The 109598-nt window shown below is 63.1% G+C and carries 114 protein-coding genes, 1 pseudogene and 2 riboswitches (1 of these 117 only partly in view); of the genes and pseudogenes, 50 read left to right on the top strand and 65 right to left on the bottom strand.

The features are described from left to right. The first annotated feature begins 75 nt into the window (after positions 1–75). Positions 76–1167, top strand: coding sequence for an acyltransferase family protein (locus WDB86_RS11515; protein ID WP_406735972.1), 1092 nt, complete (start codon positions 76–78; stop codon positions 1165–1167). Here the strand turns inward: WDB86_RS11515 and trmD are convergent. From trmD to WDB86_RS11565, 10 genes are all read right to left on the bottom strand, one after another. Continuing rightward, the gene (trmD, locus tag WDB86_RS11520) at positions 1115–1942 is read right to left on the bottom strand and encodes a tRNA (guanosine(37)-N1)-methyltransferase TrmD (protein WP_339109446.1); all 828 of its coding nucleotides are present in this window, start codon (positions 1940–1942) and stop codon (positions 1115–1117) included. The two genes, WDB86_RS11515 and trmD, sit on opposite strands and share 53 nt — an antisense overlap. 60 nt (positions 1943–2002) lie before the next feature. Continuing rightward, positions 2003–2503: a ribosome maturation factor RimM gene (gene rimM / locus WDB86_RS11525; RefSeq protein ID WP_339108363.1), complete on the bottom strand. Its 501-nt coding sequence runs from the start codon at positions 2501–2503 to the stop codon at positions 2003–2005. Positions 2504–2506: 3 nt separating this feature from the next. Continuing rightward, positions 2507–3148, bottom strand: coding sequence for a 5,6-dimethylbenzimidazole synthase (gene bluB, locus WDB86_RS11530; protein WP_339108362.1), 642 nt, complete (start codon positions 3146–3148; stop codon positions 2507–2509). A gap of 2 nt (positions 3149–3150) precedes the next feature. Next, the gene (gene rpsP / locus WDB86_RS11535) at positions 3151–3513 is read right to left on the bottom strand and encodes a 30S ribosomal protein S16 (protein ID WP_339108361.1); all 363 of its coding nucleotides are present in this window, start codon (positions 3511–3513) and stop codon (positions 3151–3153) included. A 48-nt stretch (positions 3514–3561) separates the two neighbouring features. Beyond that, entirely contained in the window at positions 3562–3858 is a 297-nt protein-coding gene (locus WDB86_RS11540) for a chorismate mutase (protein ID WP_339108360.1), read from the bottom strand. Continuing rightward, positions 3855–4391 (bottom strand): GNAT family N-acetyltransferase, encoded by a 537-nt coding sequence (locus WDB86_RS11545; protein ID WP_406735973.1) that lies wholly within the window; start codon positions 4389–4391, stop codon positions 3855–3857. The genes WDB86_RS11540 and WDB86_RS11545 overlap by 4 nt, the downstream gene beginning before the upstream one ends. After that, positions 4388–4900 (bottom strand): GNAT family N-acetyltransferase, encoded by a 513-nt coding sequence (locus WDB86_RS11550; protein ID WP_339108358.1) that lies wholly within the window; start codon positions 4898–4900, stop codon positions 4388–4390. The genes WDB86_RS11545 and WDB86_RS11550 overlap by 4 nt, the downstream gene beginning before the upstream one ends. Beyond that, positions 4900–6405: a signal recognition particle protein gene (gene ffh / locus WDB86_RS11555; protein ID WP_406735974.1), complete on the bottom strand. Its 1506-nt coding sequence runs from the start codon at positions 6403–6405 to the stop codon at positions 4900–4902. The genes WDB86_RS11550 and ffh overlap by 1 nt, the downstream gene beginning before the upstream one ends. A gap of 177 nt (positions 6406–6582) precedes the next feature. Continuing rightward, positions 6583–6918, bottom strand: coding sequence for an antibiotic biosynthesis monooxygenase family protein (locus tag WDB86_RS11560; RefSeq protein ID WP_406735975.1), 336 nt, complete (start codon positions 6916–6918; stop codon positions 6583–6585). A gap of 72 nt (positions 6919–6990) precedes the next feature. Then, the gene (locus WDB86_RS11565; RefSeq protein ID WP_339108355.1) at positions 6991–7560 is read right to left on the bottom strand and encodes an NAD(P)H-dependent oxidoreductase; all 570 of its coding nucleotides are present in this window, start codon (positions 7558–7560) and stop codon (positions 6991–6993) included. A 115-nt stretch (positions 7561–7675) separates the two neighbouring features. On the opposite strand from WDB86_RS11565, the gene WDB86_RS11570 reads away from it, so the two are divergent. After that, positions 7676–8560, top strand: a complete 885-nt coding sequence (locus WDB86_RS11570; protein ID WP_339108354.1) for a LysR family transcriptional regulator — start codon at positions 7676–7678, stop codon at positions 8558–8560. Between the two features lie 129 nt (positions 8561–8689). On the opposite strand, the gene WDB86_RS11575 is transcribed toward WDB86_RS11570, so the two are convergent. From WDB86_RS11575 to WDB86_RS11590, 4 genes are read right to left on the bottom strand one after another with little or no spacing between them, the layout of a single operon-like run. Then, positions 8690–9961, bottom strand: a complete 1272-nt coding sequence (locus tag WDB86_RS11575; RefSeq protein ID WP_339108353.1) for an OpgC domain-containing protein — start codon at positions 9959–9961, stop codon at positions 8690–8692. Beyond that, complete coding sequence (mdoH, locus tag WDB86_RS11580) at positions 9954–11735, bottom strand: glucans biosynthesis glucosyltransferase MdoH (protein WP_406721365.1); 1782 nt, start codon at positions 11733–11735, stop codon at positions 9954–9956. The genes WDB86_RS11575 and mdoH overlap by 8 nt, the downstream gene beginning before the upstream one ends. A 25-nt stretch (positions 11736–11760) precedes the next feature. Next, positions 11761–11955, bottom strand: coding sequence for a hypothetical protein (locus WDB86_RS11585; protein WP_339108351.1), 195 nt, complete (start codon positions 11953–11955; stop codon positions 11761–11763). Then, positions 11952–13595: a glucan biosynthesis protein G gene (locus WDB86_RS11590; protein ID WP_339108350.1), complete on the bottom strand. Its 1644-nt coding sequence runs from the start codon at positions 13593–13595 to the stop codon at positions 11952–11954. Before WDB86_RS11590 ends, WDB86_RS11585 begins: the two co-directional genes overlap by 4 nt. 415 nt (positions 13596–14010) lie before the next feature. On the opposite strand from WDB86_RS11590, the gene WDB86_RS11595 reads away from it, so the two are divergent. From WDB86_RS11595 to WDB86_RS11625, 7 genes are all read left to right on the top strand, one after another. Beyond that, positions 14011–17025, top strand: coding sequence for a monovalent cation/H+ antiporter subunit A (locus tag WDB86_RS11595; RefSeq protein WP_339108349.1), 3015 nt, complete (start codon positions 14011–14013; stop codon positions 17023–17025). Then, entirely contained in the window at positions 17025–17360 is a 336-nt protein-coding gene (locus tag WDB86_RS11600; protein WP_339108348.1) for a Na+/H+ antiporter subunit C, read from the top strand. The genes WDB86_RS11595 and WDB86_RS11600 overlap by 1 nt, the downstream gene beginning before the upstream one ends. 5 nt (positions 17361–17365) lie before the next feature. Next, complete coding sequence (locus WDB86_RS11605; protein WP_406735976.1) at positions 17366–19009, top strand: monovalent cation/H+ antiporter subunit D; 1644 nt, start codon at positions 17366–17368, stop codon at positions 19007–19009. Between the two features lie 13 nt (positions 19010–19022). Next, the gene (locus tag WDB86_RS11610; protein ID WP_339108346.1) at positions 19023–19514 is read left to right on the top strand and encodes a Na+/H+ antiporter subunit E; all 492 of its coding nucleotides are present in this window, start codon (positions 19023–19025) and stop codon (positions 19512–19514) included. Beyond that, the gene (locus WDB86_RS11615) at positions 19511–19780 is read left to right on the top strand and encodes a K+/H+ antiporter subunit F (protein WP_339108345.1); all 270 of its coding nucleotides are present in this window, start codon (positions 19511–19513) and stop codon (positions 19778–19780) included. Before WDB86_RS11610 ends, WDB86_RS11615 begins: the two co-directional genes overlap by 4 nt. An 8-nt stretch (positions 19781–19788) precedes the next feature. Beyond that, positions 19789–20292 carry a Na+/H+ antiporter subunit G gene (locus WDB86_RS11620; RefSeq protein WP_339108344.1) on the top strand — a complete coding sequence of 168 codons (504 nt, stop codon included), beginning with the start codon at positions 19789–19791 and terminating at the stop codon, positions 20290–20292. Positions 20293–20368: 76 nt separating this feature from the next. Next, positions 20369–21799, top strand: coding sequence for a sulfotransferase (locus WDB86_RS11625; RefSeq protein ID WP_339108343.1), 1431 nt, complete (start codon positions 20369–20371; stop codon positions 21797–21799). 206 nt (positions 21800–22005) lie between these two features. Here the strand turns inward: WDB86_RS11625 and dapA are convergent, their stop codons facing one another. Then, on the bottom strand, positions 22006–22878 hold the full coding sequence (gene dapA / locus WDB86_RS11630; protein ID WP_339108342.1) for a 4-hydroxy-tetrahydrodipicolinate synthase: 873 nt from the start codon (positions 22876–22878) through the stop codon (positions 22006–22008). Positions 22879–23025: 147 nt separating this feature from the next. On the opposite strand from dapA, the gene WDB86_RS11635 reads away from it, so the two are divergent. Continuing rightward, the gene (locus WDB86_RS11635; protein WP_406735977.1) at positions 23026–24990 is read left to right on the top strand and encodes a transglycosylase SLT domain-containing protein; all 1965 of its coding nucleotides are present in this window, start codon (positions 23026–23028) and stop codon (positions 24988–24990) included. Here WDB86_RS11635 and WDB86_RS11640 read toward each other — a convergent pair whose 3' ends face one another. Both WDB86_RS11640 and mnmD read right to left on the bottom strand, forming a co-directional pair. After that, entirely contained in the window at positions 24991–25896 is a 906-nt protein-coding gene (locus WDB86_RS11640) for a DMT family transporter (protein WP_406735978.1), read from the bottom strand. After that, complete coding sequence (mnmD, locus tag WDB86_RS11645; protein WP_339108339.1) at positions 25877–26581, bottom strand: tRNA (5-methylaminomethyl-2-thiouridine)(34)-methyltransferase MnmD; 705 nt, start codon at positions 26579–26581, stop codon at positions 25877–25879. Before mnmD ends, WDB86_RS11640 begins: the two co-directional genes overlap by 20 nt. A 79-nt stretch (positions 26582–26660) precedes the next feature. On the opposite strand from mnmD, the gene WDB86_RS11650 reads away from it, so the two are divergent. Further along, the gene (locus WDB86_RS11650) at positions 26661–27737 is read left to right on the top strand and encodes an NAD(P)/FAD-dependent oxidoreductase (protein WP_406735979.1); all 1077 of its coding nucleotides are present in this window, start codon (positions 26661–26663) and stop codon (positions 27735–27737) included. A 203-nt stretch (positions 27738–27940) separates the two neighbouring features. Here WDB86_RS11650 and WDB86_RS11655 read toward each other — a convergent pair whose 3' ends face one another. From WDB86_RS11655 to WDB86_RS11695, 9 genes and pseudogenes are all read right to left on the bottom strand, one after another. Beyond that, on the bottom strand, positions 27941–28378 hold the full coding sequence (locus WDB86_RS11655; RefSeq protein ID WP_339108337.1) for a molybdenum cofactor biosynthesis protein MoaE: 438 nt from the start codon (positions 28376–28378) through the stop codon (positions 27941–27943). A gap of 1 nt (position 28379) precedes the next feature. Then, positions 28380–28631, bottom strand: a complete 252-nt coding sequence (gene moaD / locus WDB86_RS11660; RefSeq protein WP_406735980.1) for a molybdopterin converting factor subunit 1 — start codon at positions 28629–28631, stop codon at positions 28380–28382. Next, positions 28628–29251, bottom strand: a complete 624-nt coding sequence (gene pgsA / locus WDB86_RS11665; RefSeq protein WP_339108335.1) for a CDP-diacylglycerol--glycerol-3-phosphate 3-phosphatidyltransferase — start codon at positions 29249–29251, stop codon at positions 28628–28630. Before pgsA ends, moaD begins: the two co-directional genes overlap by 4 nt. Before the next feature lie 41 nt (positions 29252–29292). Further along, positions 29293–30315, bottom strand: coding sequence for a lysine-2,3-aminomutase-like protein (locus WDB86_RS11670; protein ID WP_406737045.1), 1023 nt, complete (start codon positions 30313–30315; stop codon positions 29293–29295). A gap of 32 nt (positions 30316–30347) precedes the next feature. After that, positions 30348–32255, bottom strand: coding sequence for an excinuclease ABC subunit UvrC (gene uvrC, locus WDB86_RS11675; protein WP_406735981.1), 1908 nt, complete (start codon positions 32253–32255; stop codon positions 30348–30350). A gap of 299 nt (positions 32256–32554) precedes the next feature. Then, a pseudogene (locus tag WDB86_RS11680) lies at positions 32555–33340 on the bottom strand (SDR family oxidoreductase); the annotation flags it as partial. A 30-nt stretch (positions 33341–33370) separates the two neighbouring features. Further along, complete coding sequence (locus WDB86_RS11685; RefSeq protein WP_406721354.1) at positions 33371–34330, bottom strand: calcium/sodium antiporter; 960 nt, start codon at positions 34328–34330, stop codon at positions 33371–33373. A 9-nt stretch (positions 34331–34339) separates the two neighbouring features. Then, positions 34340–34540 (bottom strand): hypothetical protein, encoded by a 201-nt coding sequence (locus WDB86_RS11690; RefSeq protein ID WP_406735982.1) that lies wholly within the window; start codon positions 34538–34540, stop codon positions 34340–34342. A gap of 1 nt (position 34541) precedes the next feature. Then, positions 34542–35390: a S49 family peptidase gene (locus WDB86_RS11695; RefSeq protein ID WP_406735983.1), complete on the bottom strand. Its 849-nt coding sequence runs from the start codon at positions 35388–35390 to the stop codon at positions 34542–34544. A gap of 125 nt (positions 35391–35515) precedes the next feature. Here WDB86_RS11695 and fdhD point away from each other — a divergent pair, with 125 nt between their 5' ends. Continuing rightward, complete coding sequence (fdhD, locus tag WDB86_RS11700; protein WP_406735984.1) at positions 35516–36283, top strand: formate dehydrogenase accessory sulfurtransferase FdhD; 768 nt, start codon at positions 35516–35518, stop codon at positions 36281–36283. Positions 36284–36435: 152 nt separating this feature from the next. On the opposite strand, the gene WDB86_RS11705 is transcribed toward fdhD, so the two are convergent. The 3 genes from WDB86_RS11705 to ubiA form a co-directional block, all read right to left on the bottom strand. Then, positions 36436–36750, bottom strand: coding sequence for a hypothetical protein (locus tag WDB86_RS11705; RefSeq protein ID WP_339108329.1), 315 nt, complete (start codon positions 36748–36750; stop codon positions 36436–36438). Positions 36751–36779: 29 nt separating this feature from the next. Next, positions 36780–38807 (bottom strand): OmpA family protein, encoded by a 2028-nt coding sequence (locus WDB86_RS11710; protein ID WP_339108328.1) that lies wholly within the window; start codon positions 38805–38807, stop codon positions 36780–36782. Between the two features lie 87 nt (positions 38808–38894). Beyond that, positions 38895–39866 carry a 4-hydroxybenzoate octaprenyltransferase gene (gene ubiA, locus WDB86_RS11715; RefSeq protein WP_406721351.1) on the bottom strand — a complete coding sequence of 324 codons (972 nt, stop codon included), beginning with the start codon at positions 39864–39866 and terminating at the stop codon, positions 38895–38897. An 11-nt stretch (positions 39867–39877) separates the two neighbouring features. On the opposite strand from ubiA, the gene WDB86_RS11720 reads away from it, so the two are divergent. Further along, the gene (locus WDB86_RS11720; protein WP_406721350.1) at positions 39878–40603 is read left to right on the top strand and encodes a 16S rRNA (uracil(1498)-N(3))-methyltransferase; all 726 of its coding nucleotides are present in this window, start codon (positions 39878–39880) and stop codon (positions 40601–40603) included. Here the strand turns inward: WDB86_RS11720 and WDB86_RS11725 are convergent, their stop codons facing one another. Further along, on the bottom strand, positions 40604–41005 hold the full coding sequence (locus WDB86_RS11725) for a winged helix-turn-helix transcriptional regulator (RefSeq protein ID WP_406735985.1): 402 nt from the start codon (positions 41003–41005) through the stop codon (positions 40604–40606). Between the two features lie 101 nt (positions 41006–41106). Between WDB86_RS11725 and WDB86_RS11730 the strand changes: the two genes are divergently transcribed. Further along, positions 41107–41853: an SDR family oxidoreductase gene (locus WDB86_RS11730; protein WP_406735986.1), complete on the top strand. Its 747-nt coding sequence runs from the start codon at positions 41107–41109 to the stop codon at positions 41851–41853. On the opposite strand, the gene WDB86_RS11735 is transcribed toward WDB86_RS11730, so the two are convergent. Then, the gene (locus tag WDB86_RS11735) at positions 41854–42261 is read right to left on the bottom strand and encodes an SRPBCC domain-containing protein (protein ID WP_406735987.1); all 408 of its coding nucleotides are present in this window, start codon (positions 42259–42261) and stop codon (positions 41854–41856) included. It lies immediately after the preceding gene. A 92-nt stretch (positions 42262–42353) separates the two neighbouring features. Between WDB86_RS11735 and WDB86_RS11740 the strand changes: the two genes are divergently transcribed. From WDB86_RS11740 to WDB86_RS11755, 4 genes are all read left to right on the top strand, one after another. Then, positions 42354–42881 (top strand): hypothetical protein, encoded by a 528-nt coding sequence (locus WDB86_RS11740; RefSeq protein ID WP_406735988.1) that lies wholly within the window; start codon positions 42354–42356, stop codon positions 42879–42881. A 79-nt stretch (positions 42882–42960) separates the two neighbouring features. Next, positions 42961–44331: a glutamate--cysteine ligase gene (locus WDB86_RS11745; RefSeq protein WP_339108321.1), complete on the top strand. Its 1371-nt coding sequence runs from the start codon at positions 42961–42963 to the stop codon at positions 44329–44331. Between the two features lie 78 nt (positions 44332–44409). Next, positions 44410–44697, top strand: coding sequence for a hypothetical protein (locus WDB86_RS11750; protein ID WP_406735989.1), 288 nt, complete (start codon positions 44410–44412; stop codon positions 44695–44697). A gap of 78 nt (positions 44698–44775) precedes the next feature. Next, the gene (locus WDB86_RS11755; protein ID WP_406721344.1) at positions 44776–45072 is read left to right on the top strand and encodes a hypothetical protein; all 297 of its coding nucleotides are present in this window, start codon (positions 44776–44778) and stop codon (positions 45070–45072) included. Positions 45073–45105: 33 nt separating this feature from the next. Here the strand turns inward: WDB86_RS11755 and WDB86_RS11760 are convergent, their stop codons facing one another. The 8 genes from WDB86_RS11760 to ettA all read right to left on the bottom strand — a co-directional run bounded on the left by WDB86_RS11760 (position 45106) and on the right by ettA (position 52202). After that, a complete protein-coding gene (locus tag WDB86_RS11760) occupies positions 45106–45510 on the bottom strand; it encodes a DUF805 domain-containing protein (RefSeq protein WP_406735990.1) in 405 nt (134 codons plus the stop codon). Between the two features lie 58 nt (positions 45511–45568). Further along, positions 45569–46174 carry a glycerol-3-phosphate 1-O-acyltransferase PlsY gene (plsY, locus tag WDB86_RS11765; RefSeq protein WP_339108317.1) on the bottom strand — a complete coding sequence of 202 codons (606 nt, stop codon included), beginning with the start codon at positions 46172–46174 and terminating at the stop codon, positions 45569–45571. A 54-nt stretch (positions 46175–46228) separates the two neighbouring features. After that, positions 46229–47512: a dihydroorotase gene (pyrC, locus tag WDB86_RS11770; RefSeq protein ID WP_339108316.1), complete on the bottom strand. Its 1284-nt coding sequence runs from the start codon at positions 47510–47512 to the stop codon at positions 46229–46231. A 9-nt stretch (positions 47513–47521) separates the two neighbouring features. Then, on the bottom strand, positions 47522–48091 hold the full coding sequence (locus WDB86_RS11775; RefSeq protein WP_339108315.1) for a hypothetical protein: 570 nt from the start codon (positions 48089–48091) through the stop codon (positions 47522–47524). Beyond that, positions 48088–48549: a hypothetical protein gene (locus WDB86_RS11780; protein ID WP_339108314.1), complete on the bottom strand. Its 462-nt coding sequence runs from the start codon at positions 48547–48549 to the stop codon at positions 48088–48090. Before WDB86_RS11780 ends, WDB86_RS11775 begins: the two co-directional genes overlap by 4 nt. Then, positions 48542–49516, bottom strand: a complete 975-nt coding sequence (locus WDB86_RS11785; RefSeq protein WP_339108313.1) for an aspartate carbamoyltransferase catalytic subunit — start codon at positions 49514–49516, stop codon at positions 48542–48544. Before WDB86_RS11785 ends, WDB86_RS11780 begins: the two co-directional genes overlap by 8 nt. A gap of 73 nt (positions 49517–49589) precedes the next feature. Continuing rightward, positions 49590–50486 (bottom strand): GIY-YIG nuclease family protein, encoded by an 897-nt coding sequence (locus tag WDB86_RS11790; RefSeq protein ID WP_406735991.1) that lies wholly within the window; start codon positions 50484–50486, stop codon positions 49590–49592. 60 nt (positions 50487–50546) lie between these two features. Continuing rightward, entirely contained in the window at positions 50547–52202 is a 1656-nt protein-coding gene (ettA, locus tag WDB86_RS11795; protein ID WP_339108311.1) for an energy-dependent translational throttle protein EttA, read from the bottom strand. 248 nt (positions 52203–52450) lie between these two features. On the opposite strand from ettA, the gene WDB86_RS11800 reads away from it, so the two are divergent. From WDB86_RS11800 to WDB86_RS11810, 3 genes are all read left to right on the top strand, one after another. Further along, positions 52451–52993, top strand: coding sequence for a hypothetical protein (locus tag WDB86_RS11800; RefSeq protein ID WP_406735992.1), 543 nt, complete (start codon positions 52451–52453; stop codon positions 52991–52993). Positions 52994–53251: 258 nt separating this feature from the next. Then, complete coding sequence (locus WDB86_RS11805; protein ID WP_406735993.1) at positions 53252–53488, top strand: hypothetical protein; 237 nt, start codon at positions 53252–53254, stop codon at positions 53486–53488. A 109-nt stretch (positions 53489–53597) separates the two neighbouring features. Beyond that, the gene (locus WDB86_RS11810; protein WP_339109444.1) at positions 53598–54359 is read left to right on the top strand and encodes a potassium channel family protein; all 762 of its coding nucleotides are present in this window, start codon (positions 53598–53600) and stop codon (positions 54357–54359) included. On the opposite strand, the gene rimO is transcribed toward WDB86_RS11810, so the two are convergent. The 4 genes from rimO to WDB86_RS11830 form a co-directional block, all read right to left on the bottom strand. Further along, on the bottom strand, positions 54356–55750 hold the full coding sequence (gene rimO / locus WDB86_RS11815) for a 30S ribosomal protein S12 methylthiotransferase RimO (RefSeq protein WP_406735994.1): 1395 nt from the start codon (positions 55748–55750) through the stop codon (positions 54356–54358). The two genes, WDB86_RS11810 and rimO, sit on opposite strands and share 4 nt — an antisense overlap. Before the next feature lie 114 nt (positions 55751–55864). Further along, on the bottom strand, positions 55865–56791 hold the full coding sequence (gene argF, locus WDB86_RS11820) for an ornithine carbamoyltransferase (RefSeq protein ID WP_406735995.1): 927 nt from the start codon (positions 56789–56791) through the stop codon (positions 55865–55867). A gap of 41 nt (positions 56792–56832) precedes the next feature. Then, complete coding sequence (locus WDB86_RS11825; RefSeq protein WP_406735996.1) at positions 56833–58029, bottom strand: aspartate aminotransferase family protein; 1197 nt, start codon at positions 58027–58029, stop codon at positions 56833–56835. Between the two features lie 272 nt (positions 58030–58301). Beyond that, positions 58302–59111, bottom strand: a complete 810-nt coding sequence (locus tag WDB86_RS11830; protein ID WP_339108305.1) for an ABC transporter permease — start codon at positions 59109–59111, stop codon at positions 58302–58304. A 270-nt stretch (positions 59112–59381) separates the two neighbouring features. Here WDB86_RS11830 and WDB86_RS11835 point away from each other — a divergent pair, with 270 nt between their 5' ends. Further along, the gene (locus WDB86_RS11835; RefSeq protein WP_406735997.1) at positions 59382–60032 is read left to right on the top strand and encodes a GcrA family cell cycle regulator; all 651 of its coding nucleotides are present in this window, start codon (positions 59382–59384) and stop codon (positions 60030–60032) included. Positions 60033–60197: 165 nt separating this feature from the next. On the opposite strand, the gene WDB86_RS11840 is transcribed toward WDB86_RS11835, so the two are convergent. Further along, positions 60198–60365: a hypothetical protein gene (locus WDB86_RS11840; protein WP_339108303.1), complete on the bottom strand. Its 168-nt coding sequence runs from the start codon at positions 60363–60365 to the stop codon at positions 60198–60200. Between the two features lie 66 nt (positions 60366–60431). Further along, a complete protein-coding gene (hemE, locus tag WDB86_RS11845; RefSeq protein WP_339108302.1) occupies positions 60432–61463 on the bottom strand; it encodes a uroporphyrinogen decarboxylase in 1032 nt (343 codons plus the stop codon). Between the two features lie 119 nt (positions 61464–61582). Between hemE and hemC the strand changes: the two genes are divergently transcribed. From hemC to WDB86_RS11860, 3 genes are all read left to right on the top strand, one after another. Then, a complete protein-coding gene (gene hemC / locus WDB86_RS11850; RefSeq protein ID WP_406735998.1) occupies positions 61583–62548 on the top strand; it encodes a hydroxymethylbilane synthase in 966 nt (321 codons plus the stop codon). A gap of 102 nt (positions 62549–62650) precedes the next feature. Then, positions 62651–64024 (top strand): FAD-binding oxidoreductase, encoded by a 1374-nt coding sequence (locus WDB86_RS11855; RefSeq protein WP_339108300.1) that lies wholly within the window; start codon positions 62651–62653, stop codon positions 64022–64024. Positions 64025–64174: 150 nt separating this feature from the next. Then, positions 64175–65401 carry a hypothetical protein gene (locus WDB86_RS11860; protein WP_406735999.1) on the top strand — a complete coding sequence of 409 codons (1227 nt, stop codon included), beginning with the start codon at positions 64175–64177 and terminating at the stop codon, positions 65399–65401. A 5-nt stretch (positions 65402–65406) separates the two neighbouring features. On the opposite strand, the gene WDB86_RS11865 is transcribed toward WDB86_RS11860, so the two are convergent. After that, positions 65407–66120 (bottom strand): arylesterase, encoded by a 714-nt coding sequence (locus WDB86_RS11865; RefSeq protein ID WP_406736000.1) that lies wholly within the window; start codon positions 66118–66120, stop codon positions 65407–65409. On the opposite strand from WDB86_RS11865, the gene WDB86_RS11870 reads away from it, so the two are divergent. From WDB86_RS11870 to WDB86_RS11915, 10 genes are all read left to right on the top strand, one after another. Beyond that, entirely contained in the window at positions 66119–66802 is a 684-nt protein-coding gene (locus tag WDB86_RS11870; protein WP_406736001.1) for an ABC transporter ATP-binding protein, read from the top strand. The genes WDB86_RS11865 and WDB86_RS11870 overlap by 2 nt on opposite strands. After that, positions 66799–69306, top strand: coding sequence for an FtsX-like permease family protein (locus WDB86_RS11875; RefSeq protein WP_339108296.1), 2508 nt, complete (start codon positions 66799–66801; stop codon positions 69304–69306). The genes WDB86_RS11870 and WDB86_RS11875 overlap by 4 nt, the downstream gene beginning before the upstream one ends. Before the next feature lie 40 nt (positions 69307–69346). Continuing rightward, a riboswitch (TPP riboswitch) is annotated at positions 69347–69449 on the top strand. Between the two features lie 66 nt (positions 69450–69515). After that, positions 69516–70319: a bifunctional hydroxymethylpyrimidine kinase/phosphomethylpyrimidine kinase gene (gene thiD / locus WDB86_RS11880; RefSeq protein ID WP_406736002.1), complete on the top strand. Its 804-nt coding sequence runs from the start codon at positions 69516–69518 to the stop codon at positions 70317–70319. Next, a complete protein-coding gene (locus tag WDB86_RS11885; RefSeq protein ID WP_406721329.1) occupies positions 70316–71317 on the top strand; it encodes an FAD-dependent oxidoreductase in 1002 nt (333 codons plus the stop codon). The genes thiD and WDB86_RS11885 overlap by 4 nt, the downstream gene beginning before the upstream one ends. Then, positions 71308–71505, top strand: coding sequence for a sulfur carrier protein ThiS (thiS, locus tag WDB86_RS11890; RefSeq protein WP_339108293.1), 198 nt, complete (start codon positions 71308–71310; stop codon positions 71503–71505). The genes WDB86_RS11885 and thiS overlap by 10 nt, the downstream gene beginning before the upstream one ends. Before the next feature lies 1 nt (position 71506). Then, positions 71507–72280: a thiazole synthase gene (locus WDB86_RS11895; protein WP_339108292.1), complete on the top strand. Its 774-nt coding sequence runs from the start codon at positions 71507–71509 to the stop codon at positions 72278–72280. Further along, the gene (locus WDB86_RS11900; protein WP_406736003.1) at positions 72277–72870 is read left to right on the top strand and encodes a thiamine phosphate synthase; all 594 of its coding nucleotides are present in this window, start codon (positions 72277–72279) and stop codon (positions 72868–72870) included. The genes WDB86_RS11895 and WDB86_RS11900 overlap by 4 nt, the downstream gene beginning before the upstream one ends. Then, positions 72867–73847, top strand: coding sequence for a HesA/MoeB/ThiF family protein (locus WDB86_RS11905; protein WP_339108290.1), 981 nt, complete (start codon positions 72867–72869; stop codon positions 73845–73847). The genes WDB86_RS11900 and WDB86_RS11905 overlap by 4 nt, the downstream gene beginning before the upstream one ends. Before the next feature lie 71 nt (positions 73848–73918). Then, a complete protein-coding gene (locus WDB86_RS11910; protein WP_406721327.1) occupies positions 73919–75394 on the top strand; it encodes an MATE family efflux transporter in 1476 nt (491 codons plus the stop codon). Between the two features lie 83 nt (positions 75395–75477). After that, on the top strand, positions 75478–76368 hold the full coding sequence (locus tag WDB86_RS11915) for a LysR family transcriptional regulator (protein ID WP_339108288.1): 891 nt from the start codon (positions 75478–75480) through the stop codon (positions 76366–76368). 82 nt (positions 76369–76450) lie between these two features. Here WDB86_RS11915 and metG read toward each other — a convergent pair whose 3' ends face one another. From metG to WDB86_RS11935, 4 genes are all read right to left on the bottom strand, one after another. Beyond that, positions 76451–78160 carry a methionine--tRNA ligase gene (gene metG / locus WDB86_RS11920; protein WP_406736004.1) on the bottom strand — a complete coding sequence of 570 codons (1710 nt, stop codon included), beginning with the start codon at positions 78158–78160 and terminating at the stop codon, positions 76451–76453. Between the two features lie 85 nt (positions 78161–78245). Next, a complete protein-coding gene (locus WDB86_RS11925) occupies positions 78246–78683 on the bottom strand; it encodes a GNAT family N-acetyltransferase (RefSeq protein ID WP_406736005.1) in 438 nt (145 codons plus the stop codon). Between the two features lie 3 nt (positions 78684–78686). Continuing rightward, positions 78687–79319: a LysE family translocator gene (locus WDB86_RS11930; protein ID WP_339108285.1), complete on the bottom strand. Its 633-nt coding sequence runs from the start codon at positions 79317–79319 to the stop codon at positions 78687–78689. Positions 79320–79407: 88 nt separating this feature from the next. Next, positions 79408–80781: an aspartate aminotransferase family protein gene (locus tag WDB86_RS11935; protein ID WP_406721323.1), complete on the bottom strand. Its 1374-nt coding sequence runs from the start codon at positions 80779–80781 to the stop codon at positions 79408–79410. A gap of 167 nt (positions 80782–80948) precedes the next feature. Between WDB86_RS11935 and WDB86_RS11940 the strand changes: the two genes are divergently transcribed. Beyond that, positions 80949–82391, top strand: coding sequence for a PLP-dependent aminotransferase family protein (locus WDB86_RS11940; RefSeq protein ID WP_406736006.1), 1443 nt, complete (start codon positions 80949–80951; stop codon positions 82389–82391). Here the strand turns inward: WDB86_RS11940 and WDB86_RS11945 are convergent. Together WDB86_RS11945 and WDB86_RS11950 are read right to left on the bottom strand one after the other, a co-directional pair. Next, positions 82388–84268: a glycoside hydrolase family 15 protein gene (locus tag WDB86_RS11945; protein ID WP_406736007.1), complete on the bottom strand. Its 1881-nt coding sequence runs from the start codon at positions 84266–84268 to the stop codon at positions 82388–82390. The genes WDB86_RS11940 and WDB86_RS11945 overlap by 4 nt on opposite strands. Before the next feature lies 1 nt (position 84269). Next, positions 84270–85079, bottom strand: a complete 810-nt coding sequence (locus WDB86_RS11950; RefSeq protein WP_406736008.1) for an SDR family NAD(P)-dependent oxidoreductase — start codon at positions 85077–85079, stop codon at positions 84270–84272. Positions 85080–85196: 117 nt separating this feature from the next. Between WDB86_RS11950 and WDB86_RS11955 the strand changes: the two genes are divergently transcribed. From WDB86_RS11955 to WDB86_RS11975, 5 genes are all read left to right on the top strand, one after another. Further along, complete coding sequence (locus WDB86_RS11955) at positions 85197–85676, top strand: Lrp/AsnC family transcriptional regulator (protein ID WP_339109443.1); 480 nt, start codon at positions 85197–85199, stop codon at positions 85674–85676. A 99-nt stretch (positions 85677–85775) separates the two neighbouring features. Continuing rightward, entirely contained in the window at positions 85776–87242 is a 1467-nt protein-coding gene (locus WDB86_RS11960) for an NAD-dependent succinate-semialdehyde dehydrogenase (RefSeq protein ID WP_406736009.1), read from the top strand. Between the two features lie 21 nt (positions 87243–87263). Further along, positions 87264–88634, top strand: coding sequence for an aspartate aminotransferase family protein (locus WDB86_RS11965; RefSeq protein WP_406736010.1), 1371 nt, complete (start codon positions 87264–87266; stop codon positions 88632–88634). A gap of 182 nt (positions 88635–88816) precedes the next feature. After that, complete coding sequence (locus WDB86_RS11970) at positions 88817–89623, top strand: trypsin-like serine peptidase (RefSeq protein ID WP_406736011.1); 807 nt, start codon at positions 88817–88819, stop codon at positions 89621–89623. A 188-nt stretch (positions 89624–89811) separates the two neighbouring features. Then, a complete protein-coding gene (locus WDB86_RS11975) occupies positions 89812–90288 on the top strand; it encodes an Hsp20 family protein (protein ID WP_406736012.1) in 477 nt (158 codons plus the stop codon). A gap of 112 nt (positions 90289–90400) precedes the next feature. On the opposite strand, the gene modC is transcribed toward WDB86_RS11975, so the two are convergent. The 4 genes from modC to WDB86_RS11995 are packed head-to-tail and all read right to left on the bottom strand — an operon-like array spanning position 90401 to position 93336. Beyond that, complete coding sequence (gene modC / locus WDB86_RS11980; protein ID WP_406736013.1) at positions 90401–91483, bottom strand: molybdenum ABC transporter ATP-binding protein; 1083 nt, start codon at positions 91481–91483, stop codon at positions 90401–90403. A 1-nt stretch (position 91484) separates the two neighbouring features. Beyond that, on the bottom strand, positions 91485–92180 hold the full coding sequence (gene modB / locus WDB86_RS11985; RefSeq protein WP_406736014.1) for a molybdate ABC transporter permease subunit: 696 nt from the start codon (positions 92178–92180) through the stop codon (positions 91485–91487). A gap of 4 nt (positions 92181–92184) precedes the next feature. Beyond that, a complete protein-coding gene (gene modA / locus WDB86_RS11990; RefSeq protein ID WP_406736015.1) occupies positions 92185–92928 on the bottom strand; it encodes a molybdate ABC transporter substrate-binding protein in 744 nt (247 codons plus the stop codon). Positions 92929–92988: 60 nt separating this feature from the next. Further along, positions 92989–93336 (bottom strand): winged helix-turn-helix domain-containing protein, encoded by a 348-nt coding sequence (locus WDB86_RS11995; protein ID WP_406721314.1) that lies wholly within the window; start codon positions 93334–93336, stop codon positions 92989–92991. Between the two features lie 121 nt (positions 93337–93457). Between WDB86_RS11995 and WDB86_RS12000 the strand changes: the two genes are divergently transcribed. The 4 genes from WDB86_RS12000 to WDB86_RS12015 all read left to right on the top strand — a co-directional run bounded on the left by WDB86_RS12000 (position 93458) and on the right by WDB86_RS12015 (position 97909). Next, the gene (locus WDB86_RS12000) at positions 93458–94483 is read left to right on the top strand and encodes a glycosyltransferase family 4 protein (RefSeq protein WP_339109442.1); all 1026 of its coding nucleotides are present in this window, start codon (positions 93458–93460) and stop codon (positions 94481–94483) included. Further along, positions 94480–95094: a glycosyltransferase family 29 protein gene (locus WDB86_RS12005; protein ID WP_406736016.1), complete on the top strand. Its 615-nt coding sequence runs from the start codon at positions 94480–94482 to the stop codon at positions 95092–95094. Before WDB86_RS12000 ends, WDB86_RS12005 begins: the two co-directional genes overlap by 4 nt. Before the next feature lie 75 nt (positions 95095–95169). Further along, complete coding sequence (locus tag WDB86_RS12010) at positions 95170–96192, top strand: aspartate-semialdehyde dehydrogenase (protein ID WP_406736017.1); 1023 nt, start codon at positions 95170–95172, stop codon at positions 96190–96192. A gap of 157 nt (positions 96193–96349) precedes the next feature. Next, complete coding sequence (locus tag WDB86_RS12015) at positions 96350–97909, top strand: DUF4139 domain-containing protein (protein ID WP_406736018.1); 1560 nt, start codon at positions 96350–96352, stop codon at positions 97907–97909. Here the strand turns inward: WDB86_RS12015 and WDB86_RS12020 are convergent. Then, complete coding sequence (locus WDB86_RS12020; RefSeq protein ID WP_406736019.1) at positions 97866–98558, bottom strand: hypothetical protein; 693 nt, start codon at positions 98556–98558, stop codon at positions 97866–97868. The two genes, WDB86_RS12015 and WDB86_RS12020, sit on opposite strands and share 44 nt — an antisense overlap. Before the next feature lie 68 nt (positions 98559–98626). After that, positions 98627–99277 carry a carbonic anhydrase gene (locus tag WDB86_RS12025; protein ID WP_339108268.1) on the bottom strand — a complete coding sequence of 217 codons (651 nt, stop codon included), beginning with the start codon at positions 99275–99277 and terminating at the stop codon, positions 98627–98629. A 248-nt stretch (positions 99278–99525) separates the two neighbouring features. Here WDB86_RS12025 and WDB86_RS12030 point away from each other — a divergent pair, with 248 nt between their 5' ends. From WDB86_RS12030 to WDB86_RS12040, 3 genes are all read left to right on the top strand, one after another. Beyond that, positions 99526–99906 (top strand): hypothetical protein, encoded by a 381-nt coding sequence (locus WDB86_RS12030; RefSeq protein WP_339108267.1) that lies wholly within the window; start codon positions 99526–99528, stop codon positions 99904–99906. A 126-nt stretch (positions 99907–100032) separates the two neighbouring features. Beyond that, the gene (locus WDB86_RS12035) at positions 100033–101436 is read left to right on the top strand and encodes a leucyl aminopeptidase family protein (RefSeq protein ID WP_406736020.1); all 1404 of its coding nucleotides are present in this window, start codon (positions 100033–100035) and stop codon (positions 101434–101436) included. Beyond that, entirely contained in the window at positions 101433–102290 is an 858-nt protein-coding gene (locus tag WDB86_RS12040) for an NlpC/P60 family protein (protein WP_406736021.1), read from the top strand. Before WDB86_RS12035 ends, WDB86_RS12040 begins: the two co-directional genes overlap by 4 nt. Here the strand turns inward: WDB86_RS12040 and WDB86_RS12045 are convergent. Beyond that, a complete protein-coding gene (locus WDB86_RS12045; RefSeq protein ID WP_339108264.1) occupies positions 102287–102625 on the bottom strand; it encodes a DUF2794 domain-containing protein in 339 nt (112 codons plus the stop codon). The genes WDB86_RS12040 and WDB86_RS12045 overlap by 4 nt on opposite strands. A gap of 528 nt (positions 102626–103153) precedes the next feature. On the opposite strand from WDB86_RS12045, the gene WDB86_RS12050 reads away from it, so the two are divergent. Further along, positions 103154–103588 carry a cytochrome c gene (locus WDB86_RS12050; RefSeq protein WP_339108263.1) on the top strand — a complete coding sequence of 145 codons (435 nt, stop codon included), beginning with the start codon at positions 103154–103156 and terminating at the stop codon, positions 103586–103588. Here the strand turns inward: WDB86_RS12050 and WDB86_RS12055 are convergent. Both WDB86_RS12055 and WDB86_RS12060 read right to left on the bottom strand, forming a co-directional pair. Beyond that, positions 103578–103766 carry a hypothetical protein gene (locus WDB86_RS12055; RefSeq protein WP_406736022.1) on the bottom strand — a complete coding sequence of 63 codons (189 nt, stop codon included), beginning with the start codon at positions 103764–103766 and terminating at the stop codon, positions 103578–103580. The genes WDB86_RS12050 and WDB86_RS12055 overlap by 11 nt on opposite strands. Before the next feature lie 2 nt (positions 103767–103768). Further along, on the bottom strand, positions 103769–104116 hold the full coding sequence (locus tag WDB86_RS12060; RefSeq protein WP_339108262.1) for a hypothetical protein: 348 nt from the start codon (positions 104114–104116) through the stop codon (positions 103769–103771). Between the two features lie 73 nt (positions 104117–104189). Between WDB86_RS12060 and WDB86_RS12065 the strand changes: the two genes are divergently transcribed. Continuing rightward, positions 104190–105320, top strand: coding sequence for an S-(hydroxymethyl)glutathione dehydrogenase/class III alcohol dehydrogenase (locus tag WDB86_RS12065; RefSeq protein WP_339108261.1), 1131 nt, complete (start codon positions 104190–104192; stop codon positions 105318–105320). Positions 105321–105402: 82 nt separating this feature from the next. On the opposite strand, the gene WDB86_RS12070 is transcribed toward WDB86_RS12065, so the two are convergent. From WDB86_RS12070 to WDB86_RS12085, 4 genes are all read right to left on the bottom strand, one after another. Next, positions 105403–106113 carry an ATP-binding cassette domain-containing protein gene (locus tag WDB86_RS12070; protein WP_406736023.1) on the bottom strand — a complete coding sequence of 237 codons (711 nt, stop codon included), beginning with the start codon at positions 106111–106113 and terminating at the stop codon, positions 105403–105405. Further along, positions 106097–107632: a thiamine/thiamine pyrophosphate ABC transporter permease ThiP gene (locus WDB86_RS12075; protein ID WP_406736024.1), complete on the bottom strand. Its 1536-nt coding sequence runs from the start codon at positions 107630–107632 to the stop codon at positions 106097–106099. Before WDB86_RS12075 ends, WDB86_RS12070 begins: the two co-directional genes overlap by 17 nt. After that, positions 107611–108615, bottom strand: coding sequence for a thiamine ABC transporter substrate binding subunit (thiB, locus tag WDB86_RS12080; RefSeq protein ID WP_406736025.1), 1005 nt, complete (start codon positions 108613–108615; stop codon positions 107611–107613). Before thiB ends, WDB86_RS12075 begins: the two co-directional genes overlap by 22 nt. A gap of 34 nt (positions 108616–108649) precedes the next feature. Next, positions 108650–108753: riboswitch (TPP riboswitch) on the bottom strand. Positions 108754–108832: 79 nt separating this feature from the next. After that, a protein-coding gene (locus tag WDB86_RS12085) for a dicarboxylate/amino acid:cation symporter (RefSeq protein ID WP_339108257.1) crosses the window boundary here: on the bottom strand, positions 108833–109598 show its 3' portion. The gene runs 566 nt beyond the window's last position; only the last 766 of its 1332 coding nucleotides appear in the window; its start codon lies off the right edge, out of view; the stop codon is at positions 108833–108835.

Genomic DNA, 109598 nt, shown 5'->3' on the forward strand with positions numbered 1-109598 from the left:
CTGGATCGGACTATCAGTCTTTTAACCCCGATCTGCCACCCTGCGCCGGTACGAGTGTCAGTCGGGGTGCCATGAATGTCCAAGCCGGAAACCAAACGCTTGCCCGCTTTGCAGATTTTGCGGGCAATCGCGGCATTGGCCGTGGTGGGGCACCATATTCTTGACCAGCTTTGGGGAAATCTCGGAGTGGCCAGTCTGGCACAATCGCTGGATCTGGGCGCGCGCGGCGTGGGGCTGTTTTTTGTGCTGAGCGGTTTTATCCTCTGGCAGGTCCATCACCACGAGGCAGGCCAGCGCGCAGCCTTGGGGCGCTTTGCCTATAAACGTGTCAGCCGCATCCTGCCCTTCACGCTGATCGCGGCGACGGCGTGGGTGGGCATCGTGGCAGTGGCGGGCCGTTTGGGGGCGGACGCCAGTGGCGGCGGTTTTACCTCATGGCTGTCCTCCGCCTTCCTTCTGCCGCTGGAAAAACCCTATCCCGGCGTGCTCTGGTCCTTGCGCCACGAGGCGCTGTTCTATCTGGTCTTCCTTGTCCTTTTCCTCTCGCCGCGCGGTTTTGCATGGCTGTTCGGCGGGTGGATGCTGGCATCGGCGCTTGTGCCTGCGGGGGTGCCATCCCCGATGCGGCACGCGCCCGATATTCTGTGGGTGACCGCGTTCTCCAGCGCCAATCTTCTCTTCCTGCTGGGAATCCTTGCCGCGATCGCCCATCAGAAGCTGCCCGCATTCCGGATCGGGGGGCGCGGCACGGTGCTTGCCTTTGCGGGCGTCGCGGTGATGGCGCTTTGGGCGGGGCAGGGGAAATATGACCTTGGAACGGTGGCGGGGTTCGGCACGGCCTGCGCCGTGCTTACGCTGGTGGCCGCCCGCAGTACGTTCCGCCTGCGCTGGCTGGAATATTGCGGCGATGCCAGTTTTTCGATCTATCTCGCCCATCACCTGGCCCTGCCGCTGGTCTATGTCGGGCTGACGCGCTGGACCACGGATGCGGGGCTGATTTTTATGGCCGAAGCCGTGCTGCTGGTCGGGGTCGGTCTGCTTGGCTATCGCTGGATCGAGACGCCGGTCCTGTCTTGGCTCAATGCCCGCGCTCCCGTGCGGGCGCGCCTGCGGCCTAGCGCTTGGATTGATGGGCGTCCCACATATCAGGGCGACGCTCGGCGGTGATCTTTTCGCTCATCTCGCGGCGCCATTTCTCGATCTTGCCGTGATGGCCGGACATCAGCACCTCGGGGATGGCGCGGCCCTCCCATTCGGCGGGGCGGGTATATTGCGGATGTTCCAGAAGCCCGTTGGAATGGCTTTCTTCCACCGCCGAGTCGGCATTGCCCAGCACACCGGGCAAAAGGCGCACGGTGGCGTCGATCATCGCCTGCGCGGGCAACTCGCCCCCCGTCAGGACGAAATCCCCCATCGAGACTTCCTCGATGCCGAAATGCTCGAGCACGCGCTCGTCTACGCCTTCAAAGCGCCCACACAGGATGGTCATCCCGTCGGCCGCCGCAAAGCGCCGCGCCATCGCCTGATCAAACCGCTTGCCGCGCGGGGACATATAGACCACCGGCCAGTCGGCCTGCGGGTCCACGCCGCGCGCCGCCTCTTTTAGCGCCGCGCCCACCACATCGGGGCGCAGCACCATGCCCGCACCACCGCCTGCGGGGGTATCATCCACATTGCGATGCTTGCCCACGCCAAAGCTGCGCAGGTTGATGGTCTCCAGCGCCCAAAGCCCCTGATCGCGGGCCTTGCCGGTCAGCGACAGCCCCAGAACCCCCGGAAAAGCCTCGGGAAACAGCGTGACAATCTTGGCCTTCCACGCGCGGGAAAGCTGCACGGGCTCGTCCATCAAGGACCGGACCTGAAGGCTGGCGCTGATCGACACCCGCCCATGCGAACGGCTTGCCTTCGGCGGGACCGCTTCGGCCTGCGCCGCATTGCCCATCAGATTGCCAAGGCGCATCGCGCCCTTTTTCGGGGTGTCTTCGGGAGTGTCGGTCATGTCTTATACGTCTTCGGGCGGATCCGCCACGATCCGGCCTGCGGTCAGATCGACGGTCGGCACAACGGCCATAGTGAAGGGCAAGAGCAGGGGCTGGCTCTCGCCTGCTGTGGTGATTTCCAGAAAATCGCCCGCGCCATAATTCTGCACGGCGCGCACCGACCCGAGCACCGCGCCGCCGGTATCCACAACCGTCAGTCCGATCAGATCGGCGTGATAGAATTCGTCATCGGGGAGATGGGGCAGCATATCGCGATCCACCCAGAGCGAGACGCCCTTCAGCGCATCGGCCTCTTCTTTCGTCTCGACGCCGCTCAGATAGGCGCCGATGCCGCCCTTGATCGCGCGCAGATCGGTCAGATCAAAGGCGCGCTTGCCGTCTTCGGTGTAAAGCGGCGCGTAATCGGCAATGGCCAGCGGGTCGGCGCAGAAGCTCTTCAGCCGCACCTCGCCCTTGACCCCGAAAGCGCCCGCAATGGCTCCGACACAGGTCCGTTCTGTCATGGCTTATCTCCGCTCTAGTTTGGGCAGCCCGTCGCGGGTTTCCCAGCCAAGCTGCTCCAGCTCGGGGGTCGGCTGCGACCGTTCCGGCCAGCCGATACACAAATAGCCGATCAATTTCCAGCTCTCAGGCACATCCAGCGATTTTGCCAGTGCCTCGGGGTCCAGAATAGACACCCAGCCCATCCCCACCCCCTCGGCGCGAAGGGCAAGCCACATCATCGTCATGGCGGCCACGACCGAATAGGCACGCATTTCGGGCATGGATCTGGCCCCCAGACCGGCCCCTTTGACCGTGCCGGTATCGCAAAACACCGCCAGCTGGACAGGGGCTTTCTGCATGCCCGAAAGTTTCAGCCCCGCATAGAGCGTCGCGCGATCAATGTCGCCACCGGCCTGATAGGCGGCCAGCGCTTCGGCATTGGCGGTCTGGAAATTGGAAAGCGCCGCAGCACGGGCCGCGGCGCTTTCGACATTGATCACGCGCCACGGTTCGGACAGGCCGACCGATGGTGCGCGGGAAAATGCGTCCAGCCCCCGTGCAAGGATCTCTTCGGGCACAGGATCGGTGCGGAAGCGGCGCACATCACGCCGCCACAGCATCAACCGGTGCAGATCCTCGCGGAACTCGGGGGAGAACGCGTCCAAGATCAGGCCTCGGAGGCCTCAGCAGCCGCAGCGGCTTTCTCGGCTTTTTCTTTTGCACGCTCTTGGGCTTTCTTGCCCGGCTCTGCTTTCTTCATGTTCTTACGCTCGGTTTTCGGCAGAGCACCGGCGTTTTCAAGGAAGCGTGCCACACGGTCGGTCGGCTGCGCGCCTTTGCTCAGCCAGTACTGAACGCGCTCCATGTTCATTTTCACGCGCTCTTCGCTGTCTTTTGCCAGCAGCGGGTTGTAGGTGCCCAGCTTCTCGAGGAAGCGGCCGTCACGCGGCATGCGCGAGTCGGAAGCAACGATTGCGTAGAAGGGGCGCTTTTTGGAACCACCGCGTGCGAGACGGATTTTCATAGCCATGGGTTGATCTCCTTTGAATGGCTGGTGTCGGACCTGTTTCGGGGTCCGTTACTTTTGGAACTGTTCGTGATGCCGGATGACTTCCGAGATCACGAAATTCAGGAATTTCTTTGCAAATTCCGGGTCGAGACCGCTGTCGTCGGCCAGTTTTTCCAGACGTGCGATCTGGGTCTTCTCCCGGTCGGGATCCGAGGGAGGAAGGTCGTGCTCTGCTTTCAGCTTGCCCACCGCTTGGGTCTGGGCAAAGCGCTCGGCGAGCGTATAGATCATCACCGCATCCAGACGGTCGATACTGTCGCGGTGCTCCTTGAGAAGCTCTGCGGCGCGGCTGGTTGCATCACTCATGCAAGGTCCTCCGGCTTGGGATGGCGGTAAACAAGGCAGGGCTTGCCAAGCGGCGTGGCGGCCTGCGGATCAAGGCGGCAGCCCAGACGCTTGGCCAGCGCGGCAGAGCGGCTATTGGCGGCATCGACATAGCTGACAACGCTGTCCCAGCCCAGATCGGTGTAAAGATGGGCGCGCGCCATTGCGGCAGCTTCGGCCATGAGGCCACGGCCCTCATTGGCGGCGTCCCAAAGGTTCCACAGGATTTCGGCCTCGGGCCAGCCATGCGGTTGCCACGGGCCGACAAGGCCCAGACCACGGTCGCTGTCTTGGGGGGTCACCACGAAAGGTCCCCAGCCATGCATGACCCAATGGCCGATCACCGCAGCCCAAGCCCGCCAGACCAGCCCTTCGTCAAACTCGGGGGCAGGGCGGATAAAGACCGACCGATCAGAGGCCTGAAAATCGCGCCAATGCGGATAGTCATGGGCTGCAGGCGCCCGCAGCACCAGCGCGGCGCTATGCAGAACAGGGGTGGGGGACAGCGCGATCATGGCTGACCTCCCATCGGGTGGCGATATACTAGCTGGCCCTTCACCGCAGGCAGCGCATCGCGGTCCAGCTTGGCCCCGATGCGTTCGGCCAGCGCGACCGAACGCGCATTGCCGGGCATGATATAGCTGACCAGCGGGCGCTTCCAGTTCAGGTCGGTGGCCGCGAAATCGCGCATCTTGCGCGCCGCTTCGGTCATATAGCCCTGACCTTCGAAGCCGGTGAAAGCGATCCAGCCCAACTCGCGTTCAGGAAAATGCGGCAGATCGTTCAGCGTCACCTGACCCACCAGCTGGCGGTCGGATTTGCGCACCACGGCCAGCGCACCACAGCCCTTCAGCGCCCATTGCGCCACGTCGGACGCAAAATGGAACCACGCCGCCTTCACATCATGCGGCCCGCCCAGATAGCGCGCCCGCGCAGACTTCATCACCTCCGCAAAAGCGGGGAAATCCGACATGTCATGCGGACGCAGCGTCAGGCGCTCGGTATGAAGGACGGGCGCGACCATTACTTCTTCTTGCCAAAGCCCCCAAGGCCACCCAAGCCCCCAAGACCGCCCATGCCACCCAGTCCGGGCATGTTCTTCGGCAGGGTCTGGCCCAGCATCTTGGTGGCTTCTTCCATTTTGGCGGGGTCCATCTCGCCCGCATTGGGCAGACCGCCGAATTTGCCGGTCATCGCGGCCATCGCGCGTTTCAGGGCGCCGCCCTTCATCTTGCCCAGCTTCTTCATGGTGTCGCCCATCTGGCGCTGCATCTTCAGAAGCTTGTTCAGCTCGGCCACATCCATGCCCGCACCCTTGGCGATACGCTCCTTGCGCGAGGCTTTCAGCATCTCGGGCTTGGCGCGCTCTTCCTTGGTCATCGACTGGATCAGCGCGATCTGGCGGCGGATCATCTTGTCGTCGAAACCGGCGGACTCGGCCTGTTTGGCCATTTTGCCCATGCCCGGCATCATCGACATCACGCCCTGCATGCCGCCCATCTTCTGCATCTGCTCAAGCTGGGACTTCAGGTCGTTCATGTTGAAGAGGCCCTTCTGGAACCGCTTCATCATACGTTCGGCGGCCTCTTTCTCGAAGACCTCCTGCGCCTTTTCCACAAGAGCGACGATATCGCCCATGCCAAGGATACGGCCCGCGATACGCTCGGCCTCGAAGGTTTCAAGCGCCTCCATCTTCTCGCCCAGACCCACAAAGCGGATCGGCTTGCCGGTGGTCGCGCGCATCGACAGCGCCGCACCACCACGGCCATCACCGTCCATACGGGTCAGGACAACGCCGGAGATGCCGACTTTTTCCTCGAATTCCTGCGCGACCTCGACAGCGACCTGACCGGTCAGCCCGTCGACCACCAGCAGCGTCTCGCGCGGGTTGGCAACGTCGCGGACCTGCTGGACCTCGGACATCAGCACCTGATCGATATGCAGGCGGCCCGCGGTATCGAGGATATAGACGTCATAGCCGCCCAGAGTGGCCTGTTGCTTCGCACGTTTGGCGATCTGCACGGCGCTCTCGCCCTGCACGATGGGCAGCGTGTCAACGCCGATCTGGTTGCCCAGAATGGCCAGCTGCTCCATTGCCGCCGGACGGTAGATATCCAAAGACGCCATCAGCACGCGCTTCTTCTCGCGCTCTTTCAGGCGGCGGGCAAGCTTTGCGGTGGTGGTGGTTTTACCCGAGCCCTGCAGACCGACCATCAGGATCGGCGCAGGCGGGTTGTCGATTTTCAGCGCTCCGGCTTCATCATCGCCTGCCAGCATGGCAATCAGCTCGTCATGGACGATCTTCACGACCTGCTGGCCGGGGGTGATGGATTTGGTAACGGCGGCACCGGTCGCCTTGGCCTCGACGGCCTTCACGAAGGACCGCACCACCGGCAGCGAGACATCGGCCTCAAGGAGCGCGGTGCGTACTTCGCGCAGCGCGGTCTTTACGTCATCAGCGGACAATGCCCCCTGCTTGGTCAGCCGGTCGAACACACCGCCAAGGCGATCTGAAAGGCTCTCGAACATGGCTCCCTCCTTGCATAAGGGCATCAGACAAACGACAAGCGCACCAGTGGGCGCAACGCGCTGACTGGTGGCGATCCCCGCCTCATGCGGGGACCGGAGGGCTCGTCCTCCGGGGAATCTCGGGACACTTAGTCAAAAAGGGCTGCGGAGTCAACCGCGCAAGGCGATTGCGGGGCGTTACCGTCCGTCGGGGCCCTCATACTGGCGTTCGATGCAGGCCACGCGCAGGGTATAATGATCATACCAGCGGGTCTTGCCCAGTTTCTGCGCCATCAGGTGGGTCGAGACCTGCTTCCAGTCGCGCACCGCTTCGGCATCGCGCCAATAGCTGACCGTAATGCCATAGCCGTGGCTGTCGCGCAGCGACTCGGCCCCGATATAGCCCGGCTGCTTGGCGGCCAGATCGGCCAGAAGATCCGCCATTTCGCCATAGCCCGCCTGGTCCGGCCCAAGCTGCGACGAAAAGATGACCGCGTGATAGGGCGGGTCCGGCAGGGGCGCGAAACGGGACATTGGTGGCGCTCCATGAAAAAGGCCCGCAACGCCATGTCGCGGGCCATACTCGTACACTACAACCGGCAGAACTCAGGCGGCAAGGCCCTTGATCTGCTCTTGTGCTTTGGCGATGGCTTCCGCCTCGCCCATAGCCACGCCCTCGGCAGAGACGAAGGTCACATCGGTCAGGCCGATAAAGGCCAGAACCTGCTTGATGTAGCTCGACGCGATGTCATAGCCCGACCCTTGCGGCACGCCGCCCGAGGCATAGGCCACGAAGACGCGCTTGGGCGATACCAGACCTTCGGGGCCGGATTCGGTGTAACGGAAGGTCTCGCCGACGCGGCAGATCATATCGATCCATGCTTTCAGCGGGCCGGTCACGCCAAAATTGTAAAGCGGCATGCCGATGACGATCTCGTCGGCGGCTTTGAGCTCGGCAATCAGCGCGTCGGATTGTTTCAGCAGCTCTTTCTGCTCGGCGGTGCGGTTCTCGGCGGGGGTGTAGGCCGCGCCCAGCCATACGCCATCAATCAGCGGCAGGCCGGTGGTGTCGCGGGTGACGACGTCGCCGCCGAGTTTCTCGCAGATCATGCCCGTCAGTTTGCGGGTCACGGAAGCATCGCCCTTGATCGAGCTATCGATGCGCAGAATGGTCATTGGAATCTCCAATAGCGAAGAATGGGGAGGATTTTTTAGTCTGGCGCAAGATTGCCTCTTGCTACCTTGAACTCAACTGGCATGATCGCACGGAATTTGTTCGCGGGTGCACAGCATGAGTTTCGATAATTGGGATGAAATCAGAACGGCCTATCAAGTGGCGCGGGTCGGCACGGTTTCGGGGGCAGCCGAGGTGCTTGGTGTCCACCATGCGACCGTGATCCGCCATGTCGACGCGCTGGAGGCGCGGTTGGGGACGAAGCTGTTCCAGCGGCATCCGCGCGGCTATACGCCGACCGAAGCGGGGCATCAGCTTCTGGCCGTAGGGCAGGCGACCGAAGACCAGTTCAGCCAGCTGGCGGCCCGGATTGCCGGGGCAGGAGAGGAAGTGTCGGGCGAGCTGATCGTGACGTCCCTGCCGACAATCTCGACCCTGATCCTGCCGGCGCTGGAACAGATGCTGGTAGACCATCCCAAGCTGCAATTGCGCTATCTGACCGATCAGCGCGTGTTCCGGCTGGAATATGGCGAGGCGCATGTGGCCATTCGTGCCGGTAACCGCCCGACCGAACCCGATAACGTGGTGCAGCAGCTTTGCGCCAACCGCACCGGCCTTTATGCGGGCAAGAGCTATGTCGAGCGTTATGGCATGCCGACCGAAGAGACGCTGGACCAGCACCGTTTCATCGGGCCGGAGCAACGGGACAGCCGCGCGCCTTTCTGGCGCTGGATGAGCAATGCCGTGCCCGATGAATGCGTTGTTTTCCGTGCCAATGACCATGAGAGCCAGCTGGCGGCTGTGCGGCAGGGGCTTGGTCTGGGCTTCGTGCCTTATAACGAAGGCCGCTCCGATAGCCGGATGGTCGAGGTTCTGCCGCCGCGACCGGAATGGGAATCCTCGCTCTGGCTGGTGACCCATGTCGATCTGCATCGCACGGCAAAGGTGCAGGCGGTGCTGAAAGTGCTGAAGGATCTGATCGGCAGCCCGCGCCCGAACTGAGGCCCGAACTGGGGTCTGAACTGAGGTCTGAACTGGGGCCCGAACCCGAAGATTATGCGCTTTGGGCCGCGGGCTCCGGATAGCCCCTCGAAATGGATAAAGGCCACGGAGCGTTCCGTGGCCTTTTTTTCAATGTTCGGCGCGGCGTGGCACTTCGGGCTGGACGACCGGAATCGACGAGGGCAGCGACAGCCGCGGCAGCGCAAGGGCGGGCGCACCGGGCCGCAGGAGGTCGCCGGGCATGTCCTCGCGCGGCATGGTACGGGCCGCAGGCACGTCCCGCGCGACGGGTTTGGCACGCATCCATTCCGAGATACGGGCAATCGCGTAAAGGATGGCCAGCCCGCCCCAGACAAGAACCGTATCTTGCAGCAGCCCGCCCGGATGCACCACTTTCACCGCTTGGGCGAAGATGGCCAGAACGGTGCCGAAGGCGAAGACTTTCAGGCCGTGGCGGCCCAGCATGCGCAGGGGCGCTGCCGCTTTGGAGGCGGCAATCTGCGGCACGAGATAGGGCATCGACAGAATATAGACCAGCGCCAGCACATGCAGGAAGCGCGGCAGCGACAGGAAGGTTTTGTCGAAGGTCACAAGGAAGAAGGGCACGCCATGATCTTTGAGGCTGCCAAGCGCCGGACCCCAAGTGCGCAGCATCCATGCGTTATTGACCCAGATCGCCGCCATGACCAGCCATAGCCCCGCAAGGATCACCAAGGGCTTGTGCACCCCCAGAAACCGCTTGCCGCCACGCATTGCCGTGCCGGTCAGGATACCGATACAGAAGATCAGCTGCCACGAGAGCGGGTTGAAGAACCAGCCGCCCTCATAGGGGAAATTTGGGAAGTTCAGCCGGAAGGTGCCCGCCAGCGCCCATAGGCTCAGCGAGACCGCCAGCAGCTTCATCGGAGCCACCTGCGAGAAGCGGATCATGAAGGGCGCGGCGATCATCAGCGCGGCATACATCGGCAGGATATTCACATATCCCAGTTGATGGCTCAGCGTGGCAAGGCCGATCAACCATTCCAGCGGCTGCTTTGCCAGCGGGCCGAAAGCGTTCATCGTCAACAGCTTGTCGCCGCCGAAAAAGAGCGCACCACCGGCGAAGATCGCGATGACCCAGAAAGTGATCACAAGATGCGTCATATAGAGCGTCCAGGACCGGCCCCAGATCTTGCCGAAGCTCTGCCGGTTGAAACCCTCTGCCAGTTTCGGACCATAGGCCAGAGCGGCGGCCAGACCGGACATGAACACAAACCCCTCGGCGGCATCGGAATGCCCGAAATTGCGCGAGGTGAAATTTTCATAGATCTGATGCGGGATATGATTGACGAATATCATCGCCAAGGCGATGCCGCGGAAGAAATCCAGCCGCGGATCGCGCGCGGACCGAGCTTCAGGCATGGTGTTTTTCCTCTATGGTCGAAGCCTCCGGTTCAGCCGACCAATTGTTGAGAATCCGGTCATGCAGCACCATGATCGGGGCTGCGTGATATTCCGTGGGGGTTCCGAACAGGTTTCCTTTGGCCGTGCGCGAGGTCATCGAAATGATGAAAGGCGCCAGAATCATCGGAATGCCGACGGGTGAAAGCCACCAGAACAGACCCGGTGCATACACCCAAGTGGCCCATAAGCCAAGCGCGCCGATAAGCACAATCCACCACGAGGCCTTGAACCCATCACGAAAACCAAGAGTGCCGTCCCCGCGGTTATTGGTGGGCCAGCCACCATCGGCCCCGAACAGGACCTGAAGCACGGAGCGGGTCGAGAACATCAGCAGGATCGGTGCGTTGACCGAGCTGATCAGCAGTTCGCAGACCGTGCCTGCAAGGGCATTCGCCCCACCGCCGAAGCCGCGGGCGGTGCCATCCAGCCATGCCCGCGCGGCAATCAGCATCTTCGGCAGAAGCAGCAGGCCGATGATCCCGATGAACAGACCGATGGCCTTGGAGGCTTCGGAGGGCGGGAAATAGGGGAAGGGCCAGTTGGGCTCGGGGAAGTAGTTGGGCGGCGCGACAAAGGCCATCGCGCCGATCGAGGCTAGAATGAATGCCAGCCAGAACAGGGGGGCGATATAGGCCATGATGCCCTGCGCGAAAACAAAGCGCGACCACATGCGCAGGCCGGGGGCGTTGATGACGCGGCTATGTTGCAGGTTCCCCTGACACCAGCGGCGGTCGCGTTTGGCGTGATCGACGATATTCTCGGGGCCTTCCTCGAAGGAGCCTTCCAGATCGTCATCCAGCCGCACGATCCAGCCACCACGCGCCAGAAGTGCGGCTTCGACATAGTCATGGCTCATCACATGGCCGCCAAAGGGCGGCTTGCCCCGCAGCGTGGGCAGGCCACAGCACTCGGCAAAGGCGCGGGTGCGCACCATCGCGTTATGACCCCAGAACGGGCCGGTGCGGCCCTGCATCATGGCCAGACCCCGCGCGAAAACGGGGGAGAAGAACGCGGCCGAAAACTGCATGGCCCGTCCGAAATGCGACCGCGCCCGAATGACTTTCGGCAGCGTCTGCAACAGGCCCAGACGCGGCTCGGCCTCCATGCGGCGGGCCATCTGCAAGATGGTCTCGCCTTCCATCAGGCTATCGGCATCAAGGATCAGCGCAAAATCATAGGCACCACCGGAGCGGGTGATGAAATCCTCGATATTACCGGCCTTTTTGCCGGTATTGTTCTCGCGGCGGCGGTAGTAGTACCGGCCCATCCCGTTGCGCTCCGCCACCAGCTTGGCAAAAAGCTGCTCTTCGCGGCGCGCGGTCAGATCGTTGCGCGTGTCGGAGAGAATGGCGAAATGCACCTCGGCAGAGGTGCCGGCCCTGGCCTGCGCGTCTTGAAGCGAAGCGTCCATCGCCGCCAGACGGGTGAAGGTGTAAAGCGGGTCTTCATTATAGACCGGCATCAGGATGACGGTCCGCCCCTCGATCGGGGCGTTCGCGTCATATTTCGGGGGCTTGGCGCGGGTTGTCAGCCCGATGAGGGCCTGAACGGCCCCCCATGCCAGCCAGAGTGTTGAGATAAGGATAAGAACGGCGCGCACGACGTCGAACACATCCAGCCCATCTGCAGAGCCGAATTGCAGAAACAATACGAATGCACCGCCGCCTGCCACCAGGCTCAGTGCAATCGCAAAACTACGCAAAGCCCAGAGGAACAGGCGTCCGACGGTCATGATATTTCGCTCCTATTCGGTGCGATCAGCTGCGCCCATGTGCGCGCATCGGCTGCGGAAGAACCGCAAGCAGCGCATGCCAGAATCCGGCGCCTTCACGTTCGAGAACCTGCACAGGCATCGCCATCGGCGCGTCCGGCAGGGCGCAGGGACCCGAGATCAGGTCCTGCGGTTCAAGTTTGACGGTGTCCACCGCCGCGGGGGAGGTAATTACGGTCATGCTTTGATCCATTGGTAAGCCCAAGTTTCAGATTGCTTAGCACCATAACCCTGAAGGTAGGCTGTGAGTTCCACAGTCGAACCGTCTTCGGCGTCTACATCCATCACAAGTCGCCATATGTCGTGATCTGGGATTTTTGAGAAGCTCTGGTTGGTGATAGTGCCCCCGCTGATCGTGTTGACGACTTTCAGATCGGCAACCGCGTCAGAGGGAAGGTTTGCGATACGCCCGCCTGCGAAGTCCACAACGAACTTCCGGGTCTTATCATTGCTGCCCGCAACTCCGCCGGCGCCGGCGAAGGTCTCTTTTACATGGGCGATACCCTCGTTCGGATCAAGGGGAAGATCCCCCCAACTGAGCCGATAGGAGAATTCTCGCTCTTGTCCCGCCTTGGCCCCGTCTTTGGGGACCCAGAACGCGACGATATTATCATTGGCCTCGGCCTCGGAGGGGATCTCGACAAGGCGCACCATGCCATCGCCCCAATCACTGGTCGGCTCGACTTTCAGCGACGGGCGGCGCTCGTAGCGGGCCCATGCATCCTGATATTGCTCGAACTCGCGATCACGCTGGTAAAGGCCGAAGCTTTTCGGAGTCGATTCGCTGAAATAGCTGGAGGCCAGACGCTCGGGATTGGCCAGCGGGCGCCAGACGCGCTCGCCACTGGCTTTCTCGATCATGAGGCCGTCGCTGTCATGCACCTGCGGGCGGAAATCGTCGAAACGGTCGCGCGAGCGGTCGGCATAGAGGAACATCGAGGTAAGCGGTGCCACGCCAAGTTGCTGCACATCGGCGCGCAGGAACAGGCGGGCGGTCACGTCCATCACCGTCGCTTCACCGGGCGTGATCACAAACCGATAGGCTCCTGTCAGCGAGGCGCTGTCCATCGCGGCATAGACGGTCACCGTCTTGGCATTTTCTGCCGGACGCTCGACCCAGAAACGGCGGAAGCGCGGGAATTCCTCGGCAACCGACAGGCCGGTATTCACGGCCAGACCGCGGGCCGAAAGCCCGTATTGCGAATTGCGGCCAAGCGCGCGGAAATAGGATGCGCCCTGAAAGGCCACAAGCTCGTCCAGCACATCGGGGCGGTTGAGCGGATGATGCAAACGGAAGCCCGCCACGCCGGGCAGGGGGGCATGTTCGGGGACGATCTCGCGGGCTTTACGCTCGTAGACGAAGTCATCGGTCGAGAAGCTCATCGCCTGCGCCTGACCGTCCTTGACCTCGTAAATCAGCACCGGTTCGCGGAACAGCCAGCCCATATGGAAGGCCTGCAGGGTGAATTGCGGGTGGTCGCCATCGGCAAAGCGCGCATGCTCTGGATTGAAACGGATCATGCGGTAGGCGTCATAATCGAGCTTCGACAGGAAGCCGTCGACCTTTTGCGGTGCGGTTGCGGGCTGCTTTGCCGCCTCGCGCATCTCGATGGTCAGGCTGTCAAAACTGAAGGGCTGGGTTTCGGCTGCGGGGGGCAGGGCCGGTTGCGCGGCATCTGCGGCGGGTGTGTCCTCTGCCGCGTCCTGCGCCCAAAGCGGAGCCCCTGCCAAGACGCCACCCAGCATCGTGCCTGCGGCAAGATGGGCCATCACTTGACGGCGGGTCGGGACGGTGCGGGCATTCTTGGCAGTTTTAATCATGTATTATCCAGTAATCTCAGGAAGTTCCCTATCACGTGAACCTCTGCCGCTGAGGCATACTCTTGAAGCGTCACGATGTGCAATAGAGGTTGATATTCAATGTGCAGAACAGCAACCTACTGTGGTTTGTTCCGCATAATTGCGCTTGTTTGGGGAGAGAGCAGGCAAAAACCCGCCCAAATCTCGGGCGAAATTTGGGTCTTTTGTTGTTAACCACGCGCTTTGGGGGCATTTCTGTCGGTTTTCGATTTGACGGTTCCGTGAATATGCCGTGTTCGATTCGCCCCAGTTTCCCTTGACACGGGGGAGGGGAATTCGCAGTTAAAGGTGGATTGATCAGCCACCTTGCGACATCTCGCGCGGTCCAGCGCGGGTGGGCGTGAAACAGCTATGCCCTTGAACGGACCGGAGAGCAATGTCACCTGCTATAATTGCCGTCTTGCCATTTCTGGGGGCGCTGCTCCCTGGTGTTCTGATCCGCACCGGCCGGAATACAACAGCGATTTCGGTGGCGATCTGTTCCGGCCTCGCGCTTCTGGGGCTGCTTCTGCATCTGCCCGACGTCATGGCGGGCGAAGTGATCCGCACCAGAATCGACTGGATGCCCTGGCTGGGGCTGAATGTCGAATTCATGATCGACGGGCTCGGCATGCTGTTTGCGACGCTGATTCTCGGGATCGGCCTTCTGGTGATCCTTTATGCGCGCTATTACCTGTCATCGAAAGATCCGGTGGGGCAGTTCTACACCTATCTAATGCTGTTCCAAGGCGCGATGGTGGGGATTGTACTTTCCAATAACATCCTGCTTTTGTTGATCTTCTGGGAGTTGACCTCGCTGTCGTCCTTCCTGCTGATCGGCTATTGGAAACACCTCCCCGAAGGACGTCAGGGCGCGCGCATGGCGCTGACCGTGACGGGGGCAGGGGGCTTGGCGATGATTGCGGGGATGATGATCCTTGGCCATATCGCGGGCAGCTATACGATCTCCGATATTCTTGCGGCGAGGGAGGCGATCCAGTCGTCGGACCTCTATCTTCCGGCGCTGATCCTGATCCTGCTAGGGGCCTTCACGAAATCGGCGCAGTTTCCGTTCCACTTCTGGCTGCCGCATGCAATGGCAGCCCCCACGCCGGTCTCGAGCTACCTGCATTCGGCCACGATGGTGAAGGCGGGTCTGTTCCTGATGGCGCGGCTCTGGCCTGCGCTGTCGGGCACGCCGGAATGGTTCTATATCGTGGTCAGTGTCGGGTTGTTCACCATGCTGATCGCGGCCAAGATCGCGATCTTCAAGGATGACATGAAGGGGCTGCTGGCCTTCTCGACCGTTTCGCATCTGGGGCTGATCACCTTCTGTTTCGGGCTTGGCACGCAAGCGGGCGTTGTGGCCGGGGTCTTCCACATCATTAACCACGCAACCTTCAAAGCCGCGCTTTTCATGACCGCGGGTATCGTGGACCACGAAGCCCATACCCGCGATCTGAAACGTCTGGGCGGGTTGCGCAAACTGATGCCGGTGACCTTCACGATCGCCACGATCGCGACCCTGTCGATGGCGGGGATTCCCTTCTTCAACGGGTTCCTGTCGAAAGAGCTGATGCTGGAGGAGGCCTCGCATACCGTTTGGGCCGGTACGCCGTGGCTCATTCCGGTTTTGGCGACCATTGCGGCGCTTCTGTCGGCGGCCTATTCCTTCCGCTTTATCTGGCACGGTTTCATGGGGCCGGTGCGCGACGACTATCCGCATAAACCGCATGATCCGGGCTTTGGCATGTGGGCCAGCCCTGCCTTTCTTGCCGCCCTTGTGCTGCTGATCGGCTGTTTCCCCTTCCTGATGGATCCTTTCGTCACCACCGTGGCGCAGGCCGTGATCGGTGCGCCGCTGGGCGCGCATCTGCACCTAGCCATCTGGCACGGCATCACGCCTGCCCTGATGATGTCGGGCCTCGCGGTTGCGGGTGGTCTTCTGGTGCTGGCGGCCTTCAACCCGCTGCGCGCGATCTGGGATGCCATGCCGCGTCCCGAGGCCAAGTCGATCTTCGACTGGGTGGTGGAGCGCTGCGCCTGCGCGGCGCGGCTGTTCACCTCGGGGCTGCATAACGGGTCGATGGCGCGCTATCTGATGATTTTCGCCTTTACCGCGCTGGCCATCGGGTTCTGGGCATGGACCACGGGCGATCAGGGGCCGCAAACCCGCCAGATGCTGCCGATCAGCCCCGTGGCACTGGTGGGCTGGATCATGCTGGTCACCGCGACCTTCTGTGTGGCCGCCTATCACCGCAACCGTTTCCTTGCGCTGGTGCTGGTGGGGATTGTCGGGCTGATCGTGTCGATCTGCTTCATCTATCTCTCGGCCCCCGACCTTGCGCTGACGCAAATCTCGGTCGAGGTGGTGACGGCGGTGCTGATGCTTCTGGCGCTGAACTTCCTGCCCAAGGTCACCGCCCCCGAGACCAGCAACCTCAAACGCCATTTCGACAAGATCTTCTCGGCGGTGGTGGGGCTGGGCACCGGCTCGTTGATCTACGCGCTGATGATGCGCGATTTCGCCTTCCCGTCGATGTCGGAATACCATCTGGCCAATAGCTATAACCTCGCGGGCGGCGATAACGTGGTGAACGTGATCCTCGTCGATTTCCGTGGCTATGATACCTATGGCGAGGTCACCGTTCTGGGGATCGCGGCGCTGGTGATCTTTGCGCTGACCGAGGCGCTGCTGAACGGCACCGGCTCGCGCAAGCTGATCGCATGGCGTCCCGATATGATCCGTGCGGGCGACAAGCACCCGCTGATGATGCTGATCGTGACCCGTGTCATGATGCCCATCGCGCTGGTCTTCGGGGTGTTCATCTTCCTGCGCGGCCACAACCTGCCGGGCGGGGGCTTTATCGCCGGTCTGATCGTCGCGATCGCGCTGGTGATGCAGTATATCTCGTCGGGCTTTGCGTGGACGCAGGCGCGGCAGAAGATCTATTACCACCAGCTGATCGGGCTGGGGGTGCTGGCCGCGGGGATCACGGGCGTTGGTGCGTGGTTCAATGGCAAGCCCTTCCTGACCTCGGATTTCGGCTATTTCAAGCTGCCCTTCCTCGATAAATTCGAGCTGGCCACCGCGATGGGGTTCGATCTGGGCGTGTTCCTCGGGGTGGTGGGCTCGGTCCTGCTGGCGCTGGGGGGGCTGTCGCGTCTGGCACGGCGGGCCGCCATGCCCACCGAAGAGCGCGCGGCCCATATTCTGGCAGAGCGCCCCGAGGCCCGCACCGTGGCCGAGGTCGGTATCCAGAACTTCCCCGAAGGCACCGTGGTGCCGCGGCGCTGGCTGGCGCAGCGCGAGGATGGCGGTTTCGAGGAGCGTTATCTGATGGAACGCTACGAGGACCAAGCCAGAAAAGACGATAGCAAAGACGGCGACAAGAACGGGGGAGCCCACTGATGGAAGCCTTGGTTGCAAGCGCAATCGGCGTGATGACAGCGGCGGGGATCTATCTGATCCTGCGGCTGAGGGTCTTTCCGGTGGTTCTGGGCATGACGATGCTGTCCTATGCGGTGAACCTGTTCCTCTTTGCGACGGGGCGTCTGGCGGTGAATATGCCGCCGATCCTGCAGGACGGTGTGACAAACTACACCGACCCCATCCCGCAGGCTCTGGTGCTGACCGCCATCGTGATCAGCTTCGGGATGACCTCGGTGACTGTGATGCTGGCGCTTGGCGCCTTCATCGAGGCGGGCGATGACTATATCGACCTCGATGACGAGAAGGAAAAATAAGACAGATGTTGGGCTTCTTTGATCATCTCGTTATCGCGCCCGTGGTGTTGCCGGCCTTTCTGGCGCCGCTGATCGTTCTGTGGATGCGCTTCGACCGCACGGCGCAGCGCGTCTTCTCGGTGGTGGGAATGCTGCTGCTGGTGGCCATTTCGGTGACACTGGCGGTGCGGGCCTCCAGCGGGGTGCCGGAAGTCTACCGGCTGGGCGACTGGGAAGCGCCTTTCGGCATCGTCCTGGTGCTGGACCAGCTTTCGGCGCTGATGCTGGTGCTGACCTCGGTGCTGGGTCTGGCGATCGCGCTTTATGCGATCGGCTCGGGCTGGGACAAGCGTGGCTGGCACTTCCATTCGCTGCTGCAATTCCAGATGATGGGGCTTAACGGGGCCTTCCTGACGGGCGATGCGTTCAACCTCTTCGTCTTCTTCGAGGTGCTGCTGATTGCCTCCTATGGCCTGATGATCCATGCGGGCGGGCGCAACCGTCTGAAGGCGGGCGTGCAATATGTGGTCTATAACCTTGCCGGTTCGACCCTGTTCCTGTTTGCGCTTGGCACGATCTATGCCACGACCGGCACGCTGAACATGGCCGATCTGGCACAGAAAGTGGCCGAGATGCCCGAAAGCGACGCGGCCCTTCTGCGGGTCGGTGCGGCGCTGATGATCCTTGTCTTCGCTGTGAAAGGCGCGATCGTGCCATTCCAGTTCTGGCTGCCGGGCACCTATAGCAACGCGCCGGGGCCGGTGGCGGCACTGTTTGCCATCATGACCAAGGTGGGGGTCTATTCCATCATCCGTATCTATACGCTGGTGTTCACGCCGCAAAGCGCGGTGGGGTCACTGGCGCATGATGTGCTTCTGCCCGCCGCGGCGCTGACACTGATTGTCGGGATGGTCGGTATTCTGGGCGCGCGTGATCTGGGGCGGGTCGTGGCCTTCTCGGTGATCGGCTCGGTCGGGACCATGTTGATGGCCTTCTCGCAATTCCATCAGGATGCGACGGCGGCAGGCCTTTACTATATGGTGCATTCGACGATGGTGGCCGCCGCGCTGTTCCTTGTGGCCGATCTTGTCAAAGAGCGCCGTCGCATAGGCTTGGCTCTGACAGCCCAGCCACTGATTGCGCAGAACGGGCTTCTGGCGGGGATGTTCTTCATGGCGGCCATCGGCATGGCCGGTATGCCGCCGCTTTCGGGCTTTCTTGGCAAGCTGATGATCTTGCACGCAACCTATGGCCAGTGGTGGATCTGGGCCGTTATCCTTGGCACGTCACTGATTGCCATCGTGGGCTTTGCGCGGGCGGGGACAACGGTCTTCTGGAAGGCCTATGCCGTGACAGAGGACGAACAAGACGAGACCCCGCCGCCGCTTGGTGTGGCAGATAGCAGCTCGCCCGCGTTGGCCATTACTGCCGCAGGCGGCCTGCTGGCGGGGCTTGTGGCATGGACCGTCTTCGCGGGGCCTGCCAGCACCTATGTGCAGGGGATCTCGGCACAGCTTTATGACAGTCAGGGCTATATCTCGGCGGTGATGGAGAGCTCTGCCGCCCGCGCGCAGGCCGCCGCCGAAGCCGGAGCCCATCCGCACGGAGAGGACCATGACGTGCAAGACAGCGCCCATGAAGAAGATCACACCGTGATCGACGGGCATTGAGGGAGGGCAGGATATGATTAGACGCATCCTTCCGCATCCGCATCTGACCGTGCTTCTGACGGTGGTGTGGCTGCTGCTGGCCAATGCCTATACGCTCAACTCGCTGGTCTTCGGGCTGATCCTCGGGATCGTGATCCCGTGGATCACCGCCCCCTACTGGCCGGACCGGCCGATGGTGCGCAATATTCCCAAGATGGTCGAATATGCGCTGATCGTGCTGTGGGATATTCTGGTGTCGAATGTCGTGGTGGCGAAGATCGTGCTGTTCACGCCGAATGCGAAATTGCAGCCCGTATGGATTTCCATTCCGCTCGATCTGCATACCCCCGAGGCGATCACCGTCTTTGCCGGCACGATCACCATGACGCCCGGAACGGTGGCGGCAGAACTCTCGGCGGACGGGCATTCGCTTCTGGTCCACTGCCTGCACGAGACCGACCCCGAGGGCGCGCGCGACGGCATGAAATCCCGCTATGAGGCCCGTCTGAAGGAGATCTTCGAATGATCACCTATGCTTTGATGTTTGCCATCGGCTGCTATGCGCTGGCGCTTCTGTTCAACCTCTACAGGGTGGTGAAATCGCCGGGCGTCACCGACCGGATTCTGGCGCTGGACACGATGGCGGTGAATGCCATCGGGCTGTTCGTTTGTTTCGGGATCTGGGAAGGCACGGCGATCTTTTTCGAGGCCTCGATCCTTTATGCGATGGTGGGCTTCGTCTCGACGGTGGCCTATGCCAAATTCCTTCTGCGTGGCGATCTGATCGAGTGAGGTAAGAGATGGAACTGTTCTGGGAAATTCTCATTTCGGCGCTTCTGGTGATCGGTGGCTTCTTCGGGCTGGTGGGGTCGTTCGGGTTGGTCAAGCTGCCCGATTCCATGACCCGCCTGCATGCGCCGACCAAGACCACGACGCTGGGGGTTGGGGCCTGTCTGATCGCCTCGATGATCTGGTTCGCGGTCAAGAAGGGGGATCTGTCGCTGCACGAGCTGATGATCACGCTGTTCCTGTTCATGACGGCGCCGATCACCGCGCATTTCCTGTCCAAGACGATCCTTCTGCGCAATATCCCGCGCGAGACCCTGCCGCCGCCCGCCGATGGTGACTGGGCCGTTTACACGCCCCTTTCCGATACGGCGGCACATCAGTTGGAAGAGGCGGTGGAGATCCAGAAAGCCCGCGAGGAAAAAGCCCGCCGCAAAGCGGCAGACGAGGATGATTACGAAGGCGAGGTTGACGGTCATGGCACGGTGGAAGCCGCCGATGCCGATCAGCGGTCGTGATTCATATTAAATAAAGATCGGTATGGTCTATGGGAGGTACAACCCTGAGGGGGTGTGCCACTCGTTGGATACTGAAATGGACATAACCGATCTCGATCATGATGAGGATGTCTCCCTTGCACTTGCGGTTCTTGATGGCGATCATCGTGCCGCATTGAAGCGAATAGAGACACTCTGGTCACAGAATGGACCGAGTTCACACCTGATGATGCAGGCGATCCGCAGTTCTTGGGCGCTTGGTCAGGACGGCGAAGCCCGTAAACTTTCGGAAGAAGCGGTGACTCTGTGGCCCGAGGTTTCGGTGCTATGGGGGATGCATGCCGCGATCCTGACCGCCTTTGGCGATGTCGAGGGGGCGGTAGCCGCCTATGATCGTGCGCTGTCGTTCCGTCCGGATGACGTGCAACTTCTTTCGGGGCGCAACCGCTTGCGGCGGTTTTCCGCGACGGGGCCGGAATGGCGCAGGCTGGCGCAGGCCAGTCGGGATGAGGCCACAAGCCTTGGCCAGAAGGTGATGTCCGAATTCGCCTTGGGCGCGATCGAGGATGCCGCCGGAGAGTACGCGGCGGCCTTCGCCCATTTCCAGCGTGGCAATGACCTGAAGGCGCGCGGCTATGATCCGCACCTGATCGAGCGACGCCTGCACGATCAGCTCGCGCAGTGTCCCGATTTGCGCAGCCTGCCGGAACGGGTCGGTATGGCGGGGGAGCCGCGGATGGTGTTTATCGGTGGTTTGCCGCGGTCGGGCACCACCCTGACCGAGCAGATCCTGATCCGTCATGACAAGGTGTCGACCCTTGGCGAGGCCTGTGATTTCCGTCTGTCGATGATCGAGCTGATGCATGCCGAAATCGGCGCGGGCACGGCACCGCTGGATTATTGGCGCTGGTTCAGCCAGCCCGGTCGGCCACTGATCCACAAGCTGGGCCAGATCTATCGCCGCCGGATTGCCGCGCGGGGCCAGACGACGCCCTATATTCTCTCGAAAATGCCGCTGGATCTCAGCCATGCTGCCGTGCTGCGCGCGATGCTGCCGGAGGCGCGCTTCATTTGTGTGAACCGGCACCCGCTGGATGTGGGGCTGTCGCTGTTCATGACGGATTTTGCGGACGGGCACGGGTTTAGCGAAAAGCTGGAATGGATCGCGCATATGGTCAGGGCCACCGACCGGTCGATGCGTGATTATGCGCAAAAGCTGGGGCCGGCGTTCCGGATGCAGTCCCTGCGGGCGCTGGTCGAGCAGCCTGCGCAGGAAATTCCGCGCTTGCTGGATCATCTGGGCTTGGCCATGCAGCCGGCCTGTCTGGAGCCGAAAGCGGCGCAGGGGGCGGTCCGCACGGCCTCGGATGTGCGGGTCCGGCGCAAGATCAACCGTGAAGGGGTCGGCTATTGGCGGCGCTACGAGGCACAGCTTCAGCCTTTGATCGAGGCTTTGGGGCGTGACTGGATCGCCGCATGGGAAGAACGCGATGCCGATCGTCCCCGGCAGTGGGAGAAAGCGTCCTGATCCTGCGTCATAGGCAACCCAAAAGGCGCCCGAGCGGGCGCCTTTCGTCTTTTGCACTTCCGGCGTGGCCGCAGCACAGGCGCGCGGGCATTGCGTCATCCCCTGACAGGCCCCCCGATCTGGCTATCCTTGAGGGGGCCGTCCTTGGGCGGCTTGCCCCGTGAAAGGTCGGGCCGCTCAGGAGGAGGCCCGCAGGGGCTTTGGGCCTAGATCAGCCCTGCAAATTCCAGCGCGGCATCAATGCGCGCCTTCACGCTATCGCTTAGCCCGACCAGCGGCAGGCGCACCTCGTCCGAGCACAGGCCAAGGCGCGACATCGCATATTTCGCACCGCAGACGCCGGGTTCGAGGAAGATGGCCACATGCAGTGGCATCAGCTTGTCCGAGATGTCCAGCGCGCGGGCCCAGTCGCCTGCCAGTGTGGCGTTCTGGAATTCGGCGCAGAGCTTCGGCGCGACATTGGCCGTGACCGAGATACAGCCGACGCCGCCCATTGCGTTGAAGCCCAATGCGGTGGCATCCTCGCCCGAAAGCTGGATGAAGTCCTTGCCGCAGCTCATACGCTGTTTGGCCACGCGGGCCAGATCGCCGGTGGCGTCTTTCACACCGACGATGCGCGGCAGCTTGGCCAGTTCGCCCATCGTTTCGGGCGTCATATCCACAACCGAACGGCCCGGAATGTTATAGATGATGATCGGCAGATCCGAGGCATCATGCATCGCGGTGAAATGCGCGATCATACCGGCCTGCGTGGGCTTGTTGTAATAGGGCGTCACCACAAGCGCGCCATCGGCACCGGCGGCCTGCGCGTGCTGGATCAGCTCGATCCCCTCGCGGGTGTAGTTCGAGCCTGCACCGGCGATGATTTTCATCCGTCCGGCGGCGGCTTTGACCACTTCGGCCACAACGGTGTTATGCTCGCTATGGCTCAGCGTGGGGGATTCGCCGGTGGTGCCCACAGGGACCAGACCGTGGCTGCCCTGATCGGCATGCCAGTCGACGATCTTCTTGAGCGCGTCCAGATCCAGCTCGCCGTCCTTGAACGGCGTGATGAGGGCGGGGTAGGACCCTTTGAACATGACACGCTCCTTTGCAGTGTTGGGTATCCGACATGGATTCGTCGGGTTAAAATCGGGCGGACATTATGCGAGCTTGGCGCTCTTGCCAACTTGTGAATTGCACTCCGGCGTCACTATGGCACACAGGGGCCAATCAAAGAGGATCTCATGCATCGAAAGACCCTTTTCGCCGGGCTGACTGTCGTGGTTCTGGGCTGTGGCGCCGGTTTGCGGGCCGAAGAGGCCACGCAAGTGGTCAGGCCAAGCCCCGAGCAGGCTCTGGCGCAGGCCTTGGCACTGGCCGATCAGCAGGACTGGCCGGGGGCCGAAGAGGCCGCCCGTTCCGCTGGCGCTGTTGCATTCGATATCATCGAATGGGAGCGTCTGCGCGCTGGCGAGGGCAGCTTTCGCGATTACGCCGATTTCTCGGCACGGCGGCATAACTGGCCGGGACTGCCCCTGCTGCGCCGCAAGGGGGAGGACAAGCTGGACGCGGCCAGCCCCGAACAGGTGATCGCCTATTTCGCCAAGGATAAACCCCTGACCGGCGAAGGGGCCCTGGCCCTGATCGCCGCCTATCAGGCCAAGGGGCAATCCCATGCCGCCGCGACCGAGGCGGATCGGGCATGGCGGCATCTGGATCTCAGCCCCGAGGAGCAGCAGGCCTTTCAGGACCGCTACGGTGTTCTGATCAGCTCCGCCAATGGCGGGCGTATGCAGTCCATGCTGGATCGTGGCGATCTGGCGCAGGCCAGAAGGATGCTGGATCTGGTCACGCCGGGCACCCGCGCGGTGGCGGCGGCGCGGATCGCCTTGCAGGGGCGCAAGGCCGGTGTCGATGCGCTGGTCGAGGCGGTGCCGGAATATATGCGCGGTTCCTACGGTCTGGCCCGTGACCGTGCGGTCTGGCGCTGGCGCGAAAGCTACGAGGACGGCGCGGCGGATCTGATCCTCGACTGGTCGGGCTCGGCCAAGAAGCTGGGCGATCCCGCGCTTTGGGCGGATGTGCGCCGCCGCATGGCGCGTTGGGACATGCGGCGCGGCGATTACCGGCGCGCCTATCGCGAGGCGGCCAACCATCACCTGTCGCCCGGCGGGTCCGATTATGCCGAGCTGGAATGGCTGGCGGGCTATGCGGCGCTCAAGCTTGGGGATGCGCCTACCGCGCTGCGTCATTTCGAGGCGCTTTCGGTCAATGTCGGCAGCCCGATCTCGCAATCGCGGGCCGATTACTGGCGTGGGCGGGCGCTTGAGGCGATGGGCCGCAAGGAGGCGGCAGATCAGGCCTATCAGGCGGGCGCGCGCTACCAGACCGCCTATTACGGGCTGCTTTCGGCGGAAAAGGTGGGCAAGGCGCTTGACGCCTCGCTGATCCAGCCCGAGGCGCTGCCCGACTGGCGGGCAGGCGGCTATACGGACAGTTCGGTGTTTCAGGCGGCGCTGTTGTTGCATGCGGCAGGCGATGCGGCGCTCGCCGAACGTTTCGTGCTGCATTACGAGGAAAGCCTGCCCGACAGCCGCATCGCGGGGCTGGTCGATCTGGCGCTGGAATGGCGCGATCCGCATCTGGCCTTGCAGCTTTCCAAGCGGGCGGCGCTGAATGGCGAGATTCTCGTGGCGGGCTATTTCCCCTTCCCCGAGCTTAAAACCCATGATCTGGCGGTGCCGGAGGAACTGGCGCTCTCGATTGCCCGACGCGAAAGCGAGTTCGACCATACGGTCATCTCCTATGTCGGGGCGCGCGGGCTGATGCAGTTAATGCCGGGCACGGCCAAGATGATGGCCGCCAGACTGGGCGTCGAGTATACGCCTGCGGCACTGACCACCGATCCCACCTATAACATCCGGCTCGGTTCGGAATATCTCAAGCAGTTGCGCGACGAATTCGGCAATTCGCCGCTTCTGGTGGCGGCGGGGTATAATGCGGGGCCGGGGCGGTCGCGCCAGTGGATCAAGGATATGGGCGACCCGCGTGCTCCCGGGGCCGATGTGGTGGACTGGGTCGAGATGATCCCCTTTGACGAGACGCGCAATTATGTCATGCGCGTCGCCGAAAGCCTGCCGATCTATCGCGCAAGGCTTGGCGAGCCGGCTGTGCCCTTCAGCGAGGAACTGCGCGGGAACGGGCCCTGATCAGGGCTTGACCGCCGGTCCGGGCGGCACGGGGTCGATGTTGTTCTGCGCCTGACGCCAAAGGGTGAACAGCCCCGCCAGCACCACGAAACAGGCTCCGATGGCGACATTGGTACGCAGCACATCGCCAAAGACCGTCATGCCGATCATCGCCCCCCAGACAAGCTGCAGATAGCTGAAGGGCTGGATGGCGGAGGCCTCCGCGATTTCATAGGCGCGGATCATCAGCCCGTGGCCGACCACGGCGGTGACGCAGAGGATCGACATCCAGATCCAGTCTGTCCCGCTCATCGGTTCCCAGAACCAGACGCCGACCACGGTCGATACGATCGCGCCGCCAATTCCCGTCCAGAAAATCGATGTGTTGGAGCTGTCCTGATCCGCGACCTTGCGTGTCAGCAGCCCGTAGACGGCAAACATGACGGCGCAGAGGAAGGGAATGGCCGCAAGAGGCGAGAACACCCCGCCCGAGGGCTTGAGGATGATCAGCACCCCGATGAAGCCGATCCCGATCGCGACCCAGCGTCGCCAGCCGACCTTCTCGCCCAGAACAGGGCCGGACAGCGCGGCCACAAGCAGCGGATAGCAGATGAAGACGGCATGTGTCTCGATCAGACCCAGCAGTACGAAAGCGGCGATCATCACATAGATCTCGAGCACCAGGAGAATGGCGCGGGTCGCCTGCATCCACGGGTGATGGGCGCGCACGGCCCGTGCCAGCCCGCCTTTCTGCCGCCCGACCAGCCAGAAGGAAAAGGCCGCAAAGAACCAGAACCGGATCATGACGACCATATAGGTGTTATAGGTTTCTGCCAGATGGCGCGAAATCGCGTCCTGTGCGGCAAACACGATGGTGACGATGATGATCAGGATCGCCCCGAGTTTATTATTCGTCTGAAGGGCCATTATGGTGGGTCCTGCTGGGGGCGAACCGCCCGCGACTCATATGACGTTTATGTCCGAAGCCCGAAACACGCTCGACCTCGAAGCCCGCATCCTGTAGCGCGCGGCGCACGAAGCCTGCGGCGGTATAGGTGGCAAAGCTGCCCTGCGGCGCCGTGTGGCGGCCCACCTCGGCCATCAGCTCCGGCCCCCAAAGCTCGGGGTTCTTGGCGGGCGAGAAGCCGTCAAGATACCACGCATCGGCCCGACCTTTCCATTGTGGCAGGGCCAGACGGGCATCTTCCATGATCACCTGCACCTCGATACGCCCGAGCGTGAAACGGTCCAGACCCTGCCCCCATGCCGCGATCAGCGGGTCGGCAATGGCACGCGCTTCGGGAAAGCCCTCCAGCGCGCGGGCCATTTCCTGAGCCGACATCGGAAAGGCTTCGAAGCTGGTATAGTGCAGGGCAACATCCGGACAGGCCAGTGCGGTGGCCAGCAGGTTCAGCCCCGTGCCGAAGCCCAGCTCGGCAATCACAAAGCCGTCCCGCGCCCGCGCGGGCAGATCATTGCCGCGCAGAAACACATGGCGGGTTTCCTCCAGCCCGTTCCCGAGCGAGAAATAGGGGTCGTCGAAGCGCGAGGACACGGGAATTGCCTCATCGCGCCAGGTTAGGGCAGCTTCACTCTGGTCAGTGCGGGTCATGCGGGGTAGGGCCTTGGGTAACACCTTGCGGAACAGGGCGCGTGGCGCCCGAGGGCGACAATGCAGAAAGGCGACGGCAATGACAAGCGGGCTTAGGATCAATCGGGTCGGGGCTCTGGGCGATCAGGTCACCGTGCGCGGCGCGGGCGTCTTCGGCCTTGCCTGTGCCTTCGAGATGGCGCGACGCGGTGCCTCTGTGCGGGTCATCGACATCAAGGGGATCGGGGCAGGGGCCTCGGGCGGTACGGTCGGGGCTTTGGCCCCCCATGTGCCCGAGAACTGGAACCCCAAAAAGCAGTTCCAGCTGGAAAGCCTGCTGATGGCCGCAGATTTCTGGGCCGATGTGGCGCGGATCGGCGGCGGGGATGCAGGCTATGGCCGGATCGGTCGGGTGCAGCCGCTGCAGGATGCGGCACAGATCGCCCGCGCCCAAACGCGCGGCGAGAACGCGAAAACCCTTTGGCAGGGCCAAGCCGTCTGGGAGGTGGTCCCCGCGCGCAGGTTCGGGCCGCTCGGGTTCCACAGTCCCAGCGGCTATGTCGTGCAAGACACGCTCAGCGCCCGCGCCTGCCCGCGGGCTGCAGGCGATGCCCTGGCCCGCGCGATCCGTGCCTTGGGCGGCGAGATCCTTATCGGCGCGGCGGAAGAAACGGGTCCGGTGCTGCATGCCACCGGCACGGCGGGCCTGTCGGAACTGGGAGCAGCCTTGGGCAAAAGCCTTGGCGCGGGGATAAAGGGACAGGCGGCGGTCTTTGCCTTCGACGCCGGAGATATGCCGCAGATCTATGCCGAGAGCCTGCATATCATTCCGCATTCCAATGGCACTGTGGCCATCGGCTCGACCTCCGAACGAGACTATTCCGACCCCGAAAGCACGGATGCGCAACTTGAGACGCTGATCGAGAAAACACGCCGCATCTGTCCGGAACTTGCCGCTGCTCCGGTCATCGACCGCTGGGCCGGATTGCGTCCTCGCGCCAAAAGCCGTGCGCCGATGCTTGGCCCATGGCCGGATAGGGCTGGGCATTTCATTGCAAATGGCGGTTTCAAGATTGGTTTCGGTATGGCCCCTAAGGTCGCGCAGGTCATGGCGGATATGATTTTGGAAGGTCGGGCGGATATTCCGCAGGGCTTTCACGTGGAAGACAGTTTCTAGCGCAAGGCAAAGGGGCTTTGCCCCTCTTCGACTGCGTCGAATTCACCCCAGGATATTTAGGGCAGCTGGAATGACTGGCGCTTTCCAGCTGCAAAAAATATCCCGGGGGAGGCGGGCCTTGGCCCGACGGGGGCGGAGCCCCCTGCGATTGTGGAAAAAGGTAATCGCTATGGAAGAGGCTTTGCGGGTGAGGTCACAGTGCCTTACCAGCGGGATAATGCGTCTTCGTCATTTTGCTTGGCGGAAACCCATTTGCTATGGTCGGAGAAATGCTCTTTTTTCCAGAAGGGAGCGCGGGATTTGAGAAAATCCATCAAATACTCGGCTGCCTCGAAAGCCGCCTTGCGGTGGGGGCTGGCGGTTGCGACCATCATGATGGGCTCGCCGGGCGCAAGACGCCCTACGCGGTGGATGATTGTGAGATCGGTCAGGTGCCAACGGCGCTGTGCCGTTTCGGCGATCTGGGCCAAGGCGCGTTCGGTCATGCCCGGATAATGTTCCAGTTCAAGCGCCTCGAGCGTGCCGGTGTCATCGCGCACGCGGCCTGTAAAGCTGACCACGGCCCCAGTCAGGCTATCCTGTCCGAAGGTTTCAAGTTCGGCGGCCAGATCGAAAGGGGTGTCCTGCACGATCAGCCGCATATCAGCCGCCTGTCATCGGTGGAAAAAACGCCACTTCGCGGCTATGGCCCAGAGGCGTGTCGAAATCCGCCAGTTCCTGATCGATGGCGACCCTTAGGGCGGCAAGATCAGCAAAGGCCGCCGCGTAATGATCATTGCGGTTGCGCAGTTCCGCCACCAGTTCGGCAGGCGTCTGGGCGTCGCTCTCGATGATATCGCGAGGATGACCTATCCGCTCGCGCACCCAAGCGAAATAGACCAGCTCGCGTTTCATTTCGGGCCTCGCAGGTAGGGCAGCGCCTTGCGGAAGTAATCCCAGCCGGTGATCGCGGTGAGAACCGCCGCGATCCAGATCAGCGCGATCCCCGCATGGGTGGCCAGATCGGCAGGCGTCAGGCCGGTGGGCAGGTCGCCTTCGCCCACGCGCGGCGGGCGTCCGGTTTCGACATAGGTCAGCCCCGTGCCAAGGAAGAGGATGGCAATCGCCACCATCTGTGCCGTGGTCTTCCATTTGGCCAGTTTCGTCACCTTCAGCTTGCCCGAATCCGTGCCGAGAAATTCGCGCAGGCCCGCCACAAAGGTTTCGCGGAACAGGATCACCGTCACCGGCAGGATCAGCCAAGGGTTCATCCCCGAATAGCCGGTCAGGATCACCAATGCGATCACCACCATCGCCTTATCGGCAATCGGGTCCAGCATCGCTCCGAATTTGCTTTCCTGTTTCCATGCGCGGGCAAGGTAGCCGTCGAACCAATCGGTGACAGCGGCGATGATAAACAGCGCTAGTGCGAAGAAATCAGCCATCGGGCGGCTGAAATACAGAAACATTACCGCCACGCCGGGGGCAGCAACGAGCCTCAATACAGTGAGGATATTGGGTAGGGTCCACGTCATGGGGGCAAGTTAACCGCGTCAATCTGAAAGGGGAAGGGGCTTCACCTTTTGGGGTCAAGATAGTCGTGAATTCTGCCTTGCCAATCGGTGACTTTCCAATGGCCTGTCGATTGTTGCGCAAAATACTCGGCGCTGATGGGCACCTTGCCGTGACCACCGGGGATATCCAGTACATAGGTTGGCAGGCAATGCCCCGAAATCCGCCCGCGCAGCGCGCGCATCAGGGCGCGGCCTTCGTCGATTGTCGTGCGGAAATGCGAGGTGCCGCGGGCCAGATCGCAGTGGTGCAGGTAATAGGGTTTCACCCGCAGGGCCGAAAGCGTGGTGAAAAGCTCTGCCAGCGCCTCTGCGCTATCATTCACCCCGCGCAGAAGAACCGATTGCGAGATCACGGGGATGCCCGCATCCACCAGCCGTGCAAGGGCTGTGCGGGCGTTTGGGGTCAGCTCGGCTGCGTGGTTGGTATGGAGCACCATCCAGGGCGCCAAGCGCAGCCCCGCGATCAGCTGGGTCAGCTCGGGAGTGATACGTTCGGGCGCCACCACAGGCACGCGGGTATGAAAGCGCACCATGGCCAGATGCGGGAGGACATCAAGGCGGGTCAGCACGTCACGCAAGCGGCGCGGCGATAGGGTCAGCGGGTCGCCCCCTGTTAGCACCACTTCGCGGATGGCTTGGGTGGCGGCGATATAGTCCAGCGCCGCGTCCAGATCGGGCGCGGGCAGGGGGCCGGTTTCGCCCACGGTCTCGCGGCGGAAACAGAAGCGGCAATAGACATCGCAGGTCTTGGTAATGTGCAGGATCACGCGGTCGGGATAGCGATGGGTCAGCCCCTTCACTGGCGAATGCGCCTCATCGCCAATCGGATCGGCCAGCTCCTCGGGCAGGGTGGTGAGTTCGGCCACGCTGGGGACAAATTGCGCGGTGATTGGCCCCGCGCCAATCTGCATCTCGGGGGTGATGCGGATGCGGAACTCCTGCGCCACCCGCGTCAGCAGGGTGGGGTCTTCGGTGCTTAGTCCGGCGGTTACCAGATCATCGGGGGTGGTCAGCGCATGGGTCATGGGCTGCGCGCTACGCCGCGGCGGCCAATCGGTCAACCCTTCTCGTTGAAGAAGTTATAGACGGTTTCGGCGGTGGCCTCGGAAATGCCCGGCACCTCCATCAGATCGGTGAGCCCGGCGCGGCTGACCGCCTTGGCCGAGCCGAAATGCGTCAGCAGAGCGCGCTTGCGGGTCGCCCCGATGCCGGGGATCTCATCCAGCGGGTTGGCCAGATTGGCCTTGGCGCGTTTGGCGCGGTGGGTGCCGATGGCCCAGCGGTGGGCCTCGTCGCGCAGACGCTGGATATAATAAAGCACCGGATCCTGCCGCGGCAGCGCCATCACGGGGCGGCCCGTGCGGTAGAATTCTTCCTTTCCCTGATCGCGGTCGATGCCCTTGGCGACGCCCACCATCGGCACATCGGCCACGCCCAGATCATCCATGATCTCCTGCACCGCCGAGACCTGCCCCGCGCCGCCGTCGATCAGAAGAAGGTCGGGCCAAGCATCGGTTTTGCGCTCGGGGTCTTCTTTCAGCAGGCGCTGGAAGCGGCGGGTCAGCACCTCTTTCATCATGCCGAAGTCATCGCCCGGAGTGACCTCGTTATCCTTGATGTTATATTTGCGGTACTGGCTTTTCAGAAAGCCCTCGGGCCCCGCAACAATCATCCCGCCGACCGCATGGGCGCCCTGGATGTGGGAGTTGTCATAGACCTCGATCCGTTCTGGCACTTTCGGCAGACCGAAAGCATCGGCCACGCCTTTCAAAAGCTTCGCCTGCGCCTGACTTTCCGACATCTTCCGCCCCAAGCTCTCGCGGGCATTGCGATGGGCGTTTTCCACCAGCTCGGCTTTCTCGCCGCGCTTGGGGATAAGGATCTCGACCTTACGCTCGGCCTTTTGTGAAAGCGCCTCGACCATCAGGTCCTCATCCTCGATCGGATGCGAGAGCAGGATCAGACGGGGCGGCAGGCGGTTGTCGTAGAATTGCGCCAGAAAGGCCTCCAGCACCTCGGCCTCATCGGCGCCGGAGCCGGTCTTGGGGTAGAAATCGTGGTTGCCCCAGCTTTGATTGGCGCGGATGAAGAAGACCTGCACGCAGGCCTGTCCGCCCTCCATATGCAGCGCGACCACATCCGCCTCGGCCACGCCGCGCGGGTTGATACCCTGAGACTGCTGCACATTGGTCAGCGCCTTGATCCGGTCGCGCAGTGCTGCGGCGCGTTCGAATTCCATCGCCTCGGAGGCGGCCTGCATCTGCTCGGCCAGCTCGCGCTGGATCGAGGTCGTCTTGCCCTCGAGGAAGCGCTTCGCATCCTCGACAAGCTGGGCGTAATCGGCCTCGGAAATCTTGCCGACACAGGGGGCGGCACAGCGCTTGATCTGATATTGCAGGCAGGGCCGCGTGCGCCCCGAGAACTGGCTGTCGGAGCAGTTGCGCAGCAAAAACACCCGTTCCAGATGGTTCAGCGTGCGGTTCACCGCCCCTGCCGAGGCGAAGGGGCCGAAGTAATAGCCCTTCTGTTTGCGCGCGCCGCGATGTTTGGTGATCATCGGAAACGGGTGGTCCGTGGGGATCAGGATGTTGGGAAAGCTTTTATCGTCGCGCAAAAGCACGTTGTAGCGCGGTTTGAGCTGCTTGATGAGGTTCTGTTCCAGCAAAAGCGCCTCGGTCTCGGTGCGCGTGGTCAGAAACATCATATAGCGCGTTTCCGAGATCATCCGTGCGATCCGCGCCGAATGGCCGGAAGGGCGCGCGTAATTCGACACCCGCGCCTTCAGGTTGCGCGCCTTGCCGACATAAAGCACCTCGTTCTGGGCGTTCAGCATCCGATACACGCCGGGGGAGGAATCCAGACGTTTCACATAGTCAGCGATCAGATCATGACCGCGCAACGGGGTAGGCTGTGCATTGTCGTCCAAGATGACCTCGTTCCGGTTGCCGGAGGTGGAGTTAATCATTCCCCCCAGTTTTGTTAACCATCCGATTCTGTTGATCTCTTTCTCTCCCTTTCGGGAAAAGCAAGATGGAAGAGTTTCCACGACTCTTGGGGATAACTATGTGAGTAAGCGCGGGGAAAGGGCATTTTAGCCTTGTAACACTGGCATGTCATCACTTTGCCCGTTTTTTGTGCAAAAAACCAGAGCTTTGATTCCAAAGACTAATTTATTTTTCCTTTGTAACATTTTGAAAACGTTAGCTCTTTGGTAACCTCTGTTCCACAGGGTTGAGGCATGTCTTAACGGCACATCTCCGGCGCTTATTCTGTTCCCAATATGTCCGGCGTCTGCCAGCCCAGATGCTGGCCACCATCGGTGCAGATCAACTGCCCTGTCACCGATTTCGCCTCCATCAGATAGGTCAATGCGGCGCAGATATCCTCGGGGTCCGAGCCGCGTTCGAGAATGGTGGACTGGCGCTGTGTGGTGAAATGCTCGAGCGTCTGCCGCCCGCCCTGCAGCGTTGGCCCCGGTCCGATGGCATTCACGCGGATATCGGGCGCAAGCCCCATTGCCGCCGTCCGCGTCAGCGCCCAAAGCCCCATCTTGGCCAGCGTATAGGTGGAGAATTCCGGCGTCAGCTTGCGCACGCGCTGGTCGATCATATTGACCACCATCGCCTGCGCGCGCGGCTCGCCTGCGCTGCGATCGGCTTTAGGGGCCTGTTCGGCAAAGGCCTGCGTCAGCACATAGGGCGCGCGCAGGTTCGATTCCATATGGCGGTCCCAACTGCGGCGGGTGGCAGTATGGATGTTGTCATATTCGAACACGGAGGCATTGTTGATTAGCAGATCGATCGGCGCGCCCAAGGCCTCGGCTGCGGCGGGCAGAAGCGGGGTCACCTGCGCTTCCTCCAGCAGATCGGCCTGCAAGATCACAGCGCGCACACCATAGGCACGGCAGGCCGCCGCCGTGTCTTCGGCTTCGGCCTGTGACCCGTGGTAATGGATGGCGATATTGCAGCCGCGCTGGGCCAGGGTCAGCGCCATGGCGCGCCCCAGCCGTTTCGCGCCGCCGGTGATCAGGGCATTCTGCATCATAGTCTCCTCCTCGCGGGCCGTTCGGGATGCGTCGGCTCAGGCCGCCACAATCGCCCAGATATAGGCGATATAGGCCAGCGTGAAGGCAAGGCCCGTGACGCGTCCCATCGGTTGCCTGAGCAGAATAAATGGCCCCAGAACCAGCGCCGCTGCAAGCATAACCCAGAGGTCGATCCGCAACATTTCCGGTGGCACGGGCATTTGGCCGAAGAGCCCCGCGATGCCCAGAATGAAGAGCAGGTTGAAAATATTCGAGCCGATCACATTGCCCAGGGCCACATCGGCCCGTCCGCGCAGCGCCGCCGAGACCGAGGTGGCCAGCTCGGGCAGGGAGGTGCCTACCGCCACCAGTGTCAGGCCGATCACCGCATCCGAAATACCGATGGCGCTGGCGATATCCGACGCGCCGGTGACCAGAAGATTGGCCCCGACGGGCAGACCGACGAGCCCCAGCAGCAGATAAAGGGCAATCGCGCGGGCATGGAGACCGTCTTCGGCCCCTTCCACGTCCTCGCGGCTGTCATGGCTGTCATGGCGGGCATGGCGGTGCTGCAAGGCCTGACGGATCTGCCGCGTCAGGATCGCGGCCATCGCCAGCAGCAGCACGATGGCCTTTGCCCATGTGATCGGTCCGCTCAGGGCCAGCACGATGAACAGCACGGTGCCTGCGAGCATCATCAGATAGCTCTCGCGGGTGTCATGGGTGTTGGTGCGGATCACCGAGATCAGCGCGGGAAGGCCCAGCACCAGCAGGATATTGGCGGTGTTCGAGCCGATGACATTGCCAAGCGCGATGGCGGGGGAGTGGTCCAGAACCGCTGTCACCGAGACCAGAAGCTCGGGGGCCGATGTGCCGAAGGCCACAACGGTCAGGCTGACGACAAGGGCCGGAATGCCCAGCCGGAGCGACAGGTTGACCGCCCCCTTGACCAGCCAGTCGCCAGCGACCACCAGCAGGACCAGCCCCGCAACAACCATCGCGATATCAATCAGCACAAGGGCACCTCAGCCTTTCCGTTTTCCATGACCACAGGGGCAGGGCCCCGATCCGATTTGCGGGCGACCGCAGCGCGGGCAGCGTTTGGCCCCCAACCGCTTTTGTCCCGGCCGCTTTGTTCCGGAAAGCCCCTTGGGCAGGCGGAGCTTGCCGAACATGGCCAGCACCGCCATACCTGCCAGAAACAGGGCCATCAGCTTCAGCAGCATGTCACAGCCCGTATCGCGCACGCAGGCTGCGCTCTTCGGCCTCGGCCAGCGCCACCTGCATGGCTTCCTGCGCGATCTCGCCGCCAAAGGCCGCACCGAAACGCCGGAACAGCGGCTTTTTCTGCGCGAAGGGCATCAGGCGCACTTTCTCGCCATACAGCTCTTTGAGTTTGGGCACGACATGGGCAATCCCGTCAATCAGGCCGGTTTCTTCGCTCAGGGCCTGACGTCCGGTCCAGATATCGCCCGTGAACAGGTCGCGCGTGGTGGTCAGGCGCGTGCCGCGGCGGTGGCGGACGTAGTCTTTGAAGCTGTCATGCATATCGTCCAGCAGGCGTTTGAGCCGCGCGATATCCTCGGGTTTCTCGGCGCGGAACGGGTCCATGAAGCTTTTCGACCCCCCTGCCGTGTGTACGCGGCGTTCTACCCCGTGTTTGTGGATGAACTGATCGAAGCCGAAGCCCGAGGAAATGACCCCGATAGACCCCACCACAGAGGTCGGGTCGGTCCAGATGTCATCGGCGGCGCAGGCCAGCCAGTATCCTCCCGAGGCGGCGACATCCTCGACAAAAGCATGGACGGGGGTGCCGGTCTCGTCGGCCAGCCGCCGGATCCGCGCGGCGATCAGGGCGCTTTGCACCGGAGAACCGCCGGGGGAATTGATGACCAGCGCCACGGCGGTGGGTTTGGCCTTGCGGAACGCGCGTTCGATCAGAGGCCCTAACGCGGCATCCGAAAGACCGGCAGAACCGGGGCGGGAGATGCCGATCGCTCCTTGCAGGCGGATCAGCGCGACGCGCGGCTCTTTGCGCCGCAGGGGGAGAAGGGCTTTGAAATCCATGTCCGGCATGTAAGTCCTTGGTCATGCCCCTACAAGCAAGGCGGGGTGCTTTTCGTGAAGTTTTCACGGAAATGATGCGCCTATCCAAGGCCTGAGGGTTTTGGCATAAGGGGCGGGTGCGGTGCGGGAGGCCAATGATGATGCAAGCGGTCCGGCGGGTCGGTCTGATGCAGGGCGTAAGCGAGCCCCTGATCGAAGAGGTGCCGGTGGCGCTTGTCTATGACGGGGTCACGCAGGCGGTCATGATGGCCACCCCCGTGGATCTGGAGGATTTCCTGCGCGGCTTTGCCCTGACCGAGGGCATCGTGCCGGCCACGGAGGCGCTGTCCGATATCGAAATCCTGTCGCGCCCGCGCGGTCTCGAGGTGCGGGCATGGCTGCCTGCCGCCGCCAGCGGCGCGTTTCGTGACCGCCGGCGCGCGATGGCCGGGCCTGTGGGCTGCGGGCTTTGCGGCATCGACAGCCTGTCGCAGGCGCTGCGCGAGGTGCCAAGCCGTCCGCTCCGGCCCGTGATGACGCTGCAGGCTGCGGCCAAGGCGCTGGATGTGCTGCGCGAGGGGCAGGTCTTGCAGGATGAAACCCGCGCCTGTCATGCGGCGGGGCTGTGGAAGGCGGGCGCGCTTGTCCTGCTGCGCGAGGATGTCGGGCGGCATAACGCCGTTGATAAGCTGGTCGGGGCGGCACTGGCTGCGGGCCATGCGCCCGAGGGCTGCGCCATTGTCATGACCTCGCGGATTTCGGTCGATCTGGTGCAGAAAGCGGCGATGTTCGGGGCGGCGGCGCTGGTCTCGCCCTCGGCGCCTACGGGGCTGGCGGTCGAGGAGGCGCGTCGGGCGGGGGTGCAGCTTATCGCGCGGGCGCGCCATGCGCCGGAAGGTCGCGCCGATTATACCGCCCTCTGATCGCTTGGAAACACACGCCCGCCAGATCTGGCCGTGCCTGGTCTTGCGGTCGCGATGGTGCCCGCCTTCTGCGTCCCGTCTGCCGTAGCGTGAGGCTTCGTAAGGGAGCATAGGGGGCGCAAGGCGGGCAGCAGAGTGCCCGCCGATCGGTTCTAGCTGTCCAGCTTGGCGCGCAGTTCCTCGGCCTCGCGGCGGGCGTCGCGCAGCCCCTCCATTGCCGCGCGCAGCTCGGCTTCGGACTGATGTAGCTGGTTTGTCAGCTCGGCCTCGCGATGTTCGATATAGGCCAGCGCACGGTCGCGCGTGTCCTCGGCCTCATGCAGCGCATGGGCCATCTGTTCCAGCTCGCCCATATCCGCTTTGCTTACACGGGTCAGGCGGTGCAGAAGCCAGCAGGCAAACCACCCCAGGCAGAAAGCCAGAAACAGGATGATGGCGGTCGCAAAGACGAATTCGGTTCTGTTCATGTGATATGTTCCCGCAGGCTCTTGCCCAGTCAGTTCTTTGAAGTCTTGAGGTCGGCCGGACGCAATTTGGGTTTGCCCGGGGATTTCGCCGCCGGAGCGACAGGGATCGTGATCTGCGGATCCTGAGCCGCATCGCTGGAGGTGTCGGCGGTGCCGCCCACCTGATCGGCCTGTGCCTCACCCTTGCTGGCCTCCTCGACAATCGGCGTGGTGGCGCTGGCCGTGGCTTCGGGCAGCGGCTCGCCGGTTTCCAGAGGCTGCTCGTCCAGCAGGACGAACTCGATGCGGCGGTTGGCTTCGCGTCCGGCTTCGGTGCCGTTATCGGCAATCGGCTGGGTCTCGCCATAGCCTTTCGCCGTGAGATTGCGCACCGGGACCCCGCGCGCGGCCAAGGCTTCCAGCACGGCATTCGCACGGTCGCGCGACAGGGCCATGTTCATTTCGTCGCGGCCCTGACTGTCGGTATGGCCGTCGATTTCCAGCTTGTAATCCTCGCAGTTATGATAGGCCTTGGCGAGGGCTTCCACAGGGGTTTCGCCTGCCGCATCGATTTTGGCCGAACCCGGCTCGAAGGTGATCTTCTGCGCCGACAGCACATTGTTGAGCCGCGTCACGCATTCCTGCCCCGAGGGCAGGCCCAGCACCGGATCAAGACGCCGGTCATAGCGCACCGACAGATCGATCCGTGCCGCTTCCCCCAGCCGCTTGGACAGCAGCCGCGAAATCTCGTCGCTGGCCTGTGCATTGCCCGAAATCCCCGACACCCGCAGGATATCGGGCCGCACGGTGATCTGCCCGCTATTGAGCTGGTCCAGCGCGGCAAGCCCCGCCATCATCCGCACGCCCCAATCTGCGGGCAGGCTGTCATCGACGCGGGTCGCCCCCGACACATCCTTCGATCCGAATTGCGCACGGGCATAGTTCTCGACCATGTCGCGCTGCATCGCATTGGTCACCCGTCCGCGCAGCACCACCTTGCCCGAGGCATCGCGTGCGGCCGAAAACTGGGCAATCTGGGCCTGCACCTGTTTGGGCTGTTCATGGATCGAATGCAGCGAGAACACGTCGGGCAGGTTGGTTTCCAGATCGGCCACCGCCTGATCGAAGGCATCGTTGCCGACGCTTGCAGGGACATCCAGCGCGATATCGGTATCGGAATAGGTAATGGTGCCCGCGCCCATCTGACCAATGGCGGCAATCCCCATCGCGGCGGCATCGGCCCATTCGGTCGAGGGCACGCCCATGCCCACGGTGCAGCCCAGATCGCCTTCGGCCCCCGCTTTGCGCGCGGCGGCAAGGATTGTGGTTTTGGCGCGGTCGGTATCGGCCGAGCAGGCATCGAAACGGGCACCCTCGTCATCCTTGATGAAGCGCAGCGTGAACGGGGTGATCACCGGACGCGGGGCCGAGATGTTATAGCTTAGATCCAGCCCGTCGGGTTTGCGACGGTTCAGCGCGGTTTCGATGTCGGATTTCTCGCGCTTGGAGGCGGTGATGGCGGTCACCGAGACCTTGCCGGCCTCGACCGAGATCTTCGAATGCGGCAGGGTGCGCAGCGTCTCGACGGCGAAGTTATAGGCGGTGTTCCAGCCCTTCGGCACGGGGTAATCGGCCACATCCAGCATATCGACCACCTCGCCGCCCTGCGTGAACGAGGCCACGGTGGACATCAGGGCCTTGCGGTCGGTGGTGCTGGGCACCAGCCCGATCAGCGAGACGCCATCATCATTGCGCAGGATTTCAAGCGAGAAATCCGGCGCGGTCAGGTCTTCGGTCTGCACCACATCGGTATTGTCGCGGATGCGCGAGGCTTCCACGACGGAGCTGATCACGGTCATGGTGCGCAGGCGCTCGGCTTCCGAAGGGGCGGTGCCGCTGACCAGAACCTGCAACCCGTCGGTGTCGATTTTCGCCCAGCCATGCCCCGAGGTCTCGAGGGCGATACGGATATCGGACTTGGTGCGTTTCTCGATCACTGTGGCCGAGCCGCCCGCAACAAGGGCCGAACAGAGGAGTGCGGCGCCAAAGGCGGTGGCGGTCAGGATCTTGCTTCGCATGCGGTCAGCTCTCCGAGGTCAGAAAAGGGATGCCGGTTCCTTACGGTGTGGGCGGGGTTCTCGCAATCCGTAGGGACGCGCGCAAGCTTACACAATCGCGCCAACGGCGAAAAACAGCGCAGCAAACAGCCCCGCCTTCTGGGCACGGCGGAAAAGTTTCAGGCACAGGTCGGGGTTGTCGATATCAAGCTGCCACAGCTGCCATCCCATATGCGCGGCAAAGACCAGCGGCCCGCACAGGCAAAGCAGAAGCTGTCGGCCCGAGGCCCCATTGGGCAGAAGGGCTGCCAGAACCGCCAGCACCATCAGCGTGGTGGCAATCACAAGAAAGCCCAGCAGATATTGCGGCGTCTTCTCGGCAAAGAGGCGGGCGGTGGATTTTACCCCGATCAGAACGTCGTCTTCCTTGTCCTGATGGGCGTAGATCGTATCGTAGAACAGTGTCCAGCTGATCCCGCCGACATAAAGAAGCACGGCAGGCAGCCCGAGGCTGCCGGTATGCGCGGTCCATGCCAGCAGCGCGCCCCAGTTGAAGGCCAGCCCCAGAAAGACCTGCGGCCACCATGTGAAGCGTTTGGCAAAAGGGTAGACCGCCACGGGCGCCAGCGACAGCACGCCCAGCCAGATGGCGGCGGCGTTGAAGGTCAGCAGGATCAGGAGCGAGATCAGGCATTGCACCACCGCCCAGACCAGCGCGCCCTTGGCCGAGATCTGCCCCGAGGGGATCGGGCGCGAGCGGGTGCGCGCCACGGCTGCGTCGAATTTGCGGTCGGTGATGTCGTTCCACGTGCAGCCCGCGCCGCGCATCAGGAACGACCCGATGGTGCAGCCGATGACCAGCCAGAGGTCCCACCAGACAAAGCCTCCCGTCGCATTGGCGGCCAGAGCGATGCCCCAGAAGCAGGGCATCAGCAAAAGCCATGTGCCGATCGGGCGGTCGGCGCGGCTTAGCCGCAACAGAGGGCGCAGGCGGGCAGGGGCGCGGTGATCGACCCAGTTGCCATCATAGGCGTCATAGACGATACCGTCTGCCTCTGGAGTTTTCCGCCCACCGATCATAGATTTGCCTCATGCAACGCGCCAAGATACGTCTTCATGTAGATCATCCGCTGGGTCAGGGGCAAGTCATCGCCCTGACCGATAAACAATCACACTATCTCTTCGGGGTCATGCGCGAAGGGGAGGGCAGTGCTGTGGCGCTGTTCAACGGCCGCGATGGCGAATGGACGGCCACCGTCACCCGCGCCCATAAAAAGGCCGGAGAGCTGACCTGCGTTGAACAGGCCGCCCCGCAGCTGGATCCGCCCGACCTGTGGCTGCTTTTTGCGCCAATCAAGAAAGAGCGCACCGATTTTATCGTGGAAAAGGCGACGGAACTGGGCTGTGCCCGCATCCTTCCCGTGCAGACCGAATTCACCAATGCGGGCCGGATCAAACAGGACCGCGCGCAGGCCCATGCGATGGAAGCCGCCGAGCAATGCCTTGGCACCTATGTGCCCGAAGTCACCGAGATGCAGAGCCTGATGCAGCTTCTGCGGGGCTGGGACGATACGCGGCGTATCCTGTTTTGCGATGAAAGCCTTGTCGGCCCCGCCCAGACATTGGCCCAGCTGACCCCCGGCCCCTGGGCGATCCTGATCGGGCCGGAGGGCGGCTTTTCTCCGGTCGAGCGAGACATGCTGCGCAGCCTCGATTATGTCACGCCGGTCAGCCTCGGGCCGCGCATCCTGCGTGCCGATACCGCCGTTTGCGCGGCGATCACGCTATGGCAATCCGCGCTGGGAGATTGGGGCTGATTACCCACCGTTCGAGCGGGCGGCGAAGTCTTTCCGTGCCCGCTCGATCGTGTCGTAATTCGCCTCTGCCCAAAGCCAGACGCCGCAGAAGGCCTTCGACAGCCCCAGCCCCAGCTCGGTCAGCCGGTATTCCACCTTGGGCGGCACCACCGGATAGACCGTGCGATTGACCAGCCCGTCGCGTTCCATCGCGCGCAGGGTCTGGGTCAGCATCTTCTGGCTGATGCCGGTGCAGGCGCGCGACAGCTCGCCAAAACGGGCGCAGTCACGCTCGGTCAGGATCTCGATCAGGAGCATCGTCCATTTGTCCGCCACCCGCCCGATGATCTCTTCCACCAGCCGGTCCACCGCCGGATCGCAGGGCAGGGCGTTGAGGTCTTTGCGCAGATCATCGGCGGACATGGGTCATACTCTCTTTCGGGTAAGTATAAATCTTTCCGGTGCCTTCTTTCCCGAAGATAGCAGAGGCCGCATCTTGTTGCCAGCAAGGGAAAGGACAGACCATGAGCTTCATCAATCGCACCATCCTTATCACCGGCGGCAATTCCGGCATCGGTCAGGCGCTGGCCGAGGCATTGCAGGCCGCTGGCAACCGGATCATCATCACGGGGCGCAAAGCGGGCAACCTGCAGGCCACTCTGGCGCGCAATCCCGATATGGCGGGCTATCACCTCGATGTCACCGACGTGCAGGCGGTCGCGGCATTCGCGCCCCGACTGCTGGCCGAGCATCCCGATCTGGACACGGTGATCGTGAATGCGGGCATCATGGAACCCGAGGACTATACCGCCGATCCGGTCCGCCTTGATGTGGCCCATCGCACCATCGCCACCAATCTGACCGCGCCGATCCAGCTTGCGGCCCTGCTGCTGCCGCATCTGCGCGCGCAGCCGCATTCCGCGCTGGTCACCGTGTCATCGGGGCTGGCCTTTGTGCCAAAGGCGGCGACGCCGGTCTATTCGGCCAGCAAAGCCGCGATCCATTCGTGGTCGCAATCGCTGCGTCACCAGCTGCGCGATAGCCCGGTGCGCGTGCACGAGATCGCGCCGCCTCTGGTGGCCACCGAACTGACGCCGGGCCAGTCGCAGGTTGCCGCAGCCCTGCCGCTTGCACAGTTCATTCAGGAGGTGGTTGCCCAGATGACCGCAGCAGAGGTGCCAGACGAGATCTTGGTCGAGCGGGTGCATTTCCAGCGATTTGCAGAGGCCGAAGGCCGCTATGAGGCGGCTTTTGCCACGATCAACGGCTGATCACCTCTCAAGGTAGCGGCGGAAATTTTCCAAGATCGCCTGCCAGCCCATCTGCTGCATGGCGACGGGGTTTTGCGTCTCGGGGTCAAAGCAGGTGGTCACGGTGGTGCGGCCTTGCATCGCTTCGAAGCGGGTGACCGCCTCGCGCCCGTCATCCATGCGGATGGCCAGCCGATGGGGCGGAGTGACCTCGGTATAGGTTGCGCCGAACGCGAAGGACAGGCTGCCGTCCTTTGCGGCCATCTGCGACACGACGCGCCCGCCGATGCGCAGATCGACCTCGGCCTCGGGGCAGTGCCAGTCGGGTGTGGCGAAGTTCCAGTGTGGAATCCGGGCGGCGTCGGTATAGGCGGCCCAGACGGTCCCGACAGGGGCGTTGATTGTGGTGGTGACGGTGATCTTGTCCATTCATGCCTCCGCGAACAGGGGGCTGCGCGCCATCGGGCGGGCAGGAGCCTGCGCAAATGGTTGCATTCCGGCAGGACCCAAGCAAGAGTTCCGTGACTATCTCTCAGCAGGCCCCTGCCATGATCCGTCCCGAACTCCGTCACGCGCTGGCGCGCCATTCCGAAGTGCTGCTGGCGCTTGTGCCTCTGGGCTTGGGGCTATGGCTGTGCCGGCTGGGCGGCTGGGTGCTGCTGCCTGCGGGGCTGGCGCTGGTGGCGGCGGCCCTGGCCTGGGCGGTGGTGGCCTGGCGCAGGCTGCGCTTTGCCCGCGATGTGGGCGCGCCGGGCGTGGTGGAGATCGACGAGGGCCAGATCGGCTATTTCGGCGCGGGGCGTCTGCTGGGCGGGCAGGTGGCGCTGCGCGATCTGGCCGAGATCCGGCTGTTGCATCTGAACGGTCGCCATCTGTGGCGGCTGAAGACCGCGGACGGGCAGGCGCTTCTGATTCCCGTCGATGCCGCGGGCGCGGCGCAATTATACGACGCCTATGCCAGCTTGCCCGGAACCGACATGCGGGCGATTTCCGCGGCATTGGATCAGCGCGTGACCGCACAGGTTTTATGGAAACGTGCATCAGGATAGACTGTCATTGCGCTTGACTTGATCGCGTAATCGTCACACCTCTTGCCCTTCCAAGGGCCACAATGAATTAGGAGCGTCCATGTCCATTCCGCAGCAGGGCGGTGGCCCGATCGAAGATTTCGCGCAGCTCGCCGCCTATATGGCCGAGGGTGAAAAGCCCAAGGATGCATGGCGTATCGGCACCGAGCACGAGAAATTCGGCTATTGCGAAAAGGCCCAGAAGCCGCTGCCCTATGAGGGCCCCTGTTCGATCAGGGCGATGCTGGAAGGGCTGCGCGATACCTATGGTTGGACGCCTGTCGAAGAGCAGGGCAATATCATCGGCCTGACCCATAATGGTGCCAATGTCAGCCTTGAGCCGGGGGGCCAGCTGGAACTGTCGGGTGCGCCTTTGGAGACCATCCATCAGACCTGCGACGAGGTAAACCAGCACCTGCGCGAAGTTCAGAGCATCGCTGACAAGATCGGCGCGCGGTTCATCGGGCTGGGTGCTGCGCCGCAATGGTCCGAGGCCGAGATGCCGATGATGCCCAAGGGCCGCTACCGGCTGATGACCGACTATATGGACAGCGTCGGCACCATGGGCAAAACCATGATGTACCGGACCTGCACGGTTCAGGTGAACCTCGATTTCGCCTCCGAGGCCGATATGGTGCAGAAGATGCGCGTGGCGCTGTCGCTACAGCCGGTGGCCACGGCGCTGTTTGCCAATTCGCCCTTCCTTGATGGCAAGCCCAACGGGTTCAAATCATGGCGTGCCAATGTCTGGCAGAACCTCGATGAGGCCCGCACCGGCATGCTGCCCTTCGTGTTTGAAGAGGGCTTCGGCTATCAGGCTTGGGTGGATTACGTCCTCGATGTGCCGATGTATTTCGTCTATCGCGACGGCAAATATATCAACGCGCTTGGCCAGTCTTTCCGCGACTTCCTGAAGGGCGAGCTGCCCGCGCTGCCGGGCGAGAAGCCGACGCTTTCGGATTGGGCGGACCATATGACCACCGTCTTCCCCGAGGCGCGGGTGAAGAAATTCATCGAGATGCGCGGGGCCGATGGTGGCCCGTGGCGCCGTCTTTGCGCTTTGCCTGCCTTCTGGGTGGGGCTGACCTATGACCAGTCGGCGCTGGATGCGGCATGGGATCTGGTGAAGGGCTGGGATCACGAGACCCGAGAGGGGCTGCGCCGTGCGGCGGCGAAAGATGCGCTTCAGGGCGAATATAACGGTATCAAGCTGCATGATCTGGCGCGTGAAGCGGTTGCGATCTCGCGTTCGGGGCTGAAATCCCGCGCCAAGCCCGGCTCGGGCGGGTTGGTGCCGGATGAAACGCATTTCCTGAACGCGCTGGAAGAAAGCGTGGATTCGGGCCGTGTACCTGCCGATGAGCTGCTGGAGAAATACCACGGCGAATGGCAGGGCGATCTGTCCAAGATCTACAGCGAGTATAGCTACTGATTCTCGGTTGAACTCTCTGTGATAATCCGATCAAAGGGCGCGGGGTATTTTTCCCGCGTTTTTTTGTCGGAGTTTGACATGCAGAATTTCATGATTTCCTCTTACCGGAAACTGGTTGCGCTTATTATCGTTCTGGGAATGATCGGCGTTGTCATCTGGGCGGGCACGCAGGCCTATCTGCTGTCGGCAAACCCCTATGGCGGTGACGCTGGCATGGCGATTCTGGCCTTTATCGGCATCCTGATTGGCGGCGCGCTCTATGTCATCCTGATTGGCGGTGCGCTTTATGTGGGTCTCGGGATCTATGACAACACCAAGAAAATGGCCGAGCTTCTGGAAAAGCAGCTCGAGAAAACCTCGGCCTGAGAGACAGGCTCGGGAACAGGGCGCAGGCTTTCAGGCCTGCGTTTCCATTTGAACTGTCGAGGTCCGGAAGGAAAACCCATGCAGAACCTTGTCATGCGCGCCTATGCGGTGGCGCTCCTTCTGCTGGCGGTGCTCGGCTTTGCGATGATCGTCTTCTCGGCGGTGGATCTGTTGATGCGCGGATACCTGCCGCTGGTCTTTGTCGAAAGCCGGTTGATCGTTTCGACGATGACCGCCACCATCATTACGACGGTGCTGTATCTTGTGCTGTGGGTGATGGTCTGCGGCGCGCTCTATCTGGGGCTGGGGATATATGCCAACCTGCGTCGCTGTGCCAAGCTGTTAGAGGCTCTGGAGGCCCGCACGCCCTCCTGAGTGTCACGGCCCTAGGCGTTACGGCCCCAGGCGTTACTGTTGCGGTTCGGGGCCGAAACGGTTTGGCCCCGGACGGGTGCGGCCCAGCATGAACACGAACAGGATGATCTGTCCGACCGGCGGCAGGACATGCAGCAGAAGCCACCACCCGCTGCGGTCGATATCATGCAGGCGGCGCACCGAGACCGCCAGAAGCGGGATCACCACGCAGAGCGAGAAGAGGAACTCCAGCGGGCCACCGTTCGAGATGAACCATGCGCGCCCATTGCCCGCACCCATCGACAGCCCGCCGAAGATCAGGCCGTCAAGAAGGCTCAGGACAATGTTGGCCAAGAGGAAGAACAGGATGAACAGCCAGAATTCGCTGCGCGTGGCACGCCCCGAAAAATTGGCATAGTCCCGTGTCAGGCAGGTTCGGATGATGGTCTGGAAGCGCATGGGGAGCCTTCGGTGTTTTCCGCATAACGGCGGGACGAGGGGGCGGGTTCCCTGTTCCCTAGCCCTTCTTGCCGATCTTGGGTTCTGCGCCTTGGGCAAGGCGCGAGATATTCGCGCGGTGACGCCAGAAGATCAGCACCGCCAGCAGAGCCAGCAGCAGCATCAGTTGACGTTCGCCCATCACAAGGGCCAAAGGCACACTGAGCGCCGCCGAGACCAGCGCCGAAAGCGACGAGATACGGGTGACGATGGCTGTCAGCAGCCATATGCCGCAGGCGGCAAGGCCCAGCGGCCAGCACAGCGCCAGAACCGTGCCAAGGAAGGTCGCAACCCCTTTACCGCCACGGAATTTCAGCCAGACAGGGTAAAGGTGGCCAAGGAAGGCAAAGCCCCCCGCAAGCTGCTCGGCCAGCGGGTCGTTCAGGAAATAGCGCGCCAGTAGCACGGCAATCGCCCCCTTGCCCGAATCCAGCAGCAGGGTCGCCAGCGCGGCGGGCTTGTTGCCGGTGCGCAGCACATTGGTCGCGCCGATATTGCCCGACCCGATCTGGCGCAGATCTCCCAGACCGAAGGCGCGTGTGATCACGATACCGAAGGGGATCGACCCCAGAAGGTAGCCCAGCAAGGACACGAGGGCCAGAACGGCCGGAAGATGTTCGGTCACCGGAGGGCTCCTTCTTCGGAAAAGATGTGGCGTTAGGGGAGGCCTGACAGGGGGTCAGGCGCTTTGGGCTGTGCGGTCGAAAACTTTGCGGCCCGCCACGAAGGTTGCAAGCACTTTGCCCTCCATGCGCTGACCGTCAAAGGGGGTATTCTTCGATTTCGACTGCAATGTCCACCGGTCCAGCACGAAAGGTGCGTTGGGATCGAAAAGAACGAGGTCGGCAGGCGCGCCTTCCTGCATCCGCCCCTGTGCCAGCCCCAACCGTTTGGCGGGGTTGAGCGACATCGCGCGGAACAGTTGGGGCAGCGACACCGCCCCCGCGTGATAAAGCCGCATTGCGGCGGGAATGAAGGTCTCGAGCGCGACAGCACCAGAGGCAGCCTCTTCATAGGGCAGGCGTTTGGATTCCTCATCCGCCGGCGTGTGCATCGAGCAGATGATGTCGATCACCCCGTCTGCAACAGCCTGCGCCATTGCCAGACGGTCTTCCTCCGAGCGCAGCGGCGGGGTGAGTTTGAAGAAGGTGCGGTAATCGCCCACATCCAGCTCGTTCAGCGTGAGGTGGTGGATCGAGATGCCCGCCGTAACATCAAGGCCCGCCGCCTTGGCGCGGGCAAGGGAGGGCAGGGAACGGGCGGTGGTGATCTGGTCGGCGTGGTAGCGCACGCCGGTCATCTCGACCAGGGCCAGATCGCGTTCCAGCCCCATCCGCTCGGCCATCGGGGAGACGCCGGGCAGCCCGCGCAGCGAGGCGAATTTGCCCGAGGTCACCGACGCGCCTCTGGACAGGCCCGGATCTTGCGGATGGCACACCACCAATGCGCCCAGCGAGCGGGCATAGGTGAAGGCGCGCGACAGAACCTTGGTGTCGGTGGTGACATGGGTCACATCGCCAAAGGCCAGCGCGCCCGCATCCATGAGAAAGCCCAGCTCGGTCATCTCGCGGCCTTCGCGGCCCTTGGTCAGCGCCGCCATATGGTGGATGCGCACAGGGGCCTGCGCGGCGCGGCGGGTCACGAATTCCAGCGTCTCGGGGGTGTCGATGGCGGGGGTCGTGTCGGGGCGCGCGATGATCGTGGTCACGCCGCCTGCCGCCGCCGCAAGCCCTGCGGTGCGGAAACTCTCACGGTGGCGCTCGCCCGGCTCGCCGATCTTCACGCCCAGATCCACGATGCCCGGCGCCAGATATTTACCGCCGCAATCGATCACTTCGGCATCTTTGGGTGCCGACATCTGGCCGATCGCCGCGATCTTGCCATCGTCAATGATGACATTGCCGGTGGTTTCGGTCAGCGCCTCGGGATCGATCAGGCGGGCATTTTCAAGAAACAGGGTCATGGGGTCACCTCACTGGCTGTGGCCTGCCCGGATCTGGCGGATCAGGTCGGAGACTTTTTCAGCGTCTGTAATATCGTGGAAATAGGCGGGGACGGCATCATGGACGGGCGTGTCATCCAGACGCAGGGTTTGCGGGCGGCGCTGGCGCGTGCCGATCTGCACCGAACTGGGATCGGCCTCGTCCAGACGTCCGGCGGCGTCATCGACAAAAAGCGAGAAGCGCGAGAGCTTGGCATTGGTGGCCGGTCCGGTGGCGATATAGGCGGCACGGTCGGTCAGCAGATAACGCTCGGCATGGGGGTTGCGGCGGATCGCGATGATCTGCCCCACCAGCCAGACCAGCGCGAGCAGGCCGAACACCACGGGCACTTCCAGATCCCGCCGGGCGGTGGCGAAAAAGGCGGTCCAGAGCACGGCGATGGCCAGCAAAAGGGCAGGCCCCCGTGCCTTGTTATGCAGCACCGACCCCATCCGCATACCCTGCCAGAGCACGGTTTCCTCGGCGGGGATGCGACCGCTCCACGGGGCGCCAAGGTGGCGATGCGGCAAGGAAGGGGTCAGGCGCGCCATCGTGGTCATGGCTGCGTGCTGGCCCGGCTTGCGCGGGCGGCCTCGATACGGGCGATGGTTTCCTGCGCATCGGCCATATGCTCGATGCGGAAGCGCCGCCCCTCGGTATTGATGATCTGCACATCGCCCAGAAACGGCACCATTTTCTGGATGTCGAGCAGCAGGATCGAACGTCCGCGCGGCCCGATCAGCCGCCGGTCGGTGAGACACCAGATGGTCGAGAAGACCCGACGATAGGCCATCATCATCCCGAAAAGCTGCGCCATCACGATCATGCCCAAGAGGGCCATCAGGTTCTGCCCCGAGGTGATCAGATTGCCGACAAACAGCGCCACAGCGAAGCTGGCCGTGATCCAGAATGCCTGAACCGAGAAGAACCGCCGCCGGTCCGCACGGAACACGGCCAGCCGTTGCTCCTGTGGGGCAAGATCGATGGCAGGGTCAGGCAGGGGGGCGGTCTCAGGCATAGGTGCCTTCATGACCTTCGCTGAGCGCACGGCCACGCTCGGCGCGCAGGTTGCGGGCCAGAAGGTCCATGCAGGCCTGACGCACGGCCACGCCCATCTCGACCTGCTCCTGAATGACCGAACGGTTAATATCGTCGGCGATGGTGCCGTCAATCTCCACGCCGCGGTTCATCGGCCCCGGATGCATGACGATGGCATCGGGCTTGGCGTAAGACAGTTTTTCGGCATCCAGCCCGTAACGGTGGAAATATTCGCGCTCGGACGGGATGAACCCGCCATCCATCCGCTCTTTCTGCAACCGCAGCATCATCACCACATCGGCATCCTGCAGGCCTTGGCGCATGTCCTCGCAGACCTCCACGCCCAGATCGGCCACGCCCGAGGGCATCAGCGTCGGCGGCCCGACCAGACGCACACGGTTTTCCATCTTGCCCAGCAGGATCATGTTGGAGCGCGCCACGCGGCTATGGGTGACATCGCCACAGATCGCCACCGTCAGGCGCGAGATCCGGCCCTTCTCGCGGCGGATCGTCAGCGCATCCAGAAGCGCCTGAGTCGGGTGCTCGTGCTTGCCGTCACCGGCATTGAGCACCGCGCATTCCACTTTCTGCGCCAGCAGATCCACCGCGCCCGAATTCTGGTGGCGCACCACCAGCAGGTCGGGATGCATCGCATTGAGCGTCAGCGCCGTGTCGATCAGCGTCTCGCCCTTTTTCACCGAGGAGGTCTGCATCGACATGTTCATCACATCCGCGCCCAAGCGCTTTCCGGCCAGCTCGAAGCTCGACTGCGTGCGGGTGGAATTTTCGAAGAACATGTTGATCTGGGTCATGCCCGCCAGCGCATCGGTTTTCTTGACCGTGCGGCGGTTCAGGTCGACATATTGCTCGGCCAGATCGAGAACGGCGAGAATATCTTCCTGAGAGAGATGCTCTATCCCCAGAAGGTGCCTTTGCCGAAACGCCATTGCAGCCACTCCTTATCCCGCGATGTTGGCGGGCTTATCGCAAATCAGAAGGGCTGCGTCCAGAGCGGATGGGTTATTCGGCGGCATCGATTTGTTGGTCTTTCCATGCGCCATAGGTTAGCGAGCTGCCTTCCAGGAGCCAATCGGTTCGACCATTCCGGCTTGTGCCGAAAAGAAATACAGCCGCCGCACTCGGGCTGGTAAAAGCGATATCGGCGTCGAGACGGAAGGTCTCCGCGTTCACTCGAATGGCCTGGCCGCTCTCGAAGGCTTTCTCGCGCAGGGCCTGATAGCGTTCGGTGAAGGATACACTTTCGTTCAGGCTGCCCGTGCTGCCAGACAGGACAACGAATTCGCCCTCGGTTTCAACCGCGCGGGCTCTGATGCCTTTCTTGCCATTCGACGTGACGAAATGGGGGAGCGGGGCTTCGGCCCGAAGAGATGGTGCCGTTTCGGTTTTGGGACGGCGGAAGAAATCGACCCCGATGACCGGAAGGACCAGCTGTAGTTCTTCGAGAAACGTGTCCATGTCGGAAATATCGGCACGGGGTAGGCGGGTGAAATCAGGCTCTGTCCTGTTGTGGCTGACGGCTTTCTTGGCCTCGCGCAAAAGCGTGATCAGGCGGCCCTCAAGGTATTTCACATGGGCCTTGGTGAGGTTCATGTCCTTGCTGGTCACGGCAACGAACCTTTCCCAGAATTCCTTTTCTGGATCTTTGGCATGCTGGCGCAGGCGTAACGAGATGTCGTCTCCTTCGCCAATGTAAACGCGGGGCAGGTCGCTTTCCCCATCATCGCCAAAAATAATATAGACGCCGGTGCGTTTGAGCTCTTCTTCCTTGAGCGCCGCTTCAAGTCGTGTGCGCGGCCCCGCCAGAACATGGCCTGTCCAGTTCATGATTTCGGCGGTCATCAGGCCGGTGGGCGTGCCCTCGAGCAGGAACAGGCGGATAGAGCGGCCCTTGGACATATGAAAACCTCCGCAAATCAATGCGGAGGTTTGTGGCATGGTTCGTAAAACCCGTAAAGCTTAGCGGGTGAACTTCTTGTATTTCACGCGCTTGGGCTCCACGGCATCGGGGCCGAGGCGGCGGATCTTGTCCTGTTCGTAATCCTCGAAATTGCCCTCGAAGAATTCGACATGGCCCTCGCCCTCGAAAGCAAGGATATGCGTGCACAGGCGGTCAAGGAAGAAGCGGTCGTGCGAGATGATCACGGCAGACCCCGCGAAATCCTCGATGGCCGCTTCCAGCGCCTGCAGCGTTTCCACGTCAAGGTCGTTGGTCGGTTCGTCGAGGAGCAGCACGTTGCCGCCCGATTTCAAGAGCTTGGCCATGTGGACGCGGTTGCGTTCCCCACCCGAGAGGAGGCCCACTTTCTTCTGCTGGTCGGCGCCCTTGAAGTTGAAGGCCCCGCAATAGGCGCGGGATGCGATCTGCGCGTCGCCCAGCACGATCATCTCTGCGCCTTCCGAGATCTCTTCCCAGACGTTCTTGTTGGGGTCGAGCGCGTCTCGCGACTGGTCGACATAGGACAGTTTCACCGTCTCACCGACCTTGATCGTGCCCGCATCGGGGGTCTCGTTGCCGGTCAGCATCTTGATCAGCGTGGATTTCCCCGCGCCGTTCGGACCGATGACGCCCATGATGCCGCCCGGCGGCAGCGAGAAGGACAGGTTCTCGATCAGAAGCTTGTCGCCCATGGCTTTGTTCAGGCCCTCGACCTCGAAGACCTTGCCGCCCAGACGCGGGCCGTTCGGGATGACAATCTGCGCCTTGCCCACACGGTCCTTGACGCCCTCATCGGCCATCTTCTCATAGGCGGCGATCCGCGCCTTGGATTTGGCCTGACGGGCCTTGGCACCGGCACGGATCCATTCGAGTTCTTTCTCAAGGACCTTCTGCTTGGCCTTGTCCTCGCGGGCCTCCTGCTCCATGCGCTTGGCTTTCTGTTCCAGCCAGCTGGAATAGTTGCCTTCCCACGGAATACCGCGACCGCGCTCCAGTTCGAGGATCCACGAGGTGATATCGTCAAGGAAGTAACGGTCGTGGGTCACACAAAGGATGGTGCCTTTGTATTCGATCAGGTGCTTTTGCAGCCAAGCGATGGTTTCGGCATCAAGGTGGTTGGTCGGTTCGTCCAGAAGCAGCATGTCGGGCGCTTCAAGCAGCAGCTTGCACAGCGCGACACGGCGACGCTCGCCGCCCGAGAGGGTGGCCACATTGGCATCATCGGGCGGGCAGCGCAGGGCTTCCAGCGCGATATCCACCTGACTGTCGATATCCCACAGGTTCTCGGCGTCGATCTCGTCTTGCAGGCGCGCCATTTCATCGGCGGTCTCGTCGGAATAGTTCATCGCCAGCTCGTTATAGCGCTCGAGCTTGGCGGTTTTGGCGGCGACGCCTTCCATCACGTTCTCGCGCACGGTCTTGGTGTCGTCGAGTTCGGGCTCCTGCGCGAGATAGCCGACCTTGGCACCTTTGGCGGCCCAGGCCTCGCCCTGGAAGTCCTTATCCATGCCCGCCATGATCTTCAAAAGCGTGGATTTACCGGCGCCGTTCACGCCGACAACCCCGATTTTCACGCCGGGCAGGAAGTTGAGACGGATGTTTTCAAAGCATTTCTTGCCACCGGGATAGGTCTTCGAGACACCATCCATATGGTAGACGAATTGGTAGGACGCCATGCGAATTCCCTTTGTTTCGAGGCAGGATTGGCGCCCCTTCTAGTCGGAATCGGCTCTTTATAAAAGAGGGCAAGCGCATTGAGTTAGTAAGCTTGCTTATATCTGTCAATGTGCATTCATACACATTAGCATGCTAACTAACTGCCTTTTATTCGGATCATAAACCTACATATTTGTTTCATACAACGAACGAGACCCCGGCTGGCTCAGCTACCGACCGAGATCTCTAGGAAAACTGGAGAAATGAAATGAAACTTACGAAATTTGCCGCCGCCGCAATCCTTGGTCTGACCGCTTCTGCAACTGTTGCCGCCGCTGCGCCGCTGAACTACCCGATGCTGGCACGCAATGGTGTCGACGTGACGCAATATAGCGATGCGGAAGCCCGCCAGATCAACGCCGCCCTGCGCGACGGGGATGTCTCGACGGCGCGGTACTATATCAACCATGAGGATCGGGCGGTGGAACATACGGCCGACGTCAATCCGGGTACGGCACAACTGGCCGCACAGCTTGGCCTGAATCCGGGCAACTATACCACGGCCGAGCTCGAGAAAGTCAGCACCTCGCTGCGCAATGACAACATGGAAGCTGTGGCTTTCGTCGTGAAACATGAAGATCGTGCGGTGCCCGGTGCCAAAGGTGTCGTCACGCCTGGCAAAGCCCAGATTGCGGCCCAGCTTGGCGTGAACCCCGCCGACTATACCGATGCCCAGCTTGATAAAATGCTGCTGGATCACATTGGTAGCGGCAATGACGGGATGATCACCGCTAAATATATCAACAAATAATCTCTGCGATCTCCGTTGATCACAGACTGGCCCGCCGCAAGCGGGCCAGTTTTTTCTAAGATGAAGAAATACGCGGTTTTCACACGCCCTTGCCAGTTAAATGGCCCAAATATGGAGGCGCGCAGAAAGTCTGTGCTGCGCCGCACATATCTTCTAAGCAAGCTTTTGTTTCTTTTCGCTGCTGCGCAGAATATATCAATTTCATGACGGATCGAACCGATTGGTTCACCTTGGATCCATGTTTAAAAAGATTACGCTATGAAACGAATAGTCCTCTCCCTCTGTTTGGCCCTTTCGGGCGTGACTTTTGGCGCGTCCATGTCTGTGGCACAGGATGCGGCGCGCAATGCAAAAATCGCCGAGATTTTGCGCGCGAATGGGATGGAATTCGTGACAACCGATCTGAAGACGCTGAAATTTGCCGAGGACACCCCTGTGGTACAGCAAGACCAGCCAGCGCCCGTTGCCGCGCAAGACTCCGACGGAAATTCGTGACCTTCCGGCCCGCCTTGACAGAAGGCTTGGGGCCAAAGGCAAAAATGCTTTAAATTCCCGTGGCCTGTGGCATATCAAAGGATATGTCCCAACCGATAGGCCATTGACCATGATCGAGTTCCTGCGCGCCCTTTACGAGGGCGAGACCGACCGCGCGCATCGTTTTCGCTACGGGCTTCTGGCATTTGATATCGTGACGGTCGTGTTTGTCGTGGTCACGTCGTTTGTTCCGCATGATGTGGTGATTACGGTGATTGATGCGGTGATCGGTCTGGCGATCGTGGCCGATTTTCTGGCGCGTCTGCTGATCGTGTCGCGCCGGTTCCGGTTCTGGTTCCAGCCTGCCACCTTGGCCGACCTTATCGCGATGGTTTCGTTTCTCCTGCCGCTGGCAGGCGAGGGGCTGGGCTTTCTGCGGGTCTTGCGGACGCTGCGCTTGCTGCATGCCTATCAGACGCTATCCCGCCTGCGTCAGGACTGGCCGTTTTTCCGCAAGCATCAGGATGTGCTTCTGGCGGCGATCAATCTGGCGGTGTTCCTGTTCGTAATGACGGGGCTGATCTATGTCACGCAGGAAGGCGTGAACGACCAGATCAACAATTACGCCGACGCGCTCTATTTTACCGTCACCACGCTGACCACGACCGGATTTGGCGATATCACCCCCAAGGGCGAATGGGGGCGGATGATTTCCGTGGCGATCATGATCTTTGGCGTCACGCTGTTCTTGCGGCTGGCACAGGTGCTGTTCCGGCCCACCAAGGTGCGCTACGAATGCAAGACCTGCGGGCTAAGCCTGCATGACGCCGATGCCGTGCATTGCAAACATTGCGGAGCAACGGTGCATATCGACACCGAAGGGCAGCTTTAAACCAGCCGCCCCCAGAGGTCGTAATCCGAGGCCTCATCCACCTCGACGGTGACCATATCGCCCACGCTGAGGGTTTCGAAACCCTCGTCGATGAACAGGTTGCCGTCGATTTCCGGTGCATCGGCGCGGGTGCGGCAAGTGGCGCCTTCCTCGTCGATCTCGTCCACGATGACCTGTTGCAGCGTGCCGACCTTGGCCTGAAGCTTGGCCTCGGAGATCTCCTGCGCCTTTTCCATGAAGCGGTTCCAGCGGTCCTGTTTGACCTCGGGGTCCACGTGGTCGGGCAGGTCGTTCGAGCGCGCCCCATCCACATTTTCATACTGGAAGCAGCCGACACGGTCGAGTTGCGCCTCGTCCATCCAGTCCAGCAGATATTGGAATTCCTCTTCCGTCTCGCCGGGATAGCCCACGATAAAGGTGGATCGCAGGACGATCTCGGGGCAATCCGCCCGCCAAGCGGCGATCTCATCCAGCGTCTTGGCCGAAGCTGCGGGCCGCGCCATGCGTTTAAGCACATCGGGATGCGCGTGCTGGAAGGGGATATCCAGATAGGGCAGGGCCAGACCTTCCGCCATCAGCGGGATCAGGTCGCGCACATGCGGATAGGGGTAGACATAATGCAGCCGTAGCCACGCCTCGGCCTCTTTCACCATCTTGCCCATCTCTCGGGTCAGATCGGTGATATGGGCGCGCACCTCGCCGCCTTTCCACGGGGAAAGGTCATGCTTGCGGTCCAGACCATAGGCCGAGGTGTCCTGAGAGATCATCAGGATCTCGCGCACACCGGCTTCCAAGAGCTTCTCTGTCTCGCGCAGGATCGCATGGGCCGGACGCGAGGCCAGTTTGCCCCGCATATCGGGGATAATGCAGAATTTGCACTTGTGGTTACAGCCTTCCGAGATTTTCAGATAGCTGTAATGGCGCGGCGTCAGTTTCACGCCCTGTGCCGGCAGCAGGTCCACAAAGGGGTCGGGCGCGGGCGGCACAGCACCATGCACGGCATCCAGAACCTGCTCGAATTGCTGCGGGCCGGTCACCGCCAGCACCTTGGGATGCACGCCGGTGATATAGTCGGGCTCGGCACCCAGACAGCCGGTGACAATCACCTTGCCGTTTTCCTTCAGCGCCTCGCCAATCGCCTCAAGGCTTTCGGCCTTGGCGCTGTCCAAAAAGCCGCAGGTATTCACGATCACCGCCTCGGCGCCCGTATAGTCGGGGCTGATCGCATAGCCTTCGGCGCGCAGGCGGGTCAGGATGCGCTCGCTATCCACCAGAGCCTTGGGGCAGCCAAGGCTGACCATGCCGATCTTCGGCTGACCCTCGCGGACGGGTTCGTCCACACGGATGCGGGGCGCAAGGTCGGGGCGCAGGTTCGGAGGGTTCTGGCTCATGTCGCTTCCCATGCATAAGGTGGCTAAGGCGAAGGGCGAGCCAAGGCCCGCCCTTTTCAGGTGCAGATACTCCCTCAAGGGGGCATGCTGCAAGTCATTTGCCCGAATGCCGGTTTATTTGCCCAAGCAGTAGCGCATCACGGCCTTCTGCGCATGCAGGCGGTTCTCGGCCTCGTCAAAGATCACCGAATGCGGGCCATCCATCACCTCGCTGGTGGCTTCGTCATTACGGTGCGCGGGCAGGCAATGCATGAACAGCGCATCGGGATTGGCGTGTTTCATCAGCTCGGCGTTGACCTGATAGGGGCGCAGCTGGTTGTGGCGACGCTCCTTGGCCGATTCGGGGTCATGCATCGACACCCAAGTATCGGTGACAATCAGATCGGCCCCTTCGACGGCCTTCACCGGATCGCGCTCGATCTCGCATTTCACGCCCATATTGCGCGCGAAATCGATCCATTCGCGCTCGGGGTCGAGGGGCTGCGGGCCGGTAAAGGTGAAATCGAAGCCGAACTGCCCTGCTGCATGCATGAAAGAGGCGCAGACATTGTTGCCATCGCCCGACCAGACCACTTTCTTGCCCTTGATCGGGCCGCGATGTTCCTCGAAGGTCATGATATCGGCCATGATCTGGCAGGGGTGGGTGCGGTTGGTCAGACCGTTGATCACCGGCACGCTGGCATATTCCGCCATCTCCAGAAGGGTCTCTTCCTCGAAGGTGCGGATCATGATCAGATCGACATAGCGCGACAGCACACGGGCGGTATCGGCAATCGTCTCGCCGTGACCAAGCTGCATATCGGACCCCGACAGCACCATCGTCTGCCCGCCCATCTGGCGCACGCCCACATCAAAGCTGACGCGGGTGCGGGTCGAGGGCTTCTCGAAGATCAGCGCAACCATATGACCGTCCAGCGGTTTTTCCGCATCGGGGGTGCCTTTGGGCTGGCCCTTGCGCGCATCCTTCATGGCGCGCGCCTGATCGATCATGGCCCGTAGGTCGGCCTGCGAGGTGGTATGGATATCAAGGAAATGGTTCATCGGTCTTGCTTTCTGTCTCCCGAAAGGTTCGGGCTTTCGGGTCAGTTAGTCTTGGCCTCAAGGCTCTGGACTTCAAGGCTCTGGGCGGCTTTATCAAGGCGGGTCACGGCCTCGGCCAGATCGTCCTCGGAAATATTCAGCGCGGGCAGCAGGCGCAGGACGTTATCGCCTGCGGGCACGGTCAGAAGGTGCTGCGCATAGGCCGCTTGTACCACATCACCGCAGGGCACCTTGCATTTCAGGCCCAACATCAGCCCCATGCCGCGCACCTCCTCGAAGACGTCGGGATGGGTGGCCACAAGACCTTCCAGCTTCTGCCGCATAAAGCCCGCCTTGGCGTTCACGGCCTCAAGGAAGGCCGGATCATTGACGATCTCGATAACTTTCGCGCCGATCGCACAGCCCAGCGGGTTGCCGCCATAGGTGGAGCCATGCGTGCCCGCAACCATGCCCGATGCCGCCTCTTCGGTGGCCAGCACGCCGCCCAGCGGGAAGCCGCCGCCAATGCCCTTGGCCATCATCATGATGTCCGGCGTCACCCCCGACCATTCATGCGCGAAGAGCTTGCCGGTACGGGCGACACCGCATTGCACCTCGTCAAAGATCAAGAGGATGCCGGTCTCGTCACACAAAGCGCGCAGAGCCTTCATCTCGGCTTCGGGCAGCGGGCGGATACCGCCTTCACCCTGCACGGGTTCGATCCAGATGGCGGCGGTCTTATCGGTGATGGTGGATTTTAGAAGATCCATATCGCCCCAAGCGATCTGGTGGAAACCGGGCAGCAGCGGGCCAAAGCCCTTCACCATCTTCTCGGCATGGGGCACAGCCGAAATCGCACCGGTCGAGCGGCCGTGGAAGGCGCCATCGAAGGTGATGATCTCGGTCCGGTCCACGCCTTTCGAATACCAGTATTTCCGCGCCATCTTGATGGCGAGCTCGGCGGCCTCGGTGCCCGAATTGGTGAAGAAAACCGTATCGGCAAAGGTGTTCTCGACCAGCATATCCGCCAGCTTCTGCTGTAGCGGGATCTGGTAGAGGTTCGACACATGCCACAGCTTCTGCGCCTGATCGGTCAGCGCCTCGACCAGTTCGGGGGCAGCATGGCCCAGCACATTCACCGCGATACCGGCCCCCATATCCAGATATCGGCTGCCATCCTCCGTCTCGAGCCAGCTTCCCGACCCGCGGGTAAAGGCCAGCGGTGCGCGGTTATAGGTGGGCAGGACGGACGGTATCATGGCATGAACTCCATAAGGGAAGGCCCATTTGGTGCGACGAACCCCGCAGGGTGTCAATGTCTCGGGCCGGACTGATGCTGTTTTAGGAAGGGATGTGGCAATTGGCCACGTCTGATCACCCGCCGCAGGGCGGATCGGCGCGCATTAGCGACGTCGGATAGGCGAAATATGGTCAAAGCCCGTAATCATGCTGCATTCCTTAGCCGCCGGCTCGTATGTTGTAAATCGGATTCGCACGCTTTCTGCCGCGCTGGCCCGAAGGCGCGCGCCCCTCAGGCTTTCAGACGGAAACCGATGCGGAACCAGTACCATGCCAAGCCCAGAACGATCACGAGCCACAGCGCGATCACTCCCAGCCCCTGCACCGGCGAGGCATCCGACGTGCCGATAAAGCCGTAGCGGGCCCCATCAATGAGGAAAAAGACCGGATTCCAATGCGAGAGCGCCTGAAAGAACGGGGGCAGGGCCTCGACCGAATAGAAAGTGCCCGACAGGAAGGACAGCGGTGTGATCACGAAATTGGTGAAGGCCGCCATCTGGTCGAATTTATTGGCCATGATGGCAGCCAGCATCCCCAGACCGCCCATCAGCATCGCGCCCAGGATCACGAAGGCCAGCGCCCAGAGCGGATGGGCGATGCCCTGTCCGATGGTCACAAACAGCCCCGCCGCAATCACGACCGCCACCAGAAGCGAGCGCCCGATGGCTCCGGCCAGATAGCCCATCAACAGCTCCCACGGGGCCAGCGGGGGCATCAGCGTATCGATGATATTGCCCTGCACCTTGGCGACCACGATGGAAGACGAGGTATTGGCAAAGGCGTTCTGGATCACGGTCATCATCAGAATGCCGGGGGCGAGGAATTCCAGAAACGGCACGCCCATCATATCGGCACGCCCTTTGCCGAAGGCCAGCGCGAAGACCACCAGAAACAGCCCTGCGGTGATCAGTGGCGCCAGCACGGTCTGTTGCCACACGGCCAGAAAACGGCGGTTCTCGCGCCAGCCAAGGCTATAGAGGCCCAGCCAGTTCACCCGGCCAAAGCGCCGTATTCCCATCTCGCGATTTGCGTGTCTGTCCATCAGTCGTCTCGTTTCCCGCTTGGTCCGGTTCCGGCGGAGCTCGGGGCCGCCAGAGCGCGTGGTCTGTGCCTCTCTACCTAGTGGGCGCAACGCAATCGGGCAACTAAGGCACAGTGCGTCCGAACTCTGCACAAGAACACAGCTTCTCGTGCTCAGACATCTTGAAAAGCAGGGCATGGCGGGGTAAATCCATAGCTCTTGATATTCCGGAGCCGGAAATCCCGTGGGAAGCTATGGGCCCGTCCGGACCGGAACAGTGAAAGGAAACCCATGTCCTGGACCGATGAACGCGTCGAAATTCTGAAAAAGATGTGGTCCGAGGGCCAGTCTGCCAGCCAGATCGCAAAGGAACTGGGTGGGGTGACCCGTAATGCCGTCATCGGCAAAGTGCACCGTCTGGGTCTGTCCAACCGGACCGCAACCACCGCCGAGGCCGCAGCGCCCGCCTCTGCGCCCAAGCCTGCGGCCGAGGCCAAGCCCGTGGTCGAGCCCAAACCCGCGCCCGCTGCGCCGCGTGCAGAGCCGAAAGCCGCGCCCGCCAGTGCGGCTGTGCGTCCGGCTCCTGCGCCGAAACCCGCCGCTGCCAAGCCCGAGCCGGTCGAGACGACAGAAGTGGCCGAGGCCGCACCGGCGCCCATGCGCCGTCAGATCATTCCCGCAGGCCAGCCGCTGCCGCCGCAGCCTTCGGCCAACGAGATCAGCCCCGAGGCACTGGCCCGTGTGGGCGAGATCGAGAAACACGCCAAGAAGCTCACCCTGATGGAGCTGACCGAGCGCACCTGCAAATGGCCGATCGGGGATCCTGCTACGGATGATTTCTGGTTCTGCGGCCTGCCGACCCAATCGGGCAAACCCTATTGCGAGGCGCATGTCGGCGTTGCCTTCCAGCCGATGAGCTCGCGCCGCGACCGTCGCCGGTAACGCCCGCGCCGTTCTCCGGCACACCGTTGGAATAGCCAAAAACCCGCAGCCGGATGGTTGCGGGTTTTTCGGTTTCGGGCATCCGGCTCGGGCATTTGTCGCGGGCGTCCGGCTTTGGCCCCCGTTGGGACGCTCGGCCTTCGGGCCGGATCGGCGGATGGGTGATCAGTGGGCGGTTGCCGCACCGACCGTGCCGCCAACCACAGCCCCTGCAGGCCCTGCCACAAGCGCGCCGCCAAGGCCGCCGGTTGCGGCCCGCTCGGTCGCGTTATGGCCGCAGGCCGCCAGCAGGGCGAGAACAGCAAGAGCGGGGGTCAGTTTCACGAGTTTCATCGAAATCTCCTGTTTCCTAATTCAGGAGTATGACGCCCGAAGCCCCGAAAGGTTCCCCCGCCTCTGTTACATATTGCGCACCGTCTCGATCATCAGTGCCACATTCTCGGGATCGGCATCGGGGGTGATCCCGTGACCGAGGTTGAAGATATGCGGCCCCTTGCGGAAGGCCTCGACCACGCGGCGGGTCTCCTCGACCAGTGCCTGCCCGCCTGTGACCATATGTCGCGAGGCCAGATTGCCCTGCACACAGCCCGACACCTGCACATGCTCGGCGGCCCATTCGGGGGTCACCGAATTGTCGATGGCCACACAATCCGCGCCGGTTTTCTGGTGGAAGCCGATATAGCCATCGCCCGCCTCGCGCGGGAAGGCGATCACCGGCAGACCGGGGAAGCGGGCCTTCATTTCCTTGGTGATACGGGCGGCCGGCTTGACGGCGAAATCCTCGAAATCCTGCCCTTTCAGCGAGCCGGCCCAGCTATCGAAGAGTTTCACGACCTCGGCACCGGCTTCCACCTGTTTCGAAAGATATTCGATGGTCGCATCGCTCAGCAGGTCGATCAAGGCGCTGAATGTCGCGCGATCTTCGTCTTTCAGCTTATGCGCGGGGCCTTGGTCGGGCGTGCCACGACCGGCCACCATATAGGTCGCCACCGTCCAGGGCGCACCGGCAAAGCCGATCAGCGTGGTCTCTTCCGGCAGGCTTTCGGACAGAATCCGCACCGTCTCGTAGACCGGAGAAAGCACCTCGTGGATGTCGTCACGGGTCTTCAGCCCGCGCAGCCCCTCTGCCGAGGTGATGGTGGACAGCCGCGGGCCTTCGCCCGTGACAAACCACAGATCCGCCCCAAGGGCTTGCGGCAGAAGAAGAATATCGGCGAACAGGATCGCTGCATCAAAGCCGTAGCGGCGGATCGGCTGCAGCGTGACCTCGGCGGCCAGTTCGGGGTTGTAGCACAGCGACAGGAAGTCGCCCGCCTTGGCCCGCGTGGCGCGATATTCCGGCAGGTAACGTCCGGCTTGCCGCATCATCCAGATCGGGGGCGTGGGCAGGCGTTCGCCGCGTAGGGCGCGCAGGATCGTTTTGTCGGCCATCTGGGTACTCTCCTTGGGTTGGTCTCTCTAGAACAAGGCGGGGCCCGTGCTGTCAAGCTTTCCCGCACCACAATGGCCGACAGGGCTTCTTGCATGGGGCCGCGCGCAAGGCTAAGGCTATGGCTATGACACAGATGCCCACACCCGATCAGCCCCTGAAGCTTGGCACCCGCGGCAGCCCTCTGGCGCTTGCGCAGGCCCATGAAACCCGTGCCCGCCTGATGGCGGCGCATGATCTGCCCGAAGCCGCCTTCGAGGTGGTCGTTATCAAGACCACCGGCGATGACCGTGCGATGATCGCCTCGGACAAGCCGCTCAAGGAAATCGGCAATAAGGGACTGTTCACCAAAGAGATCGAAGAGGCGATGCTGGACGGGCGGATTGATATCGCGATCCACTCGATGAAGGATATGCCGACGGTCCAGCCCGAGGGTCTGGTCCTTGATACCTATCTGCCGCGCGAGGATGTGCGCGACGCCTTTGTATCGCTGAAGGCGACGACGATCCATGATCTGCCCGAAGGGGCCGTGGTGGGCACCTCCAGCCTGCGCCGCCGTGCGCAGCTTCTGTCTCGCCGTCCCGACCTGAAACTGGTGGAATTCCGTGGCAATGTGCAGACGCGGCGCCAGAAGCTGGCCGATGGTGTGGCCGAGGCCACTTTTCTTGCGATGGCGGGGCTCAACCGCCTTGGCATGACGGAACTGGCCGCAGGGGCGATTGCCCCCGAAGATATGCTGCCAGCTGTGGCGCAAGGTGCCATCGGGATCGAACGTCGTGTGGATGACGCGCGCGCGGCGCAGTTGTTGTCGCCCATCCATGACATTCCGACCGAGCAGCGGCTGACTGTCGAACGCGCGTTTCTGGCCACGCTGGACGGTTCTTGCGAGACCCCGATTGCAGGGCTTGCGCTGATCGAGGGCGACGAAATCTGGATGCGCGGCGAGATCCTGCGTCCCGACGGGTCCGAATGTCTGCGCGCCGAGGGGCGTGCCAGCCTGTCCGATGCGGGCGAGTTGGGGATTGACGTGGCCCGTGCTCTGCTGGATCAGGCGCCAAAAGGGTTTTTTGACTGGAAGCGCGGGTAGGTTTTGCCGCAAGGCGACGGTAACGGCGCCGTTCTGTATACAATAGGGATATGACCTGTGTCGGGTGCCGTTCGGGCCCCCGCTTGTTGGATGGGGACTGACATGCTGCTTGATCGCCTGCGGGATTTGCTGGGGCATGACCATGTGCTGACCGGCGCGGATATGGCAGGTTTCGGTGAGGAATTTACGGGCCATTACCACTGGCAGCCGCTGGCCGTGCTACGTCCTGCCACAACCGAAGAGGTCTCGGGCATTCTGCGGCTGGCCTCGGAAAGCGGCACGCCGGTCGTGCCGGTCTCTGGCGGGACGGGGCTGAATGGCGGGCACGAGGCCGAGGGGCGGCTGATGATCTCGTTGGCGCGGATGAACCGCATCCGCGATTTCAACCCTGCGGCCCGTACCATAGCGGTGGAGGCGGGGGTCATCTTGCAGACGATCCATGACCATGTGGCCGAGGCCGGTCTGATGTTTCCGCTCAGCTTCGGGGCCAAGGGGTCGGCGATGGTCGGGGGCTTCCTGTCGACCAATGCGGGCGGCTCGAATGTGGTGCGCTATGGCAATGCGCGGGCGCTGTGTCTGGGGCTTGAGGTGGTGATGGCCGATGGCGCGGTGATGAACCTGATGACCGCGCTGCATAAGGATAATACCGGCTATGACCTGCGCGATCTGATGATCGGGGCGGAAGGCACGCTGGGGGTGATTACCGCCGCCATGCTGCATCTGGTGCCGGCCCCCACTGCGCGGGCCACGGCGCTGCTGGCATTGCCGGGCTTTGCGCAGGCGCTCTCGCTTCTCAACCGTGTGCAGGCGGGTACGGGCGGGGCGGTCGAGGCCTATGAGTATCTGCCCGATCTCTTTTTCGACCGGATGGCGAAATACAAACCCGACTGGACCTGCCCGATCACCCCTGCGCCGGTGAATATCCTGCTGGAAATCGCCACGACGGTGCCCGGAGACACCCCGCAATCGCGGCTGGAAGACCTGCTGGAGGCCCCGCTGGAGGCGGGGGATATTCTGGATGCGGTGGTGGCCTCCTCTGATGCACAGCGTAACTATCTGTGGCATATGCGCGAATCCGCAGCCGAAGTGTCCCTGAACGAGGATCCGCTGGTCGATACCGATGTGTCGCTGCCGCTGGATCTGATCGAGCCGTGGCTCAACCGGATGAATGCCGAAGTGGCGCGACTGGACCCAAAGGCGCGGATGATGGCGATCGGGCATCTGGGCGATGGCAACCTGCATTATACCGTCTACCCGTCGGATAAGGGCTTTGTGGCCCCGATCCGTGATGCGATTTCGCGCGAGGCGGTGGTGATGGGGGGCAGCTTCTCGGCGGAACATGGCGTCGGGCTGTCCAAGCTGGGGTCGATGGCGAAATACAAAGACCCCGTTGCGCTGCGCACGATGCGCGCGATCAAGGCGGCGCTGGACCCCAAGAATATCCTCAATCCGGGCAAGACGGTCCCCGAGGCTTGACGGCCCCTTCGGGTCTCGGTCCGGCATCAGGGGGCGGTGCTGCCTGTGCCGAAGCCGCGCAGAGCGGCCTGTGCGGCCCCGAAGCCGTGATAGGGATTGCAGCGCCCTGCGCGAAAGGGCATGTGGGGATCTTGCGAAAGGAAGGTCCCGATGTCTGCCTTGGCCGCGTATAAGCCGCTGGTGAAAGATCCCGCATTGCTGCTGACCTCGGCGCTGATGGTGCTGTTTGGCGCGCATGTGGCCTCGCTTCTGCCGCAGGCTTCCACCATCGCGGTGACCATTTTCGGGCTCAGCGACGGGGCCTATTCCCGCATCCTTATCGCGGCCTCGGTGATTGCGGTCACCACCTCGGTGGGCTTTGGCATTATTGCAGACCAGCGGGCCAACCGGCGCGCCATCGCCTTGCTCTCTTCGGTGTTTCTGACAATCGGTTCGGGGCTGGTGACGCTCCATCCCAGCCCTGTCACCTTTGTGCTGGCCCATGCGGTTTTCGTGCCGCTGGCCTCGACGCTGTTCGGGCAGCTTTTTGCGTTGGGCCGGTTGGCGGCCTCGGTCCATCCCAAGCGTGAACGCGAGGCGATCCAGTCCAGCCTGCGGGCGCTTTTTGCCGTGCCGTGGCTTGCGGTGCTGCCGGTCTGGTCACTGGCCTTCGGCGCGGGGGTCGACCTGATGGCGATCTATCCGGTCTGTTTCTGCCTTGCGGCCTCGGTTCTGGTGCTGACGCTTCTGTTCTGGCCCCGCGACGGCGCGACGCGCTGGCCCGACCCGAAATCGGGGCTGAGCTTCCGCCAGTCGCTGACGGAAATGGCGGATTGGCGTATTCTGGTGCGGGTGCTGGCTTTGGGCGCGATCAATGGCGGCGTTGTGCTCTATCTTGTGCTGATCGGTCTGGTCTTTGCGCAGGTGCCCGGACGGGGGGCGGGGGATGTGGCGATTTATGCGGCGATCACCGCAGGGCTGGAAGTGCCCCTGATGCTGATGGTGCCGGCAGTCTCCATGCGGATGTCGCGGGTCACGCTCATCCTGATCGGAACGTTGCTCTATTCCGTGCATCTGGCCTGCATTCCGGTGTTGGCATCCAGTCCGGCCTTGTGGGTCCTGCCGGTGTTCGGGGCGCTGGGGGGCGCGTTCATCCTGACCCAGCCGATGGCCTATCTACAGGAACTTCTGTCTGCGCGGCCCGGTGCGGGGGCCTCGCTTCTGGCGCTGCAAAAGCTCATAGGCGACGTCACCAGCGCCACGGTCTTTGCCCTTGGTGCGGCGCTGGCAGGCTATGGGGTGGTGGCGCTGCTGGGGGCGGCTCTGGCCGTTCTGGCGGCGGCGGCGCTCTATCTTATGGACCGCCGCAAACAGGGCGGCCCACGCTACTCGGCCTGATCGCGCTACTCGACCTGATCGAGAAGATCCAGAACCTGCGGCCCCAGCGCCTCGACCACCAGTGCCACACCCTTGGCGGAGGGGTGGAGGCCGTCGGGCTGGAGATAGTCGGCGCGCTTGGTGTCATCCTGCTGGGCTGCCGCCAGAGGTGCCAGCAGGTCGGGCACCAGCACCGCATCGTATTCTGCCGCCAGATCGGGATAGATCGCGCGGAACTCGGTCTGGTAGCTGGTCCCGTAATTGCCCGGCACGGGGACACCGGCCAGAAGCACTGGCAGATCCTTATCGGTCACGGCCTTGAGGATGGCATCCAGATTAGCCTTTGCCTGAGCAGGCGCCAGCCCGCGCAGGATGTCATTGCCGCCAAGCGCCACCATCACCGCATCCACATCGGGCGTCAGCGACCAGTCGATACGCGCCCGCCCGCCTGCCGTTGTATCGCCCGATACCCCGCCATTGATGATCGTGACATCCGCACCATGCGCGTTCAGCCATGCCTGCAACTGCGGCACAAGGCCCTGGCCATCGGGCAGCCCGTAGCCTTGGGTCAGGCTGTCCCCGAAGGCCAGCAGCGTCTTTTCGGCGGCATGGCCCTGTAGCGGGGCCAGTGCCAGCAGCAGGGCAAAACTCGCCCGGGTGCCGCGTTTGTGAAGTGCAAAGCTCTGTAGACCCCGTGTCTTATGGGGCGGTAGGCAAAGGAATTTCGACAGGATGGACATGGCGGATACAGTGCTTTCCATGAAAGAAGTGGAGCTGAAGCTGGAGGGAAATGCAGGCCTTGTCCCGATCCTGAACGGAATTACGCTGGACGTCCAGCGCGGGCAGAGCCTTGGTCTGACGGGGCCTTCGGGGTCTGGCAAATCCTCGCTTTTGATGGTGATGGGCGGGCTCGAGCGCGCCACATCGGGGCAGGTGCAGGCGCTGGGGCAGGATCTGGGCGCGATGCAGGAAGACGCGCTGGCGCGGTTTCGTCGCCATCACATGGGGGTGGTGTTCCAGAATTTCCACCTGCTGCCCACGATGACCGCGCTGGAAAACGTGGCCCTGCCGCTGGAGATTGCGGGCGCGCGCGATGCTTTTGCCCGCGCCAAGGCCGAGCTGGAGGCGGTGGGGCTTGCCCACCGGATGCACCATCACCCGACAGAGCTGTCTGGCGGTGAGCAGCAGCGTGTGGCGCTGGCCCGTGCGCTGGCCCCGCGCCCCGAGATCCTGCTGGCCGACGAACCCACCGGCAACCTTGATGCCAAGACCGGCGTGCAGATCATGGATCTGCTGTTCGGGCTGCGCGACCATTATGGCGCGACGCTTGTTCTGGTGACCCATGCCGCCGATCTTGCCGCCCGCTGCGACCGTGTGGTGGGGCTGCGCGATGGGGCCATTCTTTCGGACAGCCTCGCATGAGCGTGTCATGGTCCATCGCGCGGCGCGAATTGCGCAGCGGGTTGCGCGGCTTTCGGGTGTTCTTCCTGTGCCTGATGCTGGGGGTGGCGGCGATTGCCTCGGTGGGGCTGGTGCGCCATGCCATCCAGCAGGCTTTACAGGAACAGGGCGCGGTGCTTCTGGGCGGCGATGCCCAGCTGGAATTCACCTATCGCCGCGCCACGGCGGACGAACGCGCATGGATTGACGCGCGGGCGGCGCGGGTCTCCGAGGTCATCGACTTCCGCTCCATGCTGCGTCATGGCGAAGGCGAGACCCTGCAGACCGCGCTTGTTCAGGTGAAGGGCGTCGATACTGCCTATCCGCTTTATGGTGCGGTAGAGACCGCCCCACAGATGCCGCTGGCAGATCTGATGACCCCTGTCGATGGCGTCTATGGTGCGCTGGTCGACCCCGTTCTGGCGGATCGCATGGGGCTGAAAGCGGGCGATCCCGTCGAGATTGGCGGCGTCACGTTCCGCATGCTGGCGCGGCTTGCCCGTGCGCCCGACGAAACAGGGGCGGGCATCACGCTTGGCCCGCCGGTGATCGTGGCCACCAAGGCGCTGGAGGGCTCGCGCCTGCTGGACCCCGGCGCGTTATATGAAAGCGAATACCGTCTGGCCCTGCCTGCGGGCACCGACCTCGAGACCCTCAAAACCGAGGCGCAGACCCGTTTCAAAGAGGCCGGTCTGCGCTGGAGCGACCGCAGGCGGGCCTCTCCGGCGGCGGACCGTTTTGTGACGCGGCTGGGGAGTTTCCTCGTGCTGGTGGGGCTTGCGGGGCTGACGGTGGGCGGCGTGGGGATTTCGTCCTCGGTGGCAAGCTGGCTGGACCGTAAGGCCGCGACCGTGGCGACCCTGCGGGCCATCGGGGCCTCGGGGCGCACCATCCGCTGGGTGTTTTACTGGCAACTGATCGTGCTCGGCGTGGCAGGAATTGCGGCGGGGCTGGGGCTGGCCTGCCTTCTGGTGCTGGGCTCTGGCGGGCTGATCGGGCGGGTCATGCCGATCCCCGTGGATCTGCGCCTGAGCGCAGGCCCGATGGCCGAGGCCGCGATGTATGGCGCGCTGGTCACGGCGATCTTCTCGCTCTGGCCGCTTGCGCGCCTGTCACAGACGCGGGTGGCGCGGCTTTACCGCGCACGGGCGCGGGGGCTGCCGCCCTTGGGGATGCTGGCGCTGATCGCGCTTCTAGCGGCGGTGCTGGTGGGGGCGTCGATGGCGCTGTCGGGCCTGCCGTGGCTGACGCTCGGGGCCTTGGGCGGGGTGGCAGGGGCGCTGGCTTTGCTGGCGCTGACGGGCTGGCTGACGAAACGTCTGGCGGCCCGCGTGCAGCGGATCGTGCGGGGTGCGCCTGCGCTGCGGGTGGCGTTGGCGGGGATTTCCGGCCCGAACTCCGAGGCGCTGCCGGTGGTGCTGTCGCTGGGTCTGGGGCTTTCGGTCCTGTCGGCCATCGGGCAGGTGGATGCAGGGCTGCGCAATGCGATTGCGACCGACCTGCCAAAACAGGCACCGGCCTTTTTCCTGCTGGACATCCAACCCGACCAGCTTGCGCCGTTCACCGCGCAGATGCAGGCCGATCCACAGGTGGAGCGCGTCGAGACCACGCCCATGCTGCGCGGTGTGATCACCCGGATCAATGGCAAACCTGCCCGCGAGGGCCGCCCCGACCACTGGGTCTTGCGCGGTGACCGTGGCGTGACCTATGCCGCCACCCCGCGCGAGAAAATCGTGGCCGGCCAGTTCTGGGCCCCCGATGATCAAGGCCCGCCGCAGATCAGCTTTGCCGCAAAGGAGGCGCAGGAGCTTGGGCTGAAGCTGGGCGACAGGCTGACCGTCAATATCCTTGGCCGCGACATCACCGCGCCGATCACCTCGCTGCGCGATGTCGATTTCTCGACGGCGGGGATCGGCTTTGTGATCACCTTCAACCCTGCGGCTCTGGCGGGCGCGCCGCATACCCATCTGGCCACACTCTACGCCCCCGAAACCGCCGAACCCGAGATCCTGCGGCATCTGGCGCGGGCCTTCCCCAATGTCACCGCCGTGCCCGTGCGCGAAGCCATCGGTCGCCTGACCGAGGCGCTGCAGGCGATTGCCCGCGCCACCTCGCTTGCGGCCAGCGTGACGCTGGTGACGGGGGTGATCGTGCTGATCGGGGCTTCTGCGGCAGGCGAGGCCCGCCGCGCATGGGAGGCGGCGCTGTTGAAAACGCTAGGCGCCAGCCGTGGCCGTATTCTGCTGGCGTTCCTGCTGCGCGCGCTGATCCTTGGCGGTGTGGCGGGGCTGGTGGCTGTCGGGGCGGGGGCGCTGGCGGGCTGGGCGGTGCTTACGCAGGTGATGGAGCTGGGCTATCACATGGCGTGGACACCGGCGCTTGTCATCCTGTTTACCGGCATGGCGGCGGCGCTGCTGGCGGATCTGATGTTTGTGATCCGGCCCCTGCGGGTGCGGCCTGCGCGGATCTTGCGGCAGGCCGATTGAAAGACCTCTTGTATCGCTGCGCCGCGAGGTCTAGCTTGGCGCAAATCCGTTGGGGTGCCCCTATGAGGGGCTGAGAGGCGTCACGCCAACCCATCGAACCTGATCCGGCTTGTATCGGCGTAGGGAACGGAACCAAAGCGATGGGTGCAGCCTTTCTGCATCCCCTTTTTCCGCCCGTGCCGAGATGCCGGGAAATTGGAGGAAGGGATATGGTCGCGAAACTTCTCAGTATCGCAGGATCGGATTCGGGCGGCGGCGCGGGGCTTCAGGCCGATCTCAAGACGGCTTCGGCGCTGGGGGTCTATGCCATGAGCGCCGTCACCGCCGTGACCGCGCAGAACACGCGCGGGGTGACGGATGTGGTGCTGATGTCGCCCTCTATGCTGCGCGCCCAGATCCGCGCCTGCCTGGACGATATCGGGGCCGATGCGATCAAGATCGGCATGCTAGGCTCGGCCGAGCTGGTGCGGGTGGTGGCCGAAGAGATCGCGGGATTTGCAGGGCCTGTGGTGCTGGACCCCGTGATGATTGCCAAATCCGGTGATGCGCTGCTGGCCAAAGAGGCCGTGGCGGCGCTGACATCCGACCTGCTGCCGCTGGCAAGCCTGCTGACCCCGAACCTGCCCGAGGCCGCCTGTCTTCTGGGCCTGCCCGAGGCGCAGGAGGCCGATGAGGCGCAGGCCCGCGCGCTGCGGGCGCTTGGCCCGAAGGCGGTGCTTCTGAAGGGCGGGCATGCGACGGGGCCTGTCTGCACCGATCTTCTTCTGGCCGAGCAGGTCTCTTATTTCACCGCGCCCCGCTGTGCCACGCGTCACACGCATGGCACAGGCTGTTCGCTGGCCTCGGCCGTGGCGGCGGGGCTGGCACTGGGGCAACCGCTGCCGCAGGCGGTGGCGCGCGCGCATGGCTGGCTGCAGGGCGCGATCCGTGCCGCTCAGGGGTTGCAGATCGGGCAGGGCCACGGGCCGGTGCATCATTTCCACGAAATCTGGCCGATGGAGGCTTTGGCATGAGCATCGATTTCACCATTCTGGGCGCGGGCGTGGCCGGGCTGACCACCGCGCAGGAACTGACCACGCGCGGGGCACGGGTGCAGATCATCGACCCGCATGGTGCCCCCGGACCGCATGGCTGTAGCTGGTGGGCAGGGGGGATGCTGGCACCCCATTGCGAAAGCGAGATCAGCGACGAGATCGTGGTGCGCCACGGCCTGCGCGCGGCCGACTGGTGGGCCAAGGCAGGGGTGCCGGTGACCCATCGGGGCACTCTGGTGGTGACGCTGGCGCGCGACCGGCGCGAGCTGGACCGTTTTGCGCGCCGCACCGATGGCCATTGCTGGCTGGATGCGGCGGGCATTGCCGCGCTGGAACCCGATCTGGCCGACCGCCATGAACGGGGCCTGTTCTTCGGGACCGAGGCCCATATCGAACCGCGCGTGGCGCTGGCCGTCCTGCGCGAGGGGCTTGCGGACAAGGGCGTCGAGATCATGCCCGACGCGCCGCATCAGGGACGGCTTGTCGATTGTCGCGGGCTGGAGGCGCGCGACCACTTGCCCGCCCTGCGCGGGGTGCGCGGGGAAATGGTGGTGCTGCGCTGCCCGCAGATCGGGCTGTCGCGCCCCGTGCGGCTGCTGCATCCGCGCTATCCGCTGTATATCGTGCCACGGGGCAACGGGATCTTCATGCTGGGGGCGTCACAGCTGGAAGGCGACAGCCGCGGACCATCGACCCTGCGCTCGACGGTCGAGCTGCTCAATGCCGCCTTCGCGCTGCATCCGGCCTTTGCCGAGGCCGAGGTGCTGGAGCTTGGGGCCAATGCCCGCCCCGGATTTGCCGATAACATTCCGCGCGTGGTGGTCGGCGCGGACCGCGTTTTTGTCAACGGGCTGTTCCGTCATGGCTATCTGATGTCACCCGCGCTGGCGATGACCGCCGCCGATTATCTGCTGGACGGGCAAAACTCGGAACTTTTGCTGTCTGAACCCCTGCTACAGGAGGCCCCATGCGCCTGATCGTCAACGGAATCCCCGCCGAGGCCGAGGCCACGACACTGGCCGAGGCGCTGGTTGTTCTGGGCTATGGCGAGGCCCGCGTGGCCACCGCCGTCAACGAGGTCTTCGTGGCCTCTGCCGCCCGCACGGGCCATGCCCTGCGCGACGGCGACCGTCTGGAAATTCTTGCACCCCGTCAGGGAGGGTAACATGCCGGTTTTCTATGGAACCGAGGTGGCATCGCGGTTGATGCTGGGCACCTCGCACTATCCCAGCCCCCGCGATCTGGCGCAGGCTTTTGCGGCCTCGGGCGCGGGGATTGCCACCGTGTCGCTGCGCCGCGAGACCGCCGGATCGGGCACGGGCGCGGGCTTCTGGGAGCTGATCCGCGGGCTGGATGTGCCCGTGCTGCCCAATACCGCCGGATGCCATTCGGTCAAAGAGGCGGTGACCACCGCCCATATGGCGCGCGAGGTGTTCGATACGGACTGGATCAAGCTGGAGGTGATCGGCCATCCCGACACGCTGCAACCCGATCCGTTCGGCCTGTTGGAGGCCACCCGCATTCTGGCTCAAGACGGGTTCAAGGTGTTTCCCTATACCACCGAGGATGGCGTCTTGGGCGGCAGGCTCTTGGAGGCAGGGGCCGAGGTGCTGATGCCGTGGGGCGCGCCGATCGGCACGGGGCTGGGGTTGAACAATCCCTACGGGCTGCGGAGCCTGCGGGCGCAATTCCCCGAGGTGCCGATGGTGATCGATGCGGGTCTGGGCCTGCCCAGCCATGCCGCCGCCGCGATGGAGATGGGCTTTGACGCGGTGCTTCTGAACACGGCGGTGGCCAAGGCCGGAGACCCCGTGAAAATGGCCGAAGGGTTTGCGCGCGCCCTGGAGGCAGGGCGGCTGGCCTATGAGGCGGACCCGATGGAGCCACGCGATATGGCCCAGCCCTCGACGCCGGTGATCGGCATGGCGGTGCTGGCATGATCCCGCGTTTCTATCCCATCTTCGACCACCCCGACTGGCTGCGTCGCGCGCTGCCCTTGGGGGTGAAATTCGTCCAGTTGCGGATCAAGGACCAGCCGCAGGACCGTTTGCGCGCTCTGCTGGCCGAGGGGCGTGACCTGTGCCGCGCGCATGGGGCGCAGATGGTGGTGAATGACCATTGGGAGCTGGCCATCGAGCTGGGCTGCGACTGGCTGCATCTGGGGCAGGAAGACCTTGAGACCGCCGATCTGGCGGCGATCCGCGCGGCGGGGTTGAAGCTGGGCCTTTCCACCCATGACGAGGACGAGTTGGCGCGCGCTCTGGCGGCGCGTCCCGATTATGTCGCGTTGGGGCCGGTCTGGCCGACGATCCTGAAAAAGATGAAATGGCATCAGCAGGGGGTCGAGACACTGACCCGATGGAAGCAGCTGTGCCAAGGGGTGCCCTTGGTGGCCATTGGCGGGCTGTCGGTGGAACGCGCGCCTCTGGCCTTTGCGGCAGGGGCGGATTGCGTGTCGGTGGTGACCGATATCACCCTCAATGCCGACCCGGAGGCACGGCTGCGGCAGTGGCTGGAGGTCACCCGATGACCCGCTATGCCCGCCAGATCGCCGTGCCGGGCTTCGGAGAGGCGGCACAGGCGCGGCTGCAGGAGGCGCGGGTGCTGGTGGTGGGGGCTGGCGGGCTGGGGGCGCCGGTGCTGCACTATCTGGTGGGCGCGGGGGTGGGCTATATCCGCCTGCTGGATGCCGATCATGTCAGCCGCTCCAACCTGCACCGGCAGACGCTGTTTCGCGAAAGCGATATCGGTCGGTCCAAGGTGCTGGCCGCGGCGGCCCATATGGCGGATCTCAACCCCGACGTGGTGCTGGACCCTGTGCCGCAGGCGTTGAGCCCTGCCAATGTCGCGCATCATATGGCTGGCTGCGATCTGGTGCTGGATTGTGCCGATAGTTTCGCGGCCAGCTATATCCTGTCGGACCAGTGTCTTGAAAACCGTGTGCCGCTGATCTCGGCGTCGGTCGTGGGGACCGAGGGCTATGTCGGCGGGTTCTGTGCCAATGCGCCCTCGCTGCGTGCGGTCTTTCCCGATCTGCCACAGCGGTTGGGCAGCTGTGCTGCGGATGGGGTGCTGGGGCCGATTGTGGGGGTGATCGGCGCGTTACAGGCCCAGATGGCGCTGGCGGTGCTGACCGGTTTCGGTGAAAGCCCTCTGGGGCGGGTCAGCAGCTTTGATGCGGTTTCGTGGCGCTTTGGCGGTTTTGTGTTCCATACCGCGCCCGAACCCGAATACGCGCCGCGTTTCATTGCTCCTGAAGCGATGTCGGCGGAGGATCTGATCATCGATCTGCGCGCCGAGGAGGAAGGTCCGCTGGCGCATCCGCAGGCGCATCGGCTGGGCGTGGAAGACCTTCGGACGATGGCGCTGTTCGGGCCGCGCAAGCGGTTGGTTCTGGCCTGCCGGTCGGGGCAGCGGTCCTGGGCTGCGGCAGACGCGATCCGTGGCGAATGGCAGGGCGAGATCGTGCTGGTGGCGATGGGCGCGCACCCTGTTGAACGGGCCTGAGTTGCAAAGCGGATGACTTCGTGCCGGATGACGCTATCTGGGTGAGCTGCAAAGAACAGACGGAGCCCTTTATGTCGCGTGGACCCTCAGGCAAGACCTCGTCAAACGCTCTTGTTTCCGGCTCTATTCCCTGGGCGCTGGCCATGTTTGCCCTGCCGACGCTGGGCTCTTCGGTGCTGCAATCGGCAGGCGGGTCGATCGACTCGGCTTGGGTGGGCAACCTGCTGGGCGAGACAGCGCTGGCGGCCACCACCAATGGCAACCTGATCATGTTCCTGCTGGTCAGCTTTGTCTTCGGGTTCGGCATGGCGGCCACCATTCTGATCGGTCAGGCCATCGGGCGTGACAGCCTGTGCGAGGCCCGCCGGATCGTCGGCACGGCGGTGGGCTGCTTTTTTCCGCTGGCGGTCGTGGTGGCCGTGGCGGGGTATTTCGCCGCGCCGCATCTGCTGGCGCTGCTGGGGACCGATCCGCAGATCGGGGATCTGGCCCGTAGCTATCTGCAACTGACCTTTGTCGCCATGCCGGGCATCCTGATGCAGACCATGCTGATGATGACCCTGCGCGGGTCGGGGGATTCGGTGACGCCGCTCTATTTCATGATTCTGGCGGTGCTGCTGGCGGCGGTGATCAACCCGCTGCTGATCCTTGGGGTCGGGCCGCTGCCGAAGCTGGGCATCGGCGGATCGGCGATCAGTCTGGGGCTGGCCAATTACACCTCGCTGGTGGCGATGCTGGTCTATATCTATCTGCGGGACTTGCCGCTGCGCCTGCGCGGGGGCGAGCTGCGCTTTCTGCGGCCCGATCCGCAGATCCTGCGCCAGATCCTTGCCAAGGGCCTGCCCATCGGCCTGCAGATGGTGGTGGTGACCACCGCCGCGCTGACGGTGCTGCGCCTGATCAATCGCGAGGGCGTGGAGACCACGGCGGCTTACGGTGCGGTGCAGCAGATCTGGACCTATGTGCAGATGCCCGCGATGGCGCTGGGGGCGGCGGTGTCGGCAATGGCGGCGCAGAATATCGGGGCGGGCCGGTTTGATCGTGTCTCGCGGATCACCCGTATCGGGATCGTCTTCAATATGGTGCTGACCGGCGGGCTGGTGGCTCTGCTGTTGCTGGTGGACCGCTATGCGCTGGCGATCTTTCTCGACGGGCAGGGGGCGGCGATGGAGATCGGCCAGCATGCGCTTCTGGTGGCGACATGGGGCTTTGTCGCCTTCGGGGTCAGTCAGGTGCTGTTCGGCACGGTGCGGGCCAACGGGCGTGTGGTCTGGCCGCTGGTCATTCTGGCGGTGTCGCTTTATCCGGTGCGGCTGGGCTTTGTCGAGCTGATGCATCCGGTGCTTGGCACCGATGCGATCTGGTGGAGCTTCCCGACCGCCTTCTGCGCCACGATGCTGATGGCGGTGTTGTATTATCGCTTCGGTCGCTGGCAGGACGGGCCCGCAGGTGGATTGCACACCCCGCCAAAGCCTCCTATTGCCAATCCCAGCGATACCCAGCCCGATCCTGCTTCGGCCACGCTGTCCCACGAAAGGACGCAATGATCCGAAGCCAGATCGACAGCCAGATCTTGCGCATCACCGCCGAAGGCCGTTCAATGCGCGCATAACAAAGCGATGAGGACCATATGCCGTCGAGCATTCCGAAGACCAACCTCGAACATTGGGCCATTTTGCGGCGCGTTGTGGAATGCGGCAGCTTTGCCGAGGCGGCGATCAGCCTGGAGCGGAGCCAGTCCGCGATCAGCTATTCGGTGTCCAAGCTACAGGAATCTCTGGGCTTCCCGATTATGGAGATGCAGGGCCGCCGCGCGGTTCTGACCGAGCATGGCAAGCTGTTGCTGGCCGAGGTCTCGCCGCTGATCGACGAGCTGGTTTCGGTCGAGACGGCCGCACGGGCGGAATCCGGGACCGGACCGCTTCAGGTCCGCCTGCTGGTCGATGCGCTTTTCCCGCGCGAATGGCTGGGCGAGGCGCTGCAGCAGCTTCAGGTGAAATTTCCCGATGTTCTGGTGGATATCCACGAGACGGTGCGTCTGGAAATGTCGGAATTCATGAGCCTGCCCTTTGATCTGGCCGTGGTTCTGCCCGAGCTTTGCCCTGTTGTCGGCCAGCGGATCTGCGAGATGGATTTCGCGCTGGTGGCGCGCAAGGATCACCCTCTGGCCAATGCCCATCACAGCCTGACACAGGCCGAGATGGCGCGGCATCTGCGCGTTTTCATCCGCGAGAACCGGCTGGACGGCACCGAGGTGGACCGCCCGCATGGCCGTATCTGGACGGTCTCCTCGCTGGAAAGCGCCGTGGCGGCGGTCGAGCGGGGCATGTGTTTCGGCTGGTTGCCGACCGAGCTGATCTCCGGTCAGCTGGAACGCGGTGATCTGGTGATGCTGAATGCAGGCGGGGTCAGCCGCCGCAAGGTCTCGCTTGATCTGGTCTATCGTGATGTGGACCGCGCCAGCACGCCGGTGAAATTCATGGCGCAATGTCTGGCCTCGATCCATCAGGCCAATGGCTGATCGGGTCTCGGCCTGACCTCGGGCCGGAATGCAAAACGGCGGGCGCATCGGCCCGCCGTTTTTTCATGTCCGGAGCATTGGCTCAGGTGCGGATGCCCGCAAAGCGGCTTTGCCAATCCTCGCGCTCTTCGTCCGAGATCTTGCCAAACAGCACGTCCGGCGTGGTGAAGGCATGGCCTTCGGGCAGGGCGCGTACGGCGGCGGCCACATCCTCGGGCCAGGTTTGGTCGGTTGCATGCATGCCTTCCAGCATGGACGCTGCCGCATCGGGGATGAAGGGCGCCGAGAGCACCGCGTAAAGCGGCACGAGGTTCAGCGCCAGACGTGCAATCGCGCCCGCCTGCACCGGATCGGTCTTGAACACCGACCAAGGCGCCGAGGATTGCAGGTATTCATTGCCCGCCACCCAGATCGCGCGCAGCTCGGCTGCGGCCTTGCGGACCTCTTTGGCCTCCATGAAGCGCTCGTAGTCGCGGATGCGGGTGGTCAGCTCGGCAATCAGCGCCTCGCCTGCCTCGCCCCAATCGCCGCCCTCGGGGATCGCCTCACCGAATTTGGAACGGGTGAATTTGGTGATCCGCGAGACGAAATTGCCCAGCACATCGGCCAGATCCTTGTTCACCGATACCTGGAAATTCTCCCAGGTGAATTCGGCATCCGCCGACTCGGGCGCGTGCGACAGAAGCCACCAGCGCCAGTAATCCGACGGCAGGATTTCAAGCGCCTGATCCATGAAGACGCCGCGCCCGCGCGAGGTCGAGAACTGGCCGCCATCATAATTGAGGTAGTTGAAGGATTTGATGTAATCCACCAGCTTCCACGGCTCGTCCGAACCAAGGATTGTCGCGGGGAAGGACAGCGTATGGAAGGGGACGTTATCCTTGCCCATGAATTGGGTATAGGTCACATCCTCGGCGCCTTTATCGGTGCGCCACCAGCGTTCCCAATCGCCGCCCGAGGCCTCGGCCCATTCCTGCGTGCCTGCGATATATTCGATCGGCGCGTCGAACCAGACATAGAAGACCTTGCCCTCCATGCCTTCCCAAGGCGCGCCCTCGAATTGCGCAGGCACACCCCAAGAGAGGTCGCGGGTGATGCCGCGGTCCTGCAACCCGTCGCCGTCATGCAGCCACTTCTTGGCAATCGAGGTGGTCAGCACCGGCCAGTCGGTCTTGCTGTCGATCCATGCGTCCAGCTTGTCCTTCATGGCCGACTGGCGCAGGAAGAGGTGCTTGGTCTCGCGCATTTCCAGATCGGTCGAGCCCGAAATCACCGAGCGCGGGTTGATCAGATCGACCGGATCGAGCTGCTTGGTGCAATTATCGCATTGGTCGCCGCGCGCGCTGTCATAGCCGCAATTAGGGCAGGTGCCCTCGATATAGCGGTCCGGCAGGAAGCGGCCATCGGCGTTGGAATACATCTGCTTTTCCGAGACTTCGCGGATCAGCCCCATATCGAACAGGCGCTTGGCGAAGGCTTGGGTCAGCGCACGGTTCTGAGTGCTGGAGGACCGCCCGAAGTGGTCAAAGCTCAGGCGGAAACCTTCCGCGATACGGGCCTGCACCGCGTGCATTTCCGCGCAATACTCGGCCACAGGCTTGCCGGCCTTCTGGGCAGCCAGCTCGGCGGGGGTGCCATGTTCGTCGGTGGCGCAGATGAACATGACCTCATTGCCGCGCGCACGCTGGTAGCGGGCGAAAAGATCCGCCGGAAGCTGCGAGCCGACGAGATTCCCGAGGTGCTTGATGCCGTTGATATAGGGAATCGCCGAGGTGACGAGGTGACGTGCCATATATCCGCCTTTCAGATGAGTTTGCGCAGGGTTTAACGCGGGGCGGGGCGTATGGCCAGAGGGATCGCGGTGCAAGCCCCGCGCTTCACGCCGGATTTTTCTGGAAATAGACGCGGTGGAAGCCGTTTTCCACCCGTTCCCCGATCTTGGCATAGCCCAGACGCGGATAGAGCGCGAGGTTCTCGGTCATTTTGGCATTGGTATAAAGCTGTACCGGCTTGCCTGCCTGACGGGCGGCCTCTTCGCAAAAGGCGATCAGCTTGCGGCCCGTGCCACGGCCCCGCGCGGCACGCGATACCGCGACATTTTCCAAGAGGATATGGGGGCCTTCGTCATAGAAGGTGATGAAGCCCAGAAACGCCCCCTCATAGGCCACATGGACCAATCCTTGCGCGATCTGGGCGGCGTAATCGGCGCTCATGGGCGCAGGGTCGCGGCCCATGCGGGCGATATAGGGGCTGTAGGCCTCGATCGCGCAGGCGCGGATGGCGGCCTCGTCTTGCGGCGTGGCAGGGCGGATCATGGCTTATGGGGCAATCCGGCTTTGCGCCAGTTTCACCCCGAAGCCGATAAAGACCACGCCCGTCACGGCCTTCAGGGCGCGCTGGAAGGCGGGGCGGCGGGTGACGGCCCTGAGGCCACCAAGCGCCATCACCATAGCCGAGAACCATAGCGCATTGATCGTGGCATGCAGCGTGACCAGCGCGAAGGGCTGGGCGATACCATGATCCGCAGGCAGGAATTGCGGAAAGGCCGCAAGATAGAAAAGCGAGACCTTCGGGTTGAGCGCATTGGTCAGGAAGCCTTCGATGAAGGCACGGCGCTTGCGGGTCTGGCGCAGTTCGGGGGCATGGGGCGAGGGCGTCACGCCACGGGCCGCAGCGATCAGCGATTTGACCCCGAGCCAGACCAGATAGCCCGCACCCAGCATCTTGAAGACATTATAGGCCCATGCGGATTGCGTCAGTATCGCCGAGATCCCCAGCACCGACAGCGTCCCATGCAGGTAGAAGGCCGCCACAAAGCCGCAGACCGCCGCAAACCCCGCCCGTCGCCCCGAAAGCGGCACGATGCGCGCGATCAGCAGGCCGTTCGGTCCGGGCGAGATCACCAGCAGCGTGGTGACAAGGGCGAAGGTCAGCAGCGTGGCAAGGGTCATATGGGCTCTCCTGTAGGGGCAGACCTGCGCGGGTCATGAAAAAGGCAGGAGCGTGCCCCTGCCTTGTTCCGGATAGCTTAAGCCTGGTTCAGGCCAGTTTGGCAAGGCCGCGATCAACGGCGTCGATGATCCGGTCGATCTTGGGCTGGTCCACGATCAGCGCGGGGCTGAAGCAGAGCGTGTTGTTGAAGCCCTTGAACGACCGCGCCGTGGCGCCGATCAGCACGCCATCCGCATCCGCCGAGGCCACAACCGATTGCACCAGTTTCTCGGCCAGCGGCTCCTTGGTGGCGCGGTCGGCCACCAGTTCGGCGCCGCAGAACAGGCCCTTGCCGCGCACATCGCCGATGACTTTGTGCTTTTCCTTCAGCTCTTGCAGGCGGCTCATCATATAGTCGCCCATCGCTTTGGTATTGGCCAGAAGGCCCTCATCCTCGATGATGCGCATGTTCTCCAGCGCTGCAGCAGGGCCCGCCGTGCAGCCGCCGAAGGTCGAGATATCGCGGAAATAGCTCATTTCGTCATCGGGGTCGGTGCGGAATTTCTCGAAGACCTCATCGGTGGTCAGCATGCAGGCGATGGCGGCATAGCCCGAGGCCACGCCTTTGGCGCAGGTCACGAAATCGGGTTTGATGCCGTAGTTCTGATAGCCGAACCACTCGCCGGTGCGGCCCATGCCACAGACGACCTCGTCGATATGCAGCAGGATGTCGTATTTCTTGCAGATCTCCTGCACGCGCTCCCAATAGCCCTTGGGCGGCACGATGACACCACCGCCCGCGGTGACGGGCTCAAGGCAGAGCGCGCCCACGGTATCGGGGCCTTCGCGCAGGATGACCTCTTCGATGGCATCCGCCGCGCGTTCACCGTAGTTCTCAACGTCCCATTGCGCACGGTATTCAAGGCAATGCGGCACGGGGATGAATCCCTCGGGGAAGGGGCCATATTGGTCGGCACGCTGGTGCTGGCCACAGGCGGCCAGTGCCGCCAGCGAGGACCCGTGATAGTCGCGCTCGCGGTAGAGGATTTTCCACTTCTTGCCGCCGTGATGCTTATGCGCGATCTGGCGGACCATCTTCCATGCTTTCTCATTGGCCTCGGTGCCGGAGTTCACATAGTAGAGACGGGTCAGGCCCGGGGTCTTTTCCGTCAGGCGTTCCGCGAATTGCGCACCGGGGATCGACCCGACCGAACCCGCGAAATAGTTGATCTTGATAAGCTGGTCGCGCACCGCATTGGCGATGCTTTCGCGGCCATAGCCCACATTCACCGTCCAGACGCCGCCCGAAACCGAATCCAGATATTCGCGCCCGTTCTGGTCCCAGACCGACATGCCCTTGCCCTCGACGATGATGCGCGGGTCATGGGTGCGCAGCTTCGCGTGTTGGAACAGGTGGTGGAAGACATGGGCCTTATCAGCATCGACAGTGGCCTGAATGTCATTAAGTGCGTGACCGTCCATCGGGGCCATCCTTTTCTTGAAACTCCGCTTCACCCAATCGCTTTCGGGCTGGCGCTGATAGGGCCAGATGGGTGCAAGCGATGGTGCCAGATTGGCGGGTATGTTATAGCAGGGCCAAGGCATTCTGCATTTGGCAGGGCGGTTGCGGGAATTTTAGGCGGAGACCTATGGCAGAGCAGGCGAAATCAACCCTTGGTCTGACGCTGGACAGGTCCAGCCCCGACCCGTTGCAGCGCCAGTTGCGGCAGGGGATCATCACCGCCATCGAACAGGGGCGGCTGCGTCCGGCGCAGAAGATGCCCGGCTCGCGCAGCCTGGCGCAATCGCTGGGGGTGGCGCGCAATACGGTGACGCTGGCCTATGACGAGCTGGTCGCGCGCGGCTATCTGGAGGCCCAGCCCAAGCGCGGGGTCTATGTGGCGGTGCGCGCGCAGCCCATGCCCGAGACGGCGGCGGAGGGGGCGATCCATTGGGCCAGCCGGCTGCGGGCGCGGCCCTCGGCCTTCGAGCAGATCCGCAAGATGACCAATTGGGCCGATTACCCCTATCCCTTCATCTACGGGCAGGTGGACCCGACGCTCTTTCCCATTCAGGCGTGGCGGGCCTGTTCGCGCGATATGATGGGGCGGTCGGCGCTGGATTGGTGGTCGGCGGATCGCGCGGTGGAAGATGACCCGATGCTGATCGAACAGATCCGCACCCGCATTCTGCCTGCGCGGGGGATCTTTGCCCGCCCCGAAGAGATCCTGATTACCCTGGGCGCGCAGGAGGGGCTGTATCTGGCGGCCCGTCTTCTGGCGGGCGAGGGCGCACGTGTCGGGCTGGAGCGTCCGGGCTATCCCGATGCGCGCTTCATCTTTGGCCTGACAGGGGCCGAGCCGGTGGATCTGGGCGTGGATGCGGAAGGGGCGACACCTGTGTCCGGCCTTGATCTGGCGGTGCTGACACCCGCCTCGCATTGCCCGACGATGACGGTGATGTCGCCCGCCCGCCGCGCCGACTGGCTGGACCGTGCAAGCGATGAGGATTTCCTGATCCTTGAAGATGATTACGAGGGCGAACTGGCCCTAGCCCGAGGCCCCGCTTTGAAGTCGCAGGATCGGGCGGGGCGGGTGATTTACCTTGGCACCATGTCGAAGATCCTCGCGCCGGGGGTGCGGCTTGGGTTTATGGTGGCACCCGAGGGCTTTGTGCATGAGGCGCGTTGGATGCGCAGGCTGCTGCACCGCTCGGCGCCGCTGAACAATCAGCGCACGGCGGCGATCTTTCTGGCCGAGGGGCATTATCTGGCGTTGATGCGGCGGCTGCGCGAGGCCCATGCCGAACGCTGGTATCAGGTGATCGACCGCCTCCCCCAAGACCTCGCGGGGTTTCGCGCGCCCGATCCCTGTCATGGCGGGTCGAGCCTCTGGCTAAAGCTGCCCGAAGGCATGGATAATGCAGCGCTATTGCAGGGCGCGCTGGCCCGTGGCGTAGCTTTCGAGCTGGGCGATCCTTTCACCGGAGCCGAAGGCGCGGGGCGTTACATCCGGCTGGGGCTCAGCTGCATCCGGACCGAGGCGGTGCGCCCCGGTCTGACGCTTTTGGGGCAGGTGGCCGAGGCGCTTTAGTCGCAATCGGCGCGCGTGCCACGGGCCTCTTCCAGCGCGACGGCCGCCGCAATCAGCCCCGCATGGGAAAAGGCCTGCGGGAAATTGCCCAAGTGGTCGCCGCTTGCGGGGTCGATCTCTTCAGGCATCAGCCCCAGATCATTCGCCGTGGCCAGAAGGCCGGAAATCTGCGCCTCGGCCTCAGTGATGCGGCCCGCGCGGGTCAGGTAATCTGCCGCCCAGAAACCACAGGCCATGAAGTGCCCCTCATTGCCCGCAATGCCGTCCACCCCTTCCTGATAGCGGCGGAAATGCGGCCCCTGAGACAGCTCGCGCTTCAGGGTCTGATAGGTGGCCACCATCTTCGGGTCGTCCGGCGCGACGATCCCGATGCGGGGCAGCAGCAGAACCGAGGCATCCAGCCAGTCGCGCCCGATAGCGCCGGTGAAGGCACCGACCTCCTCGCTCCATGCCCGCGACAGAACATAATCTCGGATGCGGGCATGTTCGCTGCGGTAGGCCTCGGGGTCATCCTTCACGGCGCCCAATTCGATCAGATCAAGCCAGGCATCCAGCGCCTGCCAGCACATCGCCTTGGAATAGGTGTGATGCTGGCGCGACCCCGGAATTTCCCACAGGCCGTTATCGGGCAGGGTCCAATCCAGCATGGCCGCCTGCGCATAGCCCTGCAGGCGGGTCTGTTCCTCCTCGGACAGGGTGCCGCCATGACGCACATACATGCGCGCGCAATCCAGCACGGCCCCATAGCCGTCCAGTTGGAGCTGACCCTGTGCGTCATTGCCGATGATCAGCGGCGCCGAGCCGCGATAGCCCTCAAGCGCTGTCAGTGTGCGCGTGCCCGGATCATGTTCCTTGCCGATGGAATAGAACACCCCCAGACGCGGAGCGGATTGGCGCGCGGCCTGCATCAGCCAGCGGAAGAAATTCTGGGCACAGTCAGGCAGGTTCAGCGCGAAAAACGCATGCAGCACAAAAGTGGCATCCCTGATCCAGCAGAAGCGGTAGTCGTAATTGCGCACCCCGCCGATGGTCTCGGGCAGGCCCGCCGTGGGGGCGGCCAGCAGCGCGCCCGAGTTGTTGTAGTGCAAAAGATGCAGGGTCACCGCGCTGCGCATGATCGCCTTGCGGAAAGGGCCTTCGGGTTTGCAGCCCGTGTTGATCTTTTTCCAATAGGCCAAGGTGCGGTCGAGTTCACGCCGAGGCGTGCCAGCATCCACAGGGCGGGCATCGGGGCTGGCGCTGGTCAGCAGGGCAAAACGGGTCTCGCCCGCCTGAAGCGTGCAGGATCCGCCCAAAGCGCCGGGGGCAACAGGGGACAGATCCACATCGGACACAAAGCGCAGCCCGTCATGGCCGAATTCCATCCGCCAGCTGCCATCCTCATCCTGCCGGAGGTCGGGCAGGGTCGCGCCCCAGTCCAGCATCGGGTTGATCAGCACGGCCAGTTCCGGCGCACCTTCCAACGCTTCGACAATGCGCAGCACCTGCCTGTCGCCGCCGATCGAGCCATCTGCGCGTTCGCCCATCGGCATCAGGTCGGTGACCTGCAAGACCCCCTGCGGCGTGTGATGGGTGGTGCGCAAAACGGCGCTGTCCCCGATATAGTCGCGGGTGATTTCCCCCTGCACAGTGGGGCCCACGAAAAACCGCCCGCCGCGCCGCGCATCCAGCATGCCGGTGAAGACCGCATCGCCATCGAAATCCGGCAGGCAGAGGAATTCGATCGCCCCGTCGCGTGCGACAATCGCCGCGGTCAGCGTGTCTCCGATCAGGGCGAAATCGCGGATCGGCGGATAGGCGTTTTTGCGCTGGGGCAGGTCGGCCAGAGCGGTGTCGGCAGGGGTGTGCAACAGCGGACGGGTGATGCGGCCCTCCATCTTATGCCCCCTGACCAAGGTTGATCGACAGCCCGCCATCAATGGCAAAGCTCTGGCCCGTCACATATTCCGCATCCGTCGAGGCCAGATAGACCGCCATTTTCGCCACCTCCCACGGCTGGCCCGCGCGGCCCCACGGGATATGGCTCTCCATCTCCTTGCGCAATTCGGGATCGTCGATGGCTTCTTGGTTGATCGGCGTCAGGATCATGCCGGGAAGGATGTTATTGGCGGTGATCCTATGCGGCGCGAGTTCCAGCGCCAGCGTGCGGGTCAGCATCCGCAGCCCGCCCTTGGACGCATCATAGGCCGAGGTGCCCCCGCGCGGGACGTTCTCATGCACCGAAGACACGGTGACAATGCGCCCACCGCCGCCCGCTGCCTTACGCATACGGGTGAAGGCCGCCGAAGCCATAGCGGGGCCGGTCAGATTGACGGCGATCACCTTGGACCAATCCTCGGGGTCCATCTGGTCCAGATCGGCGGGGGCGGGGTCCATCCCGCCGTTATTCACCAGAATATCCGCCGCTCCGAACCGGTCCTGCGTCTTGGCAAAAAGCGCCTCGATGTCGTCAAGCTTGGACAGATCGCATTTCACGATCTCCACCAGACTGCCGTGGGCGGCCACATGATCGGCGGTCTTCTTGGCGCCCGCTTCATCCGAGCGGTAGGTGATCACCAGATCCGCCCCCTCCTGCGCGTAGGTCTCGGCAATGGCCGCCCCGATCCCCGACGAGCCGCCGGTAACAATGGCGATTTTGCCTTTCAGGCGGTTGGCGGCTTTGGTCGGTTGCGGCGTTACAGGAGACATCGGATATCCTTTCCTCAGGGGGTGTCTCCCTAACGGGCAGACCCTTTGGAAGTTTCCTTCACTTCGTCGTTTTTGCCGGATGCAGGGCCGCGCGCGCTGGGCTATCATGGCCTCATGCTGAAGCTTGACGACCGTGACCTTGCCATTCTGACAACGCTTGCCCGCGAGGGCCGCATCACCAAAGCGGCGCTGGCCGAGCGTATCAATCTTTCGCCCACGCCCGCTTGGGAGCGGCTGCGCAAGCTTGAGGCTGCGGGGCTGGTCGAGGGCTATGGCGCGCGGATCGCGCTGAAAAAACTGGGCCCGCATGTGACGGTCTTTGTGGCCGCCGAGCTGGCCGATCATAAGGCCGCGACCTTCCGCATTTTCGAGGATGCCGTGCAGCCGATCCCCGAGATCGTGAATGTCTGGGCTTTGGGTGGCGGGTTTGACTACCTCATGCAGATCGTCACCCGCGACATCGACAGCTACCAGCGGCTGATAGACACGCTGCTGGAGGGGCGCATCGGGATTGCGCGCTATTTCACCTATATCGTGACCAAGCCGGTAAAACAGGGGCTGCCGCCCTTTGATCTGCTGGCAGGCCATCTGGACTAAGATCGCTTGCAGGGCAGTCCGCTTGGGCTGCGGATGGGCGATCTTCGGTCTCGCAGGCGGGTTAGATCGGGCAGACTGGACGGGAAAGGAGACCCGCCCATGCTGGATGCTGCTATTTCCGAGCGAGCCGCCCTGAAAGACCGCCGCCTGCTGCGAAGCTTTGCCTATGTGGATGGCAAATGGCAGGCGGGCGATGCGCGCGCCTTTGCCGTGACCGACCCGAGTGACGGAGCGGAATTGGGCCATGTCGCCAGCCTCTCGGGCGCGCAGGCCGTGGCAGCCGTTGAGGCGGCCGATCGTGCCTTTGGCGCGTGGTCTGTAACCCTGCCACAAGAGCGCGCGGCGATCCTTCGCCGCTGGTTCGACCTGATTACCGAGGCAAAAGAAGACCTTGCCCGTATCATGGTGGCCGAACAGGGCAAGCCGATATCGGAGGCGCGTGGCGAGATCGACTATGCCGCGAGTTTCGTCGAATTCTACGCCGAGGAAGCCAAGCGCCCCAATGTGGAAAGCGTGACCTCGCATCTGCCCGATGCCGAGATGGAACTCTGGCTGGAGCCTGTTGGCGTGGCGGCGCTGATCACCCCGTGGAACTTCCCCTCGGCCATGCTGACGCGCAAGGCGGCGGCAGCCTTGGCGGCGGGCTGTACCGTGGTGGCGCACCCTTCGGCCGAGACGCCCTATTCCGCGCTGGCCTTGGCGGAACTGGCCGAGCGGGCGGGCGTTCCGGCGGGCGTGTTCAATGTGGTCACGGGCCATGCGCCCGATATCGTCACCCCTTGGTGCGAAGACCCTCGCGTGCGGGCGCTGTCGTTCACCGGCTCCACCGCGATTGGCAAGCTGCTTTACGCGCAATCGGCCCAGACGGTGAAACGGCTGGTGCTGGAACTGGGCGGCCATGCGCCGGTGATCATCTTCAAGGGCGCCGATCTGGACCGCGCTGTCGCCGAGACGCTCAAGGCCAAATTCGCCACCTCGGGGCAGGATTGTCTGGCCGCCAACCGCATCTATGTCGAGCGCCCGATTTATGATGCCTTCTGCACGAAATTTACCGAGGCCGTGCAGGCGCTGACCATCGGGCGCGGGATCGACGACCCCGATATCGGCCCGCTGATGAATGAAGGCGCGATTGCCAAACAGGTCGAGCATCTGGACGACGCTTTGGCCAAAGGCGCGAAACTGGCCACCGGCGGCACGCATGAGGGGCTGTTCTTCCAGCCGACCGTGCTGACCGATGTGCCCGATGACGCCAAGATCATGCGCGAGGAAACCTTCGGCCCCATCGCGCCGATCACGCCCTTTGATACCGAAGACGAGGTGATTGCCCGTGCGAATGCGGGCGATTACGGGCTGATGGCCTATATCCACAGCCGCGACCCCAAGCGCATCTACCGCATGAGCCGCGCGCTGCAATTCGGCATGGTGGCGGTGAACCGGACCAAGGTCACCGGCGCGCCCATCCCCTTTGGCGGTATGAAGCAATCCGGCCTTGGCCGCGAGGGCGCGCGCATGGGGATGCAGGAATTCATGGAAATCAAATACCTCTGCCGTGACTGGGGTATCTAAGTGATGACGAAAGGAGGCATTATGCTGACCAATGACCAACTCGCCCGCTGGGACCGCGAGAACTTCTTCCACCCCTCGACCCATCTGGCACAGCATGCCCGTGGCGAGACCCCGACCCGCGTGATCCGCACCGCCAAGGGGGTCTATATCGAGGACCGCGATGGCCGCCAGATGCTGGATGCTTTTGCGGGGCTTTACTGCGTGAATGTGGGCTATGGCCGCCCCGAGATTGCCGATGCGATTGCCGATCAGGCGCGCGAGCTGGCCTATTACCACGCCTATGTGGGCCATGGGACCGAGGCCTCGATCACGCTGGCGCAGATGGTCATGGAACGCGCGCCCAAGGGCATGTCCAAGGTCTATTTCGGGCTGTCCGGCTCGGATGCGAATGAAACCAACATCAAGCTGATCTGGTATTACAACAACATCCTGAACCGCCCCGAGAAGAAAAAGATCATCTCGCGCTGGCGCGGCTATCACGGCTCGGGGGTGATGACGGGGTCTCTAACGGGGCTGTCGGGTTTCCACAATAAATTCGACCTGCCGCGGGCGCCGATCCTGCATACCGAGGCCCCCTATTACTTCCGCCGCCCCGAGGGGATCGAGACCGAGGAAGCCTTCACCGCCCATTGTGTGGCCGAACTGGAGGCGCTGATCGAGCGCGAGGGCGCCGATACCATCGCCGCCTTCATCGGCGAGCCGGTTCTGGGCACAGGAGGCATCGTGCCGCCGCCCGCAGGTTACTGGGAAGGGGTCCAGAAGGTGCTGGTCAAGCATGACATCCTTCTGGTGGCCGATGAGGTCGTCACGGGGTTCGGGCGGCTGGGCACGATGTTCGGCTCGGATCACTACGGGATGAAACCCGACCTGATCACCATCGCCAAAGGGCTGACTTCGGCTTATGCGCCGCTGTCGGGGTCCATTGTGGGGGAGAAGATGTGGAAGGTGCTCGAACAGGGCACCGATGAAAACGGCCCGATCGGTCATGGCTGGACCTATTCGGCCCACCCCATCGGGGCTGCGGCAGGGGTGGCCAACCTTAAGCTGATTGACAGCCTCGGGCTGGTGGAAAACGCAGGCACTACAGGGGCCTATCTGAACAAGGCGATGAAAGAGGCCTTGGGCGATCATGCCAATGTCGGTGATATCCGGGGCGAGGGCATGCTTTGCGCGGTCGAATTCGTCGAAGACCGCGACAGCCGCCGCTTCTTTGACGCGAGTGCCAAGATCGGCCCGCAGATCGCCACGGCGCTGGCCGCAGAAGGGGTGATCGGGCGCGCCATGCCACAAGGCGATATCCTTGGCTTCGCGCCGCCTCTCTGCCTCAGCGAGGCCGAGGCCGATATCATTGTCGCGGCGATGAAAAAGGCGGTCACACAGGTGCTGGGCTAAGCCCGAAGGGGCCGTAGGTCCCTTCGGGCCGAGCGGGGCGGGGTCTCGATGGCCCCGCCCCGCTCGGTCTGCTCGAAACATATCCGCGAGTGTGAATCCCGCTCGGGGCCGCGCGTTTGTCCTAAAATCGCCGTATTGACCCGCTTTGACGATCTGCGGGCACGGTTTGCGGGGAAATGGCGATGATCCGGCATATGATATCACTCTGTTTTCTGGCCATGCTTCTCCCTGTCGCGCTATCGGCCCAGACCACTCTGCGGGCCCAGACCCCCTTGCGGGTCCTGACCACGGGGGATGCCGGTCGGGGCTGGGAGGCGGTCGGGCGGCTCGATTTTGCGGATGGCGGGTTCTGCACCGCCAGTCTTGTGGCGCCCGATCTGGTTCTGACAGCGGCGCATTGTCTCTTTGATCCCCGTAGCGGGGGCAAGGTCGATATCACCACGGCCCGCTTCCGGATGGGATTGCGCGAAGACCGTGCCTTGGTCGAACGCCAGATCAGGGCGGGGTTTCCCCATCCGCAATATCGCTATCAGGGACCGCAGGCCTTTGACCGCGTGACCTATGATATGGCTCTGCTGCAACTGGATAGGCCCGTGCGGATCTCGCCGGTCATGCCGTTCGATCTGGGGGAGGTGCCCCGCAAGGGCGATCCGCTGCGGGTGGTCTCCTATGCCGAGGGGCGCGAGGCGCTGCCCTCCCTGCAGGCGCGCTGCTATGTGATCCAGAAAAACGAGGGGCGGATGATCACGGATTGTGATGTCGATCATGGGGCCTCCGGTGCGCCGGTCTTCGTCATGAAACATGGCAGGCCGCAGATCGTGGGGGTGGTCTCGGCCAAGGCGCGGCTTGAGGGGCAGCCGGTTGCGGTGGTGGCCGATGCCAGCCTGATGCGCCATATGCTGACCGATCTGCGCCAGCCGGGCGGGCAGCGGGCGAAGATGGTGGGGGGCGCGAAGTTCCTCTCGGTGCCGCCATCCGTTTCGCCTTAGGCTTCCGCACCAATGCGGGCTGTGGCCGAGTGGCAAAAATCTGAAATCCTTCGGGGCAGGAAGGCTTGAAACGGCGTTTGGCCCTTCCCAGATTGAGTGTGTCGGGATGCCGCAACAGGGTCCCGCACCCATTTCATCGCCCATGCCCGGACGGGGTGGGCAACCATCGCTCTGAGAGGATGATACCCATGCGTAGCTTTGATCTTTCGCCGCTTTACCGTGCCACTGTCGGTTTTGACCGGATGGCCGACCTGATGGATAGCGTGATGTCGAAAGACGTCTCCCAAACCAGCTATCCCCCCTATAATATCGAAAAAACCGCCGAGAATGCCTATCGCATTACCATCGCTGTCGCGGGGTTCGCCGCAGACGAGCTGACCGTCGAGATGCGCGACGGGGCGCTGATCGTCTCGGGCCGCAAATCCGAGGAAGCCGGACAGAAGACCTATCTGCATCGCGGTATCGCCACCCGCGCTTTCGAGCGTCGTTTCGGGCTGGCCGATCATGTCCGTGTGACCGGTGCCAGCAATGAGGATGGCATGCTGCATATCGATCTGGTGCATGAGGTTCCCGAGGCTCTCAAGCCCCGCCGGATCGAGATTGCCAATACCGGTGCGGGCCGTGTCGCGCGCGATATGCGCGATGTGATCGACAATGCGCAATAAGCCATCTGTGTGACGAAGCCGGAGGCGCGGGACATCCCGCGCCTTTTTCTATGCCGTTTCCTATACCTTAGCCTGCTATACCTTAGCCTGTGTCGGCTGTTCTCAGGGCCGTTCAGGGACGGGGCGCGCGGCGTTCGACGGCCACGGTTTTCAGGATCGCATGACATTCCGTGTCGGGCCGCAGATCCAGAGCCTGCCGCGAGCGCGCGGTGATCTTGGCCAGCAGCGTCTCTTCGCCACAGCGGATCTGGACCCAGAACCGGTCTTCGGCCTTTGATGTCGGGGTGATTTTCTGCACCTGTCCCGACAGGATATTCAACGCCGAGAGCCCCTCGGGGCGTTGGCGCGACAGGATGACATCACTGGCCTGAATGCGCAGCCGCAGCGTCTGGCCCACGGGATGCGGCTCGGTCAGAAAAAGCGTGCCCCCCGCGCCCTGCACGCGGGTCATGCCATCGGGGTCCTGTCCGGCAACCTGCACATGGATCACCGCGCCCGCCCCGTCCTGCCCGAATAGCGGGGCCAGATCCGGCTCGGCCAGCAGGGTCTGCAGCGGTCCCGAAGCGCGGGTTCTGCCGGCCTCGATCACCACCAGCGTATCGGCCAGCCGCGCGATCTCGGACACGGAATGGCTGACATAGACAATCGGCAGGCCGGTATCGCGCAGATTCTCCAGAAAGGGCAGGATCTCGGCACGGCGGGGGGCATCAAGCGCCGCCAGCGGTTCGTCCATCAGCAGGATCTGCGGTTTGGACAGCAGGGCGCGACCGATCGAGATGCGGGCTTTTTCGCCGCCCGAGAGCGCTGCGACCCTGCGCCCGAGCAAGGGCGCGATGCCCAGCATTCCGATCACCTGATCGAAATCTGGCCCCTGTGCGTCTTTGGGGGCGCGCCTGCGGCCATAGTCCAGATTGCCCCTGACACCCAGATGGGGAAACAGGCGCGGTTCTTGAAAGACATAACCGATGCGGCGTTTATGGAGGGGCAGATTGGTGCGGGTGGCGCTGTCAAACAGCACCGTTCCGCCCAATGTGATGCGTCCGGCAGCGGGGCGCAGAAGCCCCGAGATCGCGTTGACGATTGTGGATTTGCCCGCTCCTGAGGGTCCGAACAGCGCGGTGACGCCGGTGGGGGCGGTGAACTCGGCCGATAGGTCAAGCTGTCCGGCGCGGTGCTTCAGGCAGACCTTGAGCATCCTATGCCCCCCTGATCCGTTTGGCGATCATCCGCGAGACGGATTCCGACACCAGCATGGCCGTGACCGCAATCGCGATGGAAATCCCCGCAAGCTTGGCCACCGAGGCCTCGGCACCGGGCACCTGCAGCAGGGCATAGATCGCTGAAGGCAGTGTCTGGGTCCGCCCCGGAATGTTGGAGACAAAGGTGATGGTGGCCCCGAATTCGCCCATCGCCTTGGCAAAGGCGAGGATCATCCCCGCGATGATCCCCGGCGCGATCAGTGGCAGCGTGATGCTGAAGAACATGCCCAATGGGCGCGCGCCAAGGGTGCGGGCGGCCTGTTCAAGGCCGGGATCGACGGCTTCGATGGCCAGCCATATCGCCCGCACCATCAGCGGAAAGCCCATGATGGCGGCAGCCAATGCGGCGCCTGTCCATTGGAAGGCAAAGACCAGCCCGATCGCGCGGTCAAGGAAGGCGCCCAAGGGGCCGTTGCGCCCGAAGAGCAGCAGCAGGATATAGCCGGTGACCACAGGCGGCAGGATCAGCGGCAGATGCACCAGCGCATTCAGCCCCCAGACAAGCGGCCCGCGCCCCCGCGCCAGCACCAGCGCGACCGCAATCGCCACCGGCAGCGCGCAAAGCACCGCCACCAGCGAGACTTTCAGCGACAGCGCGATGGCGGCCCATTCTTCGGGGCTGAGCATGGGCATCTGCTCAGGGCCTTACCGTGAAGCCCTGTGCTGCAAATATCTTTTTGGCAGCGGGCGTGGTCAGATAGGCCAGAAAGGCTTTGGCCCCCGCCGCATCGGCGCCGGTATTCAGCAGCGCCACCGGATAGGTGATCGCATCATGGCTGTCTTCGGGGAAGGTGGCGGCAATATGCACATGCGGTTCGGCATGGGCATCGGTGGCATAGACGATGCCATAGGGGCTTTCCCCCGTGGCCACCAAGGCCAGAGCCGCGCGCACGTTATCGGCCTGTGCGACATGTGCGGAAAGCTGGTCCCACAGCCCCAGATGGGTCAGCGCCTGCTTTCCATAGACCCCCGCCGGTACGCTATCGACAAGTGCCATAGCCAGAAAACCGTCTTGACCCAAGGCTTTGGGCAAGTCTGCGGGGGCGGTCTGCACATCGTCATGGGCCACCAGAACCAGCGCGTTGCCCAGCAGGTCGTGGCGGGTGCCTGCAATGGTCGCGCCGGATGTCTCGACCTCGTCCATCCAGTCGGTCGAGGCCGAGATGAACATATCGGCTGGCGCTCCGGCCTCGATCTGGCGGGCCAGCTTCGACGAGCCCGCATAGGAGATGGTCACCGGATCATGCGTTTCGCCCCAGTCCTGCGCGATCTCGTCCAGCGCGGTTTTCATCGAGGCGGCGGCAAAGATGACGGGGTCCGCTGCGGCGGCAAGCGGGCTCATCAGGACGGTGGTTAGGGCAAGAAGGGGCAGGGCGCGCATGCGGGGATCTCCGATATGTTTCTCTGAACATAACCCTTTTCGGCTTCCCGTCCATAGGCTTCAGTCGCGGGGGCCGGTCAGGGCCTCGAGCGCGGCAATGTCGTCGTTGCAGCTTTCGCGGAACCGTTCCAGCAGTTGGCGATACAGCCGCAGCACTTCGGTGCCGGTTTCGGTCAGATGCGCGCCGCCGCCCCTTGTTCCGCCGCGCGCCGAGGACACGACCGGTGCGCAAAAGCCTGCATTCATCTCTTCCACCAAGGCCCATGCGCGGCGATAGCTCATGCCCATGCGGCGTCCGGCGGCGGAAATGGAGCCTTCTTCGGCAATGGCCTGCAAAAGATCGGCCTTGCCGGGCCCCATCATGATCGGGTCCCAGTAAAGGCGCAGGGCGATACGGTTTAGCGGCATGCGAATGTCCTGACAGGGCATGGAAACAGCCCCGATCATCCTGCCCGCCCGCCCCGAAGGCAAGCCGCGCCGCGCCATTTTCTCGAAAGACAAGGCGGGCAAGGCAGGGTATGAAAGGGGTATGGATAAAGAGATTGATGTTATTGCCCCGAACCTCAAGCGTCGCCTGTCCGGCGTGACCGCGACGATTGTTCGGCTTGTGCCCCTGCAGGCGCGCAAGATCGGTATTGTGACCACCGGGCCGGGTTTGCCCGAAACCGTGCCGCATGTCGCCCTATGGCGCGTGCCGTTTCTGAAGCGTCGCCGCCGTGTCTGGCATGCGCGGCGCAATGTGGAAATGGCTCTGGGGCTGGCGCTGAAATATCTGTGTTTCATGGATCTGAAGCTGCTATTCACCTCGGCCAGCCAGCGGCAGCATACGGGCTATACGAAATGGCTGATCGGGCAGATGGACGCGGTGGTGGCGACCTCGGCGCGCACGGCGGAATACCTGAGCGTGCCCAATCATGTGATCCATCATGGCATCGATATCTCGGGGTTCGACAGAGCGCAGGACCGTAGCGCCTTGCGCGCATCGATGAATCTGCCGCGCGGGGTGCTGATCGGCTGTTACGGGCGGGTCCGCCATCAGAAGGGCACCGATGCTTTTGTGGAGGCGATGATCGCGCTGCTGCCCTCGCGCCCCAATGTCTCGGCGCTGGTGATGGGCCGCGCAACCGAAGGGCATTCGGAATTTCTGGCGGGGCTGAAGCGTAAAGTGGGGCAGGCGGGGCTGGAGCATCGCATCCTGTTCATGCCCGAGGTCTCGGTCGATCGCATGGCCGACTGGTATCGGGTGCTTGATCTTTATGTTGCGCCGCAGCGTTGGGAGGGCTTCGGCCTGACGCCCATCGAGGCAATGGCCTGCCATGTGCCGGTGGTGGCGACCCGCGTGGGCGCCTTCGAGGAGATCGTGACGCCGGAAAGCGGCAAGCTGGTCGATCCGGGCGATATAGAGGGCATGAGCGCGGCGGTGGCGGGCTATCTGGATGATCCGCAATCGATGGCCGCGGCAGGGCGTGCGGCGCGGCGCAATGTCGAGGCGCGCTTCCAGATCGATGCCGAAGCCGATGCGCTGATCGCTGTCTATCGCGATCTGTTGGCATGACGCGGGCGGGGTTCTATCTGGCGCGGCTTTTGCGGCAGGAGGCACCTCTGGCCGCGATGTCGGTGGCTCAGGCGGATCTGCTGGCGGGGCTTGCGGGCAAATCGGTGGCGCTGGTGGGCAATGCGCGGTCGCTGGCGGAAACGCGGCACGGGGCCGAGATCGATGCGCAGGATGTGGTGGTGCGGATCAACCGTGCCCCGATGCCGTCGGTGGCAAGCCACGGCACCCGCACGGACTGGCTGGCCCTTGCGACGCGGCTCGGGGCGCAGGACCGTGCCCGCATCGGGGCGGGGCGGTATCTGTGGATGAGTCACAAACGCAAACGGCTGGATTGGCAAACGGCCACAAGCCACGGTTTCTATCTGCACCCTCTGGCCGATTATGCGGATCTGCAAAGCCGGCTTGGCGCGCAGCCCACCACGGGGGCGATGATGATCGACCTTCTCTTGCGCTCGGATCTGCGGCAGTTGACGCTATACGGCTTTGATTTCTTTGCCTCTTTGTCGCTTTCGGGCAGCCGCAGCGCCAAAGATGTGCCGCATGATTTCACCTCCGAGGCCGATTTCGTCGCAGGGCTGATGGCGCAAGATAACCGCCTTATTCGCCGCTAATTTCGCGAAAACCCTTTAAATATACGGCCATTCGGGCTATGTCGCACCTCGTCCGAAGTACAAGGAGGGCCTAAATTGGGCTATAAAGTCGTCGTTGCTGGCGCCACGGGTAATGTGGGCCGCGAAATGCTGAATATTCTCGCCGAGCGCGAGTTCCCTGCCGATGAGGTTGTTGCTCTGGCGTCGCGCCGGAGCCTTGGTACTGAGGTCAGCTATGGCGACAAGACACTCAAGTGCAAGGACATCGAAGGGTTCGACTTCTCGGGCTATGACATTGCGCTCTTCGCCATCGGCTCGGATGCGACCAAGCAATACGCGCCGATCGCGGCGAAAGCGGGTTGCGTTGTCATCGATAACTCCTCGCTCTACCGCTACGATCCGGAGATTCCGCTGGTCGTGCCGGAAGTGAACCCCGAGGCGGTTGATGGCTACATCAAGAAGAACATCATCGCGAACCCCAACTGCTCGACCGCGCAGATGGTTGTGGCGCTCAAGCCGCTGCATGACCGTGCGAAGATCAAGCGCGTTGTCGTGTCGACCTACCAGTCGGTGTCCGGCTCGGGCAAGGAAGGGATCGATGAGCTGTGGGACCAGACCAAGGGCCTTTACGTCCCCGGTCAGGAAAAAGAGCCGAAGAAATTCACCAAGCAGATCGCTTTCAACGTGATTCCCCATATCGACGTCTTCATGGAAGACGGCTCGACCAAGGAAGAATGGAAGATGGTGGCCGAGACCAAGAAAATCGTCGATCCGGCGATCAAGGTCACCGCGACCTGTGTGCGCGTGCCGGTCTTTGTGGGTCACTCGGAAGCGATCAACCTCGAGTTCGAAGAGTTCCTTGATGAGGACGAAGCCCGCGATATCCTGCGTGAAGCCCCCGGTATTCTGGTGGTCGATAAGCGCGAGGATGGCGGCTATGTCACCCCCGTGGAATGCGTGGGCGATTACGCGACCTTCATCTCGCGCATCCGTCAGGACAGCACCATCGAGAATGGTCTGAACCTGTGGTGCGTGTCGGATAACCTGCGCAAGGGCGCGGCGCTGAATGCCGTGCAGATTGCCGAAACGCTTGGGAAGCGCTGCCTGAAAAAAGGCTAAGCGCCAGACTTGACTGATGTCGAAACGCCCGGAGAGTTCTCCGGGCGTTTTGCATTGACGCAATCGTCATTGGCGGAGGCGGGGGATTATGCGGGCGGGGGCTTGTCAGCCTCTGTCCGACCGATCACCTTCGTGAATAGTCGGGGAGGAGAATGTGATGCGTTTGATAATGGCCGGACTGGTCGTGGCATTGCCGCAAACGGTATGGGCAGAGGATCTTTTGCAGGCGCAGATACGTCGTGTTACGCTGTATCCGCAAGGGGCCGAGGTGACGCGGCAGGTGCAGGTTCCGGATGGGGCGGTCACGGTGCGGGTTGCGGGACTGCCTGCCAGCCTTGATCTTGACCGGCTTCGGATCGCGGGTGAGGGCGTCAGCCTTTCGGGCGTGCGGCTTGTCTCGGGGCAGGGGGCGGGCGACAGCCCTGTCGTGCAGGCGGCGCGCGCCAAGCTTGCGCAAATGACCGAGGATCTGGCGCAGAAAGAGGATGCGGTCGCGCTTTTGCGGGCCAAAGCCGAGGCGGCGCTGGATCGGGTGGTCTATCTGCGTGGCATCGGGGCGGCGCAGGCCACGCCCGAGCAGGCGCTTGCGATTGGCGATGAGGTCGAAGCGCGTGCTCTGGCGGCGCGTCAGACCGCCTTGCATGCGCAAGCGGAGGCGCGCCGTGCCGAGGCGGCACTGGCCCCTGACCGACGCGCGTTGCAGCGCGCGCAGGATGATCTGGCGCAACTTTTGGCCAAAGCGGAGAATGGCCAGTGGCTGGAGGCCACGGCCAGCGGGCATGGGGTGCTGACGCTGACGAGCTTTGCCGATGATGCGGGCTGGTCGCCGGTGTATGACATGCGTCTGGATCGCGGCGCCAAGCGGATTGATCTTACACGGCTGGTGTCGGTGCATCAGTCGAGCGGCGAGGACTGGCACAATGTCGATCTGACCCTGTCAACCGCGCGCCCGAATGACCGCATGGATCCGTCCGAGCTATGGCCGCTTTTGCGCAGCGTCGGGCCGGACCGTCCGGTTCTGCGAACGATGGGGGCGGAATATGCCGCAGCCGAGGTCGAGGCGGCACCGATGCGGAAGGCGGATCTGCTAGCACCGCAAATGGAGGGGGTGTCGCTTGTCTATCATCTGCCGCAGAAGGTGGATATGCGCGACAAGGCCGAGGCGCTGCGTCTGAAGATGGATGATCTGTCCTTGAAGGCCGCAAGCTGGGCGGAGGCCGTGCCTTCGCGCGATCCAACCGCCTATCTGGTGGCCGAGGCGACCAATAGCGGGTCCGAGCCGATTCTGCCCGGTCCGGTGATGCTTTATGCCGATGGGCGTCTGGTCGGTCAGGGTGCCCTCCCGCTGACGATGCCGGGCCAGACGGTCACCCAGGGGTTCGGAGCGATTGACGGGCTTGTGCTGACCCGCAAGCAGACCCGCCAATCTGGAGATCGCGGAGTGATCGCGCGCCGGAATGAACAGGTGGAGACCGTGCGGATGACCGTCGAGAACCAGACCGACCAGTCATGGCCCCTGCGGGTGGTGGATCAGGTGCCTTATTCGGAACAGGATGATCTGAAGATCAGCTGGAATGCCTCGCCCGAGGTCAGCCAGACCGATCTTGACGACAAGACCGGTCTTCTGGGATGGCGGTTTGACCTGCCCGCGCAGGCCAGCCGCGATATCACGCTTACGACGCGATTGGAGTGGCCCGCAGATCAGGTTCTGCACTGAACCTGACCGCCTGCGCCGCGCGGCGGGACCGGAACATCGCATTGCTGAAAGCGGCGTCCAGCTCGTCTTCGGTGGGGGCGGTCGAAACGGCGACCAGCTTCGGGCGGTCCGGTTCCGGGCGCGGTTTGCGGCGCAGCGAATGGAAGACGGGCTGGGGCTGCACGAGGGGCTCGATCTCTGCCGTTTCCGTGGCAGCTTGCGGTGCGGTTTGCAGCATCGGAGCCGGAACCGGTTCGGGCGCCGCTTCGACGGCAGCTTCGGGGCGCAGGCCGGGGAAGGGAGAATGGTAGCGGCGGGTCAGTGCGCCCAGATTCTGGCCGATATCATGCAGGCTGCAGAGGAAATCCTGCGACGGGAAGTCATGCAGGCAGACCTGCTCTTCACCGTTATGGCGCAGCACGAACCCGAGACCGCGCAGCTGGGCCTGAAGATCCAGCCAGCCATCGGCCAGCTCGAAACATTCCGCCAGTGCCACATGCTTGCGCAGGCGTTCGGCGACGGTGCTGCCCCCCTGAGACAGGGAAGCCAGAAGAGCGCCGCGGATCAGGTCCGCGGGGGACTTTGCTTGCGCGCGTGCCGTGCGTTCGATCAGGTGGATCATGTCTGCCGGCAGGCGGAGGGTGACGAGGTGTGATGCAATCTGGGTCATGTCGCCAGATTGCATCCCTGTCCTTAATCGCGAGTTAAGCGAACTTGGTCTTTTTTATTAAAACCGCCTCAGACGGCTTCAAACCCATTCTTGTTGGGGTTGTACTGGCGCAGATCACCGCTGCCGATGTCGTGCCACAGCCCGTGCAGCGTCATCTGACCCGATTCGACAGCCGCCGTGACAAAGGGGAAGGTCATCAGGTTTTCAAGGCTGACCATAACGGCCTCTTGTTCAAGCGCCGTGATTCGCTCTTCTTCCGGCAGATCCTTGACGCGTTCGAAGCCGGGACGCAGCAGGTTGAGCCAGGTGCCCACGAACGAGGTCTTGTCTTCCAGTTCGGGCGCATGGCCGGTGCACATCGCGTTGCACCCTGCCACGCCACCGCAATTCGAGTGGCCGAGCACGATCAGATGCGACACTTTCAGCGCCTGTACGGCATATTCCAGTGCGGCGGAGGTGCCGTGATGTTCGCCATCGGGCTCATAGGGCGGCACGAGGTTCGCGATATTACGGTGAATGAAGAACTCGCCCGAGTCGGCACCGAAGATCGAGGTGACATGCACACGCGAATCGCAGCACGAGATCACCATCGCACGCGGGCGCTGGCCCTCATCGGCGAGCTTTTTGTACCATACGGAATTTTCCGAATAGGTGGTTGCTTTCCAGCCGTGGAAGCGTTGCACCAAAGTCGGCGGCAACAGTTTTACACGTTCCCTCATGATCATCCCCTATAATGATTTCCCCTTACTTAGACCCGATACAAGGGGAGTTCGAGAGATTTTCCGGGGGTTAGGCAGAGTTTTTCCTAATTATGAAAGCTTTTCTTGAGACCTTTCCTGCATGGTGAATGTCGACCGTGGGGGTCATGGGGGGGCAGGCTATACCTGCCAAAATGGGGTCCTTGAAAGCCATACGTGTTCTGTATGGTCAGTATGATGTGACCCGACGCAATGCGGAGGGTGCCAGTTTGGCAAATGTTACGAAATTGCGCTGCAATGAAACGGTGCGGATTGAACAGGCCCGGATCGTCGCGCTTTATGCCCAGTTGGGGCAGCAGGCAGCCGAACGGCTGATGGCCAGCGCAATCGAGGATCTGGCGATGCATATGGTTGCCATCGATGCCGCCGTGCAGAAAAACCAGCTCGGGGCGTTTGACGACGCCGTGACCTCGCTTATTCCGTTGGCGCGTCAGGTGGGAATGACCAAGCTGGAGCAGGTGACGCGGGATCTGCGGGACTGTATGCGGGCGCAGGATCTGGTGGCCTCGCGCGCTGTTTTGGCACGGTTGATGCGGATCGGGGACCGCTCGCTGAGCGAGGTTTGGGATCTGGAGGATATGAGCATCTAGGCGGGGGGCACCGCAGATCATGGTGCAAAGCCGCGTGAGAACGCGGCTGACGCTCCGGCGTGCTCTTGCAGGTGGCGCAGAGCAGGTTAGGCTGAGGCAAATGTCCAACCGATCCGGAAGCTTCTGATGTCTTTGCCTGTCCTGCCCGACCGTCCTGCCATGCGTTTCGCGCAAAGCGACGCACCGTTGCCGCTTTATATTACCGAAGGGGGGCTGCCGGCCGCGCTGACGGAGGCGCAGGTGGCATGGGCCAAGGCGCAAGGCTTTACCGGCGCTCTGGGGCAGATCTGTGTGCTTCCCGATGCCGAGGGGGGGCTGTCTGCGGCGCTTTTCGGCTGGGGCAGCGCGGCCAGCCGGGCGCGCGGGCGGTTCCATCTGGCGCGTGCGGCCACGGCCCTGCCCGAAGGCGTTTGGTCCTTGCAGGGCGATCTGTCGGGTGCCGCATCTGAAGAGGCGGCGCTTGGCTGGTTGCTGGCGGGCTATGCCTATGAGCGTTATGCCAAAGCTGCCGCGCCCAAGGCCCGCCTGCATTGTCCCGCAGGGCTGGATGCGGCGCGCCTTGAAGCGATAGCTGCAGGTGAAGCCCTGACCCGCGATCTGATCAATACGCCAGCCAATGATATGGGGCCGGAAGAGCTGGAGCGTGCGATCAAGGATCTGGCCGACCAGCACGGGGCCGAACTGAACTCGATCATCGGCGAGAAGCTGGTCGATAAAGGATTTCCGCTGATTTACACGGTGGGGCAGGCCAGCCCGCGGGCACCGCGACTGGTCGAGATGCGCTGGGGCAGCGAGGGGCCGGAACTGACGCTGGTGGGGAAGGGCGTGTGTTTCGATACGGGTGGTCTCAACCTCAAACCCGGCAGCTCGATGGGGCTGATGAAAAAGGATATGGGCGGGGCGGCCACGGTGCTGGGCCTTGCGCATATGATCATGGCCCTGAAACTGCCGCTGCGGCTGCGCGTTCTGGTGCCTGCGGTGGAAAATGCGGTGTCGGGCAATGCGTTCCGTCCGCAAGATGTCTATACCTCCCGCAAGGGGCTGACGGTCGAGATCAACAACACCGATGCCGAGGGCCGTCTGGTGCTGGCCGATGCGCTGGCCTATGCCGATGAGGAAAGCCCCGATCTGGTGCTTTGCATGGCCACCCTGACCGGTGCCGCCCGCGTGGCCTTGGGGCCGGACGTGCCGCCATTCTATACCGATGACGAGGATCTTGCCGCCGCGCTGGCAGATGGGGCCGCGCAGGTTGCCGACCCGCTATGGCGGATGCCGTTCTGGTGCCCCTATGAGGACAAGATCGAACCCGGCATCGCCGATCTGGACAATGCGCCGGCAGGGGGGATGGCAGGCTCGATTACAGCGGCATTGTTCCTGCGCCGCTTCGTTACCGAAACCGAGGGCTTTGTCCATTTCGACATCTATGGCTGGCAACCTTCGGCGGCTCCGGCGCGACCGAAAGGGGGTGTGGGGCAGGGCGCGCGGGCCATTCTTGCGGCCTTGCCCGCCATGCTGGGGCTGCCCGCATGACGCCTGCCGGATGTGATCCCCTGCACGGGTTGGACAGGCGGTTGACCCCCTATTCCGGCTCGGTGGCACTGGTTGCCCTCAAGGGGAAAGTGGCCGCGATCAGCTTTACCGAGGGCCGGCCTGCGCGGGTCGCTGTGCCAGTGGTGGATCTATGTGACGCCCCCGCCGGAGCACGTGACCGGCAGCTTGTCTTCGGGGCGGGCGTGACCGTGATCGACGAACGCGCGGGATGGGCCTTCGTTCAGGCCGCAGCCGACCACTATTGCGGCTGGGTGCCTCTGACCGCTTTGGGGCAGGGCGGGGATGTCACCCATGTGGTCTGTGCCCCTGCCACCCATATCTATCGCGAGGCCTCCATCAAGCGCGGCGAGGTCATGGCCCTGCCGATCGGCGCAGGGCTTTGCGCGATACGGGAAGAGGGCGGCTTTGTCGTGACAGCGGAAGGCTTCGTGCCGCGCCAGCATCTGCGCGCGGTGACCTCCCCCGAGGCCGATCCTGTGGCCGTGGCCGAACGTCTGCTGGGGGCTCCCTATCTCTGGGGGGGGAACGGCTATGACGGGATCGACTGTTCGGGGCTCGTGCAGCTGTCTTACGGGCTTTGCGGTATCGCCTGTCCGGCCGATAGTGACCAGCAGTGGCACGGTTTCGGGCAGGTGCTTCCGGAAGAGGTTCCGGTTATCCGCGGGGATCTGTTCTTCTGGAAGGGGCATGTGGCGATGGCGGTCGATGACACGTGCCTGATCCATGCCAATGGCCACCATATGGCGGTCCGTTACGAACCGATCCGCGAAACGATGGAGCGCATCGCCGCCTCCGGCGAGGGGATCTATCTGGGCCGCAAGCGCAGGCTCTAATCGATCGGGCGGATCAGCTTGCGCTCCAGAACCTGTAGCACCTGTGCAAGGTCATGTCCGCGTTTGAGGATCCGCCCGTCCATGCCGATCACCGAATACATCCCCTGCCGGTTGCGCAGGGCGGGGCGCTTTTCGATGCGGTAGATCGGGTATTCTGCCGCCCGGCGGAAGACCGAGAAAATCGCCACATCCCTGAGAAAGCTCATGCCGTAATCACGCCATTCACCAGCTGCGACCATGCGGCCATAGACCGAGAGGATGACCGAAAGCTCGTGGCGGTCGAAGGCGATTTGTGGTGTGCCTCCGGAAAGAGGTGGCATATTTTGCACTGTCATGGAGCCAGCCTGCCACCGCTTTGCGTTTCGCGCAATCTTTTCCAAGGGGCCGTAGCACGGCGCGGGTGCCATTATGAGCGGAAAGTGAATGCGGTTAATCAATTCTTGGTTTAGCCAGATTCCGGTCTTGAAATGACCTTTTTGCCCCCTCGAAGGTGCCGCGATCCGCTGTCAGGAAAGAGAGAGCGAAAGCAAACGCTCTGTTCCGGTGCCGCAGTTAACAGCCCCCACCCAGTATGCGGCACCGGAACAGTCTTTCCCCCTCTTTGCGATCCGTGCCTTTCGGGCCGAACTGCACAGGCCAGTTGCGGCGGGGCCTGCCCGATTGCGGATGACCGGCTGTGCGGGCGCGTTCAGATGGGCGCGTTCAAATGGGCGCGGGCGCGGGCCTTTCGTGGGCGGTTTTCCTCGCGGGGGGGGCGGCCTGACGGAAAACCTGTTTTGTCTCACAGCGGAGGCTGGCATAGTGTCCAGGATGTGCAGAGCCATTACGCGTCTTCGCATAAGCTATTTCACAAGGAGCCACAGATGCAGCGTTTCATTACTTTTTCCGCAGCGGTCCTGCTGATGGGCAGCTCGGTCGCGGCGGTGTATGCCGATGTCGCAGATCCGACGGTCAAAGCCTGGCAGGACGGAATGAAAGAGCTGCGTCAGTCGTCCAATATTCTGGGCGATATGGCCAAGGGCAAAAGCAGCTTTGATGCCGAGATCGCGGCCTCTGCCGCTTCGGCGCTGAAGGAAGAGGCCAAGAAGGTGGCGCCTTTGTTCGAAGCCAAGGCCACGGACCCTGAATCGGAAGCCAAATCCAGCATCTGGGACAACTGGGAGGCCTTCACCTCTCATGCCACCGATCTCGAGGTCGCCTCGGCGCAGATGGACACCTCGTCTCTGGCGGGCGTGCGGGAAGGGATGCAGGCGGTTGGTGCGGCCTGCGGCGGCTGCCATAAGCAGTTCAAGGAATAACCGTGCCTCTTGCGGGCGGGGTTTTGGCCCTGTCCGCAAAGGCCCTGTCCGCAAAGCTGTCGGCCCCGCAATGGGCCGCAGGAGCCGTGCCGCCCGTGTCCGGCGTCACGGGCGGGTCGGATTGGCAGGCCGCAATCCCGCCAATCCCGCAGATCGCGCCAAGATGCGCGACGCGCATTCTCAACCGCAATCTACGTTATAGACATTGCCTGCCTCGTCGAGGCGGAAGACGATCCGATGCGGTTGGTAAAGCTGGTCTTCCACACCGCGCCATTCGACCACGCGGTATTTCGTGTCACCAAGCGGCAGGGTCGAGACGACGCTGCCCGGCTGGCCAAGCACATAGGAATAGGCTTTGGCCCCGCAGAGATCGGGCTCGCGCTCGTTCAGCCCGTCGGCGGAATTTTCCGGCTGGATCAGGGCTTGAGCTGATTCGGGGAGGATCGGGGTCGGGGCCAGTTCTTGTTGGGAAGGCTGGCAGGCGGCCAATAGGCCAATCGCTGCGAAGGCGTAAACTCGGGTCAACATGTCGCTCTCTTGCTTGTGTTTGCGCGCATTGTGCCTCAGGTTCGGATAAAATTCCATATGACGGAGAAGGCCAATGAGAACCCGTGCTGCTGTTGCACTAGAGGCAGGTAAGCCCTTGGAAATTATGGAAGTGGAGCTTGATCCGCCGAAGAAGGGGGAGGTGTTGGTCGAGATCAAGGCCACGGGCCTGTGCCATACGGATGCCTTCACGCTCTCGGGCGCGGACCCCGAGGGGCTGTTTCCGTCGATTCTCGGCCATGAGGGCGCGGGCGTCGTGATCGAGGTGGGTGAGGGCGTGACCACGCTGAAACCGGGCGATCACGTGATCCCGCTCTATACGCCCGAGTGTCGCGAGTGCCCCTCCTGCCGCTCAGGCAAGACCAACCTGTGCACCGCGATCCGCAATACCCAAGGTCAGGGGCTGATGCCCGATGGGACGACGCGCTTCCATATGCTGGATGGCACGCCGATCTATCACTACATGGGCTGTTCGACCTTTGCCCAGCATACCGTGATGCCGGAAATCGCGCTGGCGAAAGTGCGTGAGGACGCGCCTTTCGACAAGATCTGCTATATCGGCTGCGGCGTGACCACCGGCATCGGTGCGGTGATCAATACCGCAGGTGTCGAGATCGGCTCGACCGCGGCAGTGTTCGGCTTGGGCGGGATCGGTCTGAACGTCATTCAGGGGCTGCGGATGGCGGGAGCCGATATGATCATCGGCGTCGACCTGAATGATGACAAGGCCGAAATGGCCAAGAAGTTCGGCATGACGCATTTCGTAAATCCCTCGAAGATCGAGGGCAGCGTGGTGCAGGAGATCGTCAATCTGACCAAGAAGGGCGATGACCAGATCGGCGGCGTGGATTACTCCTTCGATGCGACGGGTAACGTCAAGGTTATGCGCGATGCGCTGGAATGTTCGCATCGTGGCTGGGGTGTGTCGGTGATTATCGGCGTGGCGCCTGCAGGGGCCGAGATCTCGACCCGTCCGTTCCAGCTGGTCACCGGCCGCGTCTGGAAGGGCACCGCCTTTGGGGGCGCCAAGGGCCGGACCGATGTGCCGAAATTCGTTGACTGGTATATGGATGGTAAGATCGAGATTGATCCGATGATCACCCATGTTCTGAAGCTGGAGGAGATCAACCACGGCTTCGACCTGATGCATGAGGGCAAGTCGATCCGCGCGGTCGTGCAATACTGAGGTCGGTCTCTGCCGACGGGAAGCAGGGGGCGCTCGCGCCCCCTCTTTGCGTTTCCCGCAAATTCACCCCCTGAGGATATTTCTAGCAGCTGGAAGCAGGCGTTCCGAGATAGCGGCGGAGCGCTTCGGGGGGGTGGGACAGGAGGCCCTTTGTGGGCTGTGGTGGCTCGGCGTGGCTGTCGGCCACAAGGATCGTTTGCGGGCAGAGTTTTTGCGCATCTTCGGGGTCATGGGTGACCATGAGGATGGTGAAATCATGGTGTCTGGCGAGGGTTTCGGTGAGGTGGAGCATCTCGGTTTTCAATGCGGGGCCGAGGGCTGCGAAGGCCTCGTCGAGGAGGAGGAGGGGGCGGTTGCGCAGGAGCGCGCGGGCAAGGGCTGCGCGACTTTGCTGACCGCCCGAGAGTTCGGCGGGGCGGCGGGTGCCCAGATCCTGCAGGCCCGTGGCGGCAAGGACGTTTTCGATGCGCTGGTGATCTTCGGGCGAGAGGCGCAGGCGCGGCGAGATTCCGAGGCCGAGATTTTGCGCGATGCTGAGATGGGGGAACAGGTTCTGGTCCTGAAACAGGATCGAGAGCGGGCGTTTGCCCGGCGGGATCTGGACAAGATCCTGCCCCTGCCAGAGCACACGTCCCCGTTCCGGCGCGAAGAGGCCGGCAATGGCGGCAAGCAGGGTGGATTTGCCCGCGCCCGAAGGCCCGATCAGTGCGGTATGCTGGCCTTGTTCGATGCTCAGGTTGGCCTCGAGGTGCCAGTCGTTTTGCGTCAGGCGCAGGTTATCGAGGGTCAGCATGATGTCCGATCCGGTCGAAAAGGGCGAAGAGCCCGAAGGTGAGTGTCAGAAGCAATGTGGCGGCGGCGGCGGCCTGATCCAGCCGGTAGCTGCCCATCAGCTGGAAGATCGCCAGCGGCAGGGTGCGGGTCTGGCCATCGGAGAAGAGCGTGATGACACCCAGATCGCCCATCGAGAAGGCGCAGGCCAGCCCTGCGGAAAAGCCCAAGGGGCGGGCGAGGCGGGGCAGGGTGAGCCGCCGCAATTTGGCCCATCCGCTTAGGTCCAAGGACGTGGCGAGCCGGTCGTAATCGGCTTGCAGGGATTGGATTTCGGGCAGCAGAAGGCGGGTGATGAAGGGCAGGGACAGCGTGGCGTTGACCACCAGTGTGACCGGCACGAGGAGGCTTGTCGGTGCGGCAAAGGGCTGGATCAGCAGGAAAAGTCCTGTGCCCAGCACCAGCCCCGAGGCGGCCAGTGGCAGCATGGCGGAGCCTTCCGCCCAGCGATGGCGCGGGGCCGCCAGTGCCAGAGGAAGGGCCAATGCCAGCGCCAGCACGGTGGAGCCGAGTGCGATGGTCAGCGAGGTGGCCGCGGCTTTCCAGACCATAAGGGGCAGGGCCGGAAAGGCGGGCAGGCCACGCCAGAGGATCAAACCGATGGGCAGCAGAAGAAACAGTGCGGCAAGGACGATGATGGCTGCATCGCCCGACCGTTGCCAGAGGCTTGACGGGCCATAGAGAGTGGGGCGGTCCAGCCCTGCGCCGAAGCCCGTGGGGGCCGAGATCTTGGCCCCGATCCCGACGGCCAGCACGCAGAGCGCGACCTGCACCAGCGCGAGGCTTGCGGCGCGGCCTGTATCGTAATCGAAGCGGAACGCTTGGTAGATGGCCAGCTCGACCGTGGTGGCCGAGGGGCCTCCGCCCAAGGTCAGCGCAACGGCGAAGCTGCCCAGACAGACGAGGAAGATGGCGATGAAGGCGCCGGGCAGGGTGGCGCGCAGCATCGGGGTTTCGATGTGGCGGCGTCGGGCGGGGCCGTCGAAATCCAGCATCATGGCAAGGCGCAGGCGTTCGGCGGGGATGGCCTGCCAGCCTTGCAGCACCATGCGGGTGGCCAGTGGCAGGTTGAAGAACACATGGGCCAGAATGACCCCATGCGCGCCATAGATGGCCATTGTCGGCAGACCGAGCGCGCCGAGCGCCTGATTGAGCAGCCCGCTACGGCCGAAGACCGCCAGCAGTCCCAGAATGGCGGCGATGACCGGCAGGATGAAGGGCGCACCAAGTGCGGTGATCAGCACGCTGCGCCCGATAAACCGCCGCCGCGCAAGCGCCCGCGCCAGAGGCACCGCCAGCACACAGGAGATCAGCGCCGACGCCGCCGCCTGCCAGAGTGTGAACCACAGCGCCTGCAGGTCCGACCCGCGCAACCCCGTAAGACCGCCCCCGTGCAGGGCGGTCATCAGGATCGGCCCCAGCACCAGAAGCGCGGGGACCAGAGCGACGCAAGCCGCAATCAGCGGAACGCGGCGAGCCATTCGTCCAGTGCGGGCTGGCGCAGGGCCTCGGCCTCGTCTTCGCTATAGAAGATGGTCTTGTTCGGGCGCGGCAGGCTGGCGAATTCGGGCGGCAGGAAGCCTTCTTTGATGATGGCCGGATAGGACCAGTTGGCGGTGGCGATCATCCCCTGGAAATCATCCGACAGCACGTAATCCATGAAATCCTGTGCCAGTTCGGGATGTTTGGAGGTTTTCAGCTGCCCCACCAGCTCGGCCATGAAATAATGGCCTTCCGGGAAGATCGCGGCGGCTTTGGTGTCATCATGCTCGGCGATGATGTGATAGGCCGGCGATGTGGTATAGGACAGCACCATATCCACCTCGCCATCCGTGAAGAGGCCGTAGCTTTCCGACCAGCCGGGGGTCACGGTCAGCACTTTGGGTTTGAGCTTGGCCCATGCTTCGGGCGCGCGATCGCCATAGACGGCCTTGACCCAGAGCAGCAGCGCCAGCCCCGAAACGGACGAGCGCGGGTCCTGGATGGCGATCTTCAGATTATCGGGGGCATCCAGCAGTTCCTCGAAGCTTTTCGGCGGGTTTTTCAGCTTGGTCTTGTCATAGACAAAGGCGGTTTCGCCCCAGTTGAACGGGATGAAGGTGTCATCGGTCCATTTGATCGGCAGGGTCAGGCGCGAATTGTCTTCATGCGAGGGCGCAAAGAGGCCGGTCTTGCGGGCACGGGCGGTTTGGTCGGTATTGAGGCCGATCACGATATCCGCTTTGGTCTTGTCGCCTTCGAGCATGAGGCGCGAAAGCACGTCACCGGCCACGAATTGCAGGTCGCAGCCGCATCTGGCCTCGAACCCTTTTTCGATCTGCGGGCCGGGACCCCATTCCGAGGTGAAATAATCGGGCGCATAGACCGTGAGAACGGGCAGGTCTTCGGCCTGAGCGCCGCCGGTCGTGGCTGCCAGAAGGGCTGTGCCCGCCACAAGGCGAAGGGCCGTAAGGGGTCGTTTCATCTATGCTCCTCCAATCCGCAGGGGAAGGAGGGCGCGACAGTCCCGTGACCTTCCCTCCGCCGGTGCTAGCCGGTTCAGGTTCGACGGGTTCGCCTTTGGCATCTCAGCCGGACCAAACCGGCACCCCGAGGTGATAGGGCTGTTCTAGTGCAGGGGCCGCATTCGGGCAAGCGCCCCCTGCCGTGTCGTACTGGCCGCTCAAACCGGAGCGCGCCGCTTAATGCGGGCGGGCCAGATGGGCCAGTTTCTCTTCGGCGGCGGGGTCGATGCCCAGATCGTCATCCGCGGTGCCTGCAAGAGGGTTCTCGTAGGTGGCGATGTCAAGCTGGCCTTCGGTTTTGGCCACAATGGCGGTCACCACGGCATCCCCTGTGATATTGACGGCGGTGCGGATCATATCCATCAGCCGGTCAACGCCCAAGATCAGCGCGATGCCCTCGATCGGCAGGCCGACCTGTCCCAGCACCATCGTCAGCATGACAAGCCCCACGCCGGGCACGCCTGCGGTGCCGATCGAGGCCAGAACCGCCATAGCGATCACGGTCAGGTAGCCGGTCAGCCCCAGATCGATGCCGTAGACATTGGCCAGAAAGACCGTGGCCACACCCTGCATGATCGCGGTGCCGTCCATGTTGATCGTGGCCCCGAAAGGAATGCAGAACGACGCCACCGAATTGCGCGCGCCCATACGCTCGGTCACGCAGCGCAGGGTCACCGGAATGGTGGCATTCGAGGAGGCGGTCGAGAAGGCGAAGATCTGTGCCGGACGGATCTTGCGAATGAAGGTGATCGGGCTCAGCCCCGAGAACAGCTTCAAGATCACCATCAGCGTGACAAACAGGTGCAGCAGAAGCGCGCCGGTCAGGGTCAGCACATAGGCCAGCACCGGCAGGAACAGGTCGATCCCCTGTTCTGCGAAGGTCTTGGTGATCAGGCAGAACACGCCCAAAGGCGCGAAGGCCATGACGATGGAGACGATCTTC

This window comes from Thioclava sp. GXIMD4215 (assembly GCF_045291555.1).
GTDB lineage: Bacteria > Pseudomonadota > Alphaproteobacteria > Rhodobacterales > Rhodobacteraceae > Thioclava > Thioclava litoralis.

Coding starts and splice junctions, on each gene's coding strand:
- WDB86_RS11515 (WP_406735972.1), top strand. CDS start 76: ATGTCCAAGCCGGAAACCAAACGCTTGCCCGCTTTGCAGATTTTGCGG.
- trmD (WP_339109446.1), bottom strand. CDS start 1,942: ATGGGCAATGCGGCGCAGGCCGAAGCGGTCCCGCCGAAGGCAAGCCGT.
- rimM (WP_339108363.1), bottom strand. CDS start 2,503: ATGACAGAACGGACCTGTGTCGGAGCCATTGCGGGCGCTTTCGGGGTC.
- rpsP (WP_339108361.1), bottom strand. CDS start 3,513: ATGGCTATGAAAATCCGTCTCGCACGCGGTGGTTCCAAAAAGCGCCCC.
- WDB86_RS11540 (WP_339108360.1), bottom strand. CDS start 3,858: ATGAGTGATGCAACCAGCCGCGCCGCAGAGCTTCTCAAGGAGCACCGC.
- WDB86_RS11545 (WP_406735973.1), bottom strand. CDS start 4,391: ATGATCGCGCTGTCCCCCACCCCTGTTCTGCATAGCGCCGCGCTGGTG.
- WDB86_RS11550 (WP_339108358.1), bottom strand. CDS start 4,900: ATGGTCGCGCCCGTCCTTCATACCGAGCGCCTGACGCTGCGTCCGCAT.
- ffh (WP_406735974.1), bottom strand. CDS start 6,405: ATGTTCGAGAGCCTTTCAGATCGCCTTGGCGGTGTGTTCGACCGGCTG.
- WDB86_RS11560 (WP_406735975.1), bottom strand. CDS start 6,918: ATGTCCCGTTTCGCGCCCCTGCCGGACCCGCCCTATCACGCGGTCATC.
- WDB86_RS11565 (WP_339108355.1), bottom strand. CDS start 7,560: ATGACCATTCTGCGCATCGATAGCTCGATCAAGGGCGATGCTTCCGTG.
- WDB86_RS11570 (WP_339108354.1), top strand. CDS start 7,676: ATGAGTTTCGATAATTGGGATGAAATCAGAACGGCCTATCAAGTGGCG.
- WDB86_RS11575 (WP_339108353.1), bottom strand. CDS start 9,961: ATGCCTGAAGCTCGGTCCGCGCGCGATCCGCGGCTGGATTTCTTCCGC.
- mdoH (WP_406721365.1), bottom strand. CDS start 11,735: ATGACCGTCGGACGCCTGTTCCTCTGGGCTTTGCGTAGTTTTGCGATT.
- WDB86_RS11585 (WP_339108351.1), bottom strand. CDS start 11,955: ATGACCGTAATTACCTCCCCCGCGGCGGTGGACACCGTCAAACTTGAA.
- WDB86_RS11590 (WP_339108350.1), bottom strand. CDS start 13,595: ATGATTAAAACTGCCAAGAATGCCCGCACCGTCCCGACCCGCCGTCAA.
- WDB86_RS11595 (WP_339108349.1), top strand. CDS start 14,011: ATGTCACCTGCTATAATTGCCGTCTTGCCATTTCTGGGGGCGCTGCTC.
- WDB86_RS11600 (WP_339108348.1), top strand. CDS start 17,025: ATGGAAGCCTTGGTTGCAAGCGCAATCGGCGTGATGACAGCGGCGGGG.
- WDB86_RS11605 (WP_406735976.1), top strand. CDS start 17,366: ATGTTGGGCTTCTTTGATCATCTCGTTATCGCGCCCGTGGTGTTGCCG.
- WDB86_RS11610 (WP_339108346.1), top strand. CDS start 19,023: ATGATTAGACGCATCCTTCCGCATCCGCATCTGACCGTGCTTCTGACG.
- WDB86_RS11615 (WP_339108345.1), top strand. CDS start 19,511: ATGATCACCTATGCTTTGATGTTTGCCATCGGCTGCTATGCGCTGGCG.
- WDB86_RS11620 (WP_339108344.1), top strand. CDS start 19,789: ATGGAACTGTTCTGGGAAATTCTCATTTCGGCGCTTCTGGTGATCGGT.
- WDB86_RS11625 (WP_339108343.1), top strand. CDS start 20,369: ATGGACATAACCGATCTCGATCATGATGAGGATGTCTCCCTTGCACTT.
- dapA (WP_339108342.1), bottom strand. CDS start 22,878: ATGTTCAAAGGGTCCTACCCCGCCCTCATCACGCCGTTCAAGGACGGC.
- WDB86_RS11635 (WP_406735977.1), top strand. CDS start 23,026: ATGCATCGAAAGACCCTTTTCGCCGGGCTGACTGTCGTGGTTCTGGGC.
- WDB86_RS11640 (WP_406735978.1), bottom strand. CDS start 25,896: ATGGCCCTTCAGACGAATAATAAACTCGGGGCGATCCTGATCATCATC.
- mnmD (WP_339108339.1), bottom strand. CDS start 26,581: ATGACCCGCACTGACCAGAGTGAAGCTGCCCTAACCTGGCGCGATGAG.
- WDB86_RS11650 (WP_406735979.1), top strand. CDS start 26,661: ATGACAAGCGGGCTTAGGATCAATCGGGTCGGGGCTCTGGGCGATCAG.
- WDB86_RS11655 (WP_339108337.1), bottom strand. CDS start 28,378: ATGCGGCTGATCGTGCAGGACACCCCTTTCGATCTGGCCGCCGAACTT.
- moaD (WP_406735980.1), bottom strand. CDS start 28,631: ATGAAACGCGAGCTGGTCTATTTCGCTTGGGTGCGCGAGCGGATAGGT.
- pgsA (WP_339108335.1), bottom strand. CDS start 29,251: ATGACGTGGACCCTACCCAATATCCTCACTGTATTGAGGCTCGTTGCT.
- WDB86_RS11670 (WP_406737045.1), bottom strand. CDS start 30,315: ATGACCCATGCGCTGACCACCCCCGATGATCTGGTAACCGCCGGACTA.
- uvrC (WP_406735981.1), bottom strand. CDS start 32,255: ATGATTAACTCCACCTCCGGCAACCGGAACGAGGTCATCTTGGACGAC.
- WDB86_RS11690 (WP_406735982.1), bottom strand. CDS start 34,540: ATGCTGCTGAAGCTGATGGCCCTGTTTCTGGCAGGTATGGCGGTGCTG.
- WDB86_RS11695 (WP_406735983.1), bottom strand. CDS start 35,390: ATGCCGGACATGGATTTCAAAGCCCTTCTCCCCCTGCGGCGCAAAGAG.
- fdhD (WP_406735984.1), top strand. CDS start 35,516: ATGATGATGCAAGCGGTCCGGCGGGTCGGTCTGATGCAGGGCGTAAGC.
- WDB86_RS11705 (WP_339108329.1), bottom strand. CDS start 36,750: ATGAACAGAACCGAATTCGTCTTTGCGACCGCCATCATCCTGTTTCTG.
- WDB86_RS11710 (WP_339108328.1), bottom strand. CDS start 38,807: ATGCGAAGCAAGATCCTGACCGCCACCGCCTTTGGCGCCGCACTCCTC.
- ubiA (WP_406721351.1), bottom strand. CDS start 39,866: ATGATCGGTGGGCGGAAAACTCCAGAGGCAGACGGTATCGTCTATGAC.
- WDB86_RS11720 (WP_406721350.1), top strand. CDS start 39,878: ATGCAACGCGCCAAGATACGTCTTCATGTAGATCATCCGCTGGGTCAG.
- WDB86_RS11725 (WP_406735985.1), bottom strand. CDS start 41,005: ATGTCCGCCGATGATCTGCGCAAAGACCTCAACGCCCTGCCCTGCGAT.
- WDB86_RS11730 (WP_406735986.1), top strand. CDS start 41,107: ATGAGCTTCATCAATCGCACCATCCTTATCACCGGCGGCAATTCCGGC.
- WDB86_RS11735 (WP_406735987.1), bottom strand. CDS start 42,261: ATGGACAAGATCACCGTCACCACCACAATCAACGCCCCTGTCGGGACC.
- WDB86_RS11745 (WP_339108321.1), top strand. CDS start 42,961: ATGTCCATTCCGCAGCAGGGCGGTGGCCCGATCGAAGATTTCGCGCAG.
- WDB86_RS11750 (WP_406735989.1), top strand. CDS start 44,410: ATGCAGAATTTCATGATTTCCTCTTACCGGAAACTGGTTGCGCTTATT.
- WDB86_RS11755 (WP_406721344.1), top strand. CDS start 44,776: ATGCAGAACCTTGTCATGCGCGCCTATGCGGTGGCGCTCCTTCTGCTG.
- WDB86_RS11760 (WP_406735990.1), bottom strand. CDS start 45,510: ATGCGCTTCCAGACCATCATCCGAACCTGCCTGACACGGGACTATGCC.
- pyrC (WP_339108316.1), bottom strand. CDS start 47,512: ATGACCCTGTTTCTTGAAAATGCCCGCCTGATCGATCCCGAGGCGCTG.
- WDB86_RS11775 (WP_339108315.1), bottom strand. CDS start 48,091: ATGACCACGATGGCGCGCCTGACCCCTTCCTTGCCGCATCGCCACCTT.
- WDB86_RS11780 (WP_339108314.1), bottom strand. CDS start 48,549: ATGCCTGAGACCGCCCCCCTGCCTGACCCTGCCATCGATCTTGCCCCA.
- WDB86_RS11785 (WP_339108313.1), bottom strand. CDS start 49,516: ATGGCGTTTCGGCAAAGGCACCTTCTGGGGATAGAGCATCTCTCTCAG.
- WDB86_RS11790 (WP_406735991.1), bottom strand. CDS start 50,486: ATGTCCAAGGGCCGCTCTATCCGCCTGTTCCTGCTCGAGGGCACGCCC.
- ettA (WP_339108311.1), bottom strand. CDS start 52,202: ATGGCGTCCTACCAATTCGTCTACCATATGGATGGTGTCTCGAAGACC.
- WDB86_RS11800 (WP_406735992.1), top strand. CDS start 52,451: ATGAAACTTACGAAATTTGCCGCCGCCGCAATCCTTGGTCTGACCGCT.
- WDB86_RS11805 (WP_406735993.1), top strand. CDS start 53,252: ATGAAACGAATAGTCCTCTCCCTCTGTTTGGCCCTTTCGGGCGTGACT.
- WDB86_RS11810 (WP_339109444.1), top strand. CDS start 53,598: ATGATCGAGTTCCTGCGCGCCCTTTACGAGGGCGAGACCGACCGCGCG.
- rimO (WP_406735994.1), bottom strand. CDS start 55,750: ATGAGCCAGAACCCTCCGAACCTGCGCCCCGACCTTGCGCCCCGCATC.
- argF (WP_406735995.1), bottom strand. CDS start 56,791: ATGAACCATTTCCTTGATATCCATACCACCTCGCAGGCCGACCTACGG.
- WDB86_RS11825 (WP_406735996.1), bottom strand. CDS start 58,029: ATGATACCGTCCGTCCTGCCCACCTATAACCGCGCACCGCTGGCCTTT.
- WDB86_RS11830 (WP_339108305.1), bottom strand. CDS start 59,111: ATGGACAGACACGCAAATCGCGAGATGGGAATACGGCGCTTTGGCCGG.
- WDB86_RS11835 (WP_406735997.1), top strand. CDS start 59,382: ATGTCCTGGACCGATGAACGCGTCGAAATTCTGAAAAAGATGTGGTCC.
- WDB86_RS11840 (WP_339108303.1), bottom strand. CDS start 60,365: ATGAAACTCGTGAAACTGACCCCCGCTCTTGCTGTTCTCGCCCTGCTG.
- hemE (WP_339108302.1), bottom strand. CDS start 61,463: ATGGCCGACAAAACGATCCTGCGCGCCCTACGCGGCGAACGCCTGCCC.
- hemC (WP_406735998.1), top strand. CDS start 61,583: ATGGCTATGACACAGATGCCCACACCCGATCAGCCCCTGAAGCTTGGC.
- WDB86_RS11855 (WP_339108300.1), top strand. CDS start 62,651: ATGCTGCTTGATCGCCTGCGGGATTTGCTGGGGCATGACCATGTGCTG.
- WDB86_RS11860 (WP_406735999.1), top strand. CDS start 64,175: ATGTCTGCCTTGGCCGCGTATAAGCCGCTGGTGAAAGATCCCGCATTG.
- WDB86_RS11870 (WP_406736001.1), top strand. CDS start 66,119: ATGGCGGATACAGTGCTTTCCATGAAAGAAGTGGAGCTGAAGCTGGAG.
- WDB86_RS11865 (WP_406736000.1), bottom strand. CDS start 66,120: ATGTCCATCCTGTCGAAATTCCTTTGCCTACCGCCCCATAAGACACGG.
- WDB86_RS11875 (WP_339108296.1), top strand. CDS start 66,799: ATGAGCGTGTCATGGTCCATCGCGCGGCGCGAATTGCGCAGCGGGTTG.
- thiD (WP_406736002.1), top strand. CDS start 69,516: ATGGTCGCGAAACTTCTCAGTATCGCAGGATCGGATTCGGGCGGCGGC.
- WDB86_RS11885 (WP_406721329.1), top strand. CDS start 70,316: ATGAGCATCGATTTCACCATTCTGGGCGCGGGCGTGGCCGGGCTGACC.
- thiS (WP_339108293.1), top strand. CDS start 71,308: ATGCGCCTGATCGTCAACGGAATCCCCGCCGAGGCCGAGGCCACGACA.
- WDB86_RS11895 (WP_339108292.1), top strand. CDS start 71,507: ATGCCGGTTTTCTATGGAACCGAGGTGGCATCGCGGTTGATGCTGGGC.
- WDB86_RS11900 (WP_406736003.1), top strand. CDS start 72,277: ATGATCCCGCGTTTCTATCCCATCTTCGACCACCCCGACTGGCTGCGT.
- WDB86_RS11905 (WP_339108290.1), top strand. CDS start 72,867: ATGACCCGCTATGCCCGCCAGATCGCCGTGCCGGGCTTCGGAGAGGCG.
- WDB86_RS11910 (WP_406721327.1), top strand. CDS start 73,919: ATGTCGCGTGGACCCTCAGGCAAGACCTCGTCAAACGCTCTTGTTTCC.
- WDB86_RS11915 (WP_339108288.1), top strand. CDS start 75,478: ATGCCGTCGAGCATTCCGAAGACCAACCTCGAACATTGGGCCATTTTG.
- metG (WP_406736004.1), bottom strand. CDS start 78,160: ATGGCACGTCACCTCGTCACCTCGGCGATTCCCTATATCAACGGCATC.
- WDB86_RS11925 (WP_406736005.1), bottom strand. CDS start 78,683: ATGATCCGCCCTGCCACGCCGCAAGACGAGGCCGCCATCCGCGCCTGC.
- WDB86_RS11930 (WP_339108285.1), bottom strand. CDS start 79,319: ATGACCCTTGCCACGCTGCTGACCTTCGCCCTTGTCACCACGCTGCTG.
- WDB86_RS11935 (WP_406721323.1), bottom strand. CDS start 80,781: ATGGACGGTCACGCACTTAATGACATTCAGGCCACTGTCGATGCTGAT.
- WDB86_RS11940 (WP_406736006.1), top strand. CDS start 80,949: ATGGCAGAGCAGGCGAAATCAACCCTTGGTCTGACGCTGGACAGGTCC.
- WDB86_RS11945 (WP_406736007.1), bottom strand. CDS start 84,268: ATGGAGGGCCGCATCACCCGTCCGCTGTTGCACACCCCTGCCGACACC.
- WDB86_RS11950 (WP_406736008.1), bottom strand. CDS start 85,079: ATGTCTCCTGTAACGCCGCAACCGACCAAAGCCGCCAACCGCCTGAAA.
- WDB86_RS11960 (WP_406736009.1), top strand. CDS start 85,776: ATGCTGGATGCTGCTATTTCCGAGCGAGCCGCCCTGAAAGACCGCCGC.
- WDB86_RS11965 (WP_406736010.1), top strand. CDS start 87,264: ATGCTGACCAATGACCAACTCGCCCGCTGGGACCGCGAGAACTTCTTC.
- WDB86_RS11970 (WP_406736011.1), top strand. CDS start 88,817: ATGATCCGGCATATGATATCACTCTGTTTTCTGGCCATGCTTCTCCCT.
- WDB86_RS11975 (WP_406736012.1), top strand. CDS start 89,812: ATGCGTAGCTTTGATCTTTCGCCGCTTTACCGTGCCACTGTCGGTTTT.
- modC (WP_406736013.1), bottom strand. CDS start 91,483: ATGCTCAAGGTCTGCCTGAAGCACCGCGCCGGACAGCTTGACCTATCG.
- modB (WP_406736014.1), bottom strand. CDS start 92,180: ATGCCCATGCTCAGCCCCGAAGAATGGGCCGCCATCGCGCTGTCGCTG.
- modA (WP_406736015.1), bottom strand. CDS start 92,928: ATGCGCGCCCTGCCCCTTCTTGCCCTAACCACCGTCCTGATGAGCCCG.
- WDB86_RS11995 (WP_406721314.1), bottom strand. CDS start 93,336: ATGCCGCTAAACCGTATCGCCCTGCGCCTTTACTGGGACCCGATCATG.
- WDB86_RS12000 (WP_339109442.1), top strand. CDS start 93,458: ATGGATAAAGAGATTGATGTTATTGCCCCGAACCTCAAGCGTCGCCTG.
- WDB86_RS12005 (WP_406736016.1), top strand. CDS start 94,480: ATGACGCGGGCGGGGTTCTATCTGGCGCGGCTTTTGCGGCAGGAGGCA.
- WDB86_RS12015 (WP_406736018.1), top strand. CDS start 96,350: ATGCGTTTGATAATGGCCGGACTGGTCGTGGCATTGCCGCAAACGGTA.
- WDB86_RS12020 (WP_406736019.1), bottom strand. CDS start 98,558: ATGACCCAGATTGCATCACACCTCGTCACCCTCCGCCTGCCGGCAGAC.
- WDB86_RS12025 (WP_339108268.1), bottom strand. CDS start 99,277: ATGAGGGAACGTGTAAAACTGTTGCCGCCGACTTTGGTGCAACGCTTC.
- WDB86_RS12035 (WP_406736020.1), top strand. CDS start 100,033: ATGTCTTTGCCTGTCCTGCCCGACCGTCCTGCCATGCGTTTCGCGCAA.
- WDB86_RS12040 (WP_406736021.1), top strand. CDS start 101,433: ATGACGCCTGCCGGATGTGATCCCCTGCACGGGTTGGACAGGCGGTTG.
- WDB86_RS12045 (WP_339108264.1), bottom strand. CDS start 102,625: ATGACAGTGCAAAATATGCCACCTCTTTCCGGAGGCACACCACAAATC.
- WDB86_RS12050 (WP_339108263.1), top strand. CDS start 103,154: ATGCAGCGTTTCATTACTTTTTCCGCAGCGGTCCTGCTGATGGGCAGC.
- WDB86_RS12055 (WP_406736022.1), bottom strand. CDS start 103,766: ATGCGCGTCGCGCATCTTGGCGCGATCTGCGGGATTGGCGGGATTGCG.
- WDB86_RS12060 (WP_339108262.1), bottom strand. CDS start 104,116: ATGTTGACCCGAGTTTACGCCTTCGCAGCGATTGGCCTATTGGCCGCC.
- WDB86_RS12065 (WP_339108261.1), top strand. CDS start 104,190: ATGAGAACCCGTGCTGCTGTTGCACTAGAGGCAGGTAAGCCCTTGGAA.
- WDB86_RS12070 (WP_406736023.1), bottom strand. CDS start 106,113: ATGCTGACCCTCGATAACCTGCGCCTGACGCAAAACGACTGGCACCTC.
- WDB86_RS12075 (WP_406736024.1), bottom strand. CDS start 107,632: ATGGCTCGCCGCGTTCCGCTGATTGCGGCTTGCGTCGCTCTGGTCCCC.
- thiB (WP_406736025.1), bottom strand. CDS start 108,615: ATGAAACGACCCCTTACGGCCCTTCGCCTTGTGGCGGGCACAGCCCTT.